Source organism: Achromobacter sp. NFACC18-2, from assembly GCF_900108985.1.
Taxonomy (GTDB): domain Bacteria; phylum Pseudomonadota; class Gammaproteobacteria; order Burkholderiales; family Burkholderiaceae_B; genus Achromobacter.
The window spans coordinates 228,353-340,361 of the sequence record NZ_FNYM01000002.1 but is presented as its reverse complement, the minus strand read 5'-3'; the positions used below and the strand labels follow the sequence as shown (position 1 = coordinate 340,361).

The window sequence follows — 112,009 nt, the reverse complement described above, 5'->3', positions numbered from 1 at the left end:
CCGCGCTACCGTGGACGCCGGCGCGACGACGCTTTCCGACCTGCAGTTCGAGCTGGGCGTGGCCACGTGCTGCGGCTGCTGCGCGGCAACCGCCGCCGAATACTTGCCGGGCGGCCGCTGCTCCAGCGTTTGCGACGTGCGCTCCATCGCCGTTCCGGTCAATGCGCCCGCCGCCCTGGTGGAATCGGACACGCCGGCTGCCAACAGCAGCTTCCCGATCCCCCTGGTTGCCATCGTCTGAGCATTGGCCTGCGTTACCGGCTCGCTGCCTTCATGCGGCGAGCCGCGTCATTTCCTTCTCGCAAAAATCCCTGATATTCATCGCAAGCTGACGCGCGGGTTCGCGCGCGGATCCGGCTACGCATAACGCCAGTTCAGATGGCGGCACGGCCGGCAGACCCACGTCCAGGATCCGATGGCCCGCCGCGACGCAGCGCCTCTCCAGCAAGGCGATTCCCAGGCCGCCCGCGAGCGCGGCCTGCACGCCGGACAGGTTCGGGCTTTCGTAGGCGATGCGCCAGCGCCGTCCGGCGGACTCCAGGGCATGGATCGCGCGGTTGCGGTAGATGCAGCCTTGGGGGAAGGCCACCAGGGGCACGGGCGCGTCAGGCGGCAGCGGCACCGGGGCCGACGCGCTGCCCAGCCAGTGCAGCCGTTCCGGCCAGGCGGCCAGGGACGCCCCGGCGCCAGGCTCGCGCTTGAGCAGCGCCACGTCCAGATCCCCGCGCTCCAGGCCTCGGGTGAGCACGGCGGTCAGGTCGCAGCGCACCGACAACTGCACCGCCGGCCTGGCCCGGGCGAAGGCGGCCACCACGCCCGTCAGCGCGTCCACCGCAAAATCGTCCGGAATGCCAAGGCGGATCACGTCCACGCGCTTGCGGCCGCTAACGGCTTCGCGCACTTCGGTGGACAGCGCAAGCATTCTGCGCGCGTAGCCAAGCAGGCGCTCGCCCTCTTCGGTGAGCTGAACCTGGCGTCCTTCGCGCACGAAGAGCGGGCACTCCAGCGTCTCCTCTAGCTTGCGGATCTGCTGGCTGACGGTGGACTGGCTGCGGTGCACGCGTTCGCCCGCAGCGGTAAAACCGCCGGCTTCCACCACCGACACAAAGCTGTGCAAAAGATCGAGATCGAGCATGGCGGCCTCTGCATCCATTTGATTTTCAAATACTTTCGATCTGAATAAAGAGTTTGTCAATGGATCGGGCGGCGCGGAGAATGCCTTCATCCCGCCGCGCCTGCGGCTTAAGACTCTTGCCGGATCTTGCATGAAGGCTCTTTCAACCCCTGCCGGCGCCCTGCCCGCGACCGGCGGTCCGGGCGTCAGCCTGGCGCCCATCGCCGCGTTCTGCTTCCTGTGGAGTTCGGCGTTCGCGGCCGCCAAGATCGCGGTGCGCGACTGCCCGCCGCTCACGCTTCTGACTGTCCGCTTTCTGATAGCCGGCGCGCTGATGCTGGGCCTGGCGGCGGCCAGCGGACGCTGGAAGCTGCCCGCCGGCCGCGACCTTGCCTCCCTCATCCTGCTGGGCGTCTTGAACAACGCGCTGTACCTGGGCTTGAGCTGGTCGGGCATGATTACCGTGTCGTCGGCCTTCACGGCGGTGCTGATCAGCACCAATCCACTGCTCATCGGGGTGCTGGCCGGTCCGCTGCTGGGCGAGCGCCTGGGCTGGCGCAAGCTGCTGGGGTTGAGTCTGGGGCTGGCGGGCGTGGCGCTGGTGCTGCGATCGCGGCTGACCGGCATGCAGGAAGACGTGCACGGCACGTTGCTCGTGACGGGCGGGCTGGTGGCGCTGGTGGCGGGCACCTTGCTCTACAAGCGTCTCAAACCGACGTCGGGACTGTGGACCTCGACCGGCATCCAGTCCTTGGCCGGCGCCGCGGCGCTGCTGCCGTTTGCGCTGGCCAGCGAGAACATCGGCGATGCGCGCCTGACCGCGAGCCTCTTCTGGAGCATGGCCTACATGATCGTCGCCGTGTCGATGGGGGGCTATTACCTGTGGTTCATGATTCTTGGCCGTGCCAGCGCCACGTCGGCCAGCGCGCTGCATTTCCTGATGCCGCCCCTGGGCCTGTTGTTCGGCTGGCTGGTGCTGAGCGAACCCGTCTCGTGGCTGGACTTGCTGGGCATCATTCCCATCGCGTTCGGCATCTGGCTCGCCACGCGGCTAGCGCCGTGAGCCTGACGGGCGAGCGGGGTGGGCGAGCGTGTTGGGGAACGCAGGACGCGAGGGGCCCTGATCCGGTTGCCGATATGCAACGCGCCGCCCGTCTGCGTTCCATGTCCATGGCGGCGTTGTCAGGGACCGCGGGCGGCGTGCGCATCCAGCGCATGGGCGGCGCTTTTGGCGCGGGATGTCCGGCGCAGCCCGCTTGAATGCGTCGTCCAGTGTGCAAGGCATCAAGCATGCATACTCATTCTCATTGGCGTGTCGCTTTCTTGTTGCGCTCGTAAAGCCGTTTACCAAATGCAGCCCAAAGCTAGTCGCGGGACCGCGCCAAATGGTAGTCTGCACGGGTTGCGTACGCGCGGCATCGTGCGCTCCTTTGTCGCGATGCGCTCGCGTCGCGCCTGACTGCAAGGAGTCCATCATGAAAGGCGACAAAACCGTCATCCAGTTTCTCAACAAGCAACTGACCAACGAGCTGACGGCCATCAACCAGTATTTCCTGCATGCCCGCATGCTGAACCATTGGGGCTTCGACAAGCTGGGCAAGCACGAGTACGAAGAATCCATCGGCGAAATGAAGCATGCCGATCGTCTGATTGCCCGCATCTTCATGCTGGACGGCCTGCCCAACCTGCAGGACCTGCACAAGCTGCTGATCGGCGAAGACGTGCCCGAGCTGCTGGCCTGTGACCTCAAGCTCGAGCAAGGCGCCCAGGCGACCGTCAAGGAAGCCATTGCCTACTGCGAATCGGTGCGCGACTACGTTTCGCGCGATCTGTTCCAGGACATCCTGGACGACACCGAAGAACACATCGATTACCTGGAAACGCAGATCGACCTGATCGACAAGGTCGGCATCCAGAACTACCTGCAAAGCCAGATGTCCGTGCCCGAATAAGGCGGCTGGCTGCAAAAAGAATGGCGCCCCACGGGGCGCCATTTTTCATGCCGCGCGCCTGCGCCTGCAGGCTGCGAGCGTTGGGACTATTGCGGACGGGCCGGGCATTCGGCCATGGTGCCCCAGGCGCGGTTGGGCGCGCAGTACTTGTTGCGCGCGTTCCAGGAGCACGAGGGGCGCTCAAAGAAGCCTTGCGTGGCGCATTGGGCCAGCTCGCGCTTGAGCGCATCCTGCCAGCCTTGCGCTCCAGCCGCCGGGGCGGTGTTGGGCGGCGGCGGAGGCGCCTGCACCATCTGCGGCGTGCCGTAGCTGCCGCCGGCGGCCACGCCGCCGTTGATGGCAGTGGACGTGCCGGGAACCAGCAGATCCATCGTGCTGACGTCCGAGGTGCCCGAAGGCAGCGGCACTTGCGACGCAGCCGCGATTTCGCGCGCCTGTTCGGGGCTGATGCGTTCGCGGGAGATCTGCACGGCGGGATCGCTGACCGTGTCGAACAGCGACACGGTGTTGACCTGCCATTCGCGGTCGGCCGGCTTGTCCGGCACGCCCAGCGTGCCGTCGATGCGCGGCTGGGGCGGCTGCGCGACATACGGGCGACCGTTGGCATCCAGCACCGGTTGCTGGGAGGCGGACGCATCCTGCCCGGGAGCGGGTGACGCCGCGGGCGCATGCGCCACAAGCCAATCACCCAGTTGAAGCCCGCCCCAAGCCGACGCGCCGAGCGCGATCAGGAGCGTTGCGAATAAAAAACGCCAAGACATTGCTACCCTCAATCTGCCGTGCGGAACCCGAACGGGTTTACGCTTTGTCTCCGAAAACCTTGCCGCCGTGCTCGCGCATGGCGTGGAATTTCACATCGGGATACAGTTCCTCGGCGACGCGCAACTGCGCGGGAGAACCGATCAAAAACGCCGCAGCATCCACCACATCATAGGCGATATGGGCGGCATTGGCATCCATGAACTTGCGCAGCGCCTTGGGGTTTTCAGACGTAATCCAACGTGCCATTGTGTAGCGCGACGGCAGCATCCGGGCATCCACGCCGTACTCCGTCTTGAGACGATGGGCGACCACTTCGAACTGCAGTTGGCCGACCGCGCCCAGCAGCAGCGAGCCGCCGGCGGCCTCGGGACGGAACACCTGGATCGCGCCTTCCTCGCCCAGCTGGGTCAGTCCGGTGCGCAGTTGCTTCGTGCGCAGCGGGTCTTTCACTTCGACCGCCTGGAACAGTTCGGGCGCGAAGAACGGCAGGCCGGTGAACTGCAGGGTTTCCCCCTCGGTCAGCACGTCGCCCAGTTGCAGCACGCCATGGTTGGGAATGCCGATCACGTCGCCGGCATACGCCTCGTCCAGCAATTCGCGGCGCTGCGACAGAAAGGACACGACGTTGTTCGGGCGCATTTCCTTGTTGGTGCGCGCCACCTTCAGGCGCATGCCGCGCTCGAAGCGGCCGGAGCTCACGCGCACGAACGCGACGCGGTCGCGGTGCGCGGGGTCCATGTTGGCTTGCACCTTGAACACCACGCCGGTGAACTTGGGCTCTTCGGGCTGCACCTCGCGTTGCAGGGCGACGCGCGCGCCGGGAGGCGGGGCCTGGTCAACCAGGGCGTCCAGCACTTCCTGCACGCCGAAGTTGTTGATGGCCGATCCGAAGAACACGGGCGTCTGCTTGCCGGCCAGGAACTGGTCGCGATCAAAGGCGGGGGCGGCTTCGTTGATGAGTTCGATCTCGCCGCTGGCCTGGTCGAATGCCGAGCCGAAGCGCTTGGCGATTTCGGGGTTGGTCAGGCCTTCGATGAAGTCGTCGTTGTCGGAACGGCGCTCCTGGCCGGGGCGGAAGACGCGCATGCGGTCGCGGCGGATGTCGAACACGCCGCCGAACGACTTGCCCATGCCCACCGGCCACGAGAACGGCACCGCGTCCATGCCCAGATGGCCTTCGATCTCGGACAGCAGTTCCAGGGGTTCGCGCACTTCACGGTCCATCTTGTTGATGAACGTGATGATGGGCGTGTTGCGCGCGCGGCAGACCTGCAGCAGGCGGATGGTCTGCGGCTCGACGCCGTTGGCGGCGTCGATGACCATCAGCGCGGCATCGACCGCCGTCAGCACCCGATAGGTGTCTTCGGAGAAGTCCTGGTGGCCCGGGGTGTCGAGCAGGTTGATGACGCAGTCGCGGTACTCCATCTGCATCACCGAGGACGCCACGGAAATGCCGCGCTGCTTTTCGATCTCCATCCAGTCGGACGAGGCGTGGCGCGACGCCTTGCGCGCCTTGACGCTGCCCGCGATCTGGATCGCGCCTGCGAACAGCAGCAGCTTTTCCGTCAGCGTGGTCTTGCCCGCGTCAGGGTGGGAAATGATGGCGAACGTACGGCGCCGTGCGACTTCGTTGGAAATGCTCATGATCGGAGGATTCTACTTAACGCGGCATTTTCAGGCCGGCGCGGTCCGGTGTCGTGCATGAAAACATGTGGGGCACGCGCCGCTGTCGGCGCGTGCCCCACGCTTCAAATTCAGGAATGGCGGCGGAACGTCGCCAAAAACACGCCGGCCAGGATGAAGAGCGACCCGAAGGTCCGGTTCATCCAGCGGATGTGCTTGGCGTCGCGCAAGAGGCGCAGCACGCGCGCCGCCAGCAGCGTGTACACGCCCATCGCCACCAGGTCGGTGAAGGCCAGCGTGGCCGCCAGCGCCGCGTACTGCGGGGTCAGCGAAAGCGCGGGGTCCACGAACTGCGGCACCACCGCCAGCAGGAACACCGTGCCCTTGGGGTTCATGGTGTTGATCAGGAACCCGCGCATGACGAGTTCGCGAATGGACGCCTTCTTGGGATCGCCCGCGTCCACCGCGACCGGCGCGGCGTCCGTGCGGATCTGGCGCACGCCCAGGTAGATCAGGTAGGCCACGCCCAGGTACTTGACCACGTTGAAGGCCATTTCGGACGTGGCCAGCACGGCGCCCAATCCCACGGCCACCACGACGAACTGGAACAGGATGCCCAGGATCAGGCCCGCCGTGTTCCAGTAGCCGCGCGCAAAGCCGTATTTCAGGCCGGACGACATGGCCGAGATCGCGCCCGCGCCCGGTGAGAACGAAATGGCCCAGGAGGCCAGGAAGAACGTCAACCAGGTGGATAAGGGCATGATGGCGCGGGGTCGTGGATCGCAGGATTGGGATTGCCGGTGATATTACCTGCTTGCTGTTACTTGCTCAGCAGCGCGGCGCGGGGAGCGCCGGAACGCCCCTGCGCCGGACGTCCTTCGGACGGGCGGCCTGTCGCGGCATTGCCGGCCGGACGCGCCGAGCCTTCGGGGCGGCGGTGGTTCTGCTGCGGACGGGCCTCGGCGCGGCCAGCGTGAGCCGGACGGTCGGTGGGCTTGCCGTCACGCGGACCGGCGTTGGCGCGGCCTTCGCCGGCGCGGGCCGGCGCGGGCGCGCGGCCGCCAGCCGCTGCGCGCGGCTGGCCCTGGCCGGGACGCGAACGCCCCGCCCCGCCGTTGCCGCCGCGGCCGCCGCCGCCATTGCGCGGGCCGCCGCGCTGGTTGCGGGAGTCCTCGTCGCGTTCCTGGCGTTCGAAGGCGGCCGCGCTGGTGGCCGGAGGCGTCCAGCCTTCGACCGGCTTGCGTTCGATCGTCTTCTTGATCAGGCGCTCGATATCCTTGAGCAGCTTGATCTCGCTGTTGTCGACCAGCGAGACCGCGGCGCCGGTGGCGCCGGCGCGGCCCGTGCGGCCGATGCGGTGCACGTAGTCTTCCGGCACGTTGGGCAGCTCGAAGTTCACCACCTGGGGCAACTGGTCGATGTCCAGGCCGCGGGCCGCGATGTCGGTCGCGACCAGCACGGTCACGGTGCTGTCCTTGAAGCCGGCCAGCGCGCGCGTGCGGGCCGATTGGCTCTTGTTGCCGTGGATGGCCGCGGCGGTCAGGCCGTCCTTGACCAGCTTTTCGGCCAGGCGGTTGGCGCCGTGCTTGGTGCGCGTGAACACCAGCACCTGGTGCCAGCCGCTTTCACGGATGATGTGGCTGATCAGGTCGCGCTTGTGATGCTGTTCCACCATGTGCACCGTCTGGGTGACCAGCTCGGTGGCGGTGTTGCGCGGGGTGACGGACACTTCGCCCGGGTTGTTCAGGACGCCGCGCGCGAGCGTGCGGATCTCGTCCGAGAACGTGGCCGAGAACAGCAGGTTCTGGCGCTGCTTGGGAAGCAGCGCGAGAATCTTGCGGATGTCGCGGATGAAGCCCATGTCCAGCATGCGGTCGGCTTCGTCCAGCACCAGGATTTCCACGCCCGACAGGTCGATCGTCTTCTGGCCGCAGTGATCCAGCAGGCGGCCCGGGGTGGCCACCAGGATGTCCAGCGGCTTGCGCAGTGCGGAAATCTGGGGGTTGATGTTGACGCCGCCGAACATCACCATGGAGGTCAGCGCGGTGTACTTGCCATAGGTCTGCACCGATTCGGCGACCTGCGCGGTCAATTCACGCGTGGGGGTCAGGATCAGGCAGCGGGGGCGGCCGGGCTTACGGGCCTCAAGCTTTTTCTGCGACAGCAGATGCAAAATGGGCAAGGTGAAGCCGGCGGTCTTGCCGGTGCCCGTCTGGGCGGCCGCGAGCAGGTCGCCGCCTTTGAGCACTTGCGGAATGGCCTGGGCCTGGATGGGCGTGGGCGCGGTGTAGCCGGTGTCGGCGATGGCGCGCAATAGCGAATCAGCCAGCCCGAGGTCGGCAAAAGGGGAAGAGGTAGTCAAAACAACTCCAGCGGCAGCCTGTCGCTCTAGTCGAGAGACTCCAATCCAGGCGGTCGAATAAGGAGAAAAGGGAAGCGCCCTGTTGGGCGAAGCTTGGCAGCGAAGGGCCTAGCGGACGTGCGCAGATTGGCATAGCGCACGAAAGGATTGTAGCTGATGTGGCGGTGCGGCATACGGCGCGGGGTGTTATTCGTATTGTTCAGCAACAATTCGCATCAAATCAGAACGAAATAAGTGTTTTCCCTAGGCGACCCTCCCTATAATCCGTCCGCTTTCACCTATCGAACCTAAAGGGATGCAATGAAGAAATCGGCAATAGTTGGCATCGTCGTCGCGCTTGGCGCGGTCTGGACCGGCACGGCCTGGTACACGGGCCAAAAGGCCGAAGCCTTCGTCAAGCAGGCCATCGAGGACTCGAACGTCGAGCTCAAAAAGGCGGGCGACAAGTGGGGCATCAATGCGGTCGCCGAGCTGGCGTCGTTCGAGCGCGGCGTGTTCTCCTCCGTGGCGCGCTACCGCATCAAGTTCACCGATCCCGCGACCGGCGGTGCGCCCGCGAAGGAACATGAGGTCCTGTTCGTCGAACACCTGAGCCACGGCCCCCTGCCGCTGTCCAACCTGAAGTCGGGCAAGTTCGTGCCGGCCATGGTCGCCAGCGACTTCGCGCTGGAAGAGACGCCGACCGTCAAGGAATGGTTCGCCGCCGCCAAGGGCGCGGTGCCGCTGTCGGGCCACTACAGCGTCAGCTACGGCAAAGACATCACCGGCAACTTCGACATGGCGCCCGTGGAAATCGCCAAGGACGCCTCGAAGCTCGCCTTCTCGGGCATGAAGGGCGACTTCGAGTACGCCACGTCCACCAAGCGCGGCGTGTTCAACGTGGCCGCCGACAGCCTGGTGTTGTCCGGTCCGTCCGAGGACAGCGACATCACCGCCATGGCGGTCAAGGGCATCACCCTGACCAGCGACATGAAGCCGGCTGCCAACGACATGTACGTGGGCAGCCAGAAGGTGACGTTCAAGGATTGGACGATCACGTCCAAGGAAAAGCCTCCGGTCCAGTTCAAGGACACGAGCATTGCCGTGGACCTGACGGAAGCCGGCCCGGCCATGGGCGCCAAGATGGCCGTTGATTTCGGCATGATCAACGTGCAGGCCAAGGACATGGCCGGCATGAAGCTCGTCATCGACGCGCAGAACCTGGATTCCAAGGCGCTGAAGGCGTTGAACGACGTCTACGAGGCCGCCTCGCGCCGCATGCTGCAAAGCCAGGGCGAACAGACGACGCCGGAATTCACGGACGAAGAGCGCGCCGTGCTCAAGACCAACCTGGAGCAACTGCTGGCCGGCAATCCGACGCTGGCCGTGGCGCCGCTTGAAGTGCGCACCGCCAACGGCACGTCCATGTTCAACCTGAACCTGGCGCTGGCCAAGCCGGCCGCGCTGGACGGCGAGTTTTCCGACATGCTGGTGCAGGCCCTGCGCAAGCTGGACGCCAAGCTGGTGCTGTCCAAGGCCAACCTGGCCGACCTGATGGCCATCGAGCCGCAGACGCGTGGCGTGCCGGCCGACCAGGCCGCGCAGACCGCCAAGGGTCAGGCTGAAATGGTGGGCACCATGGCCATCGCGATGGGCCTGGGCAAGCTGGAGAACGACAGCATCGTGACCTACCTGAACTACGCTGACGGCCAGGTGGACTTCAACGGCAAGAAGATGCCGCTGGAACAGTTCATGATGATGGTCATGGGCGGAGTCCTGGGCGGCGCGCGCTAAACCGGCTGGAACTTCGTACCGGTGCGCCGCAAGACTGGGCGCACCCGCGGCGGGCTGTCATGACGACAGCCCGTTTTCATTTCCCGCCGCGTTCAGGACGGCAAGGCCCCCGCCGCGAGTTCGCCGTTGCGCAGCACGGCCACATGGAAGCGCTTGTCGGCTGCCTGCATGATGTCTTCGGTGGGATCGCCCTTCACCAGCAGCAGGTCGGCCACCTTGCCGTCGGCGACGACGCCGTGGTCAACCAGGCCCATCAGGTCGTGCCCGCGCGACGTGCCGGCGATCAGGGCGTCCACCGGCGTCATGCCGAACTCCACCATGTAAGCCAGCTCCATGGCGTTTTCGCCATGCAGGTTGAAGGGCGTGCCCGCGTCCGTGCCCAGCGCGATGCGCCCGCCGGCCTTGTAGTACATCTGGAAGGACTCGCGATGGCGCTGTTCCACCGCGCGAGCCTTTTCCACTGCGTAGGCGGGAATGCCGTTGTCGGCGTTGGCGATGATGTTGCGCACGGCGGCGATGGTGGGCACCAGATAGGTCTGGGCCTCCAGCATCTCGCGCAGGCAGTCGTCGTCCATGAAGATGCCGTGCTCGATGGAATCGATGCCGGCGCGCACGGCATTCAGGATGCCCTGCGTGCCTTGCGCGTGGCTGGCCGTGCTCTTGCGAAAGCGCTTGGCCTCGTGCACGCCCGCCTTCATCTCGTCAAAGCTGTAGTGTGCGTCCATCGGGCTGACGCCGGGCGTCATGACCCCGCCCGTCGCCATGATCTTCACGAGGTCGCAGCCCGCGTGAACCTGTTCGCGCACCGCCTTGACCACTTCCTCGCAGCCATCGGCCACGCGGCCGATCCGGTTGCCGTGGCCGCCCGTCATGCAGATGATGCGGCCCGACGCCTTAATGGTGGGGCCGGGAAAAACGCCGCGCGCGATGGCGTCGCGCACGCCGAATTCCAGGTAGTCCTTGCCCCCGCAGTCGCGCAGCGCGGTGACGCCGCCGCGCAGGCTGGCCTGCGCATTCTCCAGCGCGGTCAGCGTGATCTGTGCCGGGCCCTGCTTGCTCAATTGCGCGTTGGGATCCGCGCCACCCGTGTAGACCAGGTGCACGTGGCAGTCCGCCAGGCTGGGCATGAGCGTCATGCCCGTGGTGTCCACGCGCGCGCCCGCGTAGCCGGAGAACTCGCCGGCTGGCGCCACCCGCGCCACGCGGGCGCCCTCGACCAGCACGCCGTGTCCGGGCAGCATCCGCCCCATTCCGTCGAATACCTTGCCGCCGATGAAGAGGGTCTGTCGTGTCGCGGTCATGTCAGGAGGGCTCCGGTTGCGCGGGGTCTCAGCCCACCACGTCCAGCCCTTCGCGGGACATGGACTGCAGGCGGGGCATGAGGCCAAGCAGATGTTGGCTGTAGGGGTGCTGCGGGTGTTCGAACAGGGCTTCCGTTTCGGCCACTTCCAGCAGTTCGCCATGGCGCATGACGCCGACGCGATCGCACATCTGGCGGATCACCGGCAAGTCGTGGCTGATGAAGAGCATGGTCAGGCCCAGCTCTTCCTGCAGGTCCTTGAGCAGGTTCAGGATCTGCGCCTGGATGGACACGTCCAGCGCCGAGGTGGGCTCGTCGCAGATCAGGAAACGCGGCCGCGTGGCCAGCGCGCGCGCGATGCAGATGCGCTGGCGCTGGCCGCCGGAGAATTCGTGCGGGAAGCGTTCCGCGGCGCGGTCGGCCAGGCCCACCACGTCCAATAGGTCGGCCACGATGCGGCGCGTTTCCGCCTCGCTGGCCGCGAGCTTGTGGAAGCGGATGGGCTCGGCCACGATGTCCAGCACGCGCATGCGCGGGTTCAGCGACGAAAAGGGATCCTGGAAGATCATCTGGATCTGCCGCCGGAAGGGATTGAGTTCCTTCTCGCCCTTGAGCGCCGTGAGGTCGGTCCCGCCGAACGTGACCGAGCCTTCGCTGGGCGTGTAGAGGCCCGAGATCAGCCGCGCGACGGTGGATTTGCCCGATCCCGATTCGCCGACCAGGCCAAAGACCTCGCCCTCGCCGATCGACAGATTGATGCGCTTGACCGCGTCCAGCGTGCGCTGGTTGCGCTTGAAAAAGGCGCTCTTGAGCACGAAGCGCATGGAAAGGTCGCGCACCTGGACCAGCGGGCCGTCCGTGCGCTTGCCGAAGTCGCGGCGCTGCCCCAGCCAGTGCGTGGCCAGGTCCAGCGGCTGCGCGGGCGTCCTCACGGATTCGATGTAGGTCACCAGCGGAAAACGCTTGAGCTTGATGTCGGGCCGCGGCACGGCCGAGATGAGGCTGCGCGTGTAGGCATGGTCGGGGTCGCCCAGGATCTTGGCGGTGGGACCCTGCTCCACCAGCTTGCCGCGGTACAGCACCGCCACGCGGTCCGTCACGTCCGCGATCACGCCCATGTCGTGCGTGATGATGATCATGCCGACCTGCTCTTCGCGGCACAGCTTCTTGAGCAGGTCCAGGATCTGCGCCTGGATCGACACGTCCAGCGCGGTGGTGGGCTCGTCGGCGATGATGACCTCGGGCTTGCAACATAGCGCCAGCGCGATCACCACGCGCTGCCGCATGCCGCCCGAGAATTGATGCGGGTACTGCTGGACGCGCAGCTCGGGCTGGTCGATGCCGACCTGCGCCAGGAGCTGCACGGCGCGCTTCTTTGCCGCGTCGTGCGACAGGTCCAGGTGGACCAGCATCGTTTCGACGAGCTGGCTTTCCACGGTCTGCAGCGGGTCGAGCGAGGTCAGCGGATCCTGGAAGATCATGCCGATGCGCCGGCCCCGGACCTTGCGCTGTTGCGCCGGCGTGAGCGTGTCGATGCGTTCGCCGTTCAGCAGCACCGACCCGCCGGCCAGGCGTCCCGGCGCTTCGAGCAGGCCGATGACGGCATTGCCGATGGTGGACTTGCCCGCGCCGGATTCGCCCACCACGCCCAGGATCTCGCCTTTTTCCAGGGACAGCGATACGCCGTCCACCGCCACCATCGTGCCGCGGCGGCTGGGAAATTCGATACGGATGTCTTCGATGTTCAACAAGGCCATGGCAATCTCAGCGCAGCTTGGGGTTGAGCGCGTCGCGCAGCCAGTCGCCCAGCAGGTTGACCGACAGCACCAGCGCAACCAGCGCGATGCCGGGGAAGATGGAGATCCACCACATGCCCGAGAACAGGTAACTGTTGCCGATGCGGATCAACGTGCCCAGCGACGGCGCGGTGGGCGGCACGCCCACGCCCAGGAACGACAGGGTGGCTTCGGTGATGATGGCGATCGCGAGGTGGATGGTGGCGATCACCAGCACCGGTCCCATGACGTTGGGCAGGATGTGGCGGCGCAGGATGGTGATGGGTCCGATGCCGATCAGCTTGGCCGCCTGGACGTATTCCTTGTTGCGCTCGACCAGCGTGGAGCCGCGCACGGTGCGCGCGTACTGCACCCAGCCCGAAATCCCGATGGCGAAGATCAGCACATAGAGCGCAAGCTGGTCGTGCATGTCGCGCGGCAGCAGTCCGCGCGCCACGCCGTCGATCAGCAGCGCGACCAGGATCGCGGGAAACGAGAGCTGCACGTCGGCGATGCGCATGATGAAGCTGTCGACGCGCCCGCCTGCGTAGCCGCTGATGAGGCCGAGCGTCACGCCCAGCACCATCGAGAACAGCACCGAGGCAAAGCCGACCAGCAGCGACACGCGAGAGCCGTACATGACTGCCGACAGGATGTCGCGGCCCTGGTCGTCCGTGCCCAGCAGGAAGTCGGGGCTGCCGCCCTCTTCCCAGGCCGGGGGCGTGTTGGCGTCCATGATGCTCAGGGACGCGAGATCGAAGGGATTGTGGGGCGCGACGACCGGCGCGAACAACGCGCCGAGCACGATGACCAGCGTGACGATCGCGGCGACGATGGCGCCGGGCGAACGCTTGAAGCTGTGCCACAGGTCGCTGTCGGCGGCGCGCGTGAAGAAGGGGGCGATGCGAGCGATCATGCGATTTCCTTTTTTACCGCCATTCACTTGCTCTGCACGCGCAGGCGCGGGTCGACGACGAAGTACAGCAGGTCGACAATCAGATTGATGACCACGAACATGAAGGCGATCAGCACCAGATAGGCGGCCATGACCGGGATGTCCACCATGCTGATGGCCTGGATGAACAGGAGCCCCATGCCGGGCCACTGGAACACCGTCTCGGTGATGATGGCGAAGGCGATGATGGAACCCAGCTGAAGGCCGGTGATGGTGATGACGGGCACCATCGTGTTCTTGAGCGCATGGCGGAAGTTGATCAGCCTTTCCGGCAGGCCGCGCGCCCGCGCGAACTTGATGAAGTCGGCGCGCAGCACCTCCAGCATCTCGGCGCGCACCAGGCGCATGATGAGCGTCATCTGGAAGAGCGCCAGCGTGATGGCGGGCATGATGAGCGCCAGCCAGCCGGACTTGGTGAGAAAGCCGGTGGTCCACCATCCCAGGCTCACGACGTCGCCCCGCCCGAAACTGGGCAGCCAGCGCAGCTGCACGCCGAAGAACAGGATGAGCAGGATGCCGATCAGAAAGGTGGGCAGGGAAATGCCCGCCAGCGAGATCGCCATGAAGGCCTTGGACAGCACGCCGTGGCGCTTGAGCGCGGTGTAGATGCCCATGGGAATGCCCAGCGCCAGCGCCATGACGGCGGACACGAATGACAATTCCAGCGTGGCGGGCATGCGCTCTTCGAGCAATTCGCTGACCGGCCGGCGATGGCGGTAGGACATGCCGAAGTCGCCCTGCACCGCGTTGGCGACGAAGTGGGCGTACTGCACGATGAAGGGATCGTCCAGGCCGAGCTGTTCGCGCAACTGGGCGCGCTGCTCGGGCGTCGTGTCCTGGCCGACCATGCTGGCGACCGGGTCGCCCACGTAGCGGAACATGGCGAACGCGATCAGCGCCACCGTCAGCATCACCAGCACCGACTGGAACAGCCGCTGCGCAATAAAGGAAAGCATCTCAGGAAGCCCTCTTGTTCGGATGGCACCGGGCCGCGTTCCGCACGCGAGGCGGGAATGGGGGCTGGGCCGGGTGCGTCCGGGCGGCGCGAGCCGCCCGGGGTTGCATCAAGCGCCGCGCTACGGCAGCACGACGTTGCGCAGATCGAGCACGTCGTCGGCACGCTGCGTGACGGTGACGTTTTCCTTCACGCCCCAGGACATGGGTTGCTGGTGCAGCGGCAGGTAGCCGAAGTCGGTGCGCACGATGCCGAAGGCTTCCTTGATCATCGCGTTGCGCTTGGCCTGATCGGTTTCGACGCCGATCTTGTTGGTCAGCTCGTCGACCTTCTTGTTGCAGTAGCCGCCCAGGTTGAACTGGCCCGCGGCCGTCTTGGCGTCGCGGCACGAGGTCAGGTTCAGCAGGGTGTTGTGCGCGTCGGTCGAGCTGGGCGTCCATCCCAGCATGTACATGCTGGTCTGGTTGCCGGCCTGCAGCAGGATCTTGCCGAAGTACTTGGACTTGGTCTGCGCCAGCAGGTTGATCTTGATGCCGACGCGCGCCAGCATGCCGGCCACGGCCTGGCAGACCTTTTCGTCATTGACGTAGCGGTCGTTCGGGCAGTCCATGGTGACGGTGAAGCCCTTGGGATAGCCGGCTTCGGCCAGCAGCTTCTTGGCGCGTTCAGGATCGGGCTTGTACGGCGCGCCGAAGGATTCGTCGTAGCCGTTGATGGACGTGGCGATGAGCGAGCCCAGCGGCTTGGCCGCGCCGCGCATGATCTTTTCGTTGATGGCCTTGGTGTCGACGGCCAGCACGACGGCCTCGCGCACGCGGATATCCTTGAACGGGTTCTTGCCCTTCACGTCGGAGAACAGGAGCTCATCGCGGTCCTGGTCCATGCCGATGAAGATGGCGCGGGCTTCGGGCGCGGTCAGCGGCTTGACGCCCTTGGCGTCTTCCAGGCGCTTCCAGTCCTGTACCGGCACGGGCTGCACGACGTCCATTTCACCCGAGATCAGCGCGGCGACACGCGTGGCTTCCTGCGTGATCGGCTGGAAGATGACCTCGTCGATGTTGGTCTTGATGTTCTTGTTCCAGTAGCCGTCGTAGCGCTTGAGCACGGTCTTCACGTCGGGCTGGCGTTCGGTCAGCATGAACGGGCCGGTGCCGTTGGCGTGCAGGTTGGCGTAGTTGCCCTGGTTGTCGCCCTTGACGTTGGTCGCCTCGGTGGTCTTGTTCTTCTCCGCCCAGTTCTTGCTCATGATGTACAGGAACACCCATTCGCGCGGCAGGATGGGGTTGGGCGTGGGCGTGGTGACTTCGATGGTGTAGTCATCCACCTTCTTGATGTCGGTGGCCTTGGCGCCGTAGCCCTTCATGTCGGAGCCCGGCGTCAGGCTGCGCTTCCACGAGAAGATCACGTCGTCGGCGGTGAAGGGCGAGCCGTCATGGAACTTCACGCCTTTGCGCAGCTTGAAGACCCATTTGGTGGGTTCCGGGTTTTCCCAGCTTTCGGCCAGCAGCGGCGTGAGTTTCAGGTCGCCGTCGTAGCCGGCCAGCGTTTCGTAGATGTTGCCCTGGAAGCCCAGCGTGAAGGTTTCGTTCAGGGCCATCGGATCCATCGACGTGGCGTCGCCCTGGTACGACCAATGCAGGGTCTTGGCAGCCGCGCCGGCGCTGAATGCCAGCGAGGCGGCCACGGCAGCGGCAAGCGCCGCCTGCTTGAAGTGGTGAAAAGTACGCATAGCCCTCATGCTCCGTGTGGTGCGCGGATAGCGCGACAGAAGTGACAGGGCCCCGGCCCCATGGGGATCCGGGGCATGGCGTTGCTGCTTAAGACGAAGGAAGGGGGGGAGCCGGGCGGCGCGCGGCGCAAACTGCGCACGGGCCGGGGACGGCGACGCCGGGAATCACTGCGCAGGACTTCGACTTCACGATAGATCCAACCCCTTGTGATTGACATGACGGGGACGGACCCGCGTCGATGCAGATCGAATCTTATCGACGCATTCGTTTAAGCGTCAATCGGTTTGGATTGGGGTTATTACGCGCTTGCCGTATGCGTTGAATGGTGCGTTCGGCGAGGCATGCGGGCTGCCGGTCAATCGGCCGGCAGCGGCGTGGATGCGAGGGTTTTCGCCAATTCATGCAGCACGCGCTTGCGGCGGTCGCTGTCTTCATAGTGTTTACCCAGGGCCGACCATTCGGGCCGGCTGCGCGCTTCCTTCAGGGCTTCCGGCAAAGGGCCCTTGCGCCATGCGTCATCGGCCGGGAGGTCTAGCCGCAATGGCTCGCGCGCGGCGTGGCCGCGTCGTTCCAGCGCTTCGATCAACTGCCGCTGGCGCAACGCAAGCAGGCGCAACACGGCATCGTCCACGCTGATTTCGCGCCAGCCGCGCAGCTTGCCCGCGACGCGCTTGCCGAGCTTTTCCACGCCCTGCCACAGCCCGCCCGCGGCGGCGCCGATCAGCATGCCGGTTCCCAGGCTCAAGCCCGCGCTCATCAGATCAACCGCGGCGCCGGCCATGGCGCCCGCGGCGGCGCCCATGCCGACCTGCACACCCATGTCCTTGAGCGCCTGCGGATGGAAGAGATCCATGCCCCAGCGTTCGCCTTGCAGCGGCAGCGCTTCGTCGGCGTAATCCGCCGCGCGGAAGTTGTAGAGCGCCAGCAGCGCGTTCACGCAGGTCTGTTCGCGCTGGCGCACCTGGTCGCGCAGCAGGCCAGAAGCGGCGGCGAGCGCGCCGTCGTCGCTGGGGCTGGACAGATGGAGCGCGGCGACGTCGATCAGCAGGTCCGCGAGCAGTTCGTAGGCCGCGGCGTGGCGCTCGCGTCGCTGCGCGGCCAGGCTGTCGGACAGCCGCGCCAGCGCGCCGGCGTGGCGGTCCAGCAGCACGCCGAGCTTGGCGTACAACTGCTGTTCGCCATCGAGCGGCGGCGCCACGGTGTCGAATTCCACCACCGCATGCAGGCCCAGCCGCGCCATGGCGTCGCGCCATTCGTCGGCGCGGTGCGCCGGCGCGTTCACGAAGTTGAGCACCGGAAGCAGGGGCCGTCCGCAAGCGGCCAGGATGGCGAGTTCATCGCGATGCTTGCCCAGCACCGGATCGCGCGCGTCGATGACGTACAGCGCCGCATCGCAGTCCAGCATCTTGGTCAGGACGCGCGCTTCCTGCTCGTAGCGGCCGTGCGCTTCGGGCGTGTCCAAAAAGCGGCGGATGCGCGCGGGACCGTCGAGCCGTTCGCCGGGACGGTCCAGGCGCTCCAGGTACTCCAGCAAGGCAATGCTGTCTTCCATGCCCGGCGTATCGAACCATTCGAGCACGGGCCGTCCATCCAGGCGCAGGCGCGCGCCTTCGACGTGGCGTGTGGTGCCGGGGCGGTCGGCCACTTCGCCGAAGCTGGTGTCGCGCGTCAGCGTGCGCAGGAGCGAGGTCTTGCCGGTGTTGGTGTGGCCGACGAGGGCGATCTTGATGAGGGGGTCAGCCATGGCCGGTCTCCAGCCAGTCCAGCGGCGCGACGGGCGTCTGCAGGATGGCGGCGGCGGGCAGGCCCAGCGCCAGCAGCCGGTCGCGCCAGAGGTCGGCGCGCGTGTCGGCGCCGGCGTGAGGCAGGATCAGCCAGACTCGGGTCTGCCCCGCATGCGCGGACAGGTCCGCAATGAGCGACAGGGTGCCGCGGTCGGGAGTCTGGCGCGCGTCGCAGGCGATCAGGAGGCGCGAGGCGGCGGACTGGGCCAGCGCATCGAGCACCCGGTTGCGCTCGACGCGCGTATCCAGGTTGCCTGCCTGGCGGATGCCGTCAGGCAGGTCCGCGGGGGGCCAGGCCAGGTCCGCGGGCAATTCCAGTCCCAGCAGCACGGGCTGGCCGCCCAGCCCCTCCAGCGCTGGCGCGTGCACGCGCGGTTCGTGCAGAGGATCGACCGGACGGTCGATGCCGGTGGACAGGGCGGGCGGTTCGAGCCTGTCGCGCAGCGTCGAGAAGCCGGCGAGTGCGGGATCGATGCGCACGCGTCGCAGCGCGCGCAGCGTGGCCGCCGCGCACAGCGCGCCGGCGATCAGGCGCGGCACGATGCCGTAGACCACCACGACGCCGATCAGCCACAGCGACCATTGCGCCTGCGCGGCGGCGGGCAGGACTTGCGTGCCGTCGCTGGCGCGGATGGTGGCGGCGTCGGGCATGGGAAAGCCCAGATGGGCCGGCAGCCAGCCGATGGCCTGCGTGAGCCAGACGAAGGTGTCGGGCGCCAGCAGCGTGGTGGCCCAGACGAAGCGGTAGCTGGCGGTGGACAGCACCACGAGCAGGGTCGCCAGCGCGGCGCACAGCGCCGTCAGCCACAGCAGATGGCTGATGCTGCCGAAGAGGCCGCGCAAGGCGCCCGCGCGCGTCAGCAGATTCAGGAAGGCCTGCGGCACCAGCGCGCCGTCCGGGCCGCGCGCCAGCTTGCGCGTGGCCCAGAGCCAGAGGCGGCCAAGCCCGGTCACGGCCGAGGGCCGCAGCAGGAAGCTCGCCAGCCAGACCAGGAAGGTCAGCGCATGCAGGCCCAGGAGCGCGCCCATGGCCCAGAGCACATTGACCGGGCGCGTGCCGTCGCCCAGCGCGCCCAGGGCGGCGCCCGCGCCGGAGACCAGCGCCAGCAGGAAGAGAACGACCAGCATGGCCGTGGCGCTGCGGCGCCAGGCTTCGACGAGGGGGATCAGGTTTTCCCGTTGGGCCAGCAGCGTGGCGCGGGCCAGGATGCGCGATGGCAAGTCGGCATCGAGCTGGCGCACCTGCCGCACCGCCTGCGCGTCCTCCAGCGGGCCCCAGTGCGCTTCGCGCAACCGGATCAGTTCGGCCAGCCAGTGCGCGCCCAGGCGGCGCTGGCTGGCGCTATCGGCGAGGGGGGAAGGTTCGCGAGAGGTCGGGGACGGCATCGCGTCGGTGCAGGCAGGATCAGGCCGAGTGAGGCCGCTAGGGCGATGCGCCATTGTAGACCGCGCGGTGCGGCACACGGCCTGCCAGCGCGCCGTATCAGTGGCCGGCGCGCGCGCTGCGGTACTGGCCTGGGGTGACGCCGATGGCGTCGCGAAAGACGCGCGCGAGGTGGCTGGCGCTGCCGAAGCCGCAGGCTTGCGCGATCCCTGCCAGGTCGCCCTTGCCCGTCGCCAGCAGGCTTCTGGCGCGGGCGAGGCGCCGGCCGCGCACCCAGGCGTGAGGCGGCTCGCCAAACGAGGCGTGGAACATGCGGGCGAAATGATAGGTGGACAGCGCCGCGACGCCGGCGAGTTCGTCCAGCGTCAGGGGCTCGGCCAGATGGGCGTCCACGTAGTCCATGACGCGGCGGCGCACGCCGGGGGCGAGTCCGCCGCGTGCGGGCTGCGGCGTCTTGCGCGCGACGCCCTGCCCCAGCAGGTGGTGCAGCACGGTCTCGGCCGCGCTGCTCGCGGCCAGGCGGTCCGCCGGCTGGCTCCAGTCGGTACCCAGCAGCCGGCGGCAGACGTCGATCAGCGAGTCGTCGTGGATGTAGGTGCGGTCGCGCAGCTCCAGCGTGCGCGGTTCGCAGTCCAGCCGCATGACGGCTTCGCGCGCCAGGCGCTGCGGCGCGATGTACAGGTGCAGGAAATGCACGTTGTCGTTCATGCACCAGCGCGAATGGTGCTCGGCGGGCAGCACGCAGAACTTGTCCGCGCCGCCATGCAGCGCGTCCTGGCCGACCCGGAACGACTTGTCGCCGCCTTGCAGGTAGAGCGACAGCGTGTGATGGCCGGGCGTGTCGTAGGCCAGCGTTTCGCGGGCGGTGCGCGACCATTGCGAGATCGCCATGCCTTCGCCCAGCGACGCGGCGCGCTGCAGCGTCGCGGTGGAGCGCGACAGGGTGCGAAAGACGGAGAAATCGGCCGGGGCCGTAGCGGTGTTGCCCATGGGAAGGAATGCTACTGCGATCCCGCGCGCGCGACGCGCCCGATTCGGACAAAAGCGCAAGAACCGGCAATCGCGGCGCGGCGGCCCGGCGCACACTGGATGCCCGGCGACCGGGGCGGCCGCCGGCGTCCGTATTCGACCTTTGCGCAGCAGCCCGGCGCGCGCCGCATCATGAATCTCTCCCTCTACCTGCTCACCGTCCTGATCTGGGGCACGACCTGGATCGCCATCAAGCTGCAGCTCGGCGTGGTCGCCATTCCCGTGTCGATCTTCTACCGCTTCGCGCTGGCGGGGCTGCTGCTGTTCGCGGCGCTGCGGCTGATGCGCAAACTGCAGAAGCTGGACCGGCGCGGCCATTGGCTGTGCGTGGGCCAGGGCCTGTGCCTGTTCTGCCTGAATTTCCTGTGCTTCTATTCGGCCACGCAGTGGATTCCCAGCGGCCTGGTGTCGGTGGTGTTTTCCGCCGCGACGCTCTGGAACGCCGTCAATGCGCGGCTGTGGTTCGGCACCCGCATCACGGCGCGCGTCATGGCGGCGGGGGCGCTGGGCTTTTGCGGCCTGGCGCTGCTGTTCTGGCCGGAGCTGGCGAGCCAGGAGGCCAGCCATGAAACCCTGCTGGGCCTGGGGTTTGCGCTGCTGGGCACGCTGTGCTTTTCGACGGGCAACATGCTGTCGTCGTTGCAACAGCGCGCCGGCATCCGGCCGCTCACCGGCAACGCCTACAGCATGCTCTACGGCGCGGCGATCCTGCTGGCCGGCTGCGTGGCCACGGGGCTGCCGTTCGACTTCGATCCTTCGCCGGCCTACGTGGGCGCGCTGCTGTACCTGGCCGTGGCGGGGTCCATCGTCGGTTTCACCGCTTATCTGACGCTGGTGGGCCGCATGGGACCCGCCCGGGCGGCGTACTGCACGGTGTTGTTCCCGGTCGTCGCGCTGAGCGTGTCCACCGTCGTCGAGGGATACCGGTGGACGCCCCAGGCGCTGTCGGGGCTGGCATTGGTGATGCTGGGCAACCTGCTCGTCTTCACGAAGTGGTCGCCGTTTGCCAGGCGCGGCGCGATGGCGGGGCGGGCCTAGCCCGCTGCACCGCGCCCAGCGCAGGTTTGGCCGGCCAGCGCGCGCAAGGCTTCCAGCAAGCGGTCGATCTCTGCGCTGCTCGTCAGGTAACTGACCGAGGCGCGCGCGATCCGGTCCAGGCCGCGGGCCTGCATGTCCAGCGGCGTGTAGGGCACGCCGTTGCTGCCGATCGTGATGCCCTGCGCCGCCAGCCTGCGCTGCACGTCCGCGGCGTCCTGGCCTGCCACGTTGAACGCGACCAGCCCGGATTTTTCGCGGCCCTGGTCCAGCACGGTGACGCCGGGAATCGCCGCCAGTTCGGCGCGCAGCGCCTGGGCGTTGGCGTCGATGCTGGCACGGATCGTGTCCAGCCCCAGATCCAGCGCCTCGCGCAAGGCGTTGGCAAGGCCACAGCGCAGCGCCAGCGAGTTCTCGGCGGACTCCAGGCGCGCGGCGTCCGGGCGCAGGACGGGCTGGCCGTCCGCGTCGAGCGGCGCGGAATGCGTATCGACGAAGGCGGGCGTGAGGCGGTCCAGGAAGGCGCGCCGCACGTACAGGATTCCGGTTCCGCGCGGCCCGCGCAAGGCCTTGCGGCCCGGGCCGCTGAGCACGTCGCAGCCGACCTGCTCCACATCGATGGGGATCTGCCCGATTGCCTGCGCGGCATCGACGAAATAGGGAATGCCGTGCCGGCGCGCGACCTGTCCGATGGCGGCGGCCGGGTTGATGAGACCGCCGTTGGCGGGCAGCCAGGTCAGCGCGATCAGCCGCACGCGATCGTCCAGCATGGCCTCCAGCGCCTGCGCGTCCACGCATCCGCTGTCGTCCGACGCAATGGTCTCAAGCGTGGCGCCGGCACGCGCCGCATGGAGCCGCATGGTGGCCAGGTTGCCGCCCCATTCGTGGCGGCCGACCAGGATGCGGTCGCCGGGCCGCCACGCCGGCAGCGCCGCGAAAGCCGCGCCCCACCCGGCCGAATTGCCTCCCGTCAGCGCGATTTCATCGACCTGGGCGTTGAGCAGTTGCGCCGCCAGCGTGCGCGCCGCTTCGGTCAGATCGCGCGCCGCGACGCCGGCCTCCATCGGACCTTGCGCCGCTTCGCGCTTCAGATGCGCATGGATCGCCTGCAGCGTGGCGGTGGACGGCAACGACGCGCCGGCATGGTTGAAGTGCACCGAGCTTTGCGTGCCGGGCGCCATGGCGCGCAGCGCCTGCACGGTGCTCGGCGGGAGGGGGGCAGTCATGGCGGGTCCTTTCAGGCGGCCGGGATCAGGCCTGGGTCAGCGCGATGACGGCTTCGACCTCCACCGCCACGCCTTGCGGCAGGGACGCCACGCCGACGGCGCTGCGCGCATGGCGGCCGGCGTCGCCGAACACGTCGACCATCAGGTCCGAGGCGCCGTTCGCGATCGCGCTGTGGCGGTTGAAGTCGGGGGCGCTGGCCACGAACACGCCCAACCGGACCACGCGGGCCACGCGGTCCAGGCGGTCGCCCGTGGCGGCGGCGATCTGCGCCAGGATGCCCAGCGCCGAGGCGCGCGCGGCCGCCACGCCGTCGGCATCCGACACCTGGTCGCCCAGCCGGCCCAGGTACGCCGCCTTGCCGTCCTTGCGGGAAATCTGGCCGGAGATATAAAGCAGGTTGCCTTCCAGGACGAAGGGCACGTAATTGGCGGCCGGCGCGGCGGCGGCGTCCAGGGTCAAGCCAAGTTCGGCAACGCGGGCGGAAATGCTGCGGGTCATATCGGATCACCTGAGAGTTGATGAGAAGCGATTCGGGAAGCTACCCCGATGCTATCGATGGTATCGGTCGCGGCGTCGCGTGACCAATCAATTCTTGCATTGCACGTATGAGTAAAACTAATGCGTGTCGACGGGGCGGCGGGACGCCTGGGCCGCCGTTTCCGCCAGCCAGTCGCGCAAGGCCTGGACAGGCTCGCTGGACACGCCGCGCGGCGTGACGAACCACCAGCCGATGCGTGGATCCTCCAGCACGGCGCCCGGCAGCGCCTGCACCAGCGCGCCGCTGGCCAGATGGGCGGCGATCAGGCGCTCGCGGCCCATGGCAAGCCCCTGCACCGCGAGCGCGGCTTCCACGACGATGTTGTAGTCGTGCAGGCGCACCGTCCCTGCGCGGCTCAAGTCCAGGCCCTGCAGGCGCGCCCACGCGTCCCATTCAAAGGGTTGCCTGGCGTGCGAGACCAGGAGCGGGTGACGCAGCAGATCGGCCGCCGACCTCGGCCGCTTCCGGCCGGCGACCAGCGCGGGCGCGCATACGACGGACAGGCGCTCTGTCATCAGCAGCGTGGACCGCACGCCGGGCCAGCCGCCGCGCCCATAGCGGATCGCGGCGTCGACCTCGCCGCCCGCCACGTCCGCCAACGCGATATCGGGCTGCAGCTGCAGATCGATGCCGGGATGCGCGGCGGCAAAGGCCGGCAGGCGCGGGGCGAGCCAACGCGTGGCAAACGACGCCAGCAATCCGATCCGCAGCGGTTTCTGAAGCGTTTTGCGGGCCGGATCATGCGCGCGAGCTTCGTCCGTGCCTAGGCGCAGCAGTTCGAACGCCGCATGCACGCGTTCGTAATAGGCCTGGCCCTGGGCGGTGAGCGCAATGGCGCGCGTGCGCCGCTCAAAGAGCGCGATGCCCAGTTCCGATTCCAGGCGCTGGATGTGATGGCTGACGGCGCTCTGCGTGACGTGGAGCTCCTCAGCAGCCTGCGAGAAGCTCAGGCGCCGCGCGGTCGCCTCGAAGGCACGCAGGGAGATCAGGGGCGGCAGGGATCGGGTGGAACGCATGGCGGGCATCGGGTTGAAGCGGACCTGGCCATGCTACGCCATGCGGGCGAACGCCCATCCGGCTGCGCGGGCGCCAATGCAAAAAGCCCGCAAACACGTTGCGGGCTTTTTTAAGGGTACTGCGGTACTGCAAATTCTTGGCTCCCCGAGCTGGGCTCGAACCAGCGACCTGCGGATTAACAGTCCGTCGCTCTACCGACTGAGCTATCGGGGAACAGGTAGAGGGGCCGAATTATGCACAAAAAATCGAAAGAATGCAAAACGGGTCGATAAATTGCGCGGTCACCCGTGCTGGATCGCATGGGCGGTGCGGAACAGCTGCGGCACGATGTCGCGCAGCAGGCGGTCGGCGGGATAGTCGTGGCGTGGGGCGCTGACGCTGATGGCGGCCAGGGGCACGTCCCGCGCGTCGCGCAGCAGCACGGCGGCGCCGACCTGGTTCTGCAGCACCTGGTCCTCGGTCAGCGCGTAGCCCTCGTCGCGAGCCTGCTGAATCAGGGCCAGCAGCGCCTGTGGCTCGATCACGGTGCGCGGGGTGAAGGCGCGCGGGGGCGCGCGCAACAGCGTCTGGCGAACCGCGTCGTCGTCGAGCTGGCTCAGCAGCATGCGGCCGCCGCTGTTGCACCAGGCCGGCATGCGGCGGCCCGGCAGCATTTCGGCCAGCGTGAGCTGCCGGCTGGGCAGGCGCAGCAGGTAGATCATGTCGCCGCCCTCCAGCACGCTCATGTGCACCGCCAGGCCGCAGCGGTCGCGCAGCGCGACCAGATGCGGGGCGGCCATGGACACCAGGCGGTCGGTGCGCAGGAAGAAATAACCCAGCTCGACGACGCGCGGACCGAGCCGGTAGCGGCGCGAGGCGGCGTCCTTGCTCAGGTAGCCCAGCCGTTCCCAGGTGTGCACGAAGCGCTGCGCGGCGCTCTTGCCCAGGCGGGTCAGCGCGGCGATCTCCGTCAGCCCGAGCGTGTCGGTGGCGTCGCGGAACGCCTCCAGCACGCGCATGCCCTTCTCCAGCGATGCGACGAACAGCGGGTCGTCCGCGGGGTCGGGGGCGTCCTGCGATGAGGCGGCTGGATTGTCTGGCGAGGGCGTTGTCATGGCGGCTCGTGGCGAGGAATCAGGCGGCCGGCGATGCCACCGGCCCACGGGGAAGCGCTAGTTTCCCCGGATTGTTGGCGCGGGGAATACCAACTATAAAGTTGATTATTCAATACTTTGTATCGTATGGCAATACACATGGAATTTTCGACCCCCACCCGGCCCGCGACGTCGACGCTTTGCGACCTCAGCGCTGTCGCGCTGCGCGATGACATCGCCGCCGGCCGCGTCAGTGCCCGCGACGTGATGGCCGCGCACCTGGACCGCATCGCGGCCTGGAATCCCGCGGTGAACGCCGTGGTCACGCTGGACGCCGAAGGCGCCATGGCACGCGCCGCGCAGGCCGATGCGCACCAGGCCGCCGGCCGTCCGCTGGGCCTGCTGCACGGCCTGCCCATCGTCCACAAGGATTCGTTCCTGACCGCCGGCATGCGCACCACCTATGGGTCGCCGCTCTACCGCGATTTCGTGCCGGACCGCGACAGCCTCATCGTGAGCCGTGAGCGCGCGGCTGGCGCGATCACGCTGGGCAAGACCAACCTGCCGGAATTCGGGGCCGGTTCGCAAACCTTCAACACGGTCTTCGGGCCCACGCGCAACCCCTACGATCCGCGCATGACCGCCGGCGGCAGCAGCGGCGGCGCGGCTGCCGCCCTGGCCGCACGCATGGCGCCGCTGGCCGACGGAACGGACATGGGCGGGTCCCTGCGCAATCCGGCCTCGTTCTGCAACGTGGTGGGCCTGCGCCCGTCTCCGGGACGCGTGCCGCAATGGCCCACCGCCAGCCCGTACAACACCCTGACGGTCGCCGGGCCGATGGCGCGTACCGTTGCCGATGTGGCGCTCCTGCTCGCCGCCACGGCCGGTGTCGACGCGCGCGACCCGCTGGCCATCGACCAGGACCCAAATCGCTTCCTGGACAGCCTGGCGCGCGATTTCAAGGGCGTGCGCATCGCCTATGCGCCGACATGGGGCGGCCTGCCCGTCGAGCCCGCCGTCGAGCGCGCATTGGAGCGCCATCTGCCGGTCTTTGCCGACCTGGGCGCCGTGGTGGAACCCGCCTGCCCCGACTTCACCGGCGCGGACGCGTCGTTCCAGGCGCTGCGCGCGCAGACCTTCGCCGTGGGCTACGAGGCCGCGCTGCGCGAGCATCGTCATCTGCTCAAGGACTCGGTGATCTGGAACATCGAACTGGGGCTCACGCAGCCGGCAACCGCCGTCGTGCAGGCCGAGCGCGACCGCGCCGCCCTGTTCGCCCGCATGCATGCGTTCATGCAGACGTATGAGTTCATGATCGGGCCGGTCAGCCAGGTGCTGCCCTTCCCGGTGGAGCAGGAAACCGTGCAGCGCATCGAAGACACGCCGATGCAGAACTACATCGACTGGATGCGCTCGGGCTATTACCTGTCGTTGACGGGCCACCCCGCGATCTCGGTGCCCTGTGGCTTTACCGAGACCGGCCTGCCCGTCGGCATCCAGATTGTCGGGCGCTATCGGCAAGAGCGCGCCCTGCTGCAACTGGCCCACGCATTCGAACAGGCCACGCAGTACTGGCGCCAGGCGCCTGTGCTGCCCAACTGAACACCTGACAAACCACACAAGGGGAATTTCAATGAGCAAACCCATCGCTCGCGCGATCGCGCTGTGCGTACTGGCCGCCGCGCCGGTGCTGGCCCTGGCGCAGGACTATCCCAGCAAGCCGATCACCATGGTCGTGCCCTTCCCGCCGGGCGGATCGACGGACGTCATCGGCCGCCTGTTCGCCGCCAAGCTGGGCGCGCGAATGGGCCAGACCGTGGTGGTCGAGAACAAGCCGGGCGCCAACACCAGCATCGGCGCAACGGCCGTCGCACGGGCCGCACCCGATGGCTATACGTTCATGATCACGGGCGCGCCCACCTTCACGCTGAACCCGCTGCTCTATTCCAACCTCAACTACAACCCGCTCAAGAGCTACGAGTATGTCGCGATTGCGGGCAGCACGCCGTTCGTGATCCTGACCAATCCGCAGACCGGCATCGGCACCGTGGCCGACATCACCAGCAAATCGGCGTCGCAGCCGCTCAGCTTTGGGTCCTTCGGCAACGGATCCACGCCGCACATCGCGGGCGAATCCCTGGCCCAGCGCACGGGCGCCAAGCTGCTGCACGTGCCCTACCGCGGCAGCGCACCCGCCATGACGGACCTGATCGGCAACCAGATTCCGTTGTCGATCGACACGCTGGTGGCCAGTCTTCCGCAGATCAAGGCAGGCAAGGCGCGCGCGGTGGCGCTGACGGGCAACGTGCGTTCGTCCTTGGTGCCGGACGTGCCCACGGTCGCCGAAAGCGGCGTCGCGGGCTACGACTTCGAGACGTGGTTCGGGGTGGTCATGCCGCACGGCACGCCGGCGCCCGTCGTGGCGCGGCTGTCCAAGGAGATCGAAGCGGTCATGGCCGAACCCGACACGCGCGCCAAGCTGCGGGAACTGGGCTTTGACGCCACCTTTTCCGACCCGGCGACGTTCCGCCGCAAGGTGGAATCCGAGCTCGAGCGCAACGTGGCGATCATCAAGGCCGCCGGGATCAAGCCGGACTGAGGCGCGCGAATAGGCAAACCGCGCACGCGACGACCCGCGAACGACGGCGTCGCGTTCAGTTGTCTGTAGGGAACAGGCGCGATGCGCCTGCGCAGACCCCGCCCCGATGCTTCGGCCCCCGCGCTTGCCAGCCGGGCGTCAAGCTGATCCCGTATCATGGCCCCGGAAAGGCTCGCGACCTCTCTCGATTTTTCTGGGTTCAACCATGTCTTCGTTCGACATTCAATTGCTGCTCACCGCCTTGGTGAGCGTTCTGGTCCTGGTCGGGCTGATCGTCTCCCGTATCCGCATGCATCCTTTGCTGGCGCTGCTGATCGTGTCCATCGGCGTCGGCTTCGCAACCGGGATGGCTCCGGTTGCCATCGTCAAGAATCTGACGGACGGCGCCGGTAAGACGCTGGGCGCCGTCGGCGTGGTGATTGCGTTGGGCGCCATGCTGGGCAAGATCCTGGCGGATTCAGGCACGACCGAGCGCCTGGCCAATGCGATCCTGCGCCACACCTCGCCCCGCATGATTCCCTGGGCGATGACGCTGGTGGCATTCGTCATCGGCATTCCGATGTTCTTCGAAGTGGGCCTGGTGGTGATGCTGCCGCTGATCTTCAGCGTGGCGCGCAAGCTGGAAAGCCAGGAACGCTTCAAGGGGTCCGCCTATGTCTACGTGGGCGTGCCGGTGATCTCGGCCTTGGCCGCGATGCACGGCATGGTGCCGCCGCATCCCGGTCCGCTGACCGCGATCGCCACGCTGAAGACCACCGTCGGGCCGACCATGATCTACGGCTTCATCGCCGCCCTGCCCGCCATGATCTTCGGCGGACCGCTGTATGGCGCGTTCATCGCGCCGCGCATGACCACGCGCCCGGACGAGGCGCTGCTGGAACAGTTCACCTCCGGCACTGAACGCGGCGCGGGCCAGGACGCGCCCAGCGTGGACCTGGGCGTCCTGGCGGCCCTGCTGCCTGCCTTGCTGATGCTGGTGCACGCGCTGGCCGAGATGCTGCTGCCCAAGGATTCCAGCGTGACGCACGTGGCCGCCTTCCTGGGCAACCCGGTGGTCGCGATGCTGCTTGGCGTGCTGTTCGCAGCCGTCACCCTGGTCTTCCTGCGCGGCGGCGACGCCGAAAAGCTGCGCGGCGCGCTGGGCCAGAGCCTCAAGCCGATCGCAGGCATCATGCTCATCATCGCGGGCGGCGGCGCATTCCAGCAGGTATTGACGAGCGCCAAGGTCGGCGATGCCATCGTGCACCTGACCCATCAGTTTGCGTTCCCGCCGCTGATCCTGGGCTGGCTGATCGCAATGCTGCTGTCCGTGTCCACCGGCTCGGCCACCGTCGGCATCGTCGGCGCCGCGGGCCTGCTGGCGCCGCTGGCGGGCGCCGACCCCAGCCTGAACCTGCCGCTGCTCGCCCTGTCGATCGGCTGCGGATCGCTCTTCTTCAACTACGCCAACCACGCGGGCTTCTGGATGGTGAAGGAATCGTTCGGCATGACCATGGGCGAGGCCACGAAGACGATCTCGGTGGTGCAGTCGATCGTGTCGGTGGTGGGGCTGGTGATGGTGCTGGGGTTTGATATGTTGCCGCCGCTGGGGTGATGGGCGAGCGGGCGTGGGGCAAGACACGCACGTCTGATTTGCTCAGCGGAACGAAAAAGGGAAGTCCGAGGACTTCCCATTTTCAATTTCCCGCCGGAACCATTCTTTTCAGCGGTGAAGGCGGACCCGCATCTTCGCGCGCCCCTTGCCTGATGCCGGCGCTACCGGTAGTAATCGCCTGCAGGCCGAATTCGGTAAGCGTAAGCTCCCTGACCTTCATAAACGCGCCCGGTTTGGATACGAGCTTGGACTCTTTGACGAAGGCGTCGGCGGGGCGCTTGGTGACAGTCTTCATATCAATACCTTTTCGTGACGAAGTCGCTGATAGCTTTGGTGCCCGCACCAACAATTTCCACCACATCGTCGCGTTCAAAAAACTCTTTATTGCGGCTGAGCCTGCCACGATTATCGGGGGACCATTGAATAGCATTTCGCGCGGCCACTTCTTTTGCCAGAAGCGCTTTCGTCGTGCGCCAGGAAGATGAGAGGAATTCATGCCGCCCGGCCTCCACAGGTCTGAGAAGGCAGGATTCTAGCTCGCGGCCGTGCAAACGAAGGCGGCTCGAACGCTTGGTGATCTCCAAATCAGACGGTGGAGCGCCCCGTTGCCACCTGTCCATCGCAGCACGGAAAGGCGCGATGCGGCAATGATGAAAAAAAAAGGCCGATTCACGCGGAATCGGCCTTTTCATGGGTATTTCATTGGTGCCGGTGAAAGGAATCGAACCCTCGACCTTCTCATTACAAGTGAGCTGCTCTACCAACTGAGCTACACCGGCGCGGCGTGCCGGGGCACGCGCAGGGACTGCATTGTAATGAAAAAAATGCAGGCCCTCTTGTGGGGACGTTATTTGACGATGGTCAGGCGCGGACGCTTGGGTTCATCGTCGTCGCCGTCGTCGCCACCCGGGGCGGGATTGGCGTCGGAGCCCTCGGGGGCGGCGGTGTCCGGCGTGACGCCCTGGGCGCCCGCTTCCGGAGGCTCGTAGGGCTGGACCTCGAAGCCCATGCCGGCGCCGGTTTCGCGCGCGTAGATGGCGCTGACGGCGCCCACGGGAACGTAGACGTTTTCGGTCACGCCGCTGAAGCGGGCCTGGAATTCGATGAATTCGTTGCCCAGCACCAGGCGGTTGGTGGCCAGCGTGCCCACGTTCAGCGTGATCTGGCCGTCGCGCACGTGGGCGACGGGCACCATGGTGTGCTCGTCGACCTGCACGGTGATGTACGGCGTGTAGCCGTTATCGGTGCACCATTCGTGCAGTGCGCGGATCAGATACGGTTTGGTCGAAGTTTCACCCATCACACAGCCAGCCTCAACGACGCATCACTTTTTCCGAAGGCGTCAGCGCTTCGATGTAGGCCGGGCGCGAGAAGATGCGTTCGGCGTACTTTTGCAGCGGGGCCGCATTCTTGGGCAGTTCGATGCCGTAGTGGTCCAGGCGCCAGAGCAGCGGGGCGACGGCCACGTCGAGCATGGAGAATTCCTCGCCCAGCATGTACTTGTTCTTGAGCAGCATGGGCGCCAGCTGGGCCAGGCGGTCACGGATGTTCTGGCGGGCGTTGGCGAGCTTCTTTTCGTCCGGCTTGGCGCTGCGGTCTTCCAGCGTCGAGACGTGGACGAAGAGTTCCTTCTCGAAGTTGTAGAGGAACAGGCGCGTGCGGGCGCGCATGACCGGGTCGGCGGGCATGAGCTGCGGGTGCGGGAAGCGTTCGTCGATGTACTCGTTGATGATGTTCGATTCGTACAGCACCAGGTCGCGTTCGACCAGAATGGGCACTTGACCGTACGGGTTCATCACCGAGATGTCTTCGGGCTTGTTGTACAGGTCGATGTCGCGGATCTCGAAATCCATACCCTTTTCGAACAACACGAAGCGGCAGCGTTGCGAAAACGGACACGTGGTTCCGGAATAGAGCACCATCATGGCGGTAAGTCCTTTATGAAAAACGAAAGGCCAGCGCCTAAATCTAGCAGGCGCTGGCCCCAATTGCCAGGCGGGATAGGCGTACAGCCCTATCCGCCTCTTCCGTCCCCGATAGAAAAAGGGAGGCGGCTGGGGAACCTGGCGGGGCGTTGCGGTTAGCGCACGTGTTTCCAGTACGAGGCGTTCAAGCGCCACGTTACAAAGAAGAACAGGAGCAGGAACAACATGACGCCGACGCCGATGCGGACACGCAGTGTCTGGACGGGTTCAGCCATCCAGGACATGAATGCGGTCAGGTCAGCGACGTCGTTGTCGTATGTTGCGGTTTGGGCCGGGTTGGCGGCCTTGAATTTGGCATCGAAGGTGGCATGGCCGTGGTAGTTGGCTACCGGTTCGGCCTTGACCGTGGCAAAACCCTGCGAATCGTACACCGTCGTGACGCGTTCCCAGGTTTTGGGGGCGCCGTTCTTGCCTTCGACCTCGTGCATGGCGACGGTGGTCAGCTCGCGCGGACCTTGTTCCTGCCAGAGGGCGTGGGGCATGCCGACCGACGGGAAAACCAGGTTGTTCCAGCCCGTGGCGCGCGAGGTGTCGCGATAGAAGGTGCGCAGGTACGTGTACAGGTAGTCCGAGCCCGAGGGGCCGGCGTTCACGGATTTGGCGCGGGCGATCACGGACAGGTCCGGCGGCGTCGTGCCGAACCAAGCCTTGGCGTCCTTGGGCGTCATGGCGACGTGCATCATGTCGCCGATCTTGTCGCCCGTGAACAGCAGGCTTTCCTTGATTTGCTGGTCGGTCAGCCCGATGTCCTTGAGCTTGTTGTAGCGCATCGAGGATGCGCTATGGCAGTTCAGGCAGTAGTTGACGAACAGCTTGGCGCCGTTTTGCAGCGATGCCATGTCGTTGACGCGGTAAGGCGCCTTGTCCAGCGGGAATCCGCCTCCGGCGGCAAATGTAGCGGTACACGTGAGCATCAAGGCCACGGCACCAATCAGCTTCTTGATCATGGTTAGTCCGTTATTCTCGTGGGCTCAGTGGGCGTGGAACGTGACGCGGTCGGGCACTTGCTTGAAGGTGCCCAGGCGGCTCCATACCGGCATCAGGAAGAAGAAGGCCAGGTACAGCAGCGTGCCGATCTGCGAGGTCAGGTTCAACGGCGGACTGGGCGGCTGCGTACCGATGTAGCCGAGCACCAGGAAGTTGACCATGAAGATGCCGTAGATCCACTTGTGCCACGTGGGGCGGTAGCGGATCGACTTGACCGGCGAATGGTCGAGCCAGGGCAGGAAGAACAGGATCACGACCGTGCCGCCCATGGCCACCACGCCCCAGAACTTGGCGTCGATGACGCGCAGCAGCACCGCGACGACGATCAGGATGCCGGGGACGGCGACGCGCAGGAAGCCCTTGAGGTTGCTCTTGGCGAACAGCACGATGGCGCCCAGCACCGCCGCGCCCGCCAGCACCCAGGTGAATTCGTCGGTGGTGGCGCGCAGCATCGAGTAGAACGGCGTGAAGTACCAGACCGGCGCGATGTGCGGGGGCGTCTTCAGCGAATCGGCGGGAATGAAGTTGTTGAACTCCAGGAAGTAGCCGCCCATTTCCGGCGCGAAGAACACGATGGCCGCGAACACCAGCAGGAAGCCCGCCACGCCCACCAGGTCATGCACCGAGTAGAAGGGATGGAACGGGATGCCGTCTTTGGGGCGGCCGTACTTGTCCTTGGGGCCCTGCTTGATCTCGATGCCGTCCGGGTTGTTCGAGCCGACTTCGTGCAGCGCCACCAGGTGCGCCGCCACCAGGCCGATCAGCACCAGCGGAATGGCGATGACGTGGAAGGCGAAGAAGCGGTTCAGGGTGGCGTCGGACACGACGTAGTCGCCGCGGATCCAGATCGACAGTTCAGGGCCGATGAACGGGATGGCCGCGAACAGGTTGACGATCACCTGGGCGCCCCAGTACGACATCTGGCCCCAGGGAAGCAGGTAGCCGAAGAACGCTTCGGCCATCAGACAGAGGAAGATCGCCACGCCGAAGATCCACACCAGTTCGCGCGGCTTGCGGTAGGAACCGTAAAGCAGGCCGCGCAGCATGTGCAGGTACACGACGACGAAGAACATGGACGCGCCGGTCGAGTGCATGTAGCGCACCAGCCAGCCCCACGGGACCTCGCGCATGATGTATTCGACCGATTGGAACGCGCGCTCGGCGTCCGGCTTGTAGTGCATGACCAGGAAGATGCCGGTCACGATCTGCAGCACCAGCACCAGTAGCGCCAGCGAGCCAAAGAAATACCAGAAGTTGAAATTCTTGGGTGCGTAGTACTCGGACAGATGGGCTTTCCAGGTGGAGGTCACCGGAAAGCGCCGGTCCAGCCAGCCCAACAGGCCTGTCGTCTCGACGGTTTTCTCGCCAGCCATGTAACGGCTCCTTCTCTAATACGTGGCGTATTGTTTTTACTTACGTAGATCGGGAAAAAAGCGCGACGCGAGCGTCAGGCCTTGTTGTCTTCATCAACGCCCACGATGATGCGGGTATCGGTGAGGTACTGGTACGGCGGGACTTCGAGATTATCGGGAGCGGGCTTGTTCTTGAAGACCCGGCCAGCCAGGTCGAACGTGGAGCCGTGGCAGGGACAGAGGAATCCGCCTTGCCAATCCGCGCCCAGGCCGCCGCCGCCACCCGTTTCGAAGTGCGCGGTGGGCGAGCAGCCCAGGTGGGTACAGATGCCGACGCAAACGAAGAGCTCGGGCTTGCGCGAGCGGCCTTCGTTTTCGGCATAGGGAGGAGTGAAGCCGGGCCGCTTGGATTGCGGGTCGGCGAGCAGGGGGTCCAGCGTCTTCAGGCTGGCGAGCTGCTCGGGGGAGCGGTGCATGATCCACACCGGCTTGCCGCGCCATTCGACCGTTTTCATGGAGCCGACAGGAATGTCGCCGACATCCACTTCAACGGGCGCCCCGGCCGCGCGGGCTTTTTCGGAGGGGGAAAACGTGCTCACAAGCGGTACTGCGGTTGCGACTCCTGCTACGCCACCCACAGCACAGGCGGTGGTAACCCAGAAACGTCGCGAAGGATCAGGTGGCAGGTTGGGATCAACCGCACCGTCATCATCATGCACCAGCGTATCCTGACTCATCTTCCTATCCTTGTTGATGCGCCCGCTCTACGAGTAGCATCACTTCTGCGGCATCGGGTTCGCGGGAATATGTAACAACATAGCAACCGCGTATTATAGGCCAGCCTACCCTCAGGCGTATCACGAATGGAGTGCTTTTATGAGCAAAGCGACTGGTTTCGTCAAAGAATTTCGAGATTTCGCAGTCAAGGGCAACGCGGTTGATCTGGCCGTCGGCGTCATCATTGGCGCCGCTTTCGGCAGGATAGTCGACTCGCTGGTCCGCGACATCATCATGCCTCTCGTCAATTTCCTGCTTGGCGGATCGGTCGACTTTTCAAACAAGTTCCTCGTGCTGTCGATGCCCGAAGGCTATGCCGGACCGATGACCTACGCGGATCTGACCAAGGCCGGCGCCAACGTGTTCGCCTGGGGCAACTTCGTCACCATCATCATCAATTTCGTGCTGCTGGCCTTTGTGATCTTCTGGATGGTCAAGGCCATCTACAAGGCCCGCAACAAGGCGGAGGAAGCGCCGGCGCCGGCCAAGACGCCGGAAGACGTGGCCCTGCTGCGTGAGATCCGCGACCTGCTCAAGCGGCCGCAGCCGTAAAACAGCAAAGCGCCCGTCGGGCGCTTTGTTTATTGCGTGGGCCGGATTTGGGCCGGGTCAACGCCCGCTTCAGGCCGGATTGTCGATATCCACGAATTCGACCTTGATGCCGAACTGTTCGGCCACCGCCTGCCCCAAGGCTTGCACGCCGTAGCGCTCGGTGGCGTGGTGGCCGGCCGCGATGAAGCCCACGCCCGTCTCGCGCGCCAGATGCACGGTGGATTCCGAGACTTCGCCGGTGATGTATGCGCTGGCGCCCGCGTCGACGGCGTCGCCCATCATGCCCTGCGCACCGCCGGTGCACCAGGCGATCTGCTCCAGCGGCAGGTCCGGGTCTCCCACGACGAGCGGCTGGCGGCCCAGGGATTGCGCGACGCGCTCGCCAAGCTGGCCCAGCGTCTGCACGCCGGTCGCCTGGCCCAGCCAGATCAGTCCATCCTGCCCGCAGGTCAGCGGCGCGCCGTCGTCGCGCCGCGCGGGCGCCAGGCCCAGCACGCGCGCGAGCTGGGCATTGTTGCCCAGGGTGGGATGCGCATCCAGGGGCAAATGGTAGGCGTACAGGTTCAGGTCGTTCTTCAGGGTCAGGGCCATGCGCGTGCGGCGCGTTCCGATGACGCGGCGGTCTTCGTTGCGCCACATCCAGCCATGGTGCACCAGCACCGCATCCGCGCCGCGTTCGACGGCGGCGCGCAGCAATGCTTCGCTGGCCGTGACACCGGTGATAATGTGTCCGACCTCGGATCGGCCTTCCACCTGCATCCCGTTGGGACAGTAGTCCTTGAAACGGGCCGCCTGCAGGGTGTCGTCCAGCCAGTTGGCCAGGACGCGGGAGTCCACTTTATTCATTGCTAGTCCTATCAGAATCATGCGCCGATATTGGCTGATCTTTGCTCAGGCCGTCACGGTCTGCCTGGCTATTCTATTCGTGGTGACGACGTTGCGGCCCGACCTGCTGCGGGTGAACGGACCGGGCGCGGTCCAGCAGGCCGCGGCGGCGGGCGGGCGGCCGCCTGCGGGTGACGTGGGCGCGGTGTCCTACGCCGACGGCGTGGCGAAGGCGGCGCCCTCGGTCGTCAATGTCTTTACCACCAAGCATGTGAACGTGCCGCTGATTCCGCTGCCCGACGATCCGGTGCTGCGCCAGCTTTTCGGGCAGGTGCCGGGGGTAAGCCGCCGCGAGGCCTCGACCAGCCTGGGTTCCGGCGTGATCGTGAACCAGGACGGCTACGTGCTGACCAACTACCACGTGGTGCAGGCCGCGGACGCCATCGAGGTGGCGCTGCGCGACGGGCGGCGCGACACCGCCAAGGTGGTGGGCGCGGACCCGGACACCGACCTGGCGGTTCTCAAGCTGGAAAAGCTGCGGTCCCTGCCGGCCGCGACGCTGGCGCCGGACAAGGGCTTGCGCGTGGGCGACGTGGTGCTGGCGATCGGCAACCCGTTCGGCGTCGGACAGACCACCACGCAGGGCATCGTCTCGGCGCTGGGCCGCAATGGCCTGGGCCTGAACACCTACGAGAACTTCATCCAGACCGACGCGGCGATCAATCCCGGCAACTCGGGCGGCGCGCTGGTCGATGCCTACGGCAACCTGGTGGGGATCAACACCGCGATCTATTCGGAATCGGGCGGATCGATGGGCATCGGCTTTGCAACGCCCATTGAGATCGCCCGCAAGGTCATGGATGACATCGTCAAGACCGGCTCGGTCAAGCGCGGGTGGCTCGGCGTCGAGCCACAGGACGTGACGCCGGAACTGGCGCGGGCCTTTGAGCTGTCGCGCGACACCACGGGCGTGATCATTGCCGGCATCATGCGCGACGGTCCGGCCGCGCGCGCCGGCTTGCGGGTGGGCGATATCGTCCAGTCGGTCAATGGCAAGCGGGTAACGGACACCACGGCGCTGTTGTCGGAAATTGCGCAACTGCCGCCGGGTCAGCGCGCCACGCTGGGCGTGCTGCGGGCCGGCAAGCCGGCGGAGCTGGCGGTCGTGGTGGGCACGCGGCCGGGCAAGCCGCGCTAGAGACGCTTGCGCAGCGGCGGGGGCGCGGCGCGGCCGTCCTGCTTGTCGGAGATTTCGCGCACCAGGGCCAGGATCAGCTTTTTGGTGCTGTCGGGCTGTGGGCCCAGCCGCGCGCAGATTTCTGCGCAATAGCCGTCGAGGCGGGCGGTGGCGGCGTCCTGCAGCCGGGGCGTTGAAGCGGACCCGGGCGCGGCGGCGGGCACGACGCCGTCCGTCAGCCAGGGCACGCTGGTGTCCAGGGCCTGCGCCAGGCGTACGACCGTGTGACGGGACGGCGAATAGCGGTCTTCTCGGGTGAGGATGCGATGGATGCAGGACTGCGGCACGCCGGACAGGCGCGCGAGCTGGTTCTGGCTATGGATGCCGCGCCACCGCATGAGGGTGCGCAGTCTTTGGGAGAGCGACATGACTGCAATGTAGGATTGCAGCCATGGGTCGACAAGGGTGAAACGGTCTGATTTTGCGCAGACCGTCCAGGCCGTCCAACCGCTTCCCGGGTGGCGTCAGTGACGTTCGGTCAGGGAGCCGGAGGCGGCGTCCTCTTCGGGCGCGCTCGCTTTCGGGGTGACCATGCGGGCGCAGATCAGCCCGACCTCATACAGCAGGCACAGCGGCACCGCCAGCATGAACTGGCTGACCACGTCCGGTGGCGTGACCACGGCGGCGATGACGAAGGCGCCCACCACCACGTAGCCGCGCGCGGACTTGAGCTTGGAGAGTTCGACCACGCCCATCTTCACCAGCAGCACCACGGCAACGGGGACTTCGAACGTGATGCCGAACGCCAGGAACATCGTCATGACGAAGCTCAGGTAGGCCTCGATGTCCGGCGCCGGGGTGATGGACTGCGGCGCGAACGTCGCGATGAAGTGGAACACCGTGCGGAACACCACGAAATAGCAGAACGCCATGCCCGCGATGAAGAGGAAGGTGCTGGAAACGATGAGCGGCAGCGCGAGGCGCTTTTCATGCCGGTACAGACCGGGCGCCACGAAGGCCCAGGCCTGGTACAGCACCACGGGCAGCGCCAGGATGAACGCGGCCATCATCGTGACTTTGACCGGCACCATGAACGGCGTGATGACGCCCGTGGCGATCATGCGCGTGCCTTCCGGCAGCGAGGCCAGCATGGGCGCGGCCAGCACGTCATAGATGGCGGAGGCGCCGGGATAGATGAAGAGCACGATGAACACGGCCACCACCGCGCCGACGGCGCGCAGCAGGCGGGTGCGCAGCTCGACCAGATGGGAGATGAACGTCTCCTGCTGGCCTTCTTCTTGGGATGCGTCCTGGGTCACGACGGGGTTCCGGAGGGCGAGACGGGCTTGGCGGCGGGCGCGGCGTCGTCAGCCTTGGGCGCTAGGGGCGCCGGGGCGGGTTGTTGGGGGGCGGCTGCCGGAACGGGCGCGGGTTCCGTGGCGGGCAGGTCCAGGTCCAGATTCTGATTCTGGCCCGGCGGGGCGATGGTGCGCGTGGCGTCGGCGGGCGTGGCGGCCGCGGCGGCCGGCGCGGCCTTGCCGCTGGCTTCACGGGCGACTTCGTCGAGTTCCGCGCGGAACTGCTGCACGGGTTCCTGCAGCGAGGCCTGCGTTTCGTTCAGCGATTGCTGCACGCCTTGGGCGGCGTCTTCCATCTCGGACTTGAACTTGCGAAGTTCGTCGATCTCGATTTCGCGCTGGATATCGGATTTGACGTCATTGACGTAACGCTGCGCGCGCCCCAGCAGATGGCCGACAGTGCGGGCCACCTTGGGCAGGCGTTCGGGGCCGATGACGATCAGGGCGACGACGCCGACCACCATCAGTTCAGTGAGGCTGACATCAAACATTCGACGGCCGCTCGGGAATTGAAGCAATGAGGGCCGGCCCGTTCAGGGCTGGCCCGGAGGGAGGCTGGCTGGCGCTCAGGAGTTGGATTTTTCCTTGGCCTGCACGTCGATGGTATCGCCGCTCACGCGCTGTTGCGCGATGGGTTCGGAGGGCTTGTCGCTGTTGGCGTCCTTCATGCCTTCCTTGAAGCCCTTGACCGCGCCGCCCAGGTCGCCGCCAATGTTGCGCAGCTTCTTGGTGCCGAAAATCAGCGCAACGATGACCAGAACGACCAACCAGTGCCAAATGCTGAAACTACCCATGATGTTTCTCCGAATTACGCAGTGGGAGCCACGCGCCCTTTCCAGGGACGCGAGCCGCCGATGATGTGGAAATGCAGATGCGGGACTTCCTGGCCGCCTTCGACGCCAGAATTGATCATGATGCGAAATCCGCCATCAGGGCCCGGACGGCAACCGTTCTCGGCGGCAAGCCGCGGCGCCAACGACATCATTCTACCCAACCAATCTGCGTCCTCGCCCGTAATATCCTGCATGGATGTGACATGACGTCGAGGGATCAGCAGTAAATGTACCGGCGCGGCGGGATTGATATCGTGAAATGCAACAAAGTCCTCGTCTTCATAGACCTTCTTGGACGGGATGTCGCCAGCGGCGATCTTGCAAAACAGGCAGTTGTCGCTCATGAGTTCGGGGTCCGGGGTCAGTCTTGCGGGCGGCTGGCCTTTTCGGCCAGACCCGACAGGCCTTCGCGGCGTGCCAGTTCGGCCAGCACGTCTTCGGGTCGCAGGTTGAAATGCGTCAGCGCCACCATGCAATGGAACCACAGATCGGCGGTTTCGCTGACGATGCGTTCTGGCACGCCGTCCTTGGCGGCCATCACCAGTTCCGTGGCTTCTTCGCCGATTTTCTTCAGGAAGGCATCGGGGCCCTTGGCCAGCAGCTTGGCCGTGTAGGAGGCCTGGGGGTCGCCGCCGTTCTGGGGGCGGCGGGATTCCAGGGTGTCTGCAATGCGGGCCAGCACCTCGGCCGCGCTCAGGGTTTGATCGGTCATTTGTAGATGAGTTCCGGGTCTTTGAGCACCGGATCCACCGTGACCCAGGAAGCGTGGTCCGTCTGCCCTTCCAGGCGGCGGAAGAAGCAGCTCGCGCGGCCGGTGTGGCAGGCGATGCCGCCTTCCTGGTGGACCTTCAGCAGGACCACGTCGCCGTCGCAATCCAGGCGCAGTTCATGCACTTCCTGGACGTGGCCGGACTCTTCGCCCTTGCGCCACAGGCGCTGGCGCGAGCGCGACCAGTAGACCGCGCGGCCGGTGGCGGCCGTCTCGGCGAGGGATTCGCGATTCATCCAGGCCACCATCATGATCTGGCCGTTTTCGGCGTCTTGGGCGATGGCGGGGATCAGGCCGTTTTCGTCGAAGACGACATCGGCCATCCAGGCGGGTTCGTTGCTCATAATCAGTCCAATCGTACTGCGATACCTTGTTCGGCCATGAAGCGTTTGCACTCGCCGACGGTATGCTGGCCGAAGTGGAAGATGCTGGCGGCCAGCACCGCGCTGGCGCGGCCGGTGGTGACGCCGTCGGCCAGATGCTGCAGGTTGCCCACGCCGCCGGAGGCGATGACGGGCACCGGCACGGCGTCCGAGACGGTGCGGGTCAGTTCCAGGTCGAAGCCCGACTTGGTGCCGTCGCGGTCCATGCTGGTGAGCAGGATTTCGCCGGCGCCATAGGCGGCCATGCGGCGCGCCCAGGCCACGGCATCCAGGCCGGTGGCCTTGCGGCCGCCATGGGTGAAGACTTCCCAGCGTGCCGGTTCGCCGGGCGCGGAGACGCGACGCGCGTCGATGGCCACCACCACGCATTGCGAGCCGTGGTAGTCGGAGGCGGCGCGGACGAGGTCGGGATTGGCCACCGCGGCGCTATTGATGCTGATCTTGTCGGCGCCGGCATTGAGCAGGCGCTGGATGTCGGACACCTGGCGCACGCCGCCACCCACCGTCAGTGGAATGAACACCTGCGAGGCGACCTGCTCGATGATGGGCAGGATCAGGTCGCGGCCGTCGCTGGTGGCCGTGATGTCCAGGAACGTGAGTTCGTCGGCGCCCTGCTCGTTGTAGCGGCGGGCGATCTCGACGGGGTCGCCCGCGTCGAGCAGGTTGACGAAGTTCACGCCCTTGACGACGCGGCCGGCCGTGACGTCCAGGCAGGGAATGATGCGGCGGGTCAGCGCGTTCTGCACAGGTGCGCCGGCCCCGGGGGTGCTGCTTGATGTGGTCATTTTGCCAGTTCGTCGGCGCGCGCCTGCGCGGCCTGGAAGTCGAGCGTGCCTTCGTAGATGCTGCGGCCCAGGATGGCGCCTTCGACGCCTTCTTCTTCGACGGCGCACAGGGCTTCGATGTCCTGGATGCCGGCGATGCCGCCCGATGCGTACACGGGGATGCGCACGTGCTGGGCCAGGCGGACCGTGGCTTCGACGTTGACGCCCGACAGCATGCCATCGCGGCCGATGTCGGTGTAGATGATGGCTTCGCAGCCGTAGTCTTCGAACTTTTTGGCCAGATCCAGCACGTCGTGGCGGGTCAGCTTGCTCCAGCCGTCGGTGGCGATCTTGCCGTCGCGCGCGTCCAGGCCGACGATGATCTGGCCGGGGAAGGCGCCGCAGGCGTCCTGCAGGAAGCCCGGGTTCTTGACCGCGGCGGTGCCGATGATCACGTAGGAGATGCCGGCGTCGAGATAGCGTTCGATGGTGTCGAGGTCGCGGATGCCGCCGCCGATCTGGACGGGGATGTCGTCGCCGACGGCCTCCAGGATCGCCTTGATGGGGGCTTCGTTCTTGGGTTTGCCGGCGACGGCGCCGTTCAGGTCGACCAGGTGCAGGCGACGCGCGCCCTGGTCCAGCCAGCGGTTGGCCATGGCGGCGGGGTCTTCGGAGAACACCGTTGCATCGTCCAGGTCACCCTGGCGCAGGCGCACGCAACGCCCGTCTTTGAGATCGATGGCGGGGATCAGCAGCATGGTTGGCAGCAAGAAAAATAATGGGGTTGAACGGGCTGGCGCACGCGGGCTCGGGGCCTACGGCTGCCAGTCTACAAAATTGCGATACAGGCGCAAACCGTGCTCGGCGCTCTTTTCGGGGTGGAACTGCACCGCGAAAATGTTAGCTGCCGCCACCGCGCAGGTAAAGGTGACGCCGTAATCGGTTTCACCAACTGTCAGGCCGGAATCGGCCGGATCGGCGTAATAACTATGGACGAAGTAGAAGTGCGAGTCGTCCGGAATGCCGTCCCAGATGGGATGAGAACGCGTGTGGCGGACTTTGTTCCAGCCCATGTGCGGCACCTTCAGGCGCTCGGGGCGGGTGTCGGCCAGGCCCGCGGCGCCGGTGTCGGCCAGGCAGGCCTCGTCGTCGGCGGGGATCAGGTCCGCGAAGCGCGGGCCGGAAAAGCGGCGCACGACGCCCGGGAACAGGCCCAGGCAGGTCGTGGCGCCTTCTTCGCTGGCCTCGAACAGCATCTGTTCGCCGACGCAGACGCCCAGGAGGGGCTTTTCGCGGGCGGCGCGCACGACGGCGTCGCGCAGGCCGGATTCGTTCAGCGTGCGCATGCAGTCCGCCATGGCGCCCTGGCCCGGGAACACCACGCGGTCGGCCGCGGCGATCTCCTGGGGCTGGTTGCAGATGCGGATGTCGGCGTCAGGCGCGGCGTATTTCAGGGCGCGTGCGACGGAGTGGAAATTGCCCATTCCGTAATCGACGATGGCGATAGTGGTCACTTCGGTCTGCCTGGTGCGGTGCGGAGTTGATTGCGTACCTGGGGGGCGTACCTTACAGCACGCCCTTGGTGGAGGGCACGACGTCGCCCATGCGGGGGTCGACTTCCAGGGCCATGCGCAGCGCGCGGCCACAGGCCTTGAAGACGGTTTCCGCCTGGTGGTGGGCATTGAAGCCGCGCAGGTTGTCGATGTGCAGCGTGATGAGCGCGTGGTTGACCAGGCCCTGGAAGAATTCGCGGGTGAGGTCCACGTCGAAGCTGCCGATGTGCGAGCGCGTGAAGGGGATGTGGTATTCCAGGCCGGGACGGCCGGAAAAGTCCACCACGACGCGCGACAGCGCTTCGTCCAGCGGCACGTAGGCGTGGCCGTAGCGGCGCAGGCCGGCCTTGGTGCCCGCCGCCTTGGCGATGGCCATGCCCAGCGTGATGCCCACGTCTTCCACCGTGTGATGCGCGTCGATGTGCAGGTCGCCCTCGGCCTTGATGTCCAGGTCGATCAGGCCGTGGCGCGCGATCTGGTCCAGCATGTGGTCCAGGAAGGGCACGCCCGTGTCGATCGTCTGCTTGCCGGTGCCATCCAGATTGATGGCCACGCGGATGCGGGTTTCGTTGGTGTTGCGGGTGATTTCTGCGGTACGCATGTTAAGCACTCAAGATCTCTTGCAGGGCGGATAGCAAGGCGGCGTTCTCGGCCGGGGCGCCCACCGAGATGCGCAGGCAGTCGGCCAGCAGCGGGTGGGCGTTGGAGAAGTTGCGAATCAATATTTTGCGCGCTTTCAGCGCCAGATGCACGGCGTTGCCGTCCAGCTTGCCGGAAAAGCGAACAAGTATGAAGTTGGCGGCGGAAGGGAATACCCTGACGCCGGGCAGTTGCGCGAGGGCCGCGGCCAGCGGTTCGCGGTCGGCGCGGAGCCGGGCAGCCTGCTCGTCCAGCACCGGCTTGTGGCGCAGCACGGCTTGCAGGGTGGCCTGGGTCAGCACGTTCAGGTTGTAGGGCGGGCGCACCTTGTTCAGCTCGGCGATCCAGGCGGGATGGCCGGCCAGGTAGCCGAACCGCAGGCCCGCCAGGCCGATCTTGGACACGGTGCGCATGACCACCACGTTGGGCGCGTCCAGCACCTGCGGCATCCAGGTGTAGCCGGCGAACGGCTGGTAGGCCTCGTCGATCACCACCAGCCCCGGCGCGGCGTCGATGATGGCGTCCACGTCCTCGGGCGACCACAGGCCGCCGGTGGGATTGTTGGGCGTGGCCAGGAACACGAGCTTGGGCTGGTGTTCGCGGATGGCCGCCAGCATGGCCGGCAGATCCAGGGTCAGATCATCGGTCAGCGGGACGCCCACGAAGCGGGCGTGATCGAAGCGCGCCGCCATGTCGAAATACACGAACGACGGCCAGGGCGACAGGACCACATCTCCGGGGTTGCAGCAGGCCTGCACCATGATGTGGATGAGCTCGTCCGAGCCGTTGCCGAACAGCACGTCCGCCGCATCGGGTATGCCGAAGGCCGTCTTGACGGCGGCCTGCAGCCCGGACAGGTCGGCGGAGGGATAGCGGTTCAGCGGGGTGTCGCGGACGGCGCGCGCGATCTCGTCGCGCACGGCCTCGGGCAGCTCGTACGGGCATTCCATCGCGTCCAGCTTGATGCAGCCTTCGGCGTGGGCGACGGGATACGCCGCCAGTTCGAGGATGTCGGCCCGGACGGTGCCTTTGACGCGGCCGGCGACGCCCGCCGCCGGAACCGCGCGCACTGGACCGCCTTCGTGCTGCGCACTCCGGTATTCGCCCTTGGGGCGGCCCGGCAGGCTCATGGTTTGTCGACCCGGTACTGGGCGCTGGCGGCGTGCGCCTGCAGGCCCTCGCCCAGCGCCAGTTCGGCGGCGATGCGGCCCAGCGTCTGGGCGCCGGCGTGCGAGACCTGGATCAGGCTGGAACGCTTCTGGAAGTCATAGACTCCCAGCGGCGACGAGAACCGCGCCGTGCGCGAGGTGGGCAGCACGTGGTTCGGGCCGGCGCAGTAGTCGCCCAGGGCTTCGGAGCTGAAGCGGCCCATGAAGATGGCGCCGGCGTGGCGGATGCGGGCGGTCCAGACCTCGGGCTGCTCGGTGGAGATCTCCAGGTGCTCGGGGGCGATGTCGTTGGCGATCTGGCAGGCCTCGTCCAGGTCGCGGACCTGGATCAGCGCGCCGCGGTTGGCCAGGCTGACGCGCAGGATGTCGGCGCGCGGCATGGTGGGCAGGAGGCGCGCGATGGACGCTTCGACCTCTTCGATGAAGGCGGCGTCGGGGCACAGCAGGATGGATTGCGCGAGTTCGTCGTGCTCGGCCTGCGAGAACAGGTCCATGGCGATCCAGTCGGCCGGCGTCTTGCCGTCGCAGATGACCAGGATTTCGCTGGGGCCGGCGATCATGTCGATGCCGACCACGCCGAAGACGCGGCGCTTGGCGGCGGCGACATAAGCGTTGCCCGGTCCGACGATCTTGTCCACGGCCGGTACGGTGTCGGTGCCGTAGGCCAGCGCGCCCACGGCCTGCGCGCCGCCGATGGCGAAGACGCGGTCCACGCCGCTGATGGCGGCGGCGGCCAGCACGATGGGATTGCGCACGCCGTCGGGCGTGGGCGTGACCATGATCAGTTCCTGCACGCCCGCGACCTTGGCCGGGATGGCGTTCATCAGCACCGATGACGGGTAGGCCGCCTTGCCGCCGGGCACGTAAAGGCCCACGCGGTCCAGGGGCGTGACCTGCTGGCCCAGCAGGGTGCCGTCGGCTTCGGTGTAGGTCCAGGTCTCGGCGCGCTGGCGCTCGTGGTAGGCGCGCACGCGGTCGGCGGCGGCTTCCAGCGCGTTGCGCTGGGCGGCCGGCAGCGCGGCCAGGGCCGCATGCCAGTCGGCCTTGGGGATTTCCAGCGTATGGGCCGTCGCGTCCGGCATGCGGTCAAAGCGCTGCGTGTATTCCACCAGCGCGGCGTCGCCGCGCGCGCGCACGTCGGCCAGGATGCTGGCGGCGGCGCGGTCGATGGATTCGTCCTCGGTGGCCTCGAAGGCCAGCAGCTTGGACAGGGCGGATTTGAATCCGGGATCGCGGGAGTCGAGACGATTGATCAGGGCCATGGCGTCATGGAGCAAAGCAGGTAACGGTAACGGCCGCCGCGCCGGGCGCGGCGGGCGGGAGTCAGACGTTGCGGGAGGCGGCTCTTGCGAAGGCGTCCAGCAGCGGTTGCAGGCGGTCGCCGCGGGTCTTCAGGGCGGCCTGGTTGACGATCAGGCGCGAGGAGATCGGCATGACGTCCTCCACGGCGACCAGGTCGTTCGCGCGCAGCGTGCCGCCCGTGGACACCAGATCGACGATGCAGTCGGCCAGCCCGACCAGCGGCGCCAGTTCCATCGAACCATACAGCTTGATGATGTCGACGTACACACCCTTGGCCGCGAAGTGTTCACGGGCTGATTGCACGTACTTGGTAGCCACGCGCAGGCGCGCGCCCTGGTGGACGGCCGCCTCGTAGTCGAAGCCGTTGCGCACGGCCACGGCCAGCCGGCACTTGGCGATGTTCAGGTCGATGGGCTGGTACAGGCCGCCGGGCTGCTCTTTGGCGTGCTCGATGAGCACGTCCTTGCCCGCGATGCCCAGGTCCGCCGCGCCGTACTGCACGTACGTGGGCACGTCGGACGCGCGCACGATGATCAGGCGCAGGCCGGGATCGCTGGTGGGCAGGATGAGCTTGCGCGAGCTTTCCGGATTCTCGGGGACCTCGATGCCGGCTTCCGCCAGCAGCGGCATGGTTTCTTCGAAGATGCGGCCCTTGGACAGCGCCAGGGTCAGGGGGGTGACGGGGGCATTGCTCATCGAGCCTGTTCCTTGCCGGTAACGCGTTGGATATCCGCGCCCAGGGCGCGCAGTTTCACTTCCATCTGGTCGTAGCCGCGATCCAGGTGGTAGATGCGGTCGATCAGCGTGTCGCCGTCGGCGGCCAGGCCGGCGATGACCAGGCTGGCCGACGCGCGCAGGTCGGTGGCCATGACGCTGGCGCCCGACAGGCGCGGCACGCCGCGCACGATGGCGGTGTGGCCGTCGATGTCGATCTGGGCGCCCATGCGGCGCAGCTCCTGCACGTGCATGTAGCGGTTTTCGAAGATGGTTTCGACGATGACCGACGTGCCCTCGGCCACGGCGTCCAGCGCCATCAGCTGGGCCTGCATGTCGGTGGCGAAACCCGGGTACTCGTGCGTGCGAAAGCCCACGGCCTTGGGACGCTTGTCCATCGCGCCGCGGATCCAGTCGGGGCCGGTCTCGATGGTCAGGCCGGCTTCGGCCAGCTTGTCCAGGGTGGCGCCCAGGATGCCGGCGTCGGCGTTCTTGAGCAGGATGTCGCCGCCCGCCGCGCCGACCGCGCACAGGAACGTGCCGGCCTCGATGCGGTCCGAGATGACGCGGTGCTCGGCGCCATGCAGGCGGTCCACGCCGTCGATGACGATGCGGTCGGTGCCGTGGCCCTGGATGCGGGCGCCCATTTTGATGAGCAGCTCGGCCAGGTCGACGACTTCAGGTTCGCGCGCCGCATTTTCCAGGACGGTCCGGCCTTCGGCCAGCACGGCGGCCATCAGCAGGTTTTCTGTGCCGGTGACGGTGACCATGTCGGTGCGGATCGAGGCGCCCTTCAGGCGCTTGGCGCGCGCCACGACGAAGCCGTGCTCGATGCTGATTTCCGCGCCCAGCGCGGCCAGGCCCTTGATGTGCTGGTCGACCGGCCGCTGGCCGATGGTGCAGCCGCCCGGCAGGCTGACGCGGGCCTCGCCGAAGCGCGCGACCAGCGGGCCCAGCACCAGGATGGAGGCGCGCATCGTCTTGACCTGGTCGTAGGGCGCTTCCAGGTTGTCGACGTTGGCCGCCTGCAGCGTGACCACGCCGTCGTCGCCGCGCTCGGCGCGCACGCCCATGCGGGCGAGCAGGCGCAGCATGGTGCCGGTGTCGTTCAGGCGCGGCACGTTGGACAGGACCAGCGTGTCGGCGGTCAGCAGGCCCGCGCACAGGATCGGCAGAGCCGAGTTCTTGGCGCCGGAAATCGAGATCTCGCCGTGCAGCCGCGCGCCGCCGGTGATGCGTAGCTTGTCCATCATTCGCCCGCTTTCTGGTATTCGGCGGGGGTCAGGGTGCGCATCGACAGGGCGTGGATCTCGGCTTTCATGCGGTCGCCCAGCGCGGCGTAGACGAGCTGGTGGCGCTGGATCAGGCGTTTGCCTTCGAAGGCCGTGCTGACGATGACGGCGTCAAAGTGCGATCCGTCGCCCTGCACGTCGAGATGTTCACAGGGCAGGCCGTCCGCGATGTATTGGCGGACTTGCGCGGGAGTGGGAAGCATGGACGTCAGTTCCTGAGTTTGTAGCCGCTGGCCAGGAGCCGCAGCGCGTAAGTCGAGAGCGCAAGGAACACCCCCGTCACCACCGCCAGGCTGTGCCAGGGCGAGACGTCCGACACCGAGAAGAAGCCGTAGCGGAATCCGTCGATGGTGTAGAAGATGGGGTTCCAGTGCGAGACGCTTTGCCAGAACGGCGGCAGCGTATGGATGGAATAGAACACGCCGGACAGGAAGGTGGCCGGCATGATCAGGAAGTTCTGGAAGGCCGCGAGCTGGTCGAATTTCTCGGACCACAGGCCCGCGATCAGGCCCAGCGCGCCCATGATGCCGCAGGCCAGCACGGCAAAGACCAGGACCCACTGCGGATGGGCGGGCGCAAGCGGCACGAAGAACAGCGCCACGGCCCACACGCACAGCCCGACCGCGAGGCCGCGCGCGATGGCGGCCAGCACGTAGGCGCCGAAAATGTCCCGGTGCGACAGCGGCGGCAGCAGCATGAAGACGAGGTTGCCGGTGATGCGGCTCTGGATGAGCGACGAGGACGGGTTGGCGAACGCGTTCTGCAGCATGCTCATCATCATGAGCCCGGGGATCAGGAAGGACGTGTAGGGCACGGTGCCGTACACCGTGACTCGCCCTTCCAGGACGTGTGCGAAGACCAGCAGGTACAGCAGCGCCGTGATGACGGGCGCGGCGATGGTCTGGAAGCTGACCTTCCAGAAGCGCAGCAGTTCCTTGCGCAGCAGGGTCGGAAAGCCGGAACCGGCGTCCAGGCGGGGCTGCACCAGCGGCTGGCCGGCGGGCGTGGCGGGCTGGGTCATGAGGAGATCTCTTCGGGTTGCAGGGCGCGGGGGGCGGCATCGTCGTCCTGGTGCATGATGCGCACGAAGGCGTCTTCCAGGTCCACCCCGCCCACGCGCGCCAGCAGGGCCTGGGTGGTGTCCAGCGCCACGATGCGCCCGCCCTTGAGCATGGCGATGCGGTTGCAGAGGGCCTCGGCCTCTTCCAGGTAGTGGGTGGTGAGCATGATGGTGTGGCCGGCCTTGTTCAGGCGCGAGATGAACTCCCACAGCGTGCGGCGCAGGTCCACGTCCACGCCCGCGGTGGGCTCGTCCAGGACGATGACCGGCGGCCGGTGCACCAGCGCCTGCGCCACCAGCACGCGCCGCTTCATGCCGCCTGACAGGGCGCGCATGTTGGAATTGGCCTTGTCGGCCAGGCCCAGGTTGAACAGGATTTCGTCGATCCAGTCGTCGTTCTTGCGCAGGCCGAAATAGCCGGACTGGATGCGCAGCGTCTCGCGGACTGTGAAGAACGGGTCGTAGACCAGTTCCTGCGGCACCACGCCCAATGCGCGCCGTGCCGACTTGTAGTCGGCCACGACGTCGTAGCCACAGACCGTGGCGCGGCCCGCGGTGGCATGGGCCAGGCCGGCCAGGATGGAGATGAGCGTGGTCTTGCCTGCGCCGTTGGGCCCGAGCAGGCCGAAGAATTCGCCGTGCTCGATATTCAGGCTGACGTTGTCCAGCGCCTGGAAGCCGGGACGGGGCGTGCGCCCGAGCAGCTTCTGCCAGCCGCGCTGGCGCGGCGAGTAGATCTTTGAGACGTTTTCTAGGCTGACGGCGGACATGACGGGGGTAAGGGGCCCGAAAAGAGCGAATTGACCATTATATAAGCGCGAGGTGACAGCCACCCCGTAAGGCCCCAGGGGCGGTGTGGGCGGCGCATTGTTGCGTCCCCAAAACAATCGGCCCGGCGGCCCCCCGAAGGGGCGCGCCGGGCCGATGCAAGGCGGGACCGATCTTTACTTGTTGCGCTGGTTCAGCGCCTGGATCAGGCCGTCGATGCCGTTCTGGTTGATCTGCTGGGCGAACTGGTTGCGGTAGTTCTCGATCAGCCAGATGCCCTCGACGTTCATGTCATAGATCTTCCAGCCCTGGGGCGTCCTTTCCAGACGGTAGTCCACGCCGACGGGCTGGCTGTTGGACTGGCTGATCAGCGTGCGCACGACGACGTCGTCGGCCTTGGGGTCGCCCCGGAACGGCAGGCCGGTGATGCTGGTGCTGGACGTGACGCGAGTCAGCGCGCCGCTGTAGGTGCGAATCAGCGTGCCGCGGAAGGCCTCGGCCAGCGCCGTCTTCTGTTGGTCGCTGGCCTGGCGCCAGTAGCGGCCGGCGGCCAGGCGCGTGGTCTTCTGGAAGTTGACGTACGGCAGGATGTACTGGTCGACGACCTCGTTGACGCGGGCGATGTTGCCGGCACGCACCGCGCCGTCGGCCTTCAGGACATCCAGGGCCTGGGTGGCGGCGGCCAGCACGAACTGTTCGGGCGGGCCATTGGGGTCCGGCTTGGCCTGCGCGGCCGTGGCGGTCGCCAGGCCGAGCAGGCCCGTGAACACCAGTCGCTGCAGCAGGGAGGGAACGGAAAATCGCATCAAAACTCCTTCAGTACCGTAAGCGCAATCCGACAGCTTACTTGGTCGCGGGGACCGGCGCAGGCGCTGGCGCGGCCGGCGCGGCGTCCTCGCCGTCGTCTTCGTAGTTGGGCAGGGCCGATTCTTCGTCCACGCGGTGGCCCAGCACCATTGCGGCGCGGCGCTGCAGGAAGGCGTCGCGCACGAAGCTGTACGGGTCCAGCGCCACGCGGTCGATCGTATCGGTGGTGTCGAGCAGGTTGGCGCGCGTATCGACGATGCGCAGGCCCCACAGCGAGTTGCGCAGGCGCACGTTGTCGATAGAGTCCACGCCCATGTAGCCGTAGGTCGTGCCGTAGAGGTCGCCCACCAGGCCGACGCCGTCGCGCACGCTGGACGCGCCGAAGAACGGCAGCACCAGGTACGGACCCTGGCTGAAGCCCCAGACGCCCAGCGTGGTGCCGAAGTCGTTGGGGATCTTGCGCGCGCCATTGGCCGAGGCGACGTCAAAGCAGCCGCCCACGCCCATGGTGGTGTTGAAGAGGAACCGGCCCAGCGTGTTGACGAAGTCGTGGCCGCGGCCCTGCAGGAAGCTGTTGGTGCCGGACCAGAGGTCGCCGACGTTGCTGAAGATGTTGTGGATGCAGCTGCGAACCGGCTGCGGCGTCACGAACGTGTAGGCCTGGGCGACCGGCTTGAACACCGCGCGGTCCACCGTGTCGTTGAACTGGTAGACGCCGCGGTTGAAGCCTTCCCAGGGGTCGCGCGGATCCGGATTCTTCGGGGCGGCGCAACCGGCCATCAGCGCGCCCGCCGCTGCGACGGTGGCAATGCGGGAAATTGCTTTCTTGTTCATGATCCGGGTATCCCTATCAACATTTCTTATGTTATTGCGACGGCAAGGCACAGCGTTGTCGTTGTAACGGCCTGCGTTGTAACGGCCTGAATAAGCCGCGTCTTAATCCTGCGCCTTGGGGGCAGGTTCCGGCGCGGCGGTCGAGCCTTGCTTTTCCGCCGACCCGTACAGGAACTGGCTGATCAGTTGTTCCAGGACCACGGCGCTTTGTGTATAGCGGATTTTTCCGCCGTCGGTAAAGTTCTCTTCTTCGCTGCCGGCGGTCAGGCCCAGATACTGCTCGCCCAGGAGGCCCGAGGTCAGGATGGCGGCCGAGGAGTCCTTCGGAAACTGGTAGGCCGTCTCCAGGTTGACCGAGACGATCGCCTGGTAGGTCTTGTCGTCAAAGGAGATGCCCGCGACCCGTCCCACCACCACGCCGGCGCTCTTGACCGGCGCGCGCACCTTGAGGCCGCCTACGTTATCGAAGTTGGCTGTCACCGTATAGGTCGGGGCAAAGGAAAACGTGCTCAAGTTGCCGGCGCGCAACGCCAGGAATGCCAGCGCGATCGCGCCCAGCAATACGAACAGGCCTACCCAGAAGTCGGTTTTTTCGCGAGACATGATCGATCCGTATCAATTTCCAAACATCAGGGCGGTGAGCAGGAAGTCCAGCCCGAGCACCGCCAGGGAGCCCATGACCACGGTGCGCGTGGTGGCGCGGGCGACGCCTTCGGGGGTGGGCTTGGCCTGCCAGCCCTCGTAGAGCGCGACCAGCGTCACCGTGACGCCGAAGACCACGCTCTTGATGACGCCATTGGCGACGTCTTTCCAGACGTCGACGCCGTTTTGCATTTGCGACCAGAAGGCGCCGGCGTCCACGCCGATGAGCAGCACGCCCACGACCCAGCCGCCCAGGATGCCCACCATGGAGAACACCGCCGCCAGGATGGGCATGGCGATGATGCCGCCCCACAGGCGCGGCACCAGCACGCGGCGGATGGGGTCCACGGCCATGACTTCCATGGCCGACAATTGTTCGCCCGCCTTCATCAGGCCGATCTCGGCCGTGAGCGAGGTGCCGGCGCGGCCCGCAAAGAGGAGCGCGGTGACCACCGGTCCCAGCTCGCGCACCAGCGACAGGGCGACCAGCAGGCCCAGCGCCTCTTCGGAGCCGTAGCGGTTCAGCGTGTAATAGCCCTGCAGTCCCAGCACGAAGCCGACGAACATGCCGGAAACGGCGATGATCAGCAGCGAATAATTGCCGATGAAATGGACCTGCTGCGACACCAGGCGCGGCCGCGACAGCGCGATGCCGCTGCGCGCCAGCATGGCGCCGAAGAACCGGGTGAAATAGCCGATGGCCGCGACGCGGGAGCGTACCCAGTGACCCAGCACGGCGATGGCGTTGTTGGAGCCGCTCATGCTTTGCGCCCTTTCTGTTGGGACAGCCACTTCTGGAAGGCGGGCGTTTCGGGATACTGGAACGCGACGGGACCGTCGGGTTGGCCCTTGAGGAATTGCTGCACGTAGGGGTCCTGCGAGGCCGCCAGCGTCTGCGGCGTGCCGGCGGCGGCGAGCGTGCCGCGGCCCACCAGATAGACCTGGTCCGCGATGGCGAAGGATTCCTGCACGTCGTGCGTGATCAGCACCGAGGCGCAGCCCAGGCGGTCGGCCAGGTTGCGGATCAGGCGGGCGGTGATGCCCAGCGAGATCGGGTCCAGCCCGGCGAAGGGCTCGTCGTACAGGATGAGCTCGGGTTCGAGCACCACGGCGCGCGCCAGCGCCACGCGCCGGGCCATGCCGCCGGAAATCTCGGACACCTTCAGGTGGGCGGCGGCGCGCAGGCCGACGGCGTCCAGCTTGTCCAGCACACGGTCGGTGAGCTCGGCTTCGTCGATTTTGGTGTGCTCACGCAGCGGGAAGGCCACGTTTTCAAATACGTTCAGGTCGGTGAACAGCGCGCCCTGCTGGAACAGCACGCCCATGCGCTTGCGCAGGGACTGCAGGCCGGTGCTCGAGGTCTGGCCGATGTCCTGGTCGAATGCCAGCACCCGGCCTTGCTGGGCGGTGATCTGGCCGGTCGCCGCGCGCAGCAGCGTGGTCTTGCCGGAACCCGAACCGCCCATGACCGCCACCACCTGGCCTGCCCGGACGTCCATGGAAATGTCGCGCAAGACGGTGAAATCACCGTAGCCTAGCGCCACACCTTCCAGGCGCAGGGCGAATTCCGGGGTGCTGCTTGATTGAGCGGGCATGGGCAACGAAAGGGAGTTTCGGCGGCGGAGCTTGCCCCGCTGTCCTGTCGACACGCTGGGCAGAGAACCTGGCCGGCGCGGGCAAGACAGGCTGCGTCGGGAAGCGCCCTGTTACTCAGATGCCGGGGACGAGCTCGAGCATCGGCTCCCGGCGGCGAGGCGCCATTGTAGCCCGACGCTGTGCAATCACAATTCGAGTGGCTGTGCGTGGAACAGTGTTTTCGGTTCCAGGAACAATCCCCGGACCGCTCCCTGTGCGATGCCGCCGCCGGTCCGGTGTCTGACACCCCCGGAACACTGGCGCATGCATAGGCGACCTCACCCGGGTATCAGACACCCATTCAGTTGCGCCGCGTCCGCGCGGCCTCGGTTTCCCGGGCCAGGCGCTGGATCAGGTTGGCCGTGGTTTCCCGCCGCGCCAGCGGCGCGCCCTGGCCCGCCCACAGGGACAGGACGTTGATGTTGCCGCTTTTGCCGCCCGCAGTCCGCATGGGGCGCGTCAGCGCGTTTTGCAGCGGATACGGCAGGATGTCCGCGGCGATCGCATCCGCGTCCCGCATGAAGGCGTTGGCGATGCCGCGGGCCGGGCGGCCGGAAAAGGCCCGGGTCACGCGGGACTGTTCGGAGCGGGAGGCGGGCAGGACTGCCTTGTAGGCGTCGCTGATGCCGCATTCGTCCGTGGTCAGGAAGGCCGTCCCCATTTGCGCCAGGTCGGCGCCCAGCGCCAGGGCGGCGGCAATGCCGCGCCCGTCCATGATGCCGCCCGACGCGATGACCGGGATCGAGACGGCGTCCGCCACCTGCGGCACCAGGGCCAGGGTCCCGATCATGGACGTTTCGAAGGCGTCGAGGAACGTGCTGCGGTGGCCGCCGGCCTCGGCGCCCTGCGCGACGACCGCGTCCACGCCGTCCTGCTCCAGCGCCTGGGCCTCGCGGACGGTGGTGGCCGTGCCGATGGTCAGGATGCCCAGTTCACGGCAGCGGGCCAGCGTCGCGGCCGGCAGGCGGCCGAAGGCGAAGCTCAGGACGGCTGGCCGCGCCCGCAGCGTGGCCTCCAGTTGTTCCGGCAGCAGATCGGCCTGCGGACCGGGGGCTTGCGGCGCGGGCAGGCCCAGTTGCGCGTGGTAGCGCGCCATCAGGGCGAGCATCCGCGCGCCGTCGCCGGTCGCGGCTTCCTGCGGCACGGGGGCGAACAGATTGATGGCAAACGGGCGGTCCGTGCGCGCGCGGATCGCGCTGGCCGCCGCCTCGATCTGTTCGCCACTCAGGTAGGCCGCGCCCAGCGATCCCAGGGCGCCCGCCTTCGATGCCTCGGACACCAGTTCCACCGTGGTCGCGCCGCCCGCCATGGGCGCCTGGATGATGGGGTGGTCCAGCTTGAGCAATTCAATCAAAGGGGTAGCCATGGGAAAACTCCTGGGAGGTTATTGAAGCTGGATGTTTCCAGCCTTGATGACGTGCGCCCACTTTTCGCTTTCGTTCTTGATGAACGCGGCGAACTCCTCGGGCGTGCCGCCGCCGGCCTGGCTGCCCGTGTCGGCAATGGCCTTCTGCACATCCGGATCCTTCAGGATGCGGTTGAACTCGGCGTTGAGCCTGGCGATGATCGGCGCGGGCGTGCCGGCGGGCGCGACGATGCCCTGCCAGTTGTACGACTCGAAACCCGGCAGGCCGGATTCGGCCATGGTCGGCACGTCGGGCAGCACGGCCAGGCGCTTGGCGGACGTGACGGCGATGGGGTGGATCTTCTTGCCCTGGATGGCGGGCAGCGCGGAATAGCCCATTTCGAACATCATGGCGATGTGGCCGCCCATCAGGTCGGTGGCGGCCAGGCTGCCGCCTTTATAGGGGACGTGGACGATGTCGATCTTGGCCTGCTCGCGGAACATCTCGCCCGACAGGTGGTGCGCGCCGCCCACGCCGGACGAACCGAAGGTCAGCTTGCCGGGTTCCTTCTTGGCCAGCGCGATCAGGTCGGCCAGCGTCTTGACCGGCAGTTCATTGTTCACGCTCAGGACCAGCGGGCTGTTTTCGATCAGGATGATCGGGGCCAGGTCCTTTTGCGGGTTGTAGGGCATTTCCTTCATCAAGGACGGGTTGACCGCCATGGGGGCCAGGTTGCCCGTGCCGATGGTGTAACCGTCCGGGGCCGCCTTGGCGATGAGGTTGGTGCCGACCACCCCGCCCGCGCCCGCCTTGTTTTCCACCACGATGGGCTGGCCCAGCGATTCGCCCAGTTTGCGCGCCAGGAGGCGCACGCGGGTGTCGGCAAAGCCGCCGGGCGCGTAGGGCACGATCATGGTTACGGGTTTGGCGGGCCAGTCGCCGGTCTGGGCCTGGGCGGCGCCTGCGAAGGCGGTGGCGGCCGCGAGGGCGGCGATCAGGGGGCGCAATGCTTTCATGCTGGGGACTCCTCTTCCTGCTTTCTAATTGCTGTGTGATGGGCCCGAAGGGCCGATGGCATTATGCCCAGCGCCATTGCCATCTGTCGTGACTTTTCCCAATCCCCAGGCCGACGCGGCCAGCAGCGCCGCGCTGCCCGCCAGCACCTGCGGCAGCCCCGCGCCCCAGTGCTCCGCCCACGACGCCAGCAGCGGTCCCAGGATCTGTCCCGCCGCGAATGCCGCCGTCATGATGGCGGCCGCGCGCGGGGCCGCCGCGCCCGACAGGCGCCGGGCGGTCAGCATGCCCGCCTGCGTGATCACCATGAACGTGCCCCCGACCAGGAGCGCCGCCAGGATCACGGCGGCAATGTGATGCCACAGGGCCACCGCCAGCATGCCGGCGGCCATCAGGGCCTGCGCGCCGCGCCAGACCTGCCGGTCGTCGCGGCCGCGCGCCAGGCGGGGCACCAGCAGGCAGGACAGCGCCGCCGCCAGGCCGAAGAGGGGCCAGGCCCAGCCGAAGATGGCCGGATCGGGCAGGACCTCCTTGGCCATCGCCGGCAGGAAGGTGGCGGGAATGATGTAACCGACGCCGAAGACGCCATAGTGCAGCGACAGCGCGGCGATGCCGCGCGGCAGTCCGGCGGACGGACCGCCCGCGGCGGCACGCCGGACCGGGGGCGACTGCCGGCTCAGGCCGGGCCAGGCCGCCGCCGACAGCGCCAAGGCCAGCGCACCCAGCACGATCCAGGTCAGGTTGGCGCTCGCGCCCCAGGCCATGAGGACCAGGCAGGCCAGCCCCGTCAGCGCGATCCCGGCGCCCACGCCTGCGTACGTCACCGCCGACGCGGAGGGCTCGCGCGGGTCTCCGGGAGGAACCGGGCGCCAGGCCGCCACGCAGATGAAGGCGCTGGCGCTGGCATAACCGGCGGCCAGCCGCAGCATCGACCAGCCCGCCACGCTGTCCAGCAGCGGCATGGCCAGCGTCAGCGCCGCGACGGCGGCCAGGCTGGCCGCCAGCGTCGCGCGCAACCGGCGCACGGGCCAGGCGATCGCGGCCAGCGCGCCGAGCAGGTAGCCGGCATAGTTGGCCGACGCCATCCAGCCGCCCTGCGCGAGCGACAGCCCGGACTCCTGCGCCATCAGCGGCCATACCGGCGTGAAGGCGAAACGGCCGATGCCCATGGCGGCCGCCAGCGCAAGGGCGGCGGGCCACGCCAGGCGCGCGGCGCTGGCGGTGGGGTCGAGGGAAGGGTAAGCAGGCGTTGACATGGCCCCACTCTACGGCTGTACTAATATCTTGAATAGTGAATTATTAAGAACGTGAGTTCCCTAAATGAGAAACTTGGACCTCGACGCGCTGCAGATATTCAAGACCGTGGCGGACCAGGGCGGCGTTGCGCGCGCCGCCGCGCACCTGAACCGGGTGCAGTCCAACGTGTCGACCCGGCTCAAGCAGTTGGAAACCTCGCTGGGAACGCCGCTTTTTCGGCGCCAGAACCGCCGCCTGGTGCTGTCGGACCAGGGGCGCGTGCTGCTGTCCTACGCGGACCGGCTGCTGCGCCTGTCCGACGAGGCCCAGTCCGCGGTGCGCGAAGGCGCGCTGCAGGGCGTCTTGCGCATCGGCACCATGGAAAGCACGGCCGCCGCCCGCCTGCCGCCCATCCTGGCGGCCTATCACGCGGCGTGGCCGCAGGTGCGCATCGAACTGGTTACCGGCACCTCGGGCGCCCTGGCCGCCAAGGTCCGCAATTACGAGATCGAGGCCGCCTTCGTCGCGCAGCCCTTTCCGGCGGACGGCCTGGCGACGATGGATGCCTTCAAGGAGGAACTCGCGCTGATCTCGCCGCTGGCCTGGGATCCGATCGGCGGCGCGAAGGACCTGGGCAGCCGCAGCGTCATCGCGTTCGCGGCGGGGTGCTCATACCGGCGCATCCTGGAATCGTGGCTGAACCAGGAGGGCATCGCGCCCGGCAAGGTGATGGAGTTTGCGTCGTATCACGCCATCGTGGCGTGCGTCGCTGCGGGAACGGGCGTGGCGATCGTGCCGCGGTCGGTGCTGGCGGTGCTGGGGGCGGAGAACACGGTGCGCGTGGGCGCCCTGTCCGGACCGCATGGGCAGGCCCTGACCCAGCTCGTGTGGCGCGCCGACGATGACACGCCTGCATTGCAGGCCCTGCGTAGCCGGCTTCAGGCGCCGCAGGAATGAATCGATGCGCGCGGTGTCCGCGCGCATCGTCCAGCGCCGCACTCAGAAGCGGTAGCCGACGCCCACCGTGGCCACCCAGGGGTCGATCCGCGCGGTGCCGACACGTTCGCCGTCCAGCTTCACCTTGGACTTGATGTCGATGTAGCGGATGTCGGCGTTCATGAACCAGCGGTCATTGATCTTGATGTCCGCGCCCAGTTGCGCCGCCACGCCCCAGGAGTCGCCCAGCTTCAGGTCCGAGCCCTTGAGCGCGCCTTCGGCCTTGGTGTCGAAGAAGTGCGTGTAGTTGATGCCGACGCCGATGTAGGGCTGGATCATGCTGTCGGGCAGGATGTGCCATTGCAGGCTCAGCGTGGGGGGAAGCTGCTTGGTGGAGCCGATCTTGCCCAGGCCGCCGCTGCCGCTGACGTCATGCTGGAAGGGCCAGGCGCCCAGCAGCTCGATACCGATGTTGCGGGTGGCCATGTAGGCCAGGGTGAAGCTGGGGCGCACGTTGTTGCTCACATCCAGCTTGACGGCGCCATCCAGCACCGAGCCATTGTTCTGCGAGGGGCGCACTTGCGTCACGCCGACGCGGAACAGCACGTCGCCGGCTTCGTGGGCATGGGCGGGGGCGGCAAATGCGCCGGCAGCGATCAAACCGGCAATGGCGGTGGCGCGGATACGCCCATTCAGCGAAAACATTTTCTTCTCCGATCTTTCCGTGGGGGTGAGCCGACAGATTCGCAGACCGCCCTGTCCCCGAACTTGACGTGTGTCAAATCTTGAAAAGACCGCTTTCAAAAAGTGGTTATGCCGCAACACGCGGGTCAGTCCAGCCGGCGCGCAAAAAAAACGCCGCCGGCGCGGGGCGCTCGGCGGCGTTGATGAAGCGGGGCGCTATCAGCGCGGCAGGTCGCTGCTGCCCATGAGGTAGGCGTCGACCGAACGCGCGCACTGGCGGCCTTCGCGGATGGCCCACACCACCAGGGACTGGCCGCGGCGCATGTCGCCGGCGGCAAAGACCTTTTCCACGTTGGTGCGGTAGTCGTCGGTGTTGGCGCGCACGTTGCCGCGGCCATCGCGATCCACGCCGAACGCGTCCAGCACGTTCTGCACCGGCGACACGAAGCCCATGGCCAGCAGCACCAGGTCCGCCTTGATCTCGAACTCGGAGCCTTCGACCTCGCGCATCTTCATCTGGCCGGTGGCCTCGTCCTTGAACCACTCGACGCGCGCGCCGACCAGTTTCTCGACCTTGCCGTTGGCGCCCTTGAGCAGCTTGGTGGTCACGGACCAGTCGCGGTCGCAGCCTTCCTCGTGCGAGGACGAGGTGCGCATCTTCAGCGGCCAGTAGGGCCAGGTCATGTCCTTGTTCTCGGACTCGGGCGGCTGGGGCATCAGTTCGAACTGCGTGACCGAGGCCGCGCCATGGCGGTTGCTGGTGCCGACGCAGTCGGAACCCGTGTCGCCGCCGCCGATGACCACGACATGCTTGCCCTTGGCCAGCGTCTGGTTGGCCAGGCGGTCGCCCGCCACGGCCTTGTTCTGCTGGCGCAGGAAGTCCATGGCGAAGTACACGCCTTCGAGCTCGCGGCCCGGCACCGGCAGGTCGCGCGGCGTTTCCGAACCGCCGCTCATCACGACGGCGTCGAACTCGGCCATCAGCGATTGCGGGGTGCGCACGGTCAGGCCATCGGCCACCGGATCCTTCGGATTGCCGACGTAGGTCGACGGTGCGAACTCCACGCCCTCGGCTTCCATCTGCGAGATGCGGCGGTCGATCTGGTGCTTTTCGAGCTTGAAATCGGGGATGCCGTAGCGCAGCAGGCCGCCGATGCGGTCGCTCTTTTCAAAGAGGGTCACGGAGTGGCCCGCGCGCGCCAATTGCTGCGCGCACGCCATGCCGGCGGGGCCGGAGCCCACGACGGCGACCTTCTTGCCCGTCTTGCGCGCCGGCACTTGGGGCGCGACCCAGCCTTCGGCCCAGCCCTTGTCGATGATCGCGTGCTCGATGGACTTGATGCCCACGGCGTCGCTGTTGATGTTCAAGGTACAGGCGGCTTCGCACGGCGCCGGGCAGATGCGGCCCGTGAACTCCGGGAAGTTGTTGGTGGAGTGCAGCACGTCCAGCGCGCGGCGCCAGTCCTGCTTGTACACCAGGTCATTCCAGTCCGGGATGATGTTGTTGACCGGGCAGCCGTTGTTGCAGAACGGGATGCCGCAGTCCATGCAGCGCGCCGCCTGCTGCTTGGCCTGGTCGTCGGTCAGGTGCAGCACGAATTCGCGCCAGTTCTTCAGCCGCTTCTGCGGGGCCTCGGAGGCCTCCTGCAGGCGCTGGTATTCCATAAAGCCAGTGATCTTTCCCATGGTATCCCTCACGCAGCCAGTTGTTGCGGGTTGGCTGCACGCCACATTTCACCCAATGCACGGCGGTAGTCCGTCGGCATGATCTTCACGAATTTGCCGCGCGAGGCTTCCCAGTCGCCCAGGATTTCGCGGGCGCGGTAGCTGCCGGTGTAGCGGAAGTGGTCTTCCACCAGGCGGCGCAGGATCGTCTCGTCCGTCTCGCGCTCGCCGCCGCGCTGTGCGCTGTGCCAGATGTCGATGTTGTTCTGCGACTGCTGTTCGGCATGCGGCACCACGGATTCCAGTTCCACCATGGACAGGTTCACGCGATGCTTGAGCGTGCGGTCCGGATCCCAGACGTAGGCCACGCCGCCGGACATGCCCGCCGCGAAGTTGCGGCCCGTGGCGCCCAGCACGACGACGGTGCCGCCGGTCATGTATTCGCAGCCATGGTCGCCCGTGCCTTCGACCACGGTCGCCGCGCCCGAGTTGCGCACCGCGAAGCGTTCGCCGGCCACGCCGTTGAAGAACGCTTCACCCGCCAGCGCGCCGTACAGCACGGTATTGCCGGCGATGATGTGGTCGGGGCCGAAGCCGCGGAAGTCGTTGGGCGAGCGCACGATGATGCGGCCGCCCGACAGGCCCTTGCCGACGTAGTCGTTGCCTTCGCCCACCAGGTCCATCGTGATGCCGTGCGCGAGGAACGCGCCGAAGCTCTGGCCGGCGGTGCCATTGCACTGGATGTGGATGGTGTCGTCGGGCAGGCCGTCGTGACCGTAGCGCGCGGCCACGGCGCCGGACAGCATGGCGCCGATGGTGCGGTTGCGGTTGCGCACCGGCACGATGAACGACACCTTCTCGCCGCGTTCCAGCGCGGGCTTGCTGCGCTCGATCAGCAGGTGGTCCAGCGCGCCCGCCAGGCCGTGGTCCTGCTCTTCGGTCTGGTGCACTTCGGCGTCCGACTGCGTCTGGTGGAACACGCGGGTGAAGTCCAGGCCCTGCGCCTTCCAGTGTTCGACGCCCGAGCGCATGTCGAGCAGGTCGGCGCGGCCGATCAGGTCGTCGAACTTGCGGATGCCCAGCTGGGCCATGATTTCGCGCACTTCCTCGGCGATGAAGAAGAAGAAGTTCACGACGTGTTCAGGCTTGCCCTGGAATTTCTTGCGCAGGACGGGGTCTTGCGTGGCCACGCCCACCGGGCAGGTGTTCAGGTGGCACTTGCGCATCATGATGCAGCCTTCGACGACCAGCGGAGCCGTCGCGAAGCCGAATTCGTCGGCGCCCAGCAGCGCGCCGATGACGACGTCGCGGCCGGTCTTCATCTGGCCGTCGGCCTGCACGCGGATGCGGCTGCGCAGGCGGTTCAGCACCAGCGTTTGCTGCGTTTCGGCCAGGCCCAGTTCCCAGGGCGTGCCCACGTGCTTGATGGACGACACCGGCGAGGCGCCCGTGCCGCCGTCATGGCCGGCGATCACGACGTGGTCGGCCTTGGCCTTGGCCACGCCCGCGGCCACCGTGCCCACGCCCACTTCGGACACCAGCTTGACCGAGATCGAGGCCTTGGAATTGACGTTCTTCAGGTCGTGGATGAGCTGCGCCAGGTCTTCGATCGAGTAGATGTCGTGGTGCGGCGGGGGCGAGATCAGGCCCACGCCCGGCACAGAGTAGCGCAGCTTGGCGATGTATTCCGACACCTTGTGGCCGGGCAGCTGGCCGCCTTCGCCGGGCTTGGCGCCCTGCGCCATCTTGATCTGGATCTGGTCGGCGGACGACAGGTATTCGGCGGTCACGCCAAAACGGCCCGACGCCACCTGCTTGATCTTCGAGCGCAGCGAGTCGCCCTTCTTCAGCGCGACGTCGGCTTCGATGCGGTCCGAACCCAGCACCGAGGCCAGCGTGTCGCCGTCCTTGATGGTGCTCTTGCCTTCGCGCATTTCGGCGCGGTAGCGCAGTTCGTCTTCGCCGCCTTCGCCCGTGTTGGACTTGCCGCCGATGCGGTTCATGGCGATGGCCAGCACCGAGTGGGCTTCGGTCGAGATCGACCCCAGCGACATGGCGCCGGTGGCAAAGCGCTTGACGATTTCCTTGGCGGGCTCGACGTCGTCCAGCGGAATGGCGCGCGACGGCTCGAAGCGGAATTCGAACAGGCCGCGCAGCGTCATGTGGCGGCGGCTCTGGTCGTTGATGATCTGCGCGTACTCCTTGTACGTGCGGTAGTTGTTGGCGCGCGAAGCATGCTGCAGCTTGGCGATCGAATCCGGCGTCCACATGTGCTCTTCGCCGCGGACGCGGTAGGCGTATTCGCCGCCGGCGTCCAGGTCGTTGGCCAGCACCGGGTCGGCGCTGAACGCGGCGCGATGCTGGCGCAGCGCTTCTTCGGCCACCTGGAAGATGCCGATGCCTTCGATGTTGGACGCGGTGCCGGTGAAGTACTTGTTCACCAGGGCGCTCTGCAGGCCCACGGCTTCGAAGATCTGCGCGCCGGTGTAGGACATGTACGTGGAAATGCCCATCTTGGACATGACCTTGTTCAGGCCCTTGCCGATCGCCTTGATGTAGTTCTTGACGGCCTTTTCGGGGTCATTCATCTTGCCCAGCGATTCGAGCGCCAGGTAGGGGTGAATGGCTTCGGCGCCGTAGCCGCCCAGCAGCGCGAAGTGGTGCACTTCACGGGCCGAGCCGGTTTCCACGACCAGGCCGGTATTGGTGCGCAGGCCGGCGCGGATCAGGTGCTGGTGCACGGCCGAGGTGGCCAGCAGCGCGGGGATGGCCACGCGCTCGCTGTCGACCAGGCGGTCCGACACGATCAGGATGTTGTAGCCGCTGCGCACCGCATCGACGGCGCGCGCGCACAGGGCCGCCACGCGGGCTTCGATGCCCTCGGGACCCCAGGCGGCGGGATACGTGATGTCCAGCTCGAAGCTGCGGAATTTCTTGCCCGTGACCTGGTCGATGTCGCGGATCTGCGCCATCGCGGCGAAATCCAGCACCGGCTGGGAGACTTCCAGGCGCAGCGGCGGGTTGACGTTGTTGATGTCCAGCAGGTTCGGCTTGGGGCCGATGAAGGACACCAGCGACATCACCAGCTGTTCGCGGATGGGGTCGATGGGCGGGTTCGTGACCTGCGCGAACAACTGGCGGAAGTAGTTGTAGAACGGCTTGGCGCGGTCCGACAGCACGGCCAGCGGCGCGTCGTTGCCCATCGAGCCGATGACTTCTTCACCGCTGGACGCCATGGGCTCCAGGATGAACTTGTAGTCTTCCTGGGTCCAGCCGAACGCCTGCTGGCGGTCCAGCAGCGACACGGCCGATTGCGTCGCCACGGCGACCTGGCGCGGGGCGGGCAGCGATTCCAGCTTGATCTGCAGGCGCTCGATCCACTGACGGTACGGGCGGCTGTTGGCCAGTTGCAGCTTGATTTCGGCGTCGTCGATGATGCGGCCCTGTTCCAGGTCGATCAGGAACATCTTGCCCGGCTGCAGGCGCCACTTCTTGACGATGCGGTTCTCGGGGATCGACAGCGTGCCGGCTTCGGAGGCCAGGATGACCATGTCGTCATCGGTGACCAAGTAGCGGGCGGGACGCAGGCCGTTGCGGTCCAGCGTGGCGCCGATCTGGCGGCCGTCGGTGAACGCGACCGCGGCGGGGCCGTCCCACGGCTCCATCATGGCGGCGTGATATTCGTAGAAAGCGCGACGGCTTTCGTCCATCTGCGTGTGCTGTTCCCAGGCTTCCGGGATCATCATCATCATGGCGTGGGCCAGCGAATAGCCCGAATTCACCAGCAGTTCCAGGCAGTTGTCGAACGTGGCGGTGTCCGACTGGCCTTCATAGACGATGGGATACAGCTTTTTCAGGTCCTCGCCCAGCACGGCCGACTGCATCATGCCTTCGCGGGCGCGCAGCCAGTTGAAGTTGCCCTTGACCGTGTTGATTTCGCCGTTGTGGGCGATCATGCGGTACGGGTGGGCGAGCGGCCAGGCGGGGAACGTGTTGGTCGAGAAACGCTGGTGGACCAGCGCCAACGCGGACACCGTGCGGGTATCGGCCAGGTCGCGGTAGTAGCGGCCGACCTGGTCGGCCAGCAGCAGGCCCTTGTAGACCACGGTGCGCACCGAGGCCGAGGGCACGAAGTATTCCTTGCCGTGCGCCAGGTGCATGTTCTGGATGGCGTGGCTGGCGGTCTTGCGGATGACGTACAGCTTGCGTTCCAGCGCGTCGGGCACCATCACGTCGGCGCCGCGGCCGATGAAAAGCTGGCGGATCACGGGTTCGCAGTCGCGCACGGTGGGCGACATGGGCATGTCGACGTCCACCGGCACGTCGCGCCAACCCAGGACGACCTGGCCTTCGGCGCGCACGGAGCGCTCGAGTTCCTGCTCACAGGCCAGGCGCGAGGCGGTTTCCTTGGGCAGGAACACCATGGCAACGCCGTACTCGCCGGGCGGGGGCAGGATGATGCCTTGCTGGCTCAGTTCGTCGCGGTAGAGCGTGTCGGGGATCTGGATCAGGATGCCCGCGCCGTCGCCCATGAGCTTGTCCGCGCCGACCGCGCCGCGGTGGTCCAGGTTTTCCAGGATCTTCAGGCCCTGCTGGATGATCGCGTGGCTTTTCTTGCCCTTGATGTGGGCCACAAAGCCGACGCCGCAGGCGTCATGTTCGTTCTTGGGGTTGTACAGGCCCTGGGCCGAAGGCAGGCCGATGCGCGTGGCATCGATCGGGGTCGCCTTGGGGGTGGGACAGGATTCGGTCGGGGTAATTTGGGGCATGGCGCGCTCCGCAGTGGGCCTGCGTCGTAATGTTGCAGTGCAGGAGACGGACAATACCCCCGCCGCGAGTAGGGCGCAACAGAAACAAACGGGGTGTGACCCTAATTATTTCAATGCGCTGTCATAGTGCATTAATATGGGGACATAACAAGATCCGCGCCAATTGTGGCCTCGCGAGGATGGGGTGTTTGGTTGCCAACCCCCGCGCACCAAAATCGCACAAAAGCCCGTTTATGCGTCCCCATTTAAATGCGGTGATTTGCAGCGTCAGATCAACCCGCCTTGTGGCGAAAACTGCACATCATGCGGCGCGGATCGGCTCCGACAGGCGCCAAGGCTTGAACCAGCCCAAAAACAAAACCCGCCATCGCGGCGGGTTGGAAGGATCAGGAATGGGTGGGCGGCGTGGAGGTCGTCGGCGTGGACGGGCCAGATTCGGTGTCCGCCGCTGGCGCGGCAGGCTTCTTGCGCGGCCTGCCGCGCTGTCCCGGCGCCACGCGCCGGCTGGCGGTATGGGCAAGGCTGGAGATGAAGCTCGGGCCGCCCAGCGCCCACTGGCCGGAAACCGCCTGGTCGATGCGCTGCGTTTCCTCGCGCGACAGCCCGTCCTGCAGCCGCTTGCGGTAATTGGCCTGGCGGTCGAACGGCGTGTTGCCGCAGGCCCAGTAATCGGCGTGATCGGACTGCCACTGCGCCGGCGCCGCCGAGGTATTGCCCGTATGGCTGGACGCGGACGACCACGGCCAAGAGTCGGGGTCCTGCGATGCGCCGCTGCGCACCGGATAGGTTTCCAGCCAGACCAGCGCCGGCAACACCCAGGCGCCCGGTTCCAGCAGCGCCGATCGGTAGCGGCCCGCGAACACCCGGCCGCCGCGCAGCCGCGCCGCCAGGTTGCGGCCCAGCGTCTGCATCAGGCGCGGCAGGCCTTCTTCGTCTGCCGGCGTGGCCAGAAGCAGGATGCGGTCGTTGGCAAGAAGCCAGCCGTGCACCGATACGCGGTGACGCTGGGCCGATTCGCCCAGCCACATGGCAAGCTGATTCAGGATATCGGCGGGCGCGGGTTGCGATGGCGCTGCCAATGGCTGAATAAAGTTGGCCTGCACCAGTTGGGGCAGCCCAGGGGCATACAGGCGGGGCAGACGGGCCATAGTGTCAGGGCTTGCGTATCAGGAAGAACGGTTTGTCTTCGCTCACGGTATATAAATAGTGCCACGGTGGGCGCTGGTCAAGTCCCGTGATCACAATCTGGGCGCGGTATGGCATTTTTTTTGTCGCAAGCGCTCATTGAGGGGCAGGTTAACATTCGGCGACGGAACGTCGCACCATGGATATCCCCTAACCCGCCGACGTTTTTTCCACCTCTACACCGGAGAAAGCCAATGGCCGTGTCCCTGGAACTCATCTCGCAGCATCGGTGCTTCGGCGGCACGCAGCGCTATTACCGCCACGATTCCACGGAAATCGGCCTGCCCATGCGGTTTTCCGTCTACCTGCCGCCGCAGGCCGAGAACGGGCCGGTCCCGGTGCTGTTCTACCTGGCGGGCCTGACCTGCACCGAAGAGACCTTCATGATCAAGGCGGGCGCCCAGCGCCTGGCCGCCGAGCTTGGCGTCATGCTGGTCGCGCCCGACACCAGCCCGCGCGGCGCGGGGGTGCCCGGCGAAGACGAAAGCTGGGACCTGGGCACGGGCGCCGGTTTCTACGTGGACGCCACCACGCCGGCGTGGCGCGAGCACTACCGCATGGACAGCTACGTGACCCGCGAACTGCACGGCATCGTGACGGGCGGCACGCTGCCGGGCGACACGTCGCGCACCGGCATCTTCGGCCACTCCATGGGCGGCCATGGCGCCCTCGTCCTGGCGCTGCGCAACCCGGACAAGTTCAAGTCCGTCTCCGCCTTCGCGCCGATCGCGGCGCCCAGCCAGTGCCCGTGGGGCAAGAAGGCGTTCGGCGCATACCTGGGCGCCGACGTCCAGGACTGGGCGGCCTATGACGCGTCGGCCCTGATGCGCGGAACGAAGCAGCCATTCCCCGGCGGCATCCTGATCGACCAGGGCGAAGCCGATCAATTCCTGGCCGAGCAGTTGTATCCCGAGGTGTTCGAGGCAGCCTGCGCCGCCGCCGGCCAGCCGCTCACACTGCGTCGCCAGTCCGGCTATGACCATGGCTATTACTTCATCTCGACGTTCATCGAGGATCACATCCGGTTTCACGTCGAGCGGCTTGGAAAACCGGCCGCCTGAGGGCGCGCTTCTATACTGGGGAGCCTGCCGCGGCGGGTGGCGGCTTCCTGCGCCCGCCGCGCCGCAAGCCCCTCGGCTTGAATAGGAACGCCTCATTTGATCAACGGAATCGCTCCCTTCGCCTGGATCCTGCTGGGCGCCGTCATCGTCTTGCTGCCCGGCATCGTCATGCTGCTGGGACGCGGGGGGCCACGCGACGAGCGCGGCCGCCGCATGTTCCAGTTCCGGCCCGTCCGCCGGGCGTGCGGCCTGCTGCTGGTGTGCCTGGGGTGCGTGTCCGGCCTGCTCGCGCTGTCGCTGGTGCAGTTCGTCCGACTCACGACAGACGAACCGGTGGCGCGAATCGACGTCCGCCAGCAGGCAGAGGGCCAATTCGAGGTCAATGCCAGCGCGCCGGCGATCGGCACCAGGCAATACGTTTTGTATGGCGATCAATGGCAGATCGACGCCCGCGTCGTGCGCTGGAAACTGCCAGCCCTGATGGCGGGCGTGCCGCCGCTGTACCGCTTGGAGCGCCTGTCCGGTCGCTACAGCGACGCGGCGCGTGAAGCCACAGCCACCCGCTCCGTGCATCCGCTCGACGATTGGCCCGCGCCGGATCTCGGTTCACTGAAGAAAAGTTTTCCGAACTGGTTCCCCTTCGTCGATGTCCAATTCGGCAGCGGCGCCTACATGCCGTTGTTCGACGGCGCCCGATACCAGGTGTTCATGGATCCCCGCGGCGCGCTTTTCATCCGCCCGGATGGCCAGGCCACCGTTGATGGTCTCAAGCAACTGGGCTGGTGACGGCACGCCGTAAAATAAATGGGGACGTGTTCTGTCAAAGGAAACTTTGACGCGCCGCAACAGTCGAATTAGCACTCCCAATACTTGAGTGCTAACATCGAATTCATGTCTTTATCTCTTCGCCATCCGGAGACCCCCGCTATGAAGCAACCCAGTACCTCGTTGACCGCTTCCGGCAACGCTCTGGCGTTGGCCATTGCCAATCCGGGCGCTCTGGGCACGATCGACGCGTACATTTCCGCGGTCAACCGCCTGCCGGTGCTGTCCGCGGAGCGCGAAACTGAGCTTGGCCGCCGCCTGCGCGACCAAGAGGACCTGGGCGCCGCCCGCGAGCTGATCCTGTCGCACCTGCGCCTCGTCGTCTCGGTGGCCCGGCAATACCTGGGTTATGGCCTGCCCCACGCCGACCTCATCCAGGAAGGCAACGTCGGCCTGATGAAGGCCGTCAAGCGCTTCGACCCCGAGCGCGGCGTGCGCCTGGTGTCCTTCGCCGTCCACTGGATCAAGGCCGAGATCCACGAGTACATCATCCGCAACTGGCGGTTGGTCAAGGTGGCCACCACCAAGGCCCAGCGCAAGCTGTTCTTCAACCTGCGCAGCATGCGTCCCGACGGCCAGACCCTGGATCCGGAACAGGTCGACCATATCGCCCGCGAGTTGAACGTGCGTCACGAAGACGTGAGCGAGATGGAAGTCCGCATGTCCGGCCGCGATATGTCGCTGGAAAACCAGGACGATGACGATGACAGCTACGCGCCCATCGCCTATCTGTCCGATGAAGGCCGCCAGGAACCCACGCGTGTGCTGGAACGCGCCGCGCGCGACCGCCTGCAAAGCGCGGGCCTGACCGGCGCGCTCGATGCGCTGGATGCCCGCTCGCGCCGGATCGTCGAAGCCCGCTGGCTGCAGGATGATGGCGGCGCGACGCTGCACGAGCTTGCGCAGGAATTCGGCGTCTCGGCGGAACGCATCCGCCAGATCGAAGCCGCCGCGCTCAAGAAGATGCGCGGCAACCTCGCTGCCTGATTGCGCATCACGCCCGCTATCGCCTCGGAAGGCCGCGAAGTTCGCGGCCTTTTCTTTTGCGGACGCGCGCTGGTGGGTCAATAAATTGATACAAATTCGCGGCGAATTTTCGGACTTCTTCGAAACTTAATGGGGATGGCGCCGCCTAACTTCATGTAGACCGCGAACTTAGGTTGGCAGTCTTGTCATCCGTCTCGGCTTCTCCTCTTTCCCCTCCCCTATGAGACGGATGCTTGCGGGGCACCTAGCATATCGGTGCCCCGTTTTTTATGCGCGCTCGGCGCGCATCGCGTCATGCGCATCGCTTCACACGCCGCGCTTCACACGCGACCCTTCATGGGAATTGCCTGGCGCAGGGATCACGCCGCGCGGGCGTTCTCCGGCGCGGCCAGCGCCGTGTGCCACAGCGCGTCCTGCACGCGGCGCACGCCCGTGGCCATAGAACCGTCCTGATAGAGCTTGATCCACCGGTAGCCCGGCGCCATGTTGTCCACGATGTGCTTGCCGTCGCGGATGCTGAACTGGAAGCAGGTCGACGGCGTGGCCAGCATGCGCAGGTTGTGCCGGCGGCGGTCGAACTCATGATGCACATGCCCCCACAGCAGCACCCGCACCTGCGGCCAGCGGGCCAGCAGCTTGAATAGCGCCTGCGGGTTGTCGATCATCATCGAGTCGTGCCAGTGGCTGTCGATCTGCATCGGGTTGTGGTGCATGGCCACCAGCGTGTGGCGATCGGGCGCCTGGGCCAGCGCGGCCTCCAGCATGTCGAGTTCGCTGGGCGGCAGGTGCCCCGCGTTCGAGCCGGGCACCGTGGTGTCCAGCGCAATGACGCGCCACGCGCCCACGTCGGTCACGGGCATCGACCAGTCGGACAGCTCCTGGCGCAGCACTGACGGCTGATCGTGATTGCCGGGCAGGCAGCGGATGGTGGCGCGCTCCAGCGCGCCGGATTCGGACAGGATGCGCGCAAAGCGCCGGTAGCTCGCGGCTTCGCCGTCCTGCGACAGGTCGCCCGTGGCAAGCAACAGGTCGGGATGCTTGCCGTCGGCCTCGATCTGGCGCAGGACCGCGCGCAGGCTGGCGTCGGTATCGACGCCCAGCATCGAGGTGTCGGGCTCGCCGAACAGATGGCTATCGGTCAATTGGACGAGCATCGCGGGCGCATCGTGGCGCCGGGACAAGGTATGGATGCGAGCCACGTGCGGCTCCTGCAAAGTTCGCGTGGTGCCACATTACCCAAAAAACATGACGTGGCGCGTTTCGCAAGCGTCCCTTGGGGTAACGAAACGTGCATTCTTCAGGATTCCCGCAGCGCCCGGGCGGCAGGCCTGGGAAAAAAGCCGCTATTCTTGCGGAACCTTCCACACGCTTTAAGAATGGGACGCGGCGTCACCCATGGATGTTGGTTTTCTCGTATTTGGTCTTGCGGGCCTGCTCACGCTGGTCTGCTTCATGCCGCCCCTGGCCGGCCGCGTCAAGCTGCCCTATTCCGTGCTGCTCGCGATTGTCGGCTGTCTGCTTGGCATCATCATTCACGTGCATGGCTGGGCGCCCGCCTGGATCCGCGACTTCCTCGATTCGCTGGAAAGCTTCGAGATCTCGTCCGAGACCTTCCTGATGGTGTTTCTGCCCGTGCTGCTCTTCGAGACCGCGCTGGCGATGAACGTGCGGCGATTGATGGACGATATCGGTCCCATCCTGATGATGGCCATCGTGGCCGTGGTGGTCTGCACGGTGGTGGTCGGCGTGACGCTCGATGCGGTCTCGCCCTACGGTCTGGTGGTGTGCCTGCTGCTGGGCGCCATCGTGGCGACGACGGACCCGGTGGCCGTGGTCGGCATTTTCCGCGAAGTGGGCGCGCCCAAGCGGCTGACCACCCTGGTCGAGGGCGAAAGCCTCTTCAACGACGCGGCCTCCATCGCGCTGTATTCCGTGCTGCTGGCCGTGCTGAGCGGCAGGGGCGAGTTGTCCGTCAGCGGCATTTTCAACGACTTCCTCGTGCACTTCATCGGCGGTGGCCTGGCGGGGTTTGCCATGGGGCGGCTGGCCTGCTTCCTGTTCGCCTGGTTACGCGGTTTTCCCACGGCCGAGATCACGCTGACCCTGACGCTGGCCTACCTGTCCTTCTTCATCTCCGAGCATTACCTGAACGTCTCGGGCGTGGTCGCCACGGTGATCGCGGGGCTGGTGGTGGGCTCGACCGGCCGCACGCGCATGTCGCCCACGACCTTCGAACATCTGGCCAGCGCCTGGGAGCAGTTCGGCTTCTGGGCCAATTCCCTCATTTTCCTGTTTGCCGCCATGCTGATTCCCAAGCTGATGGCAGCCGCCGATTGGCAGGAACTGGTGCTGGTCGGCGTGGTGTTCGTCGTGACCCTGGTCGCGCGCGGCATCGTGGTGTTCGGCTTGCTGCCGCTGCTGGGCCTGACCCGGTTGGGCACCAAGGTCAGCAACCCCTACAAGGTCGTGATGCTGTGGGGCGGCCTGCGCGGCGCCGTGTCGCTGGCGCTGGCGCTGGCGGTGACCGAGCAGACGGGCGTGCCCGAAGAGGCGCGCCAGTTTATCGCCGTCGCCACCACCGGGTTCGTGCTGATGACCCTGTTCGTCAACGGCATCAGCCTGCGGCCGCTCATCCGCATGCTGGGGCTGAACCAGCTATCGCCCGTGGAGCGCACCATCCGCAACCAGGTGATGGCCGTGGCGCTGGAGGACCTGCAGGACAAGACCGAGGAAGTCGCCAAGGCCGAGCACATCGGCAGCGAAGTGCGCGACCGCATTCGCGCCGTGTTCGACGCAAGCCTGGCCAGCGTGCATGATGGCCGGGTCAGCCAGATGACCGACGAGCAGCGCGTGGCGGTGGGCCTGACCATCGTCGCCCAGCGCGAAGAGGAAATGTTCTTCGACATCCTGAAGGCCCAGATCGTGGACTGGCGCATGGCCGAAACGCTGCTCGCGCGGGCGGAGCGCCTGGAAGACGCGATCCGGCTCGGCGGCGTCGCCGGCTTTGAGCGCGCCATCGTCGCCGACGTGCGCTATTCGACGGGTTTTCGCCTGGCGCTGCGGCTGCACTATGTCTTCGGTTTCCAGGGCTGGCTGGCGCGCGAACTCGGCCAGCGCTTTGCCAACCTGATGAGCAAGCGGTCGGTCGCGCAGCGCCTGATCGCCTTTGCCCGCGAGCAGATCACGCCATTGCTGGGCGAAGCGGCCACGCAGCGCATCGTGTCGTTGCACCAGCGCCGCCTGGACCTGATCGAGAACGCCATGCAGGCCCTGAACCTGCAATATCCGTCGTACGCCCAGTGGCTGCAGGAAAGCTACCTGGGCCGCGTGGCCCGCGAACTCGAGCGCATCCGCTATCGCGACATGCTTGAGCAGTTTCTGATCAGCGGCGAAGTCTATGCGGACCTGACCGAGCAATTGAAGAGCCGCTGGGCGCACATCGACAAGCATCCGCCGCTGGACATCGAAATGAGCGCGGCCGAACTCATCAAGCGCGTGCCGCTCTTCGAAGGGCTGTCGCCCGATTCCCTGCGCGCCATCAGCAAGCTGCTCAAGCCGCGCCTTGCCCTGCCCGACCAGCGGGTGCTGACCAAGGGCCGGCACGGCGAGGAAATGTGTTTCGTGGCGTCGGGCGCCGTGGCGGTCCACCTGCCCGACAACACCATGATCGAGCTGGGCAGCGGGGAGTTCTTCGGCGAACTGGGCCTGCTGGGCGAAGCGCAGCTCACGCCGGACGTGACGTCACTGGGCTACAGCAAGCTGCTGATGCTGTCTTCGCGCGACTTCCACGCGCTGCTCGCCCGCGACGAAAACCTGCGTGAACGCATCCAGGTCGTGGCCAAGCAGCGGTTGCGCGCCATCGAGGTCTGGAAGCAGTTTTCGCAGGCATCCGCGGCGGCGGCTCCCGCGGCCGCGGCTTCGGCCCCCAGTCCGGCACAGGCGGCCGAAGCCGCGGAAGCGGCCGGCGCCGCCATTGCGCCCGAAGGCGAGGATGTCCAGGCGGCCCGCGAACTGCGCGGCGAATCCGCGCGCGACGACGACGATGGGTTGGGCGGATCGGTGATGGCGACGCCGGAACCGTCGCCGCGCTAGTCGTCCCGAAAGTTGTCCTGAAAGTCGTCCGGGTCAGGCGTCCAGATCAGGCGCCCCACCCGGCGCCCGGCTAGACCGTGATCTCACCCGCGGCCTGGCGCCGCATGATGTCCTCGACCAGCACCAGGGCGGCTTCCAGCGTGAACTCGCCCTCGCGGATGCGGTCCAGCGCCGTGGCCACAGCGATGGTGGCGATCTCCATGACCTCGCCGTCGCGGTTGGCGGGGCGCGCGTCCGGCGCCAGGAGGCAGGTGCTGGTCAGCACGTCTTCGACCTGATAGCCCTCGGGCAGCCGGCGATGGATGCGCAGGATCGTGCGCAGCGGCGTGCGGCGCGCCAGGTCCGGTTCGTCCAGCCCGGCTTCTTCGCCGCATTCGCGCACCAGCGCCAGTTCCAGGTCTTCGCGGCTACCGGCCAGCCCACCCACCAGCGTGTCCCACATACCGGGATCCGTCGACTTGCTGAGCGAACGTCGCGCCACCCACAGCCTGCCGTCGGGCGTCCAGGCGTTCAGGTGCACGGCCTTGGTCAGCAGGCCCAACGGCCGCACGGCCGCGCGTTCGATCACGCCGAGCGGCTGCTCGCCATCCAATACGTCCAGCAATTCGTCGCGCCAGCCGCGCAGGCAGTTGGCTTGGCGCAACAGTTGCGCGGCCTGTTCCAGCACCGCATCCAGCGCATCGCCCGGAACGAGGCCGTCGCCGATGCGCAGCGCCGTGTCGTCCGCATGCGTTTGCGGCGCGTCGCGCAGCGCGTCGCAGGCCGCATGCGTGGCCCAGCCGCAGCGGCGCCCCGCTATATATAAAGCGCGCGCGCCTTCCGGGGCTGGCTCCTGCGCGCGGGCGCACAGGGCGGCATACAAATCGGACAACGGCTTTGGCATCGTGGCGTCATGGTGATGAGGATGCAGGCGATTTTAAGCCACCCGGTTTACGGGCCGCAGTCAAGGGGCGCGGCCACATGGGGGCGGGCTCCATGAATTCAAGAGCACAAACTTACATCTGTTTGCGCGTCCGCTATAATCCGCCAGTTTCTTTGTGATTTCGAGAGGGAACGACAGGGCCGCTCTATCTCCCTGCATCGCCCTGCCATCTAATAATTGCGCGTTGCCCGTATTCCGGTGACTTCCGCCACCAGCAAATGGGCCTTCGCGCCGTATTTCGAGGTAAGCATGAAGAAGTGGAGAGGGATACTGGGGGCTTGTGCGATGCTGGTTGGCAGCGTGGCCGGTGCCCAGGTGCAAAACATGCCCGGCGGTCCGAAGGTCAATCAGCTCAATCTGCATGAAGGCGTCACCGCGATCTCGCGCGACATCATGTGGCTGCATTGGTTGCTGCTCACCATCTGTATCGTGATCTTCATCGGCGTCTTCGGAGTGATGTTCTACTCCATCTGGGCGCACCGGAAGTCCCGCGGCCACAAGGCGGCGACCTTCCACGAACATCTCGGCGTCGAAGTCGCCTGGACCGTCATCCCCTTCATCATCGTCATCGCCATGGCGCTGCCGGCCACCAAGACGGTCGTCGCCATGAAGGACACTTCCAGCGCCGACCTCACCGTCAAGGTCACCGGCTATCAATGGAAATGGGGCTACGAGTACCTCGACGGCTCGGCCGCCGGCATCAAGTTCCTCTCCACGCTGTCCACGCCGCGCGCCCAGATCGAGAACCGCGAGCCCAAGGGCGAGTTCTACCTGATGGAAGTGGACAACCACCTGGTCGTCCCCGCGAACAAGAAAATCCGCATCGTCCTCACCGCCTCCGACGTCATCCACTCCTGGATGATTCCGGACTTCGGCGTGAAGCAGGACGCCATCCCCGGCTTCCTGCGCGACACCTGGTTCAACGCCGAAAAGCCTGGCATCTATCGCGGCCAGTGCGCGGAACTCTGCGGCAAGGACCACGCATTCATGCCCATCGTCGTGGAAGTCCTGGCGCAACCGGACTACGATAAGTGGGTTGAAGACCAAAAGAAGAAGATGGCGGCAAACGCCGACGATCCCAACAAAGAGTGGACGGAAGCCGAACTGGTTGCCCGCGGCGAAAAGGTTTTCGCGGCGAATTGCGTGGCCTGTCACCAGGCCAACGGCAAGGGCATTCCCGGTTCCTTCCCGCCGCTTGACGGAGACAAGGTCGTTCTGGGCCCCAAGGGGCCGCAGATCGACACCGTGCTGAAGGGCAAGCCCGGCACCGCCATGGCGGCGTTCGGCGGGCAGCTCAACGACGTCGAGATCGCAGCGGTCATCAGCTATACGCGCCATGCCTGGAGCAATGCCGGCAAGGGGCAGGACCCGACGGTTCCACCGAAGGACGTGGCGGCTGCGCGCTGATCGCGCGCGCCCATTTCCTCCACCGTAGAACCGGTTCCCTTTAGTCAGAGATACCCTGCCGCCCCGTCGAACGGGGCCGGCACTCAGCAGGAAGGAGTCCATCATGAGCAGCGTCACTGTAGACCACGTGTCGCCGGGCCACGGCCACGGTCACGATGACCACCACCACGGTGTCCCCACGGGCTGGCGCCGGTGGCTTTTTGCAACGAACCACAAAGACATCGGGACGATGTATCTCATCTTCTCGTTCGTCATGCTTCTGGAGGGCGGCACGCTGGCGCTGCTGCTGCGCACCGAGCTCTTCGAGCCGGGCCTGCAGTTCTTCCGCCCCGAGCTCTTCAACCAGTTCACCACGATGCACGGCCTGATCATGGTGTTCGGCGCCATCATGCCGGCGTTCGTGGGCTTTGCGAACTGGATGATTCCGATGCAGATCGGCGCGTCCGACATGGCGTTCGCCCGCATGAACAACTTCAGCTTCTGGCTGCTGCCGGTGGCCGCGATCATGCTGACCGCGTCGTTCTTCGTGCCGGGCGGCGCCACCGCCGCCGGCTGGACGCTGTACGCACCGCTGTCGCTGCAGATGGGCCCGGGCATGGACCTGGCGATCTTCGCCATCCACATCATGGGCGCCTCGTCCATCATGGGCGCCATCAACATCATCGTCACCATCCTGAACATGCGCGCGCCCGGCCTGACGCTGATGAAGATGCCGCTGTTCTGCTGGACCTGGCTGATCACCGCGTTCCTGCTGCTGGCCGTGATGCCGGTGCTGGCCGCCGCCATCACCATGGTGCTGACCGACCGCCACTTCGGCACGGGCTTCTTCAATGCCGCCGCGGGCGGTGACCCGGTCCTGTACCAGCACGTGTTCTGGTTCTTCGGGCACCCCGAGGTCTACATCATGATCCTGCCGGCGTTCGGCATCGTGTCGGCCATCGTGCCCGCGTTCGCCCGCAAGAAGCTGTTCGGCTACGCCTCCATGGTGTACGCCACCGCCTCCATTGCCGTGCTGTCGTTCATCGTGTGGGCGCACCACATGTTCACGACCGGCATGCCGGTGACCGGCCAGCTCTACTTCATGTACGCCACCATGCTCATCTCCATCCCCACCGGGGTGAAGGTGTTCAACTGGGTCGCCACGATGTGGCGCGGGTCCATGACGTTTGAAACCCCGATGCTGTTCTCCATCGGCTTCATCTTCGTGTTCACGATGGGCGGGTTCACCGGCCTGATCCTGTCGGTGGCGCCCATCGACATCCAGGTCCACGACACCTATTACGTGGTGGCGCACTTCCACTACGTGCTGGTGGCCGGTTCCCTGTTCGCGCTGTTTGCCGGCGCGTACTACTGGGTGCCCAAGTGGACGGGCCGCATGTACAGCGAAAAGCTGGGCAAGCTGCACTTCTGGTCCACGCTGATCTCGTTCAACGTGACCTTCTTCCCGATGCACTTCCTGGGTCTGGCCGGCATGCCGCGCCGCTACGCCGACTACGCCGCGCAGTTCACGACCTTCCATCAGCTCGCCACCATCGGCGCGTTCTGGTTCGGCCTGTCGCAGCTCATTTTCCTGTGGGCTATCGTGCGTTGCTACCGGGGCAAGGGCGAACCCGCCGCCGCCAAGCCGTGGGAAGGCGCCGAAGGACTGGAATGGACGGTGCCGTCGCCCGCCCCGTTCCACACCTTCGAAACGCCGCCCGAAGTGAAGTAAACGCCCCATCCATGTTCCAGGTCGCACAGCAATGACACCCGAGCAGCGCCGCCGCAACAAGATCGCAGGACTGGTCCTGCTGGTTTTCGTCATTGCCGTGTTCGCCTGGACCGTGATCCGCGGTTCGGCGTTGCTGACCGGCAAGGCGGTCGGCTAGGCCACAACCATGAGCGACGACCTTCGCGAAACCTCCCAGCGCAAGCTGAGCTTTCTTCAGACGATGAAGGCGGTGGCGTGGGGATTTTTCGGGGTGCGCAAGGGCGCGGGCTACCGTGAGGACATCGCTAGGCTCAATCCGGTCCACGTCATCGTGGCCGGACTGCTGGCAGCGGCAATCTTTGTGACTGTGCTGGTTTTAATTGTTCGTTGGGCCGTTTCCAGCCTGACTTGAATTACCTAAATCTAAATCTGTACCAGGGAGAAAGCCATGAGTGCAAGCCACTCGGTTCAAGGTAAAGAGGCACCGTACTACTTTGTCCCCGCCGACTCGGGCCATCCCGTGCGCATGGCCGTTGCGCTGCTCTTCATGGGCCTGGGCGCCGCGGCCTGGGTCAACGGCGCGGATTGGGGCAAGTGGTCCGTGCTGGTGGGATTCATCGGCGTGGTCATCGTGCTGTACTACTGGTTCGGCGATGCCATCCATGAATCGGAAACCGGCCTGAACAGCAAGCGCATCGACGATTCCTACCGCTGGAGCATGAGCTGGTTCATCTTCTCGGAGGTCGTGTTCTTTGCCGCGTTCTTCGGCGCGCTCTGGTACACGCGCACCGTCACGACGCCATGGCTGGGCGACATCGACCACCGCCTGATGCTGTGGCCGGACTTCCAGGCGACCTGGCCCAACTTCGGCCCGGCCGGCGTGGTGGAATCCTTCCAGACCGTGGGTCCCTTCTGGCTGCCCACGATCAACACGGCGCTGTTGCTCAGTTCCGGCGTCACGCTCACCATCGCGCACCATGCGCTGCGTGAAAACCATCGCGGCAAGACGAAGTTCTGGCTGGCGGCCACCGTCATCCTGGGCTTTGTCTTCGTGGGCTGTCAGGCCTTTGAATACATCCATGCCTACCGCGACCTGAACCTCAAGTTCAACTCGGGCGCCTATGGCTCGCTGTTCTACATGCTGACCGGCTTCCACGGATTCCACGTGATTCTGGGCGCGACCATGCTCACGGTCATCCTGATCCGCCTGATGCGCGGCCACTTCACGGCGGACCATCACTTCGGTTTCGAGGGCGCGGCCTGGTACTGGCACTTCGTGGACGTGGTGTGGCTGGGCCTGTACCTGTTTGTGTATTGGTTCTGACCGCGCGGTGCTGATCGCGGGGTTCTGACGGCGGCCGGCGCAACCGGCGGCCGTTGCGGCACGGGAAAGCGCGAAGGGGGCGGGCGGCAAGCCGGCTTCCGCCGCGCTTTCAGGCCATTTGCGGGGACGCGCCCGGCGGTTGCGGCGCCAAATCCGGGGAACCGGACGCCGCGCAGCCTATCTAAAGCCCGTGCTCTCGATCCAGCCCATGTGATGGGCGAACAGCACGAACACGAACAGGGCGACCGACAGGCCGATACGGACTGTCAGTGCGTTGACCGTGCGGTTGGTGGTACCTTTGTCCCGCATCAGGTAGACCAGGGCGGATGCCAGACTGGCCAGTATCCCGATGAAGGCCAGAACGACGAAAACGCGCATTGTGGTCTCCCGACAAATCAGATTTAGCAACGACAGATGTCCCGACCGCATTCCACCCGCTACACGGTAGCCGCCTTACTGCTGCTTGGCATCGCCGTGGTGATCCTGGTGTCGCTGGGGCAATGGCAGTTGCGTCGCAGCGATGAGCGACGCGCCATTCTGGCCGCGATCGAAGCGGGCCGCAAGCAAGCGCCGCTGGTGCTGACGCCCGCCACGCCGCCCGCGGACATGACGGCCTGGCGCGTGGCGCAGGCCAGCGGCACGTGGCTGCCCGAATTCAGTGTACTGCTGGACAATCGCAACCAGGACGGCAGGCCCGGGTACTGGCTGGCCACGCCGCTGCTGCTGGACGCGTCGGCGCGGCGCGCGGTGCTGGTGCTGCGCGGCTGGTTGCCGCGCGTCATCCAGGGCCAGGGCGAGCCCGACCTGCCGGCCGCGCCCAAGGGCGTGCAGATCGTGCAAGGCGAGCTGTCCGAGCGCGTGCCGCGCCTGTTCGAACTCTGGTCGCTGGGCGGATCGCAAACCTCGACCTTGCCCGCGACGCTGCCCGCGGCGGACGGGAAGGTGCCGCAAGTGCAGAACCTGCCGCTGGACGCCTACGCCCGCGCGACCGGGCTGGATCTGCTGCCCACGGTGCTCAGCCAGGGCGGGCCGGGCGACGATGGTCTGGTGCGCGACTGGCCCCAGCCGTCGGTGGATTTCCAGCAGAACACGTCGTACGCGGTACAGTGGTTCGCTTTCGGGGCGATTGCCGCCATTGCGTGGCTGGTGGTGCTGGGAGGCGCCATCCGCCGCATGCGCCAGCGCGGGGACACGCGGGCCCAGGCCCGGATCCGCGCGCGTCGATGAACAACGCTATTCCAGGATACAAAGTGGCTCGCGACAACTCCTCCAACAAGCCCGCAGGCAAGCGTTCGCTGATGCCCATGGTGCTGGTGTTCCTGTGCTCGCTGGCGCCCATCGTCGCGGCGTTCGTGGTGTACATGAATCCGCAATGGTGGCCCAGCGAATCCAGCAACTACGGCACCCTCGTGACGCCGCAGCGGCCGATGCCCCAGGCATCCGAACTGCGCCTGACCACGCTGGACGGCAAGCCCTTCGATCTGCAAAGCCTGAAGGGCAAGTGGCTGCTGGTGGCCGCCGACGGGGCGGCTTGCCCCGAAAGCTGCGCGCGCAAGCTCTTCATCACGCGCAACAGCCACGCCAGCCAGGGCAAGAACGTGGATCGCCTGGCGCGCGTCTGGTTCATCACCGACGACGCGGTGGTGCCGGACAAGGTGCTGGAGGCCTACAAGGGCACGGTGATGGTGCGCGTGGACCCCGACCAGTTGGCGCGGTTCCTGCTGGCGCGCGGCACCGCCGCGGGCCAGCCCGGCCTGCAGGATCCGATCTGGGTGATCGACCCGCTGGGCAACCTCATGATGCAGTATCCCGCCGAGGCGGATGGCGTGCGGGTGCGCAAGGACATCAGCAAGCTGGTCTATAACTCGCGCATTGGTTGAATTTTTACCGCCGGGGCGCCGCAATGAAAGACGCCCGCTCGGCGTGAGGGCATTTATGTTGGTTGATATGGAACGCATCAAGGCGCGCTACCGCAAGCTCGTATTCTTTACCTGGTTCCTGACGCTGGACCTGATCATGTTCGGCGCCTTCGTGCGCCTCACGGATTCGGGCCTGGGCTGTCCGGACTGGCCCGGCTGCTACGGCAGCGTCACGCCGATCGGCGCGATGGGCGACATCCACGAGGCCTCGCAGGCCATGCCCTTCGGACCGGTGACCCTGTCCAAGGCCTGGATCGAGATGATCCACCGCTATGTCGGCGCCATCTTGGGCATGCTCATCATCGGCATCGTCTACATGGCCTGGCGCTACCGCCGCGAACTGGGACGCTCGCCCGCGCTGGCCATCACGACCCTGGTGGCCGTGTGCGTGCAGGGCGCGTTCGGCGCCTGGACCGTGACCCACAAGCTCATGCCCGCCGTCGTGACCGCGCACCTGGTGTTCGGCCTGTCGGTGCTGGCCTTGATGACCTGGCTGTCGTCGCGCGAGCGTCCGCACCTGCCGGTGAGCGCCGCGGCCGTGCGCTGGAAGCCCTGGGTGGCGGTCGGATTCGTGCTGCTGCTGGTTCAGGTGACTTTGGGCGGCTGGGTCAGCACCAACTACGCGGCGCTCGCCTGCATGGACTTTCCCACCTGCCACGGGCAGTGGGTGCCGGACATGGACTTTCACGGCGGGTATTCGATCATCCGCGGGCTGGGCGAACTGCCTTCCGGCGAAATGATCTCGCAGCCCGCGCTCACGGCGATCCACTGGGTCCACCGCAATTTCGCCTTCGTGGTGTTCGTCTACCTGGGCATCCTGGCATGGCGGCTGCGCGCCGCCGAGCCTGGCCTGCGCGGCCCGGCCACGCTGATGCTGGCGCTGCTGGGCGCGCAACTGCTCACGGGCCTGACGACGATCTTCTTCCAGTGGCCGCTGTTGATCGCCGTGCTGCACAATGGGGGCGCGGCTGGCCTGACCTTGTCGGCCGTGGTCTTGATGGTGCGTCTGGCGTCTGCGGGCCATGAGCCGGCGAGGCGGTACGACCCCAATTTGGTGCGCGTTTAAAATGAGGTCCACTATGACCAGTCTTGCCGCTCCTCAATCCGGATTGCTCCGCCAGTACCTCGTCCTCACCAAGCCGCGCGTGACGCAGTTGGCCGTGTTTTGCGCCGTGATCGGCATGTTCCTGGCCGCGCCGGGCATCCCGGACATGCGCCGCGTGCTGTTCGGCACCATCGGCATCTGGCTGCTGGCTGCCGCCGCCTTCGCCATCAACTGCCTGATCGAACAGGAAGTGGACGCCCGCATGCTGCGCACCGCGCGCCGGGCCACGGCGCGCGGCACGATCTCGGCCTTCCAGGTGCTCAGCCTGTCCGGGCTGCTGGGCGGCGCGGGCATGTTCGTGCTCTACAACATGGTCAACCCGCTCACCATGTGGCTGACGTTCGCCACGTTCGTGGGCTACGCCATCATCTACACCATCATCCTCAAGCCGCGCACGCCGCAGAACATCGTCATTGGCGGCCTGTCTGGCGCGATGCCGCCGGCGCTGGGCTGGGCGGCGGTCGCGGATTCCGTACCGGCCGAGGCCTGGGTGCTGGTCCTCATCATCTTCATCTGGACGCCGCCGCACTTCTGGGCGCTGGCGCTGTATCGCAACCACGACTACGCCAAGGCCGGCCTGCCCATGCTGCCGGTGACGCACGGCAACCAGTTCACGCGCCTGCACATCCTGCTGTACAGCCTGGCGCTGATGGCGACCACGCTGTTGCCCTACGCCATCCGCATGAGCGGCGAACTGTATCTGCTGTCGGCGCTTGTGCTGGGCGGCATGTTCGTGTCGTACGCCTGGCGCCTGTACCGCCAGTACAGCGACGAGCTGGCGCGCAGCATGTTCCGCTTTTCCATTCTTTACCTGGCGCTGCTCTTTGGCGCCCTGCTGGTCGACCACTGGGTCGGCCTCTTGCGCTGACCCCCCGGAGGTTGTCGATGTCCGTGTTTTCCGCCAGCCGCCGGCTGGCCCTGCGACTGGGCGCCGCCGCCGCCGTCGCTGCCGCCCTGGCTGCCTGCGGCGACAGCAAGCCCGTTTTCAAAGGCAGCGACATCAGCGGCACGCAGTTGGGCCGGGCGATGGAACTGTCCGACCACAACGGCAAGCTGCGCCAGCTCTCGGACTTTTCGGGCAAGGTCGTGGTCGTGTTCTTCGGTTTCACGCAGTGTCCAGACGTGTGCCCCACGGCGCTGGCCGAACTGACCGAAGTGATGAAAAAGCTGGGCCCGGACGCCGACCGTGTCCAGGTCCTGCTGATCACGGTGGATCCCGAACGCGACACGCCCGAGGTGCTCAAGCAGTACGTCACGGCTTTCGACCCGCGCTTTTTGGGGCTGACCGGCACGCCCGACCAGATCAAGAAGGCGGCCGCCTCGTTCAAGGCCTATTACGCCAAGGCGCCCACCAAGGACGGCAGCTACACGATGGACCACACGGCGGCGTTCTACCTGTTCGACGGCAAGGGCGAATCGCGCGTGCTGGCCAACAACAACGTCGGGGCCGACGGCCTGACGCACGACATCCAGGCACTGCTCAAGGGCTGAGGCGGGTGGGGCCGCAAGGCCCGGCCAGACGGCAGATCACGCTTTCGCCGCCGCCCACGCGGCCAGCGCGGCGCGCGCCTTGTCGGTGAGTTCGGCGGCGGGAATCTCGCGCCGATGGGCAATGATCATCAACGCATAGGGGGTGGCCAGCGCGGCTGCCTCGGGGCACAGGCGCGACTCTTCGCCAACCGATGGCGACGTGTTGCGCCAGTAGTTGATTGCCTGTTCAAGCTGGGGCAGGGTGATGGGATCCATGCGCCTATTGTCCACGAATGTCCCTGCCTGTCCACCCTCCATCCGCCCTGCAAAGAAGGGTCACCATCGCAACATGCCGAAACCGCGCCCGGGTGCTATACCACTGCCGGTTAGTTACGATGGAGCATCGTCATGAATACTTCGACCCAACCTGCGCCGCGCCGCGGCCTGCATCCGCTGCTGGCCGCCGCCGCGATCGCCGTCATCGTCATGTGTTCGGTGGGCGTGGCCGCGGTGCTCGGCTGGCTGCCCACCCCGTCGGCCAACCCGCACGCGGACGAGGCAGTCGCCGAAGCCGGCCCTGAAGACGCCAACCTGGCGCCCGCGCCCGACGCCGCACCGCCCGGCGCGGGCCGGCCCGCTGGTCAGATGCACCAGGCCCAGGCGTCGCAGCCCGCATCGCCCTCGCGGCCGGCCGCGCCCGCCGCGCGTCCCGCGCCGGCGCCGCAAGCCTGCGCCTCGTGCGGCGTGGTCGAGACCATCCGCCAGGTGCAGGTGCCCGCCAAGGACAACAGCGACCATCTGGTCGGCACCATCGCGGGCGGCGTGGCCGGCGGCGTCGTGGGTAATCAGTTTGGCGGAGGCAGCGGAAAGACGGCCCTGACGGTGCTGGGCGCGGTCGGCGGTGCTTTGGCAGGCCGTGAAGTTGAGCGTAATATCAGACAGCAACAAACAGTGACGCACTATGAGCTCACGGTGCGCATGAGCGACGGCAGCACGCGCCAGTTCCGCAGCGCGCAGCCGTTCTCGTTTGCCTCCGGCGACCATGTGCGCGTGGAGAACAATCAGCTTCTGCCGGGTTGACCCGACCGCCGGCGGCAAGCATCCGACCTTGGAGAGACCTGGAATGAGCGATCAATACACCAACCCGTTCGTCCTGCCCGGCATGGGCCAGAACTCCGACCTGTCGGGCAATCCGCTACTGGCCAGCATGGAAATGATGCGCCAGGCCTGGGCCGGCCTGACGGGCCCGGGCGGTCTGGCGAGCAGCCTGCCCATGGCGCCGCCCATGAACCTCGAAGACCTGGACCGCCGCATCGCCGAACTGCGGTCGGTGGAAAACTGGCTGCGCATGAACCTGAGCATGCTCTCCAGCACCATCCAGGGCATGGAGGTGCAGCGGTCCACCATCAGCACCCTGCGCGCCTTCGTGGATAGCGCCTCGCGCATGGACCTGGGCACGGCGCCGGAGGGCGGCGCGCCTTCGCCGCTCGAAGTCGCGCTGGGCCTGAAGCCCGCGCCGAAGTCGGCGGGCGCTGGCCACGGAAGTTCCGCGCAGCCGGACAACGCCGCGTCCGGCCAGGCCAAGGAAGACGCCAGCGCACAGTCCGATGCCGCATCGGGCAGCGCGGCGGGCGCGTCCGCCACCGGCGGCGCCGAATCGGCCGCCGCCATGAGCGAACAGATGGGCGCCGCCGCGCAGTCGGCGTCCAAGGCCTGGTGGGATCTGCTGCAACAGCAGTTCAACCAGATCGCCGCCGCCACGGCGGCCTCGATGCCGGCAAGCGCGCCGGCCGAGGACACAGGTGCCAAGCCGGACCCCGCCACGCCCAAGGCGTCGGCCAAGCCGCAAGGCAAGGCCGCCAAGCCGGCTGCCGCGCGCAAGCCCGCCGCCACCAAGCGGGCGGCAAAGACCGCCAAGAAAACCGGGCCTGCCGACGGCAAGCCCTGACCCTATCCTTCAATCGACACGCGGACCGGCCGCAAGGCCGCCCGACCGTCTCCACACCTACTGGAACTTATGCTTAATGTAGTGATTCTTGCCGCCGGACTGGGTAAACGCATGCAGTCCGACCTTCCCAAAGTGCTGCACACGCTGGCCGGCAAACCCATGCTGGCCCATGTGCTGGACAGCGCGCGCCAATTGCAGCCGGCGCGCATCATCGTGGTGGTCGGCCACGGCGCGGATCGCGTCAAGCAGGCTTTCGACGGTCAGCCGGACCTGCACTTCGTGCTGCAGCAGCCTCAGCACGGCACGGGCCATGCCGTGCAGCAAGCCGTGCCGCTGCTGCTGGAAGGCGACGGCAAGGACGACGTGACGCTGGTGCTGTACGGCGACGTGCCGCTGGTCCAGCCCGAGACCCTGCAGCGCCTGCTGGATGCGCGCGGCCAGGGCGCCGCCGTGCTGACCGAAGTGCTGGCCGATTCCACGGGTTACGGCCGCATCGTGCGCGATGCCAAGGGCAACGTGTGCCGCATCGTCGAGCACAAGGACGCTTCGGACGCCGAGCGCGAGATCAAGGAAGTGAACACCGGCATCCTCAGCGCGCCGACCGCGAAGCTGAAGAACTGGCTGACCCGCATCGACAACAACAATGCCCAGGGCGAGTACTACCTGACCGACGTCGTCGGCCTTGCCGTGGTCGACGAGGTGCCCGTGGGCGCGGCCCAGCCGGGCGCCGGCTGGGAAACGCTGGGCGTGAACAGCCGCGTGCAGCAGGCCGAACTCGAGCGCCGCTGGCAGGCCGAGCAGGCCCGCCGCCAGCTCGAAGCCGGCGTCACCCTGGCCGACCCGGCGCGCTTTGACGTGCGCGGCACGCTCACCTGCGGCCGCGACGTGTTCATCGACGTGGGGTGCGTGTTCGAAGGCCAGGTTTCGCTGGCCGACGGCGTGCGCGTGGGCCCGCATTGCGTGCTGCGCGACGTCAGCGTCGGCGCGGGCACGCACATCGAAGCCTTCAGCCACCTGCAGCAGGCCGAGGTGGGCCGCGATGCGCGCGTGGGCCCCTACGCCCGCCTGCGCCCCGGCGCCGAGCTGGGCGACCGCAGCCACGTCGGCAACTTCGTCGAGATCAAGAAGAGCGTGCTGGGCGCGGACAGCAAGGCCAATCACCTGGCCTACATCGGCGACGCCGACATCGGCGCGCGCGTCAACGTCGGCGCGGGCACCATCACCTGCAACTACGACGGCGTGAACAAGCATCGCACCGTGATCGAGGACGACGCCTTCATCGGCTCGGACACGCAGCTCGTCGCGCCCGTGCGCGTGGGCCGCGGCGCGACGCTGGGCGCCGGCACCACCCTCACGCGCGATGCGCCGGCTGACAAGCTGACGGTGTCGCGCCCCAAGCAGCTCACCGTCGAGGGATGGCAGCGCCCGGTAAAGAAGTCGTGACGCCGGGGCACGACGCGGCGCCGGAAGGCGCCGCCAAGTCCGCTCCGCTCGACGGCCTGCCGGCGCCGCGCCGGTACTGGGCGGCGGCCACCGTGATGACGGGCATCAGCCTGTCGGTGCTGGACACCACCATCGCCAACGTGGCGCTGCCCACGATCGCCAAGGACCTCAATGCCTTGCCGGCCCAGGCGGTCTGGATCGTCAACGCCTACAACCTTGCCGTCGTAATGGCCCTGCTGCCGTTGTCGGCGCTGGCCGAGCGCATCGGCTTTCGGCGCATGTTCACCTTCGGCCTGGTCCTGTTCACGCTGGCTTCGCTGGGCTGCGCCCTGGCGGGCACGCTGTGGCAGTTGACGGCGGCGCGCGTGTTCCAGGGGCTGGGGGCGGCCACGCTGATGTGCATGTTCGGCGGCCTGGTGCGCAACATCTATCCGCTCAAGATGCTGGGGCGAGGCATCAGCATCAACGCCACCACGGTGGCGGTGATGTCGGTGCTGGGGCCCACGATCGGTTCGGCCATCCTGTCGGTGGCGCCGTGGCCGTGGATCTTCGCCGTCAACCTGCCCATCTGCGCGCTCGCCATGATGGGCCTGCGCCATCTGCCCGAAGTCCCGCGCAACGACGTGAAACTGGACTGGATCAGCGCCCTGCTCTGCATGGCGACGCTGGGCGTGTTCATTTCCGGCGTGGACATGATGGGCGAAGACCTGCTTCGCGGCATCGGCCTGGTCGCCATTTCGGCGGTCGCGGGCATGGTGCTGGTGCGCCGGGCCAGCCAGCAGACCGCGCCGCTGGTGCCGGTGGACCTGCTGCGCATCCGGCCGCTGGCCTTCGCGGTGGGCGCGTCGGCCTGCACCTTCGCCGCGCAGATGGCCTCGTACGTGTCGCTGCCGTTCTACTTTCAGCAGGTGCTGGGTCGGCCTTACCTGGAAGTGGGCATGCTGATGGGCGCCTGGCCCGTGGGTACGGCCATCATTGCGCCGCTGGCGGGCCGCTTGTCGGACCGCTATTCGGCCGCCACCCTGAGCGGCGTGGGGGCGGCCACCATGGTCGTCGGCATGCTTTCGCTGGCGCTGCTGCCTTCCACCGTGTCGAACGGGCCGATCATCGCCGGCATGTTCGTGGCCGGCGTCGGCTTCGGCTTTTTTCAGACGCCGAACAACCGCGCCCTGCTGTCCGCCGCGCCCCGGCTGCGCAGCGGGGCGGCGGGCGGCCTGCAGGCCACCACCCGGGTGTTCGGCCAGAGCTTTGGCACGGCGCTGGTGGCGATCGCCTTCAGCGTCAGCGCGGCGCACGGGCCTGGCCTGGCGCTGGTGCTGGGCACCGTGTGCGCGGCCCTGGCCGTGGTGGTCAACACGGTCCGGTTCAACAAGCTTCGGACCTAGCGCGCCGCAGGACCTCGGGCGCGGGCCGCTTCTATAATGGCGGCCGGCGCCCGGTTTCCTTGGCCGGGCGCGAAGATTCCCTATTTTGAAGGCGTTCAGGCATGAAGATCACGGTCGTGGGTACCGGTTACGTGGGTTTGGTGTCGGGAGCGTGCCTGGCCGACATGGGCAACGATGTCATGTGCCTGGACGTGGATGCGGCCAAGATCGCCCTGCTGCGCCAGGGCGGCATCCCCATCTACGAGCCGGGCCTCGAAGACCTGGTGCGCCGCAACGTGCAGGCCGGACGCCTGCACTTCACCGATGACATCGCGCAAAGCGTGGCGTTCGGCGACGTCCAGTTCATCGCCGTGGGCACCCCGCCCGGCGAAGACGGTTCCGCCGACCTCAAATACGTCCTGGCGGCCGCGCAGAACATCGCGCGCCACATGACCTCGCGCAAGTTGATCGTGGACAAGTCCACCGTCCCCGTCGGCACGGCCGACAAGGTGCGCGCGGTGGTAGCCAAGGAACTGGCCGAGCGCGGCGTCGACCTTCCCTTCACGGTGGCGTCCAACCCCGAATTCCTGAAGGAAGGCGCGGCCATCAACGACTTCATGAGCCCGGACCGCGTCATCGTCGGCGCGGACGACGACTACACCATCGGCGTGATGCGCCGCATCTACGAGCCCTTCCAGCGCACGCACGACCGCCTGATGGTGATGGACGTGCGCTCCGCCGAGCTGACCAAGTACGCCGCCAACGCCATGCTGGCCACGCGCATCTCGTTCATGAATGAAATGGCGAACCTGGCCGAAGTCCTGGGCGCGGACGTCGAACAGGTGCGCCGCGGCATCGGTGCCGATCCGCGCATCGGCTACCACTTCCTGTATCCCGGCGCGGGCTACGGCGGTTCCTGCTTTCCCAAGGACGTGCAGGCGCTGGTCAACACGGCGTCCGAACACGGCTTGCCGATGCGCGTCATCGAAGCGGCCGAAGCCGCCAACCACGCACAGAAATTCCGCCTGGCCGAAAAACTGGTCGCGCGCTTTGGCGAAGACCTGAGCGGCCGCAAGATCGCCTTGTGGGGCCTGTCCTTCAAGCCCAACACCGACGACATGCGCGAAGCCCCCAGCCTCACGGCGATTGCCGAACTCACGCGCCGCGGCGCCGAAGTCCGCGCCTACGACCCGGTGGCCATGCACGAGGCCGGCCGCGTGCTGGCGGGCCATCAGGGCATCAGCTTCGCCGCCGACATGTACGACGCGCTGGACGGCGCGGACGCGCTGCTCATCGCCACCGAATGGAAGGTCTTCCGCGCGCCCGACTTCGATCGCGTCAAGGCGTTGCTCAAAACGCCCCTCATCATCGACGGGCGCAACCTCTACACGCCGGCCGACGTGCGCAGCCTGGGCTTCGAGTACTCGGGCATCGGCCGCGCATGAAAATCCTGCAACTGAACTTCGAGAAAGGCTGGCGCGGCGGCGAACGCCAGACGCTGTACTGCATGCGCGCCTTCCGCAAGGCCGGCCATGACGTCGAAGTGATGTGCCGCGAAGGCGCCCCGCTGGCCGAGCGCGCGCGCCAGGAAGGCTTCGTCGCCCACGCCGTGCGCAACGTGCCCGGCCAGCTCGCCTTCCTGGCGGGCGCCGGCCGCTACGACATCATCCACGCGCAGACGGCCAACACCATCACCTGGGCCGTGCTGACCAAGTGGCTGCATCGCCGCCCGGTCGCGTTCTCGCGCCGCACCTCGTTCGTGGTCAAGCCGGGCGACGAATGGAAGACCGGCTTCAAATGGCGCCACGCGGACCTCTTCGTGGCCATCAGCGAGATGGCCGCGGGCGAACCGCGCCGCCTCGGCATCGAGCCCGTCATCATCCGCAGCGCGGTCGAGCCTCACCAGATCAACGCCGACAACGTCGCCAATCTGGTGCGCGAATTCGACCTGGAAGGCAAAAAGGTCATGGCGACGTCCGCCGCGCTCATCCGCGACAAGGACCCCGTCACCCTGGTGCGCGCCGTCGGCGAACTGGCCAAGACGCGCCGCGACTTCGTCTTCCTGCACTTCGGCGCCGGCGGCGACCGCGAACAGCAGGCCAAGGACGAAGCCCGCAAGCTCGGCATCGAAGACGTCTACCGTTTCGCGGGCTTTCGCAAGGGCGTCGAGGACTTCTACAGCATCCTCGACGTGTTCGTCATGAGCTCCGAGGAAGAAGCGCTGGGCAGCAGCGTGCTCGACGCCTTCCTGCAGCGCGTGCCCGTCGTCTCTACCGACGCCGGCGGTCTGAAGGAAAGCCTGGCCGACGGCCGCGGCGTGCTGTGCGCCGTGGGCGATCATCAGGCCATGGCGGCCGGCATGGCGCGCTGCCTGGACGACGCGGCCTTTCGCCAGGAAGTCACCGAACGCGCCTACGAATACGTGCGCAACGAGCACGACGTGCAGAAGATGGGGAATCGGTATCTGGCGCAGTTTGAGCGGCTGGTGGGGCGGAAGCCGCGCTGAGTCGGCGCGCACTGAGCGTTGGAAGCGCCGCGCGCTGGCTGTTGGGCGCCTAACTATGGGGCGTCTAGCTATCCGCCCATTCCGCAATCTTGGCCTTGCCCCACGCCACGGTCGTGTCCAGATCGGGAAGGCGATCCGTTCTGATCCGATCCCAAGCGACGCGCTGAGATGGCCGTTGCGCCATGTGCGTCAGGGCTGCCTCCAAACCGTCGAGCTTCGCCTTAAGAAGTGACGCCAGCGCATTTTCGGGAATTGCGCCGGCGGGCGCCTCCGCGTGCAGGATGGCCCAGTCAAATAGATCCCGGGCGGTCAACGCCCATCCACGGAAAAACAGCTTTTTCGCCAGCACTTCGGCCGGCGGCTCCAAAGGAAAGCGGGTTTCCGGCGCGGGGGGATTCCATATATCAGATACTTGCGGAAGCAACGGCGCCGCGACGACGAAATCGATTTCGCCCTCGGCGAAGCGCAGTTTCACATGCGCGTTATCTTCGTTGTAGCCCGCCAACTCATTCTCGAACATGTCATTCAGTCGCGGCGAAACGTACGGGAGCCATCCCGGCGAATCAACGAACAGGTCAACATCGTCGCTGATCCGGTGATTGAGGGCGAGCATCAAGCGCGTACCACCCCCTAACACTGGCTGGAAGGAATTGCCGCCGTGAAGGCGGGCGTTCTCCACCAGAAGCCGCGCGTGCGATTCCAAACGCCTCCATGGGCCGGATGACCGGTGGAGCAGGATGTCTTCCCTGGAAGTGCGCATCAAAGTACCCCCTTAAGCGCTTCCTCCCACCGGACTGCCCTTGGCAGGTCAAAGTGCTTTCGGGCGTTTTGATAGAGCGCCTCAGCTTCTTCTAGTCGCACGCCCGCTTCAAAGCTGGCTCTACCAATGAATTCAGGTTCCAGTTCAAGGAACATGTGCGCCAGCAGCTCTTGTGCAAGCGGATCGCTTGCAGCCAAGGAGAGATTGCCAGCGCGCAACGCAGTGGCGACATCAACTGCACTCACCACCTGTCCATACGGAGCATTGAGGTGTGTTGCAATCATCTCGAGGTACGGGGTCGATGGCGGTGGCAAGGGCAACTCCTGACGGGACGGTGAGGGCCTTTCGCGCGTCTTTGGTGCATTATCCCCCGTCTGGGGGCGGCAGGCTTGGCGCATGCTGAAATTGTGCGCTCGCCTCACCCCCGCACATCGATCCGCGTCTCGAACTTGGCGCGATGCACCGAGAAAAACGTGCGCACGTTGCGCACATTGGCCTGCGCCGTGAAGGCGCGATGCACCAGCGCGTGATAGGCGGGCATGTCCTTCACCTGCGCGATCACCACGAAGTCCGGACCCGGCGACACCCGATAGCACTGCAGCACGGCGTGCTCCGTCAGCATGCTTTGCTCGAACGCATCCAGGCTTTCCGCCGCCTGCACATCCAGCGTGATCTCCACGATCGCCGTCAGCGTGCTGCCCAGTTTCTCGGCCGCCAGAATCGCCACCTGCCTGTCGATCACCCCTTCCTCCACCAGTCGCCGCACCCGCCGCAGGCAGGTCGGCGGCGACGCATGCACCTTTGCGGCGAGATCCTGGTTGGTCAGCGAACTGTCTTCTTGTAACTGTTCAAGAATGCGCCGGTCCAGATCATCCAGTTCGGGTAGCGAAATCGGCATCTTTTGCATGATTAATTCAGCAATGTGAATTCAATGAAAGATTATTTAATCACATTTGTGTAAGGGAATTAACTGCCAAATTCATCAATATAAAGAAATCAAATTTCTTTAGGGGTCGCGCACAATGCGTCGGTACACGAACCTACCGGAGTCACTCCTATGTGCGGCATTGTTGGCGCCGTCGCCCAGCGCGACATCACCCCGATCCTCGTCGAAGGCCTCAAGCGTCTGGAATATCGCGGCTATGACTCCTGCGGCGTCGCCGTCTACGCCGATGGCCACCTGCGCCGCACGCGCAGCACGCAGCGCGTGGCCGAGCTGGCCGACCAGGTCGCGCAGGACAAGATCCAGGGCTTCACCGGCATCGCCCACACCCGCTGGGCTACGCACGGCGTTCCCGCCACTCATAACGCCCACCCGCACTTCTCGCACCTGGGCAACGACGAGCCGCGCATCGCGCTCGTCCACAACGGCATCATCGAAAACCACGACGAACTGCGCGCCGAGCTGCAAGCCGTCGGCTACGTCTTTGAAAGCCAGACCGACACCGAAGTCATCGCGCACCTGGTGAACCACCTTTACGCCGGCGACCTCTTCGAAGCCGTGCAGAACGCCGTGCGCCGCCTGCATGGCGCCTACGCCATCGCCGTGTTCTGCCGCGACGAACCGCATCGCGTCGTCGGCGCGCGCCAGGGCTCGCCCCTGGTGGTGGGCGTGGGCCAGAACGAAAACTTCCTGGCCTCGGACGCGCTGGCCCTGGCCGGCACCACCGACCAGATCATCTACCTGGAAGACGGCGACGTCGTCGACCTGCAGCTCTCGCGCGTCTGGATCGTCGACGCCGCCGGCAAGAACGTCGACCGCGAGGTGCACACCGTGCACGTGCACACCGGCGCCGCCGAACTGGGCCCCTACCGCCACTACATGCAGAAGGAAATCTTCGAGCAGCCGCGCGCGGTCGGCGACACCCTGCAGGACATCGAGTCCATCACGCCCGAACTCTTCGGCGACCAGGCCTACAAGGTCTTCAAGGAAATCGACTCCCTGCTGATCCTCGCCTGCGGCACCAGCTACTACGCGGGCCTCACCGCCAAGTACTGGATCGAATCCATCGCCAAGATCCCGGTCAACGTCGAAATCGCCAGCGAATACCGCTACCGCGACAGCGTGCCCAACCCGCGCTCGCTGGTCGTCACCATCTCGCAGTCCGGCGAAACCGCCGACACGCTGGCCGCGCTCAAGCACGCGCGTTCGCTGGGCATGGAACACACGCTGACCATCTGCAACGTGTCCACCAGCGCCATGGTGCGCGAGTGCAAGCTGTCCTACATCACGCGCGCCGGCGTCGAAATCGGCGTGGCGTCCACCAAGGCGTTCACCACCCAGCTCACCGCGCTGTTCCTCTTGACGCTGACGCTGGCGCAGACCCGCGGCAAGCTCACGGAAGAGCAGGAAGCCGAGCACCTGAAGGCCCTGCGTCACCTGCCCTCGGCCATCGGCTCCGTGCTGGCGCTGGAACCCCAGATCATGGCCTGGGCCGACCGCTTCGCGTCCAAGGAAAACGCCCTGTTCCTGGGCCGCGGCATGCACTACCCGATCGCGCTGGAAGGCGCGCTCAAGCTCAAGGAAATCAGCTACATCCACGCCGAAGCCTACCCGGCCGGCGAACTCAAGCACGGCCCGCTCGCGCTGGTCACCGAGCACATGCCGGTCGTCACCATCGCACCCAAGGACGAGCTGCTGGAAAAGCTGAAGTCCAACATGCAGGAAGTGCGCGCGCGGGGTGGTGAGCTGTATGTGTTTGCGGATGCGGACAGCAAGATCCAGAGCGCCGAAGGGATGCATGTGATCCGGATGCCGGAACACTACGGCAAGCTGTCGCCGATTCTGCATACGGTGCCGCTGCAGTTGCTGTCGTATCACACGGCGTGCGCGCGCGGAACGGATGTGGATAAGCCGCGGAATCTGGCGAAGAGTGTGACGGTGGAGTGAGGCGGGGCGGGCTTCGGCCCGCTTTGAAAACGAGGAATAAAGTCGGTCGCGCGGAATAAAGTCGGTCGCGAGTCGAACGCGCCATATCGTCACCGATTGTGTTGCGAAGGTGGATTCATCGGTTGTTAAGGCGTGGGAGGGGGCCGCAGAGCGGCCCTCTTTTTGGTGCACCGATTAGCTCGGGGCGCACCAGGCTCTGTACGGCCGGAGTTCGGACCTGCGCGTCTGAGTGCACTTGGGGATAGCGGTCATCGACGACTGGCCGCTTTCGACCCAAAGCGGAAGTTCGATGTGAAAAGCCCGATGGCTGCTTCGCAACAACATCCGCCTGTGGGCACTGCGGGTTGGTTCATGCTGATTGCCACGAAGCGGATGTTCAGTTCGGCGACGCGTAGTGATCCGAGCGGCAGCACCGCTTAGTACTGCTGTCATATGACCTCCGCGTCATAACTTGATCAGTTGGACCAACCGCTTCAGTGTCACCTGGACTGGCGACTTCGACCTACGGGAGACGTCGACTAAGTTGATCTCGTTACCGTAAAGCCGCCGTTCGCCTCTGCGCGGTATGACATCACCCGCTTAGGCGCCACGCCGCTAACGAACGCCAGCCCGGCGCAATTGCTCTTCGCGCCGCACGATGCGCGCGATGTTGTGCCATTCCGTCGCTGTCAGAGCTTTTCCAATTTCTTGCGGCGGAACATCGCTGGCCCGATACCAGGTCTGAGCCAAGAAATGCCGCTCCAGTTCATCCGGCCCAAACCGGTAGCCGTGCCGGGCGAAGATCTCGTTGCGCGCGACTCGCAGCTCCCACAGGCTGAGTTGCGCAAGCTCACGCGCCTTAACGACACGCTCCGACAGCGCTGGGTAGTCACCCCGGTTCTCTTGACCACCCGACATCACTCGGCAGGTGTAGTCATCGTCCGCCCTGGAACCGTCCGGCCGCGTGGTCGAAGGAAACGGATTGCGCTCGCATGACGGGAACGCATAGTTGGCCACCATCGCCGGATGTGACTCCAGGCCAGGATTGAGCGGGCCCCTGAAGATTTGCTTGAAGACCACTCCCCGCGCGCGCGGATCACCCCAGAGCAAGAAGCCGGAATGAGAACCGCCTGAGCCAGCTCTTCCGTAGCGGCTTTGCTTTGGCCAGCCTTTCGCCTTGCCGGACGACACAGGGTAGGGCAACCCGATGGCCTGCCACTGCTGATTGCCGTCAATCGACGATACCGCGCGCAGCAGGATGTTGAAGGGTTGACCGGCCGTTGCAGCGAAGATTTTGCGAGGTGTTTCCTGCGGGTTCGCCTCCAGCGCCAGATCGTTGTACACCGCGTTCAATGCGTCAGCGCCCAGCAGCGCCAGCTTCGACAGCACGATAGCGTTGTAGAGGGCCGGGAAACGGTCTTCCGATACGTTGTCGTTCTCGCTGGCCAGACCGGCGTCCCGACGTACCAGGACCGCAACGTCTCCCATTTCCAGAAGGCGCGATTTGCTGTCGTCGGTCGCGTAGATGCCATTGAGGCGCGCGTCCGAGATGCGATCCTTGCTACCGATCAGTTCAATCAGATTGGCAAGCTCGCGGTTCGCTAGGAAGGTCACGACCTCGCCGGCCACGTGACCTACCGCCTTCTTGACTTCCTTCTCCAGTGGCTTCTTGACCTTCTTCTCGAACTCCTGCTGCACCTTGACATTCGGCGCGATTAGCCAGCCGAGCGATCCCAGGCTGTCCACGACCTTGTTGGTCTCCGAGGTCAGCTTGTCGTGCAGATCCGTGTAGATGTCTTTCGCGGTGCAGATAGTCTGCGGCACTTCGCTCGGCACTGCACCGAGGACGGGACTCCAGCACTGATACCACTTGATGTAGGGTTCGAGCGCGTTGCCGCCCTTCTTCTCCAGGATGTTCACCGCAAGTTCCTGACTGGCGCCGGAGAAGGCGATGGACGCCCGCCGGATATCGGCCGCCCAGTGCTGCAGAAACAGCACGATGGGGTTGTAGCGCGCCAGCAAGTCAATGATGGGCGCCAGGTCCTTGTTGAGCTTGTCGAGAAATTGCTGGGCCTGTTGCGCTACCTTTGTCGCTTCTTCCACGCCCTTGCGCGCGGCCTTGACGCCGTCAGCCTCCAGCTTGCGTTGCGCGCGATGGATCTCCAACTGCACCCCGACCGTCTGTTGTGCGATCTTGGCGTCGGCAATGGCCTTCTCCGCCTCAGCCACCTTGCGGCCCAGGTCTTCGCGCAATTTCTTGAGACTGGCGATACCGTTCAGCGCCTCGTTGAGCGCTTTCTCTTTCGCGGCGAATAGCTCCTTCGCAGTCTTCAGGGATGCCTCGGCACTGGCATAGGCCGGGTTGAGTTCGCAGGTGGTCTTCACCCAATCCCCGAGCCAGCCAAAAATGGTCTCCTGCCAGCATGAATACTGCTTGATGGCCTTCGGGGCCTTCTCGGCCTCCTTGAGGACTTCACCAGCAACCCTGGCCGCGTCGCGCAAGCCCTCCAGGCCGCTCTCCAGCCCATCGAGTTGGAGCTTCGCCACCTCCATCTGCTGCCGCCAACCAGTGATCAGCCCCTGGTTCTCGTCGATGAACCTGGCGACATCCAGAAGCGCCTTCTCGGCAGCCGCGATCAATTCATCACGCTTCTTCAACGCGTTCTCGGCATCCTCCAGGCCCTTGCCCGCCCGCTTCAGCCCTTCCTCAGCCAGCTTCAGTTGCATCTTGGCCGTCTCCAAGGGCTGGAGCTTCTTCGCGCCGATGTCATTGATGGTCTTCGAGATTGACAGCGCGTCCTCGTAGAGCTTCTGTACGTTCTCGTGCAGCACTTCGATGGCGACCACATGCCCGGTTACCGATCCGGCCTTCTTGAACTGGGCGGATACCGGGTTAGCCAGCATCAACTGGTCGGCAACGAATTCGTGCGGCGCTTCAGGTGTCGCGGCGTGCTTGGACCAGATGCGCGGCGTCCGGTCAGCGATATAGCGCTCCAGCACGAAGTGCCGTACTTCGATCTCGTTGCTCCCAATATGCTTCGAGATGTCGAAGATGCCGCCAGCGTAGTGGTTGACCCAAGAATGGGCGAAAACATCCGAACTGGCATGTGACAGGAATCCGCTGACCCAGGCTAGTTCGGCGGCGCCCTCTGCCTTAGCCGACAGGTGCCTCAGGAAGTCGTCGGTGCCCCAACCGTGCTCCAGGCCCGGATGCACTGTCACCTGTGAGGTTATGAAATCGGGAAACACATCCGGACCAAGGGAACCGGCTAGGTAGGCGCTTGGATTGCCTTTTAGCGCTGCGAGCGTTGCTGCTGGGATCGGATAGCGCCTGGCGCAGCGACCTCCAGGTTTTGCCGACTCAAGTGCTTCGCCTGCACACACGGATATCGAACCGGTGAGCGCATCGTCCAGTACGTTGGTGGCGATATAGAGATGCGTGTCGAGCGAGAACGCGAGGGCGCTTTGCACAGCGACGCTGATTGCTACGGCTACTGCTGTCGATCGCATGCGCCTGCCGCCGAGATGCAACACGTGCCTGACCATAGATCGCCCCCGCAGTAGCCAGTTCGGCTTTAGCGGCACATTATCTGCAGAATAAGCATGACACCATCCCCAATTTTGAGGATGACCTCGCCCGGCCGTGTCGTCATTAAAGAATCCCTGGTGGAATCCAATCAAGCATTTCCAGCATGGAAAGTTGCAGGATACTGGTTTGACAGCGGTTTTCCGATGACCGTTGAAGGTATTCGAACGGTCACTTGAGTTCCGGCATGGTGAACGACCGGTTGCGGTGATTCAAAAGATCCCAGTCGTCTAAATTGAATGTCTGGATCCAGCCTGAACCGGACATTCCTCCTTGTGGTTGGGACGATCGCTTCTGGCCGAAAGCGGCCACCATGACGGCGCTAGGTATCGCCGGCCTGCATGCGCCAAGAAGCGGTACGACATTTCCATTCGCAACTCGGTCAGATTGAACCCGGGAGGCAGGGACGTTGCGACCGACTTTTGTTCAATTTTTTTGGGTTGAAGGCCCGAGGTCCAGGGTGCGACCGACTTTGCCCCATGTTTTCTAATCCTGGATGTCTTTCAAAATCAATCGGTTACGCGGGTCGTTTGCGACCGACTTTATTTCCAGTTTTCAGTATTGAAAACAGGAAATAAAGTCGGTCGCTCGACATAAAGTCGGTCGAGCGCGAAGGGCCTCTATATCCCAAGATCTGCGCCATTTGTCCTAGCTTTCACCGTCGTAAAAAGGGCCGCACAAAAAGCGGCCCTTTTCTATGCTGGTGGCGCGGCTGGGTCGAAAGCCGCCATCAACGCGTTGAGCCGGACTTAATGTGCGACGCAGCGCTTACATCGCGGTTTCCGCCATGCGCTGCGATGAACATTGCCACAGCCGACCGGCAATAGGATTCGATTTCGTGGTCGTCTTCTGCCTTGGCCTCATCGAAGCGAACAATTGTCAGCAGGTCGGAACCTTTGATGAGCGCGGCAAACAAGCGCGCGGATCCACGAGGATCCGGCACGCTCAGAGCCTCGCTCGCGTGCAACTGACGCAACAGGTCCTCGATCTGAGCTATGACGTAGGCGGGGCCGGCCTCGTAATGCAGCTTGCTCAACGACCTTTGATTCGTCTTGTCGGCCACGATCATGGCTTCGACATTGCGGACTTCCGGGCTCAAAAGCGTGCGAAGCAGGAAAGAGCCCACCGCCACGAGCTGATCCTGCGCTGAACCCTCGACGCCTTTAATGAGCGCCTGAGGTGCAAATTGGTTGCAGTGCGCCGCGATGGCCGCGCTGAATAGCGCCTCCTTATTCTCGAAATGACGATAGATGCTGAGCTTGGATATCTTCGCTCGCTGGGCGACCTTGTCCATGGTCGTTGCTTGAAAACCCAGTTCCACAAACAGTTGCGTGGCCGCGTCCACTATCGTTTGGCCCAGCGCCTCGTTGGCGGGCCGGCCGCGCCGGCCCTGCATTTTTTTTTCCGCCACAGGTATTCCAGTACTTGACAGTATCGTAAATTACAATTTAGGATACTTCATGGTATCTGAAATTTGCACGCCGGTGAATAGGCTTCAACACGGTAGCTGCGCTTTCCGGCACCGCCTCGCGCACTCACGGCTCACCGCCAAGCGCAGCCCCCAATCCCTGCCATAGAGAACACGGATCCCAATACCATGAATGACGTCATCATCATCGGCGGCAGCTTTGCCGGCCTCGCCGCGGCACTGCAACTCGGCCGCGCCCGCCGAAAGGTCACCGTTCTCGACACTGGCCTGCCGCGCAATCGCTTCGCCGACCATTCACATGGCCTGCTCGGTCACGATCACAAGGCACCGCTGGACATCCTGACCGAGGCGCGGGAGCAGCTTGCGCGCTATCCCTCAGTCAGGCTGGTCAATGCAAGGGCTGATCGCATTTCCGGCGCCTTGGACGATTTCTCTGTCTTGACTGGCGATGGCGAAAGCCTTGGAGCGCGCCGCCTGATCCTGAGCTATGGCGTGGCGGACCAGATGCTTGGCATCCCGGGGTTTGCCGAGGGCTGGGGCACGTCCATCGTTCCCTGCCCATATTGCGACGGCTTCGAAGTCTCAGGGCGGCATTGGGGTCTCGTCTGGTCCGGCCCGCCGTCGCACAACTACGTCAGGCTGTACCAGGACTGGACCGACACGCTGACGGTCTTCGCGCATGGTCACGACATCCCGCCCGACGCCCGGGCCGATCTCGCGCGCCGCGGCGTCCAGGTCGTTGATGGTCTGATCACCGAGCTCAACCATCACGACAGCCATAACGTCACCATGAAGCTCGATGCAGGCCCTCCTGTCGCAGTCGACATCCTGTTCGCCCATCCGCGCAACAAGCCTTCTGCACGCTTGCATGAGTCGCTGGGCCTCGCCACGGTCGATACGCCCCAAGGGGTCGCCCTCATGGTCGACGAGCGCCGCCAGACCAGCACGCCTGGCATCTACGCCGCGGGCGACCTTGCCAACCCTGCCATGCATTCAGTGAGCACGGCATCATGGCAAGGCGCGATGGCCGGAATCTTCGCACAGCAGTCAATGGTGGTTTGAGTTTAGGGATTCCCTTCTTCCGTTGCGTCGTCGCCTTCGAAAGGTGGGCGTGGATCGGCGCGAAGAAGGACTTAGCGACGCGTCAAGGAGACGACATGGCCGAGCAACGTGCCGATCAGATCGGTGACTGGAGTGGTAAAAGCGGGGAGCGCTGGGTCGCCAACCAGGCCCGGCTCGACGCGATGGTGGCGGTGTTCGGCCAGGCTGCGCTAGAAGCCGCCGCGCCCGCGACGGGTGAGCGCGCGCTGGACATCGGCTGCGGCGCGGGCGCGTCTAGCCTGGCTCTCGCAGCCCGTGTCGGCGCAGGGGGCCAAGTGCTGGGCGTGGACATATCCGAACCGCTGATCGGCCACGCGCGCTCGCTTGCGCACCAGGAAACGCGGGTCCTGTTTCAGGTGGCAGACGCCAGCCGCGCAGAGCTGCCCGAGGGCGCGTTCGACATCCTTTTCTCGCGTTTCGGCGTAATGTTTTTCGACGATCCAATAGCGGCGTTCACCCACATGCGACGCGCGCTCCGGCCCGGTGGAAGAGTCGCTTTCGTCTGCTGGCGCGCCGCGGCGGAGAACGATTGGGTGCGCCTGCCAATGGGCGCGCTCAAGGGTATCGTCCCGCCGAACTCGCTGCCCGATTCTGAAGCGCCCGGCCCATTTTCGTTCGGCGACCCGGCGCGCGTGGCGCAAATTCTGTCATCGGCCGGCTTTACAGATATTGCTATTGTCCCCTTCGACGCTGCCGTCCCGTTCGGTGAGGGCGGGACGCGGGACGCTGCGGTCGATGACGCGGTGAAAATGACACTCGAGGTCGGCCCGTTGTCGAGCGCACTCGCTGACCAGCCCGACGACATCCGCGCGCGCGCCTCGGCCGCAGTTCGTGCCGCCTTTGCTGAGCTCGCCGGCGAGCGGTCGGTGACGATTAGCGGGGCGGCGTGGATCGTCACGGCACGCAATCCAGTAAGTTGACAGTTGACGTGGACTGGTGCGCCAGAACCGGTAATTCCCGTGCCTCGGGGCGGGCTCACCTTGAGTGGCGCCGGGTCTGTGCTGCGTTGGCCAAGATGATCCTATCGGCAAGCGAAAGACTGATGGAGTGCCTCGCTGACCAGCGGGCCGGCATTTTCCTCGAGACGGTTGGCTGGCAGCGTGGACAAGTAGCTGTACACCCTGTCCTTCAATTCGTGGGGAAGGACGCCGGTCGAGGTGCACCAGACCGTGCCTTGTGTCTGGTCGGCGATGCCGACGATGTAGGCCTGCGCGTAGGAGGAAGAGAATTGCTGGCGAAGCGATGCATCGCGAAGTTCCGATGGCATCCGGCCTTCAAGGGCCGTGGCAAGCTCGGCGCCGGTAAAGTGCCAGGTCCTTTCTGCCTGCGCCTGGCACACCGCGCAGGCGGACAGCACGCTGACCAGTGCTAGTAGTCTCATTGGCAACGTTATCCTTTTGGTCCGCCTGGTGGCGTTGTCGTGTGCGTTGTGTTGTCCCTGCAGGATGCCTGCGTTGTCTCAACAATGGTCGAGCTGATCGGACGCCAGGAATACGCCTTCGGAGAGATACCACTGCCCGTCGGTGCCGCGCCATCTGGCAAGATTCTCGCGGGAGGTGTGGAGTTTGAGTAAGGCCGGATAGGGTTCGGACATGGCAGCTATCGAGTCTCGGATTCTGACCAACTTTTCTTGTACCAAATGAGGGACGTCAGGCCAACTCTCCAGGGATGCGAAGCGTTAGTTCCTTGGCGCAACGACGTGTCGTTTCCTTGGGCGCAAGCCGTTCCCCTGTTCATCTGATGCGCTGCCTCAAAGCATCACTGCGTCGCCGCTGTTTCTCTGGCGGCCCGTTGGTCGGATTCCGATACCAATGCCGTGCCCGACCATCCCGCCCCTACCGCCTTGTACAAGGCAATGCCTCCTTGCAGCTGCGCCAGTTGGCTGAAGGCCAGCGCATCGCGTGCCTGGTTCAGGCTGCGCTGCGCCACCAGCACCGGCAGGTAGGCGCTCAACCCTCGCGCGTAGAGTTGGGAGGCCTGTTGCAGGGCCTGTTGGCTGTCGGCCACGGCGTTCTGTAGCGCGGCTTGCCGTTGGCGTTCGCTGGTCCATGCCGTCAAGGCGTCTTCCACGTCGCGCAGCGCCAATCGCACGTCGCGCTCGTAGATGCGCCGCACCGCGTTGGCGTTGGCCTGGGCCGCGGTCACGCCCGCTTGCGCGCGGCCGCCGTCGTAGAGGGACTGGCTACCCTGCATGGCCGCCGACCACGCCAGGCTGGCGCCCGAGAACAGGTCGTGGATGACGCTGGCGGTGGTGCCGAGCCCCAAGGGAATGCGGAACGTCGGGAAGCGTTCGGCCTGTGCGACGCCGATCTGCGCGGTGGCGGCGGCCAGGCGTCGTTCGTCCGCGCGCAGGTCGGGGCGTTGGCGAATGACGTCCGAAGGCAGTGACAGCGGAAAGTCGACCGGCATGGGTAAAGCCGGTGCGGGCGTTGCGAGGGCGGTGTGCCAGTCGCCCGGAAACCCGCCCGCCAGCACGCCGATGGCATGGCTGAAGCGGGCGATGTCCGCTTCCAGCAAGGGCGGCTGCGCCTGGGCCATTTGGCGCTCGGCGCGGGCCTGGGTGACGTCGGCCAGCGTGCCCAGGCCGCTGCGGTGCGCCTGTTCCGCCAGGCGCTCGGCTTCGGTCAGCGAGCGAATGTTGTCCTGCGTGATGGCCAGGCGCAGTTGCGCGGCGCGCAGCCCGGCGTAATCGGATACCAGTTCGGCCACCAGACTCACTTGCAGCGCGCGATGGTCATCGGCCAGCGCCTGGATGCCGGCGTCGGCAGCCTCGACCGCGCGGCGCGTGCCGCCGAACAGGTCCAGCTCCCAACTGGCATCGAACCCAAGATGCCAGGTTCGCGCCTGTCCGCCGGGCTGGGAGCTGAGTGCCTTGCTGCCACGTACGGCCTCGCCGGCTGCGCCGACCGAGACTTCGGGCATGGCGGCCGAGGCGATCTGCACGCGCTCGGCGCGTGCCTGGCGCAGCCGCGCCAACGCGATGGCCAGGTCCAGGTTGTGCGCCAGGGTCTGATCGACCAGGCGGTCGAGTAAGGGATCCTGGAAGGCGCGCCACCAGGTGCGCAGGCCATCGTCGTCGCCATCGGATAGGGCGGCGTCGGCCTCGATCCAGTGCGTGGGCACGTCCAGCGTCGGCGCGTGGTAGTCCGGGCCCACGGTGGTGCAGCCGGTCAGGACGGCCAGCAGCGAGGCCAGCAGTGCCCGGCGGAGGCGTGGCTGCGTGCGGGGGATGGGTGCGTGCATGGCCTTGTCCTCACATCCAGCGGTGCAGCAGCGAGATCAGCCGGCCCTGGGGCACCGGCGTGCCCGCCGAGGGCGTGACCTCGATGCTGCCCGTCATGCCGGCGGCCAGCACGACATCATGCGGGACATGCTCGAACTCCACGCGCACGGGAATACGCTGCGCCAGCCGGACCCAACTGAAGCTGGGTTCCACGCTTGGCAGGCCCTGCGCATCGGCCTGCTGGTTGCTGTCGGTGATGCCCCGCCCGATGCTGGCCACTCGCCCCGGCAGGACCTGGTCGAATCCCATCAGGCGGATCCGCGCCGCCGCGCCGGGCTGGATGCCGCGCAGTTTGGTTTCCTCGAAATATCCGGTGATCCAAAAACTGTGGGCATCGATCAGGGCGAGGTTGGGCTGGCCCGCCACGGCGTAGTCGCCCTTGTTCAACCGCAGGCGCGTGACGTAGCCATCGGTCGGCGCACGAAGTTCGGTACGCGCCAGATCCAGCTTCGCCCTGTCCACGGCGACCCGCGCGCCGCGCAGTTCGGCCCGCGCGATGGCCTCGGCCTGAGTCGCCCGCTGGATGTCCTCGGCGGGCACCAGGCTTTCCATGCCGCGGCGTCGCCGCGCCTCCTCGCTCTTCTGACGCAAGGAGACCTCGGCCGCCGCCAACTGCGCCTCGGCCTGGTCCAATGCCAGCGCAAAGCTGGCGTTGTCGATGCGATAGAGCACCGCGCCCTGTTTGACGTATTGATCGTCCGCGACCGAGACCTCGGCGACGGTGCCTGACACCTCGGGCGCGATGCGCACGATCTGCGCGCTGACACGTCCGTCGCGGGTCCAGGGTGCGATGACGTAGGCGCGCCACAACGCGCTGACCAGAAACCCGGCGGCGACGACCACCGCGAGGGTAAGTCCCGCCCGCAGCAGGCGCTTGGCGGAAATTGAACGTTCAGACATAAAGCACCAACAGGGAAACAAGGCAAAGAGAAATGGCGAACTCGAACAGGCCCGGATGCCATACCCAGCGCAGCACGCCGCTGCGCACCAGCACGAAGCGAAGGCCCAGATAGATCGGCAGGGTCACGCAGGCGTAGACAAAGAACGGCGGCAGGTAGATGCCGGCCAACGAGAACTCACTGAGCATGGGCATGGCCTCCAAAGGGGTGTGGAACGCCGTTGGCATGGCGTTCCAGCAGCGCGGCGATGTCGAGCAGCACGATCGTCACGCGCCGCACGTCATCCGTCGCGGCGCTGGACCGCGCCGGCAAGCGCGCCAACGAGGCCGCCGCGCGGCGGGCATGGCGTGCGGCCCGCGCGGGGTCACCGGCCCGCTGGCCCATAAAGCGCAACGGGCGCGCCACCACGCGCGGCCACGCGACGTCCTGGGGCGCCTGGCGCAGCCAGCGTCGCAAACGCAGGACTTCCCGGCCCAGATGCAGGCTGGTCAGCGCCTGCGCGATGGCGCGATCCATCGCCTGCGGCTGCGTCCTGAGCAAGGCGCCCAGTTGCGCGATGCGGTGTTGCTGGCGCCATTGCCAGGCCGGCGCATCGGCCGGCTCGCCGCGCAAGGTGCCCAGCGCCTCGTCGCGGATGCGCTGGCGCAAGCGCGCAACGTCACGCGCCCCGTTGCGCGGCAGCACGATCCTGAAGCCCAGCAGCGTGAAACACGTCGCCAGGATCCAGGCCACGGCGCCATTGAGGAACACGGCAAAGTCGTAGCGCATGGGGTTGTCCGCCGCCGCCAGTGACGTGAACGCCACCAGATAGGCCACGCCGGCCAGCGCATGACGCGGCAGCGTGGTGGCATACACACCGGGCAGCCAGAACAGGCTCAGGATCACCAGCAGCAGCGGCAGGCCCGAGATGTGCGGCAGCACGATGAAGGTGCACAGAAAGGCCATCGCAACGGCCGCCGCCGTGCCCTTGATGAATTCGACGGCACCCATTGTGGGATTGGGCGCCGTGGACAGCAGCGTGCATGCGGCCGCCAGTCCGGCCAGCATCATGTTGCCTTCTGTCCAGCCGGTGGCGATCCAGAAGGCGCCGCCCATCACCACGGTCAACAGGGCGCGCACGCCATTCTGCAGGGCCGCCATCGTGTCGCGGTGGAACGGCACGGACACGCGTGCGGCCGTCGGCCTGGGTTGGTGGAAACGTTCGATGCCTTCGAGCGCTTGCAGGTAATCGTCAAGCTGCTCGATCAAGCGATCGCCTGCGATCATCAGCGCGGCCTGCTCGGAGGCGTCGTCCAGCGAGGTTGCGGTGAGCGCGTCCACCAACCGGGCGCGCAGGTCGGTCAGAAGCCGGATGGCGCGCGCCCTTCCGGCCGGGCCGGGTTCCTGCTCAAGCGTCTGCCCGACTTCCCGCCATGCCTGTTCCCAGTCCGGCTGCAACGCGCGCAGCACAGCCAAGCCGGCGCTGTGTTCGCGCAAGGGCGGCGTGCCGCCCACCAGGGCGGAAAACAGCGACACCATCGTGTGCCGCACCGTGCCGGCACGATGGGCCAGGTCGGCGGACTCGGCCTTGCCCAGCGCCAGCAGATCGTCCACGCCATACACCTCGGCGATGAGCGAGCGCCTTCCGGCATCCAGGGGCTTGGCGCCCGGTTCGGCGCTGCCTTGAATGGCCTGGTGATGCGTCGCCAGCACGCCTGCCGTGGCGGTCGCCAGGCGGTCGAGGAGCGAGGCCAGACGGCTGTGCACGCTGCGGCTGCTGAACAGGGCCGATACCAGCGCCAGGCAGACCACGCCGAGCAGTACGGACGCGCCGCGCCCCATCACCTGGTCGAAGGTGCGTTCCGGATGCTGCATGGCGCCGTAGGCAGCCAGGCCCACGGTATAGCCCGCCAGCGCGGCGCCATACGCCCGGAAATGACGCAGCAGGGTCATACCCACCACGCACACCCCCAGCCACGCGCCAAAGCCAAGCAAGAACAGCCAGGGCATCTGGCCAAAGGCGCTCATCAGCACGCAGGCCGCCAGCATGCCGACCAGCGTACCCAGCACCCGCCACACCCCTTTGCCGATCACGCCGCCCTGAACAGGGTTGATGACGAGCAGCACGCTGGAAGCCGCCGCGTAGGGCGCGTGCAGGTCCAGCAGATAGGCCGCCGCCAAGGCCAGGCAAGCGGCCAGGATCGAACGCATCACATAGGTCGCGCGGGGCGTCGTCAGATCGAGATAAGGAAGTCCACGCGCCAACCCTTCCCAGAACCGGGACGGCCGTGGAGAGACGCCTGGATGCGCGTCAGGCACGTTCGCGGAATGCACGATGCAGCCCTTCTGCAGTGATCAACAGGCATCACTGTAGGCAGGCGCAATCATTCCGAAAAGTGCATTTATTGCACTCGGATGATTGCGTATTACGCACGCATTGGCGTGCGCGCGCCGCTACGGCTTGGCGCGCTTGGCCGCCTGCGCCTGGCTCTCGCTGCAGAGCGTATGGATGGTCTGCCGCAGCCATTGATGGGCCGGATCTCCCTCCATGCGCGGGTGCCAGGCCTGCGTCAGCAGCACCGTTTCCAGCGGTGTGGGCAGGTCGAACACGCGAATGCGCAGGCCCGCGGACAGCGCGGTGCTGGCCAGATGCCGGGGCAAGGGCAACAGCAAATCGGAATCCTGCAATGCGAACAGCGCCGTGTACGGATTGGGTAGCACCAGGGCGACGTGCCGGCGCAGCCCCTGCGCCTCCAGCGCGGCATCGACGGGCCCGGCGGCCTTGCCGCGCCGCGACACATTGATGTGCTCCCAGCGCGTGAGGCGTTCGGGCGTGATTTCTTCGGCGAAGATCGGATGGTTGGCGCGCGCGACACCGACGAACGTCGTGGTGAACAGGGACTGCACGCGAATCTCCGGCCCCAGCTTGCGCGAGGCACTGATGAACAGGTCGATGCGGCCACTGCGCAGCGCCTCTTCGTCGAGGTCGTCTTCCTCCGGCGAAAAGCGCAGCATCGCCCGCGGCATCTCCTGCGCCATCGCATCCAGGAGATGGCCCAGATGGATACTTACGAACTCATCGGTGGCGCGGACGTTGAAGCGCCGATCCAGCGATTTCAGGTCGATCTGGGCATCGGAAGCGAACACCTGCGAGGCCTGTTCTACCGCCACCCGCACCTGTTCGCGCAGTGCCAGCGCCTTGGGCGTGGGCATGAGCTTGCGGCCGACCTGGACGAACACCGGATCGCCCAATGCCTCCCGGATGCGGCTCAAGGTTCGGCTCATCGCCGGCGCGCTCAGGTGCATGCGGCGCGCAGCGCCGATGACGCTGCCTTCGTCGAGCAGCGCATCCAGCGCCAGCAGGAGATTGAGATCGGGACGTGGCATGGCTGCGCGCTCCGTGGGTTTACCGTTGCGCAATCATAGGTTTTTTCAGATAGCGGATGAAGCATTCAACGGAAAACTCGCATGCCGTTCATCATCAACGGATGAGTCTGCACCATCGTGGCGAAAGTCGCGCTGGCAGGCTGCCTCCTGGGTTTGAGGCTTCTCGGCATCAGCGCCCATTGATGATTGAGTTTCGGGGCGCCATTTCTGGACAGGCCTGGCAGCCTGCGTTTTCGGCCTGTTTTTGCTAGGGGAATTCCCTAGCCGTCGGTCATGCCCGCCGCTCGCTTATCCAACCCCCGCAAGGCTTTCCGAGAGAATTCTAATTAACGCAACGCTTTTTTAAAAATATTGATATGGTTGGAAGCCTCCCCGCTATCTAGAATTCGCCGCAAGTCGGCCTGCGCGCTCAGCCAGGACGATTTTTCGGTATCACGGCCGGGCACCGCACCGGGCCGGTAATAGACAAGGGGAATCAATGCTCTCGTACACATTGCGACGGCTGCTCATGACGTTGCCCGTCATGCTGTTTGTCGCGCTGTTCGTATTCGGCCTGCTGGACCTGGCGCCGGGCGATCCGGCGGCGCTGCTGGCGGGCGAGGATGCCTCGCCGCAGGACATCGCGCGAATCCGCGCGACGCTGGGACTGGACCAGCCCTTTCTCCACCGCTTTGGAGAATGGAGCTGGAATGTGCTGCACGGTGATCTGGGCACGTCGCTCTTCACCGGGTTGCCGGTCAGCCACATGATCAGCCAGCGGCTGGTGCCAACGTTCTCGCTGATGCTGATGACGCTGTTTGTCTCTGTTGCCGTGGCCATCCCCATCGGCGCGCTGGCGGCGTGGAAGCACAACCGCGTGCAGGACCGCGGCATCATGGTCTTGGCGGTGTTCAGCTTTTCCGTGCCTTCGTTCGCGGTGGGCTATCTGCTGGCCTGGATCTTTGGCCTGCAGCTGCGCTGGTTCCCGGTGCAGGGGTATGTACCGCTTTCCACGGGTTTCTGGGCATCCGTGCACACGCTGGTGCTGCCGGCTCTGGCGCTGGGCAGCGTCTACGTTGCGCTGATCACCCGCATCACGCGGGCGACCTTGCTTGAAACCTTGAGCCAGGACTATGTGCGCACCGCGCGCGCCAAGGGCGTGGGCAACCGCGGCCTGCTGTTCCGCCATGCGCTCAAGAATGCGGCGGTGCCCATCATCACCGTCATCGGCAGCGGCGTGGCCCTGCTGATCAGCGGCACGGTGGTGACCGAGACCGTGTTCTCCATTCCCGGCCTGGGACGCCTCGTGGTCGACGCCATCCTGCGGCGCGACTATCCGGTCATCCAGGGGGTGATCCTGCTTTTCAGCTTCATGTACGTGCTGGTCAACCTTCTGGTCGATCTGCTTTACCGCGCCTTTGACCCGAGGATCAAGTACTGATGAATACCTTTACCGGCTTTCTCAAGCGGCATCCGACCACGGCGGTCGGCGGCGCGCTGCTCCTGCTGCTGTTCCTGATCGCGGTGTGCGCGCCGTGGCTGGGAACGGTGGACCCGACGGCGCTCTCCCCCATCCACCGCACGCGCTCGCCGAATGCGCAGTTCTGGTTCGGTACGGACCTGCTGGGACGCGACGTCTATTCGCGGGTGATCTACGGCGCGCGAGTGTCGCTGATTGTGGGCTTTACCGTGGCGGCGTTGTCCACCGTGATCGGCATATTCATCGGCCTGGCGGCGGGCTTTGTGCGCTGGGTGGATGCGGTGGTGATGCGGATCATGGATGGCTTCATGTCGATTCCGACGATCCTGCTGGCAATCGCGCTGATCGCGCTGACCCGCGCATCCCTGCAGAACGTGATCATCGCGATCACCATCGCCGAAGTGCCGCGCGTGGTGCGCCTGGTGCGCGGCCTGGTGCTGACGCTGCGCGAGCAACCCTATGTAGAGGCGGCGGTAGCCGCGGGCGCCAGTCGCCTGCGCATCGTGCTGCGGCACATTTTCCCGAACACGCTCGCCGCCTTGATGGTGCAGGCCACCTATATCTGCGGCGTGGCGATCCTGGCCGAAGCTAGCCTGTCGTTCATCGGTGCGGGCGTTCCACCGTCGGTGCCGTCGTGGGGCAACATCATGGCCGAAGGGCGCGCGCTGTGGCAGATCAAGCCGCACCTGATCGCCTTCCCCGCTGTGTTCCTGTCCATCACGATCCTGGCGATCAATATGCTGGGCGACGGACTTCGCGACGCGGTGGATCCGCGCATGGCCAAGAGGATCTGAGTGATGAACACGACAACGAAACAGAACCGGCGCGTGTTGGAGATCGAGGACCTGTCGATTGCCTTCGGACGCGGCGACAGCACGTTCCGCGCGGTCAAGTCGCTGAGCTTGCACGTGGACCGCGGCGAGACGCTCGCGATCGTGGGCGAGTCCGGCTCGGGAAAGTCGGTGACTTCGCTGGCGGTCATGCGGTTGGTTGAATTCGGGGGCGGTCGCATTGAAGGCGGGCGCATGACTTTCCATCGGCGTCCCGGACAGTCGGTGGACCTGGTGGCGGCCTCCGAGGACAGCATGCGCGCGATGCGGGGCAATGACCTGGGCATGATTTTCCAGGAGCCCATGACTTCGCTGAATCCGGTGTTCACCGTGGGTTCGCAGATCGTCGAGGCGATCCGGCTGCATCAACCTGGCGACGCAAGATCGGCCGCGGCCGCAGCCCGCCGGGTCCTGGACCAGGTGCGCATTCCGGATGCCGCAGCCATCATGGGGCGCTACCCGCATGAGCTGTCGGGCGGCATGCGCCAGCGCGTGATGATCGCGATGGCGCTGTCCTGCAAGCCGGCGCTGCTGATTGCCGACGAACCCACCACGGCGCTGGACGTGACGATTCAGGCGCAGATCCTGCAGCTGATCCGCGAGCTGCAGCGCGAAATGGACATGGGCGTCATCTTCATTACGCACGACATGGGTGTGGTGGCGGAAGTGGCGGACCGCGTCATGGTCATGCGCAAGGGCGACGTCGTCGAGAACAACGATGTGCACGGCCTGTTCAAGTCGCCGCAGCACCCATACACCCAGGCGCTGATGGCTGCGGTGCCGCGGCTGGGTGCGATGCAGGGCACCGCGCTGCCGGCGCGTTTTCCGCTGCTGTCCGACGGGGACGCGGGGCAGCCCGCCAAGCCGCCCGCCCTTGGGGCAAAGGACGAGGTGGTGCTGAGTGTGCGTGGCCTGGTGACGCGCTTTGACGTGCGCGGCGGCGTCTTCGCCCGCGTCAGGAAGCGGGTGCACGCGGTGGAGCAGGTCAGTTTCGACCTGCACGCCGGCGAGACGCTGTCCCTGGTGGGCGAGTCCGGCTGCGGCAAGACGTCCACCGGACGTTCTCTGCTGCGTCTGGCCAAGACCACGCGCGGCACGATCGAATTCCAGGGCAAGCCGGTGCGCCAGGATGACCCCGCGTCGCTGCTGGCCCTTCGCCGGAACATGCAGTTCGTATTCCAGGACCCCTTCGCCTCGCTGAATCCGCGGATGCGGGTGGGAGAGTGCGTCAAGGAGCCCATGCTGATCCACAACCTGCTCAGCGGCACGCAGGCGGACCGGCGCGCTGCGGAGCTTTTCGAGAGAGTGGGGTTGGACGCGTCGATGATGCGGCGCTGGCCGCACGAGTTCTCCGGCGGACAGCGCCAGCGCATATGCATCGCGCGGGCGCTGTCGGTGGATCCCAAGGTGCTGATCGCCGACGAATCGGTGTCCGCGCTGGACGTCTCGATCCAGGCACAGATCGTGAACCTGCTGATCGACCTGCAGCGCGACCTGGGTGTGAGTTACCTGTTCATCTCGCACGACATGGCGGTCGTGGAGCGCATCAGCCACCGGGTCGCGGTGATGTACCTGGGCCAGATCGTCGAGATTGGACCGCGCCAGGCGATTTTCGAGAACCCGCAGCACGCCTACACCAAAAAGCTGATGCAAGCCGTGCCGATCGCGGATCCCTCCCAGCGGCGCCGCGCCGCGCTGGAACTGAGCGAACTGCCCAGTCCGGCCCGCGCGGTGGGCGACGAGCCCGTGGTGCAGCCGCTGGTGCAGGTGG

The 112,009-nt window shown here is 66.2% G+C and carries 108 protein-coding genes and 2 tRNA genes (2 of these 110 cut by a window edge); 37 read left to right on the top strand and 73 right to left on the bottom strand.

Features of this window, described 5'->3' with window-relative positions; all coding sequences use genetic code 11:
- Window positions 1-241 carry the 3' portion of a (2Fe-2S)-binding protein gene (locus BMW75_RS03970; RefSeq protein WP_092576971.1) on the top strand. It extends 41 nt beyond the left edge of the window, so only the last 241 of its 282 coding nucleotides appear in the window; the start codon falls outside the window, past its left edge; it ends in the stop codon at window positions 239-241.
- Window positions 242-271: 30 nt separating this feature from the next.
- Here the strand turns inward: BMW75_RS03970 and BMW75_RS03965 are convergent, their stop codons facing one another.
- Window positions 272-1,135 carry a LysR substrate-binding domain-containing protein gene (locus BMW75_RS03965; protein WP_092577343.1) on the bottom strand — a complete coding sequence of 288 codons (864 nt, stop codon included), beginning with the start codon at window positions 1,133-1,135 and terminating at the stop codon, window positions 272-274.
- 130 nt (window positions 1,136-1,265) lie between these two features.
- Here BMW75_RS03965 and BMW75_RS03960 point away from each other — a divergent pair, with 130 nt between their 5' ends.
- Both BMW75_RS03960 and bfr read left to right on the top strand, forming a co-directional pair.
- On the top strand, window positions 1,266-2,177 hold the full coding sequence (locus BMW75_RS03960; RefSeq protein ID WP_092576969.1) for a DMT family transporter: 912 nt from the start codon (window positions 1,266-1,268) through the stop codon (window positions 2,175-2,177).
- Window positions 2,178-2,589: 412 nt separating this feature from the next.
- The gene (gene bfr, locus BMW75_RS03955; protein ID WP_057286114.1) at window positions 2,590-3,066 is read left to right on the top strand and encodes a bacterioferritin; all 477 of its coding nucleotides are present in this window, start codon (window positions 2,590-2,592) and stop codon (window positions 3,064-3,066) included.
- A gap of 86 nt (window positions 3,067-3,152) precedes the next feature.
- Here bfr and BMW75_RS03950 read toward each other — a convergent pair whose 3' ends face one another.
- The 4 genes from BMW75_RS03950 to BMW75_RS03935 form a co-directional block, all read right to left on the bottom strand.
- Window positions 3,153-3,827: a hypothetical protein gene (locus BMW75_RS03950; RefSeq protein ID WP_092576967.1), complete on the bottom strand. Its 675-nt coding sequence runs from the start codon at window positions 3,825-3,827 to the stop codon at window positions 3,153-3,155.
- Between the two features lie 37 nt (window positions 3,828-3,864).
- The gene (locus BMW75_RS03945; RefSeq protein ID WP_092576964.1) at window positions 3,865-5,472 is read right to left on the bottom strand and encodes a peptide chain release factor 3; all 1,608 of its coding nucleotides are present in this window, start codon (window positions 5,470-5,472) and stop codon (window positions 3,865-3,867) included.
- 110 nt (window positions 5,473-5,582) lie between these two features.
- Window positions 5,583-6,212, bottom strand: a complete 630-nt coding sequence (locus BMW75_RS03940; RefSeq protein ID WP_076518031.1) for a LysE family translocator — start codon at window positions 6,210-6,212, stop codon at window positions 5,583-5,585.
- Window positions 6,213-6,271: 59 nt separating this feature from the next.
- Window positions 6,272-7,813, bottom strand: a complete 1,542-nt coding sequence (locus tag BMW75_RS03935) for a DEAD/DEAH box helicase (protein WP_175493090.1) — start codon at window positions 7,811-7,813, stop codon at window positions 6,272-6,274.
- Window positions 7,814-8,113: 300 nt separating this feature from the next.
- Here BMW75_RS03935 and BMW75_RS03930 point away from each other — a divergent pair, with 300 nt between their 5' ends.
- Window positions 8,114-9,586, top strand: a complete 1,473-nt coding sequence (locus BMW75_RS03930) for a YdgA family protein (RefSeq protein WP_092576960.1) — start codon at window positions 8,114-8,116, stop codon at window positions 9,584-9,586.
- A gap of 92 nt (window positions 9,587-9,678) precedes the next feature.
- Here the strand turns inward: BMW75_RS03930 and BMW75_RS03925 are convergent, their stop codons facing one another.
- The 8 genes from BMW75_RS03925 to BMW75_RS03890 form a co-directional block, all read right to left on the bottom strand.
- Window positions 9,679-10,887 carry a metal-dependent hydrolase family protein gene (locus BMW75_RS03925; RefSeq protein WP_092576957.1) on the bottom strand — a complete coding sequence of 403 codons (1,209 nt, stop codon included), beginning with the start codon at window positions 10,885-10,887 and terminating at the stop codon, window positions 9,679-9,681.
- A 28-nt stretch (window positions 10,888-10,915) separates the two neighbouring features.
- Window positions 10,916-12,643, bottom strand: coding sequence for a dipeptide ABC transporter ATP-binding protein (locus BMW75_RS03920; protein WP_092576954.1), 1,728 nt, complete (start codon window positions 12,641-12,643; stop codon window positions 10,916-10,918).
- A gap of 7 nt (window positions 12,644-12,650) precedes the next feature.
- Entirely contained in the window at window positions 12,651-13,577 is a 927-nt protein-coding gene (locus tag BMW75_RS03915) for an ABC transporter permease (protein WP_076518021.1), read from the bottom strand.
- 23 nt (window positions 13,578-13,600) lie between these two features.
- A complete protein-coding gene (locus BMW75_RS03910) occupies window positions 13,601-14,572 on the bottom strand; it encodes an ABC transporter permease (RefSeq protein WP_092576951.1) in 972 nt (323 codons plus the stop codon).
- A 120-nt stretch (window positions 14,573-14,692) separates the two neighbouring features.
- Window positions 14,693-16,300 carry an ABC transporter substrate-binding protein gene (locus BMW75_RS03905; protein WP_092576948.1) on the bottom strand — a complete coding sequence of 536 codons (1,608 nt, stop codon included), beginning with the start codon at window positions 16,298-16,300 and terminating at the stop codon, window positions 14,693-14,695.
- 356 nt (window positions 16,301-16,656) lie between these two features.
- Window positions 16,657-18,045: a GTPase/DUF3482 domain-containing protein gene (locus BMW75_RS03900; RefSeq protein WP_092576945.1), complete on the bottom strand. Its 1,389-nt coding sequence runs from the start codon at window positions 18,043-18,045 to the stop codon at window positions 16,657-16,659.
- Window positions 18,038-19,471 (bottom strand): DUF2868 domain-containing protein, encoded by a 1,434-nt coding sequence (locus tag BMW75_RS03895; protein ID WP_092576941.1) that lies wholly within the window; start codon window positions 19,469-19,471, stop codon window positions 18,038-18,040. Before BMW75_RS03895 ends, BMW75_RS03900 begins: the two co-directional genes overlap by 8 nt.
- A 97-nt stretch (window positions 19,472-19,568) precedes the next feature.
- Window positions 19,569-20,459 (bottom strand): helix-turn-helix domain-containing protein, encoded by an 891-nt coding sequence (locus BMW75_RS03890; protein WP_092576938.1) that lies wholly within the window; start codon window positions 20,457-20,459, stop codon window positions 19,569-19,571.
- Between the two features lie 171 nt (window positions 20,460-20,630).
- On the opposite strand from BMW75_RS03890, the gene BMW75_RS03885 reads away from it, so the two are divergent.
- Entirely contained in the window at window positions 20,631-21,536 is a 906-nt protein-coding gene (locus tag BMW75_RS03885) for a DMT family transporter (protein ID WP_092577340.1), read from the top strand.
- On the opposite strand, the gene BMW75_RS03880 is transcribed toward BMW75_RS03885, so the two are convergent.
- The 5 genes from BMW75_RS03880 to BMW75_RS03860 form a co-directional block, all read right to left on the bottom strand.
- Entirely contained in the window at window positions 21,533-22,759 is a 1,227-nt protein-coding gene (locus BMW75_RS03880; RefSeq protein WP_092576936.1) for an aminotransferase class V-fold PLP-dependent enzyme, read from the bottom strand. The two genes, BMW75_RS03885 and BMW75_RS03880, sit on opposite strands and share 4 nt — an antisense overlap.
- A 25-nt stretch (window positions 22,760-22,784) precedes the next feature.
- Window positions 22,785-23,258 carry a RidA family protein gene (locus BMW75_RS03875; RefSeq protein WP_092576933.1) on the bottom strand — a complete coding sequence of 158 codons (474 nt, stop codon included), beginning with the start codon at window positions 23,256-23,258 and terminating at the stop codon, window positions 22,785-22,787.
- Between the two features lie 117 nt (window positions 23,259-23,375).
- Window positions 23,376-24,314, bottom strand: coding sequence for a LysR substrate-binding domain-containing protein (locus BMW75_RS03870; protein ID WP_092577338.1), 939 nt, complete (start codon window positions 24,312-24,314; stop codon window positions 23,376-23,378).
- Window positions 24,315-24,452: 138 nt separating this feature from the next.
- A tRNA-Asn gene (locus tag BMW75_RS03865) sits at window positions 24,453-24,528 on the bottom strand.
- A 68-nt stretch (window positions 24,529-24,596) separates the two neighbouring features.
- Window positions 24,597-25,409, bottom strand: a complete 813-nt coding sequence (locus BMW75_RS03860; protein ID WP_092576930.1) for an IclR family transcriptional regulator — start codon at window positions 25,407-25,409, stop codon at window positions 24,597-24,599.
- A 138-nt stretch (window positions 25,410-25,547) separates the two neighbouring features.
- On the opposite strand from BMW75_RS03860, the gene BMW75_RS03855 reads away from it, so the two are divergent.
- The 3 genes from BMW75_RS03855 (at window position 25,548) to BMW75_RS03845 (ending at window position 29,581) form a co-directional block, all read left to right on the top strand.
- Window positions 25,548-26,990, top strand: coding sequence for an amidase (locus BMW75_RS03855; protein WP_092576926.1), 1,443 nt, complete (start codon window positions 25,548-25,550; stop codon window positions 26,988-26,990).
- A 31-nt stretch (window positions 26,991-27,021) separates the two neighbouring features.
- Window positions 27,022-27,987 (top strand): Bug family tripartite tricarboxylate transporter substrate binding protein, encoded by a 966-nt coding sequence (locus BMW75_RS03850; protein ID WP_092576923.1) that lies wholly within the window; start codon window positions 27,022-27,024, stop codon window positions 27,985-27,987.
- A 205-nt stretch (window positions 27,988-28,192) separates the two neighbouring features.
- Complete coding sequence (locus tag BMW75_RS03845) at window positions 28,193-29,581, top strand: GntP family permease (RefSeq protein WP_092576920.1); 1,389 nt, start codon at window positions 28,193-28,195, stop codon at window positions 29,579-29,581.
- A gap of 82 nt (window positions 29,582-29,663) precedes the next feature.
- Here the strand turns inward: BMW75_RS03845 and BMW75_RS03840 are convergent, their stop codons facing one another.
- The 8 genes from BMW75_RS03840 to petA all read right to left on the bottom strand — a co-directional run bounded on the left by BMW75_RS03840 (window position 29,664) and on the right by petA (window position 34,642).
- On the bottom strand, window positions 29,664-29,876 hold the full coding sequence (locus tag BMW75_RS03840) for a sulfatase (RefSeq protein ID WP_092577336.1): 213 nt from the start codon (window positions 29,874-29,876) through the stop codon (window positions 29,664-29,666).
- Between the two features lies 1 nt (window position 29,877).
- A complete protein-coding gene (locus tag BMW75_RS29410) occupies window positions 29,878-30,273 on the bottom strand; it encodes a hypothetical protein (RefSeq protein WP_175493089.1) in 396 nt (131 codons plus the stop codon).
- 11 nt (window positions 30,274-30,284) lie between these two features.
- Window positions 30,285-30,360: transfer RNA gene (locus BMW75_RS03835), tRNA-Thr, on the bottom strand.
- A 68-nt stretch (window positions 30,361-30,428) separates the two neighbouring features.
- On the bottom strand, window positions 30,429-30,881 hold the full coding sequence (locus BMW75_RS03830; protein ID WP_076517992.1) for a ClpXP protease specificity-enhancing factor: 453 nt from the start codon (window positions 30,879-30,881) through the stop codon (window positions 30,429-30,431).
- 13 nt (window positions 30,882-30,894) lie between these two features.
- Window positions 30,895-31,506 (bottom strand): glutathione S-transferase N-terminal domain-containing protein, encoded by a 612-nt coding sequence (locus BMW75_RS03825; protein WP_006388039.1) that lies wholly within the window; start codon window positions 31,504-31,506, stop codon window positions 30,895-30,897.
- Window positions 31,507-31,661: 155 nt separating this feature from the next.
- A complete protein-coding gene (locus BMW75_RS03820; RefSeq protein WP_076517990.1) occupies window positions 31,662-32,513 on the bottom strand; it encodes a cytochrome c1 in 852 nt (283 codons plus the stop codon).
- A gap of 24 nt (window positions 32,514-32,537) precedes the next feature.
- Window positions 32,538-33,926, bottom strand: a complete 1,389-nt coding sequence (locus tag BMW75_RS03815; RefSeq protein WP_076517988.1) for a cytochrome b — start codon at window positions 33,924-33,926, stop codon at window positions 32,538-32,540.
- A 74-nt stretch (window positions 33,927-34,000) separates the two neighbouring features.
- Complete coding sequence (gene petA, locus BMW75_RS03810; protein WP_092576918.1) at window positions 34,001-34,642, bottom strand: ubiquinol-cytochrome c reductase iron-sulfur subunit; 642 nt, start codon at window positions 34,640-34,642, stop codon at window positions 34,001-34,003.
- 139 nt (window positions 34,643-34,781) lie between these two features.
- Between petA and mscL the strand changes: the two genes are divergently transcribed.
- On the top strand, window positions 34,782-35,234 hold the full coding sequence (gene mscL, locus BMW75_RS03805; protein WP_076517984.1) for a large conductance mechanosensitive channel protein MscL: 453 nt from the start codon (window positions 34,782-34,784) through the stop codon (window positions 35,232-35,234).
- Between the two features lie 69 nt (window positions 35,235-35,303).
- Here mscL and BMW75_RS03800 read toward each other — a convergent pair whose 3' ends face one another.
- Window positions 35,304-36,080: a Nif3-like dinuclear metal center hexameric protein gene (locus tag BMW75_RS03800; RefSeq protein WP_092576915.1), complete on the bottom strand. Its 777-nt coding sequence runs from the start codon at window positions 36,078-36,080 to the stop codon at window positions 35,304-35,306.
- Window positions 36,081-36,099: 19 nt separating this feature from the next.
- Between BMW75_RS03800 and BMW75_RS03795 the strand changes: the two genes are divergently transcribed.
- On the top strand, window positions 36,100-37,257 hold the full coding sequence (locus tag BMW75_RS03795; RefSeq protein ID WP_092576913.1) for a trypsin-like peptidase domain-containing protein: 1,158 nt from the start codon (window positions 36,100-36,102) through the stop codon (window positions 37,255-37,257).
- Here BMW75_RS03795 and BMW75_RS03790 read toward each other — a convergent pair.
- From BMW75_RS03790 to BMW75_RS03665, 26 genes are all read right to left on the bottom strand, one after another.
- Window positions 37,254-37,664 carry a helix-turn-helix domain-containing protein gene (locus BMW75_RS03790; RefSeq protein ID WP_076517977.1) on the bottom strand — a complete coding sequence of 137 codons (411 nt, stop codon included), beginning with the start codon at window positions 37,662-37,664 and terminating at the stop codon, window positions 37,254-37,256. The genes BMW75_RS03795 and BMW75_RS03790 overlap by 4 nt on opposite strands.
- Before the next feature lie 96 nt (window positions 37,665-37,760).
- Complete coding sequence (gene tatC, locus BMW75_RS03785; protein ID WP_092576910.1) at window positions 37,761-38,555, bottom strand: twin-arginine translocase subunit TatC; 795 nt, start codon at window positions 38,553-38,555, stop codon at window positions 37,761-37,763.
- A complete protein-coding gene (gene tatB / locus BMW75_RS03780) occupies window positions 38,552-39,085 on the bottom strand; it encodes a Sec-independent protein translocase protein TatB (protein WP_092576908.1) in 534 nt (177 codons plus the stop codon). The genes tatC and tatB overlap by 4 nt, the downstream gene beginning before the upstream one ends.
- A gap of 75 nt (window positions 39,086-39,160) precedes the next feature.
- A complete protein-coding gene (tatA, locus tag BMW75_RS03775) occupies window positions 39,161-39,388 on the bottom strand; it encodes a Sec-independent protein translocase subunit TatA (RefSeq protein WP_076517970.1) in 228 nt (75 codons plus the stop codon).
- A gap of 14 nt (window positions 39,389-39,402) precedes the next feature.
- Window positions 39,403-39,771, bottom strand: a complete 369-nt coding sequence (locus BMW75_RS03770; protein WP_056320402.1) for a histidine triad nucleotide-binding protein — start codon at window positions 39,769-39,771, stop codon at window positions 39,403-39,405.
- 17 nt (window positions 39,772-39,788) lie between these two features.
- The gene (locus BMW75_RS03765) at window positions 39,789-40,139 is read right to left on the bottom strand and encodes a phosphoribosyl-ATP diphosphatase (protein WP_092576905.1); all 351 of its coding nucleotides are present in this window, start codon (window positions 40,137-40,139) and stop codon (window positions 39,789-39,791) included.
- Window positions 40,136-40,540 (bottom strand): phosphoribosyl-AMP cyclohydrolase, encoded by a 405-nt coding sequence (gene hisI / locus BMW75_RS03760; RefSeq protein ID WP_076517966.1) that lies wholly within the window; start codon window positions 40,538-40,540, stop codon window positions 40,136-40,138. Before hisI ends, BMW75_RS03765 begins: the two co-directional genes overlap by 4 nt.
- A gap of 2 nt (window positions 40,541-40,542) precedes the next feature.
- A complete protein-coding gene (hisF, locus tag BMW75_RS03755) occupies window positions 40,543-41,364 on the bottom strand; it encodes an imidazole glycerol phosphate synthase subunit HisF (RefSeq protein WP_092576902.1) in 822 nt (273 codons plus the stop codon).
- Window positions 41,361-42,101, bottom strand: a complete 741-nt coding sequence (gene hisA, locus BMW75_RS03750; RefSeq protein WP_076517960.1) for a 1-(5-phosphoribosyl)-5-[(5-phosphoribosylamino)methylideneamino]imidazole-4-carboxamide isomerase — start codon at window positions 42,099-42,101, stop codon at window positions 41,361-41,363. The genes hisF and hisA overlap by 4 nt, the downstream gene beginning before the upstream one ends.
- A 57-nt stretch (window positions 42,102-42,158) precedes the next feature.
- Window positions 42,159-42,857 (bottom strand): imidazole glycerol phosphate synthase subunit HisH, encoded by a 699-nt coding sequence (hisH, locus tag BMW75_RS03745; RefSeq protein WP_092576899.1) that lies wholly within the window; start codon window positions 42,855-42,857, stop codon window positions 42,159-42,161.
- 52 nt (window positions 42,858-42,909) lie between these two features.
- Window positions 42,910-43,497, bottom strand: a complete 588-nt coding sequence (gene hisB / locus BMW75_RS03740; protein ID WP_076517955.1) for an imidazoleglycerol-phosphate dehydratase HisB — start codon at window positions 43,495-43,497, stop codon at window positions 42,910-42,912.
- A gap of 1 nt (window position 43,498) precedes the next feature.
- Entirely contained in the window at window positions 43,499-44,665 is a 1,167-nt protein-coding gene (gene hisC, locus BMW75_RS03735; RefSeq protein ID WP_254791932.1) for a histidinol-phosphate transaminase, read from the bottom strand.
- Window positions 44,662-45,966, bottom strand: a complete 1,305-nt coding sequence (hisD, locus tag BMW75_RS03730; protein WP_076517953.1) for a histidinol dehydrogenase — start codon at window positions 45,964-45,966, stop codon at window positions 44,662-44,664. Before hisD ends, hisC begins: the two co-directional genes overlap by 4 nt.
- A 61-nt stretch (window positions 45,967-46,027) precedes the next feature.
- The gene (hisG, locus tag BMW75_RS03725; protein WP_076517951.1) at window positions 46,028-46,702 is read right to left on the bottom strand and encodes an ATP phosphoribosyltransferase; all 675 of its coding nucleotides are present in this window, start codon (window positions 46,700-46,702) and stop codon (window positions 46,028-46,030) included.
- Window positions 46,699-47,970: a UDP-N-acetylglucosamine 1-carboxyvinyltransferase gene (murA, locus tag BMW75_RS03720; protein ID WP_092577331.1), complete on the bottom strand. Its 1,272-nt coding sequence runs from the start codon at window positions 47,968-47,970 to the stop codon at window positions 46,699-46,701. The genes hisG and murA overlap by 4 nt, the downstream gene beginning before the upstream one ends.
- Entirely contained in the window at window positions 47,970-48,215 is a 246-nt protein-coding gene (locus tag BMW75_RS03715; RefSeq protein WP_056320382.1) for a BolA family protein, read from the bottom strand. Before BMW75_RS03715 ends, murA begins: the two co-directional genes overlap by 1 nt.
- A 5-nt stretch (window positions 48,216-48,220) precedes the next feature.
- Window positions 48,221-49,033, bottom strand: a complete 813-nt coding sequence (locus BMW75_RS03710; protein ID WP_076517947.1) for an ABC transporter permease — start codon at window positions 49,031-49,033, stop codon at window positions 48,221-48,223.
- Window positions 49,030-49,842 (bottom strand): ABC transporter ATP-binding protein, encoded by an 813-nt coding sequence (locus BMW75_RS03705; protein WP_092576897.1) that lies wholly within the window; start codon window positions 49,840-49,842, stop codon window positions 49,030-49,032. The genes BMW75_RS03710 and BMW75_RS03705 overlap by 4 nt, the downstream gene beginning before the upstream one ends.
- A 174-nt stretch (window positions 49,843-50,016) precedes the next feature.
- Window positions 50,017-50,646, bottom strand: coding sequence for an MlaC/ttg2D family ABC transporter substrate-binding protein (locus BMW75_RS03700; protein ID WP_092576894.1), 630 nt, complete (start codon window positions 50,644-50,646; stop codon window positions 50,017-50,019).
- 37 nt (window positions 50,647-50,683) lie between these two features.
- Window positions 50,684-51,481 carry an MlaA family lipoprotein gene (locus BMW75_RS03695; protein ID WP_092576891.1) on the bottom strand — a complete coding sequence of 266 codons (798 nt, stop codon included), beginning with the start codon at window positions 51,479-51,481 and terminating at the stop codon, window positions 50,684-50,686.
- Window positions 51,482-51,583: 102 nt separating this feature from the next.
- Window positions 51,584-52,084: an outer membrane lipid asymmetry maintenance protein MlaD gene (gene mlaD / locus BMW75_RS03690; RefSeq protein ID WP_092576889.1), complete on the bottom strand. Its 501-nt coding sequence runs from the start codon at window positions 52,082-52,084 to the stop codon at window positions 51,584-51,586.
- Between the two features lie 12 nt (window positions 52,085-52,096).
- Window positions 52,097-52,885, bottom strand: coding sequence for a lipid asymmetry maintenance ABC transporter permease subunit MlaE (mlaE, locus tag BMW75_RS03685; RefSeq protein WP_076517933.1), 789 nt, complete (start codon window positions 52,883-52,885; stop codon window positions 52,097-52,099).
- Complete coding sequence (locus BMW75_RS03680; protein ID WP_092576886.1) at window positions 52,882-53,718, bottom strand: ABC transporter ATP-binding protein; 837 nt, start codon at window positions 53,716-53,718, stop codon at window positions 52,882-52,884. The genes mlaE and BMW75_RS03680 overlap by 4 nt, the downstream gene beginning before the upstream one ends.
- A 341-nt stretch (window positions 53,719-54,059) precedes the next feature.
- A complete protein-coding gene (locus BMW75_RS03675; protein WP_092576883.1) occupies window positions 54,060-55,124 on the bottom strand; it encodes an NAD(P)H-dependent flavin oxidoreductase in 1,065 nt (354 codons plus the stop codon).
- A gap of 18 nt (window positions 55,125-55,142) precedes the next feature.
- The gene (locus tag BMW75_RS03670; RefSeq protein WP_076517925.1) at window positions 55,143-56,120 is read right to left on the bottom strand and encodes a Bug family tripartite tricarboxylate transporter substrate binding protein; all 978 of its coding nucleotides are present in this window, start codon (window positions 56,118-56,120) and stop codon (window positions 55,143-55,145) included.
- Between the two features lie 24 nt (window positions 56,121-56,144).
- Window positions 56,145-57,374, bottom strand: coding sequence for a YbfB/YjiJ family MFS transporter (locus tag BMW75_RS03665; protein WP_092576881.1), 1,230 nt, complete (start codon window positions 57,372-57,374; stop codon window positions 56,145-56,147).
- Between the two features lie 64 nt (window positions 57,375-57,438).
- On the opposite strand from BMW75_RS03665, the gene BMW75_RS03660 reads away from it, so the two are divergent.
- Window positions 57,439-58,311 carry a LysR family transcriptional regulator gene (locus BMW75_RS03660; protein ID WP_092576878.1) on the top strand — a complete coding sequence of 291 codons (873 nt, stop codon included), beginning with the start codon at window positions 57,439-57,441 and terminating at the stop codon, window positions 58,309-58,311.
- A gap of 42 nt (window positions 58,312-58,353) precedes the next feature.
- Here the strand turns inward: BMW75_RS03660 and BMW75_RS03655 are convergent, their stop codons facing one another.
- The 4 genes from BMW75_RS03655 to BMW75_RS03640 all read right to left on the bottom strand — a co-directional run bounded on the left by BMW75_RS03655 (window position 58,354) and on the right by BMW75_RS03640 (window position 66,556).
- Window positions 58,354-58,995, bottom strand: a complete 642-nt coding sequence (locus tag BMW75_RS03655; RefSeq protein WP_076517917.1) for an OmpW/AlkL family protein — start codon at window positions 58,993-58,995, stop codon at window positions 58,354-58,356.
- Window positions 58,996-59,193: 198 nt separating this feature from the next.
- The gene (locus tag BMW75_RS03650) at window positions 59,194-60,660 is read right to left on the bottom strand and encodes a glutamate synthase subunit beta (RefSeq protein WP_092576874.1); all 1,467 of its coding nucleotides are present in this window, start codon (window positions 60,658-60,660) and stop codon (window positions 59,194-59,196) included.
- A gap of 8 nt (window positions 60,661-60,668) precedes the next feature.
- Window positions 60,669-65,408, bottom strand: coding sequence for a glutamate synthase-related protein (locus tag BMW75_RS03645; RefSeq protein WP_076517912.1), 4,740 nt, complete (start codon window positions 65,406-65,408; stop codon window positions 60,669-60,671).
- Window positions 65,409-65,794: 386 nt separating this feature from the next.
- Window positions 65,795-66,556: a hypothetical protein gene (locus BMW75_RS03640; protein WP_092576871.1), complete on the bottom strand. Its 762-nt coding sequence runs from the start codon at window positions 66,554-66,556 to the stop codon at window positions 65,795-65,797.
- 231 nt (window positions 66,557-66,787) lie between these two features.
- On the opposite strand from BMW75_RS03640, the gene fghA reads away from it, so the two are divergent.
- The 3 genes from fghA (at window position 66,788) to rpoH (ending at window position 69,466) form a co-directional block, all read left to right on the top strand.
- Entirely contained in the window at window positions 66,788-67,654 is an 867-nt protein-coding gene (gene fghA, locus BMW75_RS03635; protein WP_092576868.1) for an S-formylglutathione hydrolase, read from the top strand.
- Between the two features lie 96 nt (window positions 67,655-67,750).
- The gene (locus BMW75_RS03630; RefSeq protein ID WP_076517905.1) at window positions 67,751-68,440 is read left to right on the top strand and encodes a hypothetical protein; all 690 of its coding nucleotides are present in this window, start codon (window positions 67,751-67,753) and stop codon (window positions 68,438-68,440) included.
- Between the two features lie 141 nt (window positions 68,441-68,581).
- On the top strand, window positions 68,582-69,466 hold the full coding sequence (gene rpoH / locus BMW75_RS03625) for an RNA polymerase sigma factor RpoH (protein WP_076517903.1): 885 nt from the start codon (window positions 68,582-68,584) through the stop codon (window positions 69,464-69,466).
- Window positions 69,467-69,825: 359 nt separating this feature from the next.
- On the opposite strand, the gene BMW75_RS03620 is transcribed toward rpoH, so the two are convergent.
- Complete coding sequence (locus BMW75_RS03620; RefSeq protein ID WP_092576865.1) at window positions 69,826-70,665, bottom strand: phosphodiesterase; 840 nt, start codon at window positions 70,663-70,665, stop codon at window positions 69,826-69,828.
- Between the two features lie 196 nt (window positions 70,666-70,861).
- Between BMW75_RS03620 and BMW75_RS03615 the strand changes: the two genes are divergently transcribed.
- Entirely contained in the window at window positions 70,862-73,558 is a 2,697-nt protein-coding gene (locus BMW75_RS03615; protein ID WP_092576862.1) for a cation:proton antiporter, read from the top strand.
- 70 nt (window positions 73,559-73,628) lie between these two features.
- On the opposite strand, the gene BMW75_RS03610 is transcribed toward BMW75_RS03615, so the two are convergent.
- Entirely contained in the window at window positions 73,629-74,441 is an 813-nt protein-coding gene (locus tag BMW75_RS03610; RefSeq protein WP_092576859.1) for an NUDIX hydrolase, read from the bottom strand.
- Between the two features lie 288 nt (window positions 74,442-74,729).
- On the opposite strand from BMW75_RS03610, the gene coxB reads away from it, so the two are divergent.
- The 5 genes from coxB to BMW75_RS03590 all read left to right on the top strand — a co-directional run bounded on the left by coxB (window position 74,730) and on the right by BMW75_RS03590 (window position 78,901).
- A complete protein-coding gene (coxB, locus tag BMW75_RS03605; RefSeq protein WP_092576855.1) occupies window positions 74,730-75,887 on the top strand; it encodes a cytochrome c oxidase subunit II in 1,158 nt (385 codons plus the stop codon).
- Window positions 75,888-75,990: 103 nt separating this feature from the next.
- A complete protein-coding gene (gene ctaD, locus BMW75_RS03600; RefSeq protein ID WP_076517891.1) occupies window positions 75,991-77,598 on the top strand; it encodes a cytochrome c oxidase subunit I in 1,608 nt (535 codons plus the stop codon).
- A gap of 31 nt (window positions 77,599-77,629) precedes the next feature.
- Complete coding sequence (locus tag BMW75_RS29620) at window positions 77,630-77,755, top strand: cytochrome oxidase small assembly protein (RefSeq protein WP_216639588.1); 126 nt, start codon at window positions 77,630-77,632, stop codon at window positions 77,753-77,755.
- 9 nt (window positions 77,756-77,764) lie between these two features.
- The gene (locus BMW75_RS03595; RefSeq protein ID WP_092576853.1) at window positions 77,765-77,989 is read left to right on the top strand and encodes a DUF2970 domain-containing protein; all 225 of its coding nucleotides are present in this window, start codon (window positions 77,765-77,767) and stop codon (window positions 77,987-77,989) included.
- Between the two features lie 36 nt (window positions 77,990-78,025).
- Window positions 78,026-78,901, top strand: coding sequence for a cytochrome c oxidase subunit 3 (locus BMW75_RS03590; protein ID WP_092576850.1), 876 nt, complete (start codon window positions 78,026-78,028; stop codon window positions 78,899-78,901).
- Between the two features lie 177 nt (window positions 78,902-79,078).
- Here BMW75_RS03590 and BMW75_RS03585 read toward each other — a convergent pair whose 3' ends face one another.
- A complete protein-coding gene (locus tag BMW75_RS03585; protein ID WP_076517882.1) occupies window positions 79,079-79,279 on the bottom strand; it encodes a twin transmembrane helix small protein in 201 nt (66 codons plus the stop codon).
- A 36-nt stretch (window positions 79,280-79,315) separates the two neighbouring features.
- Between BMW75_RS03585 and BMW75_RS03580 the strand changes: the two genes are divergently transcribed.
- The 5 genes from BMW75_RS03580 to BMW75_RS03560 all read left to right on the top strand — a co-directional run bounded on the left by BMW75_RS03580 (window position 79,316) and on the right by BMW75_RS03560 (window position 83,416).
- Entirely contained in the window at window positions 79,316-80,128 is an 813-nt protein-coding gene (locus BMW75_RS03580) for an SURF1 family protein (RefSeq protein ID WP_092576848.1), read from the top strand.
- 71 nt (window positions 80,129-80,199) lie between these two features.
- A complete protein-coding gene (locus tag BMW75_RS03575) occupies window positions 80,200-80,781 on the top strand; it encodes an SCO family protein (RefSeq protein WP_092577328.1) in 582 nt (193 codons plus the stop codon).
- Between the two features lie 67 nt (window positions 80,782-80,848).
- Window positions 80,849-81,886, top strand: a complete 1,038-nt coding sequence (locus BMW75_RS03570; protein WP_092577325.1) for a COX15/CtaA family protein — start codon at window positions 80,849-80,851, stop codon at window positions 81,884-81,886.
- Between the two features lie 13 nt (window positions 81,887-81,899).
- Window positions 81,900-82,793, top strand: coding sequence for a heme o synthase (gene cyoE, locus BMW75_RS03565; RefSeq protein WP_076517877.1), 894 nt, complete (start codon window positions 81,900-81,902; stop codon window positions 82,791-82,793).
- A 17-nt stretch (window positions 82,794-82,810) separates the two neighbouring features.
- Window positions 82,811-83,416: an SCO family protein gene (locus BMW75_RS03560; protein WP_092576845.1), complete on the top strand. Its 606-nt coding sequence runs from the start codon at window positions 82,811-82,813 to the stop codon at window positions 83,414-83,416.
- Between the two features lie 36 nt (window positions 83,417-83,452).
- On the opposite strand, the gene BMW75_RS03555 is transcribed toward BMW75_RS03560, so the two are convergent.
- Window positions 83,453-83,671, bottom strand: a complete 219-nt coding sequence (locus tag BMW75_RS03555; RefSeq protein WP_076517872.1) for a DUF3717 domain-containing protein — start codon at window positions 83,669-83,671, stop codon at window positions 83,453-83,455.
- A 132-nt stretch (window positions 83,672-83,803) separates the two neighbouring features.
- Here BMW75_RS03555 and BMW75_RS03550 point away from each other — a divergent pair, with 132 nt between their 5' ends.
- The 6 genes from BMW75_RS03550 (at window position 83,804) to BMW75_RS03525 (ending at window position 90,656) form a co-directional block, all read left to right on the top strand.
- The gene (locus tag BMW75_RS03550; protein ID WP_092576842.1) at window positions 83,804-84,475 is read left to right on the top strand and encodes an outer membrane lipoprotein; all 672 of its coding nucleotides are present in this window, start codon (window positions 83,804-83,806) and stop codon (window positions 84,473-84,475) included.
- Window positions 84,476-84,518: 43 nt separating this feature from the next.
- The gene (locus BMW75_RS03545) at window positions 84,519-85,343 is read left to right on the top strand and encodes a PhaM family polyhydroxyalkanoate granule multifunctional regulatory protein (protein WP_092576839.1); all 825 of its coding nucleotides are present in this window, start codon (window positions 84,519-84,521) and stop codon (window positions 85,341-85,343) included.
- Between the two features lie 69 nt (window positions 85,344-85,412).
- Complete coding sequence (gene glmU / locus BMW75_RS03540) at window positions 85,413-86,786, top strand: bifunctional UDP-N-acetylglucosamine diphosphorylase/glucosamine-1-phosphate N-acetyltransferase GlmU (protein ID WP_092576835.1); 1,374 nt, start codon at window positions 85,413-85,415, stop codon at window positions 86,784-86,786.
- Window positions 86,759-88,171, top strand: a complete 1,413-nt coding sequence (locus tag BMW75_RS03535) for an MFS transporter (protein WP_092576832.1) — start codon at window positions 86,759-86,761, stop codon at window positions 88,169-88,171. The genes glmU and BMW75_RS03535 overlap by 28 nt, the downstream gene beginning before the upstream one ends.
- Before the next feature lie 101 nt (window positions 88,172-88,272).
- The gene (locus BMW75_RS03530; RefSeq protein ID WP_092576830.1) at window positions 88,273-89,595 is read left to right on the top strand and encodes a UDP-glucose dehydrogenase family protein; all 1,323 of its coding nucleotides are present in this window, start codon (window positions 88,273-88,275) and stop codon (window positions 89,593-89,595) included.
- Complete coding sequence (locus BMW75_RS03525) at window positions 89,592-90,656, top strand: glycosyltransferase family 4 protein (protein ID WP_092576827.1); 1,065 nt, start codon at window positions 89,592-89,594, stop codon at window positions 90,654-90,656. Before BMW75_RS03530 ends, BMW75_RS03525 begins: the two co-directional genes overlap by 4 nt.
- A 64-nt stretch (window positions 90,657-90,720) precedes the next feature.
- Here BMW75_RS03525 and BMW75_RS03520 read toward each other — a convergent pair whose 3' ends face one another.
- From BMW75_RS03520 to BMW75_RS03510, 3 genes are all read right to left on the bottom strand, one after another.
- A complete protein-coding gene (locus tag BMW75_RS03520) occupies window positions 90,721-91,359 on the bottom strand; it encodes a nucleotidyl transferase AbiEii/AbiGii toxin family protein (protein WP_254791931.1) in 639 nt (212 codons plus the stop codon).
- Between the two features lie 56 nt (window positions 91,360-91,415).
- A complete protein-coding gene (locus BMW75_RS03515; protein WP_092576822.1) occupies window positions 91,416-91,730 on the bottom strand; it encodes a hypothetical protein in 315 nt (104 codons plus the stop codon).
- Window positions 91,731-91,834: 104 nt separating this feature from the next.
- Complete coding sequence (locus tag BMW75_RS03510; RefSeq protein WP_092576818.1) at window positions 91,835-92,323, bottom strand: Lrp/AsnC family transcriptional regulator; 489 nt, start codon at window positions 92,321-92,323, stop codon at window positions 91,835-91,837.
- A gap of 150 nt (window positions 92,324-92,473) precedes the next feature.
- Between BMW75_RS03510 and glmS the strand changes: the two genes are divergently transcribed.
- A complete protein-coding gene (glmS, locus tag BMW75_RS03505; RefSeq protein WP_092576815.1) occupies window positions 92,474-94,306 on the top strand; it encodes a glutamine--fructose-6-phosphate transaminase (isomerizing) in 1,833 nt (610 codons plus the stop codon).
- 594 nt (window positions 94,307-94,900) lie between these two features.
- On the opposite strand, the gene BMW75_RS03500 is transcribed toward glmS, so the two are convergent.
- Together BMW75_RS03500 and BMW75_RS03495 are read right to left on the bottom strand one after the other, a co-directional pair.
- A complete protein-coding gene (locus tag BMW75_RS03500) occupies window positions 94,901-97,819 on the bottom strand; it encodes a YARHG domain-containing protein (protein ID WP_175493087.1) in 2,919 nt (972 codons plus the stop codon).
- A gap of 782 nt (window positions 97,820-98,601) precedes the next feature.
- Entirely contained in the window at window positions 98,602-99,267 is a 666-nt protein-coding gene (locus tag BMW75_RS03495; protein WP_092576809.1) for a TetR/AcrR family transcriptional regulator, read from the bottom strand.
- Window positions 99,268-99,468: 201 nt separating this feature from the next.
- Here BMW75_RS03495 and BMW75_RS03490 point away from each other — a divergent pair, with 201 nt between their 5' ends.
- Both BMW75_RS03490 and BMW75_RS03485 read left to right on the top strand, forming a co-directional pair.
- On the top strand, window positions 99,469-100,362 hold the full coding sequence (locus BMW75_RS03490; protein WP_092576807.1) for an NAD(P)/FAD-dependent oxidoreductase: 894 nt from the start codon (window positions 99,469-99,471) through the stop codon (window positions 100,360-100,362).
- Window positions 100,363-100,457: 95 nt separating this feature from the next.
- Complete coding sequence (locus tag BMW75_RS03485) at window positions 100,458-101,321, top strand: class I SAM-dependent methyltransferase (protein ID WP_092577319.1); 864 nt, start codon at window positions 100,458-100,460, stop codon at window positions 101,319-101,321.
- Between the two features lie 101 nt (window positions 101,322-101,422).
- Here the strand turns inward: BMW75_RS03485 and BMW75_RS03480 are convergent, their stop codons facing one another.
- The 7 genes from BMW75_RS03480 to BMW75_RS03455 form a co-directional block, all read right to left on the bottom strand.
- Window positions 101,423-101,782, bottom strand: a complete 360-nt coding sequence (locus BMW75_RS03480) for a Rap1a/Tai family immunity protein (RefSeq protein WP_092576804.1) — start codon at window positions 101,780-101,782, stop codon at window positions 101,423-101,425.
- A 78-nt stretch (window positions 101,783-101,860) separates the two neighbouring features.
- Entirely contained in the window at window positions 101,861-101,995 is a 135-nt protein-coding gene (locus BMW75_RS29840) for a hypothetical protein (RefSeq protein WP_256381712.1), read from the bottom strand.
- A gap of 164 nt (window positions 101,996-102,159) precedes the next feature.
- Window positions 102,160-103,644 carry an efflux transporter outer membrane subunit gene (locus BMW75_RS03475; RefSeq protein ID WP_092576802.1) on the bottom strand — a complete coding sequence of 495 codons (1,485 nt, stop codon included), beginning with the start codon at window positions 103,642-103,644 and terminating at the stop codon, window positions 102,160-102,162.
- 10 nt (window positions 103,645-103,654) lie between these two features.
- On the bottom strand, window positions 103,655-104,584 hold the full coding sequence (locus tag BMW75_RS03470) for an efflux RND transporter periplasmic adaptor subunit (protein ID WP_092576799.1): 930 nt from the start codon (window positions 104,582-104,584) through the stop codon (window positions 103,655-103,657).
- On the bottom strand, window positions 104,577-104,771 hold the full coding sequence (locus tag BMW75_RS03465) for a DUF1656 domain-containing protein (protein ID WP_092576796.1): 195 nt from the start codon (window positions 104,769-104,771) through the stop codon (window positions 104,577-104,579). Before BMW75_RS03465 ends, BMW75_RS03470 begins: the two co-directional genes overlap by 8 nt.
- Window positions 104,761-106,773: an FUSC family protein gene (locus BMW75_RS03460; RefSeq protein WP_092577316.1), complete on the bottom strand. Its 2,013-nt coding sequence runs from the start codon at window positions 106,771-106,773 to the stop codon at window positions 104,761-104,763. Before BMW75_RS03460 ends, BMW75_RS03465 begins: the two co-directional genes overlap by 11 nt.
- 243 nt (window positions 106,774-107,016) lie before the next feature.
- A complete protein-coding gene (locus BMW75_RS03455) occupies window positions 107,017-107,949 on the bottom strand; it encodes a LysR family transcriptional regulator (RefSeq protein ID WP_092576793.1) in 933 nt (310 codons plus the stop codon).
- 478 nt (window positions 107,950-108,427) lie between these two features.
- On the opposite strand from BMW75_RS03455, the gene BMW75_RS03450 reads away from it, so the two are divergent.
- The 3 genes in view from BMW75_RS03450 to BMW75_RS03440 are tightly spaced (at most 3 nt apart) and all read left to right on the top strand, a layout consistent with a single transcriptional unit that may run on beyond the window.
- Entirely contained in the window at window positions 108,428-109,369 is a 942-nt protein-coding gene (locus tag BMW75_RS03450; RefSeq protein WP_092576790.1) for an ABC transporter permease, read from the top strand.
- Window positions 109,369-110,202, top strand: coding sequence for an ABC transporter permease (locus BMW75_RS03445; RefSeq protein WP_092576787.1), 834 nt, complete (start codon window positions 109,369-109,371; stop codon window positions 110,200-110,202). The genes BMW75_RS03450 and BMW75_RS03445 overlap by 1 nt, the downstream gene beginning before the upstream one ends.
- Before the next feature lie 3 nt (window positions 110,203-110,205).
- Window positions 110,206-112,009: the 5' portion of a dipeptide ABC transporter ATP-binding protein gene (locus BMW75_RS03440; RefSeq protein WP_092576785.1), read on the top strand. The gene runs 47 nt beyond the window's last position; only the first 1,804 of its 1,851 coding nucleotides appear in the window; its start codon is at window positions 110,206-110,208; its stop codon lies beyond the right edge, outside the window.

Coding starts and splice junctions, on each gene's coding strand:
- BMW75_RS03550 (WP_092576842.1), top strand. CDS start 83,804: ATGAATACTTCGACCCAACCTGCGCCGCGCCGCGGCCTGCATCCGCTG.
- BMW75_RS03580 (WP_092576848.1), top strand. CDS start 79,316: ATGTCCCGACCGCATTCCACCCGCTACACGGTAGCCGCCTTACTGCTG.
- BMW75_RS03445 (WP_092576787.1), top strand. CDS start 109,369: ATGAATACCTTTACCGGCTTTCTCAAGCGGCATCCGACCACGGCGGTC.
- BMW75_RS03525 (WP_092576827.1), top strand. CDS start 89,592: ATGAAAATCCTGCAACTGAACTTCGAGAAAGGCTGGCGCGGCGGCGAA.
- BMW75_RS03795 (WP_092576913.1), top strand. CDS start 36,100: ATGCGCCGATATTGGCTGATCTTTGCTCAGGCCGTCACGGTCTGCCTG.
- BMW75_RS03575 (WP_092577328.1), top strand. CDS start 80,200: ATGCCCATGGTGCTGGTGTTCCTGTGCTCGCTGGCGCCCATCGTCGCG.
- hisF (WP_092576902.1), bottom strand. CDS start 41,364: ATGACCACATCAAGCAGCACCCCCGGGGCCGGCGCACCTGTGCAGAAC.
- BMW75_RS03880 (WP_092576936.1), bottom strand. CDS start 22,759: ATGACTGCCCCCCTCCCGCCGAGCACCGTGCAGGCGCTGCGCGCCATG.
- rpoH (WP_076517903.1), top strand. CDS start 68,582: ATGAAGCAACCCAGTACCTCGTTGACCGCTTCCGGCAACGCTCTGGCG.
- BMW75_RS03710 (WP_076517947.1), bottom strand. CDS start 49,033: ATGACCCAGCCCGCCACGCCCGCCGGCCAGCCGCTGGTGCAGCCCCGC.
- ctaD (WP_076517891.1), top strand. CDS start 75,991: ATGAGCAGCGTCACTGTAGACCACGTGTCGCCGGGCCACGGCCACGGT.
- BMW75_RS03680 (WP_092576886.1), bottom strand. CDS start 53,718: ATGCCCGCTCAATCAAGCAGCACCCCGGAATTCGCCCTGCGCCTGGAA.
- glmS (WP_092576815.1), top strand. CDS start 92,474: ATGTGCGGCATTGTTGGCGCCGTCGCCCAGCGCGACATCACCCCGATC.
- BMW75_RS03485 (WP_092577319.1), top strand. CDS start 100,458: ATGGCCGAGCAACGTGCCGATCAGATCGGTGACTGGAGTGGTAAAAGC.
- cyoE (WP_076517877.1), top strand. CDS start 81,900: ATGACCAGTCTTGCCGCTCCTCAATCCGGATTGCTCCGCCAGTACCTC.
- mlaE (WP_076517933.1), bottom strand. CDS start 52,885: ATGAGCGGCTCCAACAACGCCATCGCCGTGCTGGGTCACTGGGTACGC.
- coxB (WP_092576855.1), top strand. CDS start 74,730: ATGAAGAAGTGGAGAGGGATACTGGGGGCTTGTGCGATGCTGGTTGGC.
- BMW75_RS03800 (WP_092576915.1), bottom strand. CDS start 36,080: ATGAATAAAGTGGACTCCCGCGTCCTGGCCAACTGGCTGGACGACACC.
- BMW75_RS03545 (WP_092576839.1), top strand. CDS start 84,519: ATGAGCGATCAATACACCAACCCGTTCGTCCTGCCCGGCATGGGCCAG.
- mscL (WP_076517984.1), top strand. CDS start 34,782: ATGAGCAAAGCGACTGGTTTCGTCAAAGAATTTCGAGATTTCGCAGTC.
- murA (WP_092577331.1), bottom strand. CDS start 47,970: ATGGACAAGCTACGCATCACCGGCGGCGCGCGGCTGCACGGCGAGATC.
- BMW75_RS03555 (WP_076517872.1), bottom strand. CDS start 83,671: ATGGATCCCATCACCCTGCCCCAGCTTGAACAGGCAATCAACTACTGG.
- BMW75_RS03960 (WP_092576969.1), top strand. CDS start 1,266: ATGAAGGCTCTTTCAACCCCTGCCGGCGCCCTGCCCGCGACCGGCGGT.
- BMW75_RS03925 (WP_092576957.1), bottom strand. CDS start 10,887: ATGACCGCGACACGACAGACCCTCTTCATCGGCGGCAAGGTATTCGAC.
- BMW75_RS03675 (WP_092576883.1), bottom strand. CDS start 55,124: ATGGCTACCCCTTTGATTGAATTGCTCAAGCTGGACCACCCCATCATC.
- BMW75_RS03915 (WP_076518021.1), bottom strand. CDS start 13,577: ATGATCGCTCGCATCGCCCCCTTCTTCACGCGCGCCGCCGACAGCGAC.
- BMW75_RS03860 (WP_092576930.1), bottom strand. CDS start 25,409: ATGACAACGCCCTCGCCAGACAATCCAGCCGCCTCATCGCAGGACGCC.
- BMW75_RS03965 (WP_092577343.1), bottom strand. CDS start 1,135: ATGCTCGATCTCGATCTTTTGCACAGCTTTGTGTCGGTGGTGGAAGCC.
- hisA (WP_076517960.1), bottom strand. CDS start 42,101: ATGCTGCTGATCCCCGCCATCGATCTCAAAGACGGGCGTTGCGTGCGC.
- BMW75_RS03705 (WP_092576897.1), bottom strand. CDS start 49,842: ATGTCCGCCGTCAGCCTAGAAAACGTCTCAAAGATCTACTCGCCGCGC.
- BMW75_RS03570 (WP_092577325.1), top strand. CDS start 80,849: ATGGAACGCATCAAGGCGCGCTACCGCAAGCTCGTATTCTTTACCTGG.
- BMW75_RS03595 (WP_092576853.1), top strand. CDS start 77,765: ATGAGCGACGACCTTCGCGAAACCTCCCAGCGCAAGCTGAGCTTTCTT.
- BMW75_RS03560 (WP_092576845.1), top strand. CDS start 82,811: ATGTCCGTGTTTTCCGCCAGCCGCCGGCTGGCCCTGCGACTGGGCGCC.
- BMW75_RS03475 (WP_092576802.1), bottom strand. CDS start 103,644: ATGCACGCACCCATCCCCCGCACGCAGCCACGCCTCCGCCGGGCACTG.
- BMW75_RS03890 (WP_092576938.1), bottom strand. CDS start 20,459: ATGGGCAACACCGCTACGGCCCCGGCCGATTTCTCCGTCTTTCGCACC.
- mlaD (WP_092576889.1), bottom strand. CDS start 52,084: ATGTCTCGCGAAAAAACCGACTTCTGGGTAGGCCTGTTCGTATTGCTG.
- BMW75_RS03910 (WP_092576951.1), bottom strand. CDS start 14,572: ATGCTTTCCTTTATTGCGCAGCGGCTGTTCCAGTCGGTGCTGGTGATG.
- BMW75_RS03850 (WP_092576923.1), top strand. CDS start 27,022: ATGAGCAAACCCATCGCTCGCGCGATCGCGCTGTGCGTACTGGCCGCC.
- BMW75_RS03845 (WP_092576920.1), top strand. CDS start 28,193: ATGTCTTCGTTCGACATTCAATTGCTGCTCACCGCCTTGGTGAGCGTT.
- BMW75_RS03670 (WP_076517925.1), bottom strand. CDS start 56,120: ATGAAAGCATTGCGCCCCCTGATCGCCGCCCTCGCGGCCGCCACCGCC.
- BMW75_RS03495 (WP_092576809.1), bottom strand. CDS start 99,267: ATGCAGGGCCGGCGCGGCCGGCCCGCCAACGAGGCGCTGGGCCAAACG.
- BMW75_RS29410 (WP_175493089.1), bottom strand. CDS start 30,273: ATGAAAAGGCCGATTCCGCGTGAATCGGCCTTTTTTTTTCATCATTGC.
- BMW75_RS03885 (WP_092577340.1), top strand. CDS start 20,631: ATGAATCTCTCCCTCTACCTGCTCACCGTCCTGATCTGGGGCACGACC.
- BMW75_RS03655 (WP_076517917.1), bottom strand. CDS start 58,995: ATGTTTTCGCTGAATGGGCGTATCCGCGCCACCGCCATTGCCGGTTTG.
- BMW75_RS03875 (WP_092576933.1), bottom strand. CDS start 23,258: ATGACCCGCAGCATTTCCGCCCGCGTTGCCGAACTTGGCTTGACCCTG.
- BMW75_RS03645 (WP_076517912.1), bottom strand. CDS start 65,408: ATGCCCCAAATTACCCCGACCGAATCCTGTCCCACCCCCAAGGCGACC.
- BMW75_RS03610 (WP_092576859.1), bottom strand. CDS start 74,441: ATGCCAAAGCCGTTGTCCGATTTGTATGCCGCCCTGTGCGCCCGCGCG.
- BMW75_RS29620 (WP_216639588.1), top strand. CDS start 77,630: ATGACACCCGAGCAGCGCCGCCGCAACAAGATCGCAGGACTGGTCCTG.
- BMW75_RS03905 (WP_092576948.1), bottom strand. CDS start 16,300: ATGCGTACTTTTCACCACTTCAAGCAGGCGGCGCTTGCCGCTGCCGTG.
- BMW75_RS03465 (WP_092576796.1), bottom strand. CDS start 104,771: ATGCTCAGTGAGTTCTCGTTGGCCGGCATCTACCTGCCGCCGTTCTTT.
- BMW75_RS03950 (WP_092576967.1), bottom strand. CDS start 3,827: ATGTCTTGGCGTTTTTTATTCGCAACGCTCCTGATCGCGCTCGGCGCG.
- tatB (WP_092576908.1), bottom strand. CDS start 39,085: ATGTTTGATGTCAGCCTCACTGAACTGATGGTGGTCGGCGTCGTCGCC.
- BMW75_RS03825 (WP_006388039.1), bottom strand. CDS start 31,506: ATGATGGTGCTCTATTCCGGAACCACGTGTCCGTTTTCGCAACGCTGC.
- BMW75_RS03820 (WP_076517990.1), bottom strand. CDS start 32,513: ATGATCAAGAAGCTGATTGGTGCCGTGGCCTTGATGCTCACGTGTACC.
- fghA (WP_092576868.1), top strand. CDS start 66,788: ATGGCCGTGTCCCTGGAACTCATCTCGCAGCATCGGTGCTTCGGCGGC.
- BMW75_RS03870 (WP_092577338.1), bottom strand. CDS start 24,314: ATGCGTTCCACCCGATCCCTGCCGCCCCTGATCTCCCTGCGTGCCTTC.
- BMW75_RS03920 (WP_092576954.1), bottom strand. CDS start 12,643: ATGGCCTTGTTGAACATCGAAGACATCCGTATCGAATTTCCCAGCCGC.
- hisC (WP_254791932.1), bottom strand. CDS start 44,665: ATGAGCCTGCCGGGCCGCCCCAAGGGCGAATACCGGAGTGCGCAGCAC.
- BMW75_RS03895 (WP_092576941.1), bottom strand. CDS start 19,471: ATGCCGTCCCCGACCTCTCGCGAACCTTCCCCCCTCGCCGATAGCGCC.
- BMW75_RS03945 (WP_092576964.1), bottom strand. CDS start 5,472: ATGAGCATTTCCAACGAAGTCGCACGGCGCCGTACGTTCGCCATCATT.
- petA (WP_092576918.1), bottom strand. CDS start 34,642: ATGAGTCAGGATACGCTGGTGCATGATGATGACGGTGCGGTTGATCCC.
- BMW75_RS03455 (WP_092576793.1), bottom strand. CDS start 107,949: ATGCCACGTCCCGATCTCAATCTCCTGCTGGCGCTGGATGCGCTGCTC.
- BMW75_RS03535 (WP_092576832.1), top strand. CDS start 86,759: ATGGCAGCGCCCGGTAAAGAAGTCGTGACGCCGGGGCACGACGCGGCG.
- BMW75_RS03790 (WP_076517977.1), bottom strand. CDS start 37,664: ATGTCGCTCTCCCAAAGACTGCGCACCCTCATGCGGTGGCGCGGCATC.
- BMW75_RS03940 (WP_076518031.1), bottom strand. CDS start 6,212: ATGCCCTTATCCACCTGGTTGACGTTCTTCCTGGCCTCCTGGGCCATT.
- BMW75_RS03930 (WP_092576960.1), top strand. CDS start 8,114: ATGAAGAAATCGGCAATAGTTGGCATCGTCGTCGCGCTTGGCGCGGTC.
- BMW75_RS03510 (WP_092576818.1), bottom strand. CDS start 92,323: ATGCAAAAGATGCCGATTTCGCTACCCGAACTGGATGATCTGGACCGG.
- hisB (WP_076517955.1), bottom strand. CDS start 43,497: ATGCGTACCGCAGAAATCACCCGCAACACCAACGAAACCCGCATCCGC.
- hisG (WP_076517951.1), bottom strand. CDS start 46,702: ATGAGCAATGCCCCCGTCACCCCCCTGACCCTGGCGCTGTCCAAGGGC.
- BMW75_RS03715 (WP_056320382.1), bottom strand. CDS start 48,215: ATGCTTCCCACTCCCGCGCAAGTCCGCCAATACATCGCGGACGGCCTG.
- BMW75_RS03585 (WP_076517882.1), bottom strand. CDS start 79,279: ATGCGCGTTTTCGTCGTTCTGGCCTTCATCGGGATACTGGCCAGTCTG.
- BMW75_RS29840 (WP_256381712.1), bottom strand. CDS start 101,995: ATGTCCGAACCCTATCCGGCCTTACTCAAACTCCACACCTCCCGCGAG.
- BMW75_RS03615 (WP_092576862.1), top strand. CDS start 70,862: ATGGATGTTGGTTTTCTCGTATTTGGTCTTGCGGGCCTGCTCACGCTG.
- BMW75_RS03660 (WP_092576878.1), top strand. CDS start 57,439: ATGAGAAACTTGGACCTCGACGCGCTGCAGATATTCAAGACCGTGGCG.
- BMW75_RS03490 (WP_092576807.1), top strand. CDS start 99,469: ATGAATGACGTCATCATCATCGGCGGCAGCTTTGCCGGCCTCGCCGCG.
- BMW75_RS03480 (WP_092576804.1), bottom strand. CDS start 101,782: ATGAGACTACTAGCACTGGTCAGCGTGCTGTCCGCCTGCGCGGTGTGC.
- BMW75_RS03765 (WP_092576905.1), bottom strand. CDS start 40,139: ATGACCGATCAAACCCTGAGCGCGGCCGAGGTGCTGGCCCGCATTGCA.
- tatA (WP_076517970.1), bottom strand. CDS start 39,388: ATGGGTAGTTTCAGCATTTGGCACTGGTTGGTCGTTCTGGTCATCGTT.
- BMW75_RS03830 (WP_076517992.1), bottom strand. CDS start 30,881: ATGGGTGAAACTTCGACCAAACCGTATCTGATCCGCGCACTGCACGAA.
- BMW75_RS03770 (WP_056320402.1), bottom strand. CDS start 39,771: ATGAGCGACAACTGCCTGTTTTGCAAGATCGCCGCTGGCGACATCCCG.
- BMW75_RS03900 (WP_092576945.1), bottom strand. CDS start 18,045: ATGGCTGACCCCCTCATCAAGATCGCCCTCGTCGGCCACACCAACACC.
- BMW75_RS03640 (WP_092576871.1), bottom strand. CDS start 66,556: ATGGCCCGTCTGCCCCGCCTGTATGCCCCTGGGCTGCCCCAACTGGTG.
- BMW75_RS03695 (WP_092576891.1), bottom strand. CDS start 51,481: ATGAACAAGAAAGCAATTTCCCGCATTGCCACCGTCGCAGCGGCGGGC.
- BMW75_RS03590 (WP_092576850.1), top strand. CDS start 78,026: ATGAGTGCAAGCCACTCGGTTCAAGGTAAAGAGGCACCGTACTACTTT.
- BMW75_RS03450 (WP_092576790.1), top strand. CDS start 108,428: ATGCTCTCGTACACATTGCGACGGCTGCTCATGACGTTGCCCGTCATG.
- hisD (WP_076517953.1), bottom strand. CDS start 45,966: ATGGCCCTGATCAATCGTCTCGACTCCCGCGATCCCGGATTCAAATCC.
- BMW75_RS03840 (WP_092577336.1), bottom strand. CDS start 29,876: ATGAAGACTGTCACCAAGCGCCCCGCCGACGCCTTCGTCAAAGAGTCC.
- BMW75_RS03530 (WP_092576830.1), top strand. CDS start 88,273: ATGAAGATCACGGTCGTGGGTACCGGTTACGTGGGTTTGGTGTCGGGA.
- BMW75_RS03460 (WP_092577316.1), bottom strand. CDS start 106,773: ATGCGTTCGATCCTGGCCGCTTGCCTGGCCTTGGCGGCGGCCTATCTG.
- BMW75_RS03470 (WP_092576799.1), bottom strand. CDS start 104,584: ATGTCTGAACGTTCAATTTCCGCCAAGCGCCTGCTGCGGGCGGGACTT.
- glmU (WP_092576835.1), top strand. CDS start 85,413: ATGCTTAATGTAGTGATTCTTGCCGCCGGACTGGGTAAACGCATGCAG.
- BMW75_RS03855 (WP_092576926.1), top strand. CDS start 25,548: ATGGAATTTTCGACCCCCACCCGGCCCGCGACGTCGACGCTTTGCGAC.
- BMW75_RS03700 (WP_092576894.1), bottom strand. CDS start 50,646: ATGCGATTTTCCGTTCCCTCCCTGCTGCAGCGACTGGTGTTCACGGGC.
- BMW75_RS03815 (WP_076517988.1), bottom strand. CDS start 33,926: ATGGCTGGCGAGAAAACCGTCGAGACGACAGGCCTGTTGGGCTGGCTG.
- hisI (WP_076517966.1), bottom strand. CDS start 40,540: ATGAGCAACGAACCCGCCTGGATGGCCGATGTCGTCTTCGACGAAAAC.
- BMW75_RS03665 (WP_092576881.1), bottom strand. CDS start 57,374: ATGTCAACGCCTGCTTACCCTTCCCTCGACCCCACCGCCAGCGCCGCG.
- BMW75_RS03650 (WP_092576874.1), bottom strand. CDS start 60,660: ATGGGAAAGATCACTGGCTTTATGGAATACCAGCGCCTGCAGGAGGCC.
- bfr (WP_057286114.1), top strand. CDS start 2,590: ATGAAAGGCGACAAAACCGTCATCCAGTTTCTCAACAAGCAACTGACC.